At 33.5% G+C, this 115,343-nt stretch carries 107 protein-coding genes and 3 tRNA genes (2 of these 110 cut by a window edge); 63 read left to right on the top strand and 47 right to left on the bottom strand.

Annotated elements, in window-relative coordinates; translation table 11 throughout:
• The 6 genes from ASE40_RS05625 to ASE40_RS05600 form a co-directional block, all read left to right on the top strand.
• Positions 1 to 841, top strand: partial view of an alpha-amylase family glycosyl hydrolase gene (locus tag ASE40_RS05625; RefSeq protein WP_057115944.1) — the 3' portion only. It extends 827 nt beyond the left edge of the window; only the last 841 of its 1,668 coding nucleotides appear in the window; its start codon lies off the left edge, out of view; the stop codon is at positions 839 to 841.
• 181 nt (positions 842 to 1,022) lie between these two features.
• A complete protein-coding gene (locus ASE40_RS05620) occupies positions 1,023 to 1,706 on the top strand; it encodes a glycerophosphodiester phosphodiesterase (RefSeq protein ID WP_057115943.1) in 684 nt (227 codons plus the stop codon).
• A gap of 226 nt (positions 1,707 to 1,932) precedes the next feature.
• Entirely contained in the window at positions 1,933 to 3,141 is a 1,209-nt protein-coding gene (locus ASE40_RS05615; RefSeq protein WP_057116006.1) for an NAD(P)/FAD-dependent oxidoreductase, read from the top strand.
• Between the two features lie 4 nt (positions 3,142 to 3,145).
• The gene (locus ASE40_RS05610; RefSeq protein ID WP_057116005.1) at positions 3,146 to 3,793 is read left to right on the top strand and encodes an HAD family hydrolase; all 648 of its coding nucleotides are present in this window, start codon (positions 3,146 to 3,148) and stop codon (positions 3,791 to 3,793) included.
• A 2-nt stretch (positions 3,794 to 3,795) separates the two neighbouring features.
• Positions 3,796 to 4,368 carry a Crp/Fnr family transcriptional regulator gene (locus ASE40_RS05605; protein WP_057115942.1) on the top strand — a complete coding sequence of 191 codons (573 nt, stop codon included), beginning with the start codon at positions 3,796 to 3,798 and terminating at the stop codon, positions 4,366 to 4,368.
• 60 nt (positions 4,369 to 4,428) lie between these two features.
• Positions 4,429 to 4,947, top strand: a complete 519-nt coding sequence (locus ASE40_RS05600) for an MBL fold metallo-hydrolase (RefSeq protein WP_317039081.1) — start codon at positions 4,429 to 4,431, stop codon at positions 4,945 to 4,947.
• A 168-nt stretch (positions 4,948 to 5,115) separates the two neighbouring features.
• Here ASE40_RS05600 and ASE40_RS05595 read toward each other — a convergent pair whose 3' ends face one another.
• The gene (locus tag ASE40_RS05595; protein ID WP_057115941.1) at positions 5,116 to 5,592 is read right to left on the bottom strand and encodes a TspO/MBR family protein; all 477 of its coding nucleotides are present in this window, start codon (positions 5,590 to 5,592) and stop codon (positions 5,116 to 5,118) included.
• A gap of 151 nt (positions 5,593 to 5,743) precedes the next feature.
• Between ASE40_RS05595 and ASE40_RS05590 the strand changes: the two genes are divergently transcribed.
• The 6 genes from ASE40_RS05590 to ASE40_RS05565 all read left to right on the top strand — a co-directional run bounded on the left by ASE40_RS05590 (position 5,744) and on the right by ASE40_RS05565 (position 11,102).
• Complete coding sequence (locus ASE40_RS05590) at positions 5,744 to 6,832, top strand: diphosphomevalonate/mevalonate 3,5-bisphosphate decarboxylase family protein (protein ID WP_057115940.1); 1,089 nt, start codon at positions 5,744 to 5,746, stop codon at positions 6,830 to 6,832.
• A 29-nt stretch (positions 6,833 to 6,861) separates the two neighbouring features.
• Positions 6,862 to 7,212, top strand: coding sequence for a four helix bundle protein (locus ASE40_RS05585; RefSeq protein ID WP_057115939.1), 351 nt, complete (start codon positions 6,862 to 6,864; stop codon positions 7,210 to 7,212).
• Between the two features lie 30 nt (positions 7,213 to 7,242).
• The gene (locus ASE40_RS05580; protein ID WP_057115938.1) at positions 7,243 to 8,181 is read left to right on the top strand and encodes a mevalonate kinase; all 939 of its coding nucleotides are present in this window, start codon (positions 7,243 to 7,245) and stop codon (positions 8,179 to 8,181) included.
• Between the two features lie 64 nt (positions 8,182 to 8,245).
• A complete protein-coding gene (locus tag ASE40_RS05575; RefSeq protein ID WP_057115937.1) occupies positions 8,246 to 8,836 on the top strand; it encodes a DUF502 domain-containing protein in 591 nt (196 codons plus the stop codon).
• 61 nt (positions 8,837 to 8,897) lie between these two features.
• Positions 8,898 to 9,854, top strand: a complete 957-nt coding sequence (locus ASE40_RS05570; protein WP_057115936.1) for a geranylgeranylglycerol-phosphate geranylgeranyltransferase — start codon at positions 8,898 to 8,900, stop codon at positions 9,852 to 9,854.
• Between the two features lie 336 nt (positions 9,855 to 10,190).
• Positions 10,191 to 11,102 carry a pseudouridine synthase gene (locus ASE40_RS05565; RefSeq protein WP_057115935.1) on the top strand — a complete coding sequence of 304 codons (912 nt, stop codon included), beginning with the start codon at positions 10,191 to 10,193 and terminating at the stop codon, positions 11,100 to 11,102.
• A gap of 57 nt (positions 11,103 to 11,159) precedes the next feature.
• Here ASE40_RS05565 and ASE40_RS05560 read toward each other — a convergent pair whose 3' ends face one another.
• On the bottom strand, positions 11,160 to 11,762 hold the full coding sequence (locus ASE40_RS05560) for a DUF937 domain-containing protein (protein ID WP_057115934.1): 603 nt from the start codon (positions 11,760 to 11,762) through the stop codon (positions 11,160 to 11,162).
• Between the two features lie 278 nt (positions 11,763 to 12,040).
• The gene (locus tag ASE40_RS05555) at positions 12,041 to 12,541 is read right to left on the bottom strand and encodes a DUF456 domain-containing protein (RefSeq protein ID WP_057115933.1); all 501 of its coding nucleotides are present in this window, start codon (positions 12,539 to 12,541) and stop codon (positions 12,041 to 12,043) included.
• A 154-nt stretch (positions 12,542 to 12,695) separates the two neighbouring features.
• Here ASE40_RS05555 and ASE40_RS05550 point away from each other — a divergent pair, with 154 nt between their 5' ends.
• Complete coding sequence (locus ASE40_RS05550; protein ID WP_057115932.1) at positions 12,696 to 13,175, top strand: hypothetical protein; 480 nt, start codon at positions 12,696 to 12,698, stop codon at positions 13,173 to 13,175.
• Positions 13,176 to 13,195: 20 nt separating this feature from the next.
• Here the strand turns inward: ASE40_RS05550 and ASE40_RS05545 are convergent, their stop codons facing one another.
• Together ASE40_RS05545 and ASE40_RS05540 are read right to left on the bottom strand one after the other, a co-directional pair.
• Positions 13,196 to 14,299, bottom strand: a complete 1,104-nt coding sequence (locus ASE40_RS05545; protein ID WP_057115931.1) for a glycosyltransferase family 2 protein — start codon at positions 14,297 to 14,299, stop codon at positions 13,196 to 13,198.
• Positions 14,296 to 15,240, bottom strand: coding sequence for a lysylphosphatidylglycerol synthase domain-containing protein (locus ASE40_RS05540; RefSeq protein WP_057115930.1), 945 nt, complete (start codon positions 15,238 to 15,240; stop codon positions 14,296 to 14,298). Before ASE40_RS05540 ends, ASE40_RS05545 begins: the two co-directional genes overlap by 4 nt.
• A gap of 105 nt (positions 15,241 to 15,345) precedes the next feature.
• Between ASE40_RS05540 and ruvC the strand changes: the two genes are divergently transcribed.
• The 7 genes from ruvC (at position 15,346) to ASE40_RS05505 (ending at position 20,356) form a co-directional block, all read left to right on the top strand.
• Positions 15,346 to 15,900, top strand: coding sequence for a crossover junction endodeoxyribonuclease RuvC (ruvC, locus tag ASE40_RS05535; protein ID WP_082586749.1), 555 nt, complete (start codon positions 15,346 to 15,348; stop codon positions 15,898 to 15,900).
• Between the two features lie 75 nt (positions 15,901 to 15,975).
• On the top strand, positions 15,976 to 17,118 hold the full coding sequence (gene hemW, locus ASE40_RS05530) for a radical SAM family heme chaperone HemW (protein WP_057115929.1): 1,143 nt from the start codon (positions 15,976 to 15,978) through the stop codon (positions 17,116 to 17,118).
• Positions 17,119 to 17,135: 17 nt separating this feature from the next.
• Complete coding sequence (locus tag ASE40_RS05525; RefSeq protein WP_057115928.1) at positions 17,136 to 17,747, top strand: SMI1/KNR4 family protein; 612 nt, start codon at positions 17,136 to 17,138, stop codon at positions 17,745 to 17,747.
• Positions 17,748 to 17,838: 91 nt separating this feature from the next.
• Positions 17,839 to 18,591: a cyclase family protein gene (locus tag ASE40_RS05520; protein WP_057115927.1), complete on the top strand. Its 753-nt coding sequence runs from the start codon at positions 17,839 to 17,841 to the stop codon at positions 18,589 to 18,591.
• Positions 18,592 to 18,725: 134 nt separating this feature from the next.
• Entirely contained in the window at positions 18,726 to 19,124 is a 399-nt protein-coding gene (locus ASE40_RS05515; RefSeq protein ID WP_057115926.1) for a GNAT family N-acetyltransferase, read from the top strand.
• A gap of 85 nt (positions 19,125 to 19,209) precedes the next feature.
• Positions 19,210 to 19,554, top strand: a complete 345-nt coding sequence (locus ASE40_RS05510) for an MmcQ/YjbR family DNA-binding protein (RefSeq protein ID WP_057115925.1) — start codon at positions 19,210 to 19,212, stop codon at positions 19,552 to 19,554.
• A gap of 97 nt (positions 19,555 to 19,651) precedes the next feature.
• Positions 19,652 to 20,356: a PH domain-containing protein gene (locus tag ASE40_RS05505; protein ID WP_057115924.1), complete on the top strand. Its 705-nt coding sequence runs from the start codon at positions 19,652 to 19,654 to the stop codon at positions 20,354 to 20,356.
• A 111-nt stretch (positions 20,357 to 20,467) separates the two neighbouring features.
• On the opposite strand, the gene ASE40_RS05500 is transcribed toward ASE40_RS05505, so the two are convergent.
• Complete coding sequence (locus tag ASE40_RS05500) at positions 20,468 to 21,568, bottom strand: DUF4407 domain-containing protein (protein ID WP_057115923.1); 1,101 nt, start codon at positions 21,566 to 21,568, stop codon at positions 20,468 to 20,470.
• A gap of 241 nt (positions 21,569 to 21,809) precedes the next feature.
• Between ASE40_RS05500 and ASE40_RS05495 the strand changes: the two genes are divergently transcribed.
• Positions 21,810 to 24,617, top strand: coding sequence for a TonB-dependent receptor (locus ASE40_RS05495; RefSeq protein ID WP_057115922.1), 2,808 nt, complete (start codon positions 21,810 to 21,812; stop codon positions 24,615 to 24,617).
• A gap of 73 nt (positions 24,618 to 24,690) precedes the next feature.
• Positions 24,691 to 25,749, top strand: a complete 1,059-nt coding sequence (locus ASE40_RS05490; protein WP_057115921.1) for a phytase — start codon at positions 24,691 to 24,693, stop codon at positions 25,747 to 25,749.
• A 247-nt stretch (positions 25,750 to 25,996) separates the two neighbouring features.
• Here ASE40_RS05490 and pckA read toward each other — a convergent pair whose 3' ends face one another.
• Positions 25,997 to 27,601: a phosphoenolpyruvate carboxykinase (ATP) gene (gene pckA, locus ASE40_RS05485; protein ID WP_057115920.1), complete on the bottom strand. Its 1,605-nt coding sequence runs from the start codon at positions 27,599 to 27,601 to the stop codon at positions 25,997 to 25,999.
• 301 nt (positions 27,602 to 27,902) lie between these two features.
• On the bottom strand, positions 27,903 to 28,289 hold the full coding sequence (locus ASE40_RS05480) for a DUF423 domain-containing protein (RefSeq protein ID WP_057115919.1): 387 nt from the start codon (positions 28,287 to 28,289) through the stop codon (positions 27,903 to 27,905).
• Between the two features lie 188 nt (positions 28,290 to 28,477).
• Between ASE40_RS05480 and ASE40_RS05475 the strand changes: the two genes are divergently transcribed.
• Entirely contained in the window at positions 28,478 to 29,842 is a 1,365-nt protein-coding gene (locus ASE40_RS05475) for a saccharopine dehydrogenase family protein (protein WP_057115918.1), read from the top strand.
• 193 nt (positions 29,843 to 30,035) lie between these two features.
• On the opposite strand, the gene ASE40_RS05470 is transcribed toward ASE40_RS05475, so the two are convergent.
• Both ASE40_RS05470 and ASE40_RS05465 read right to left on the bottom strand, forming a co-directional pair.
• Positions 30,036 to 31,148, bottom strand: coding sequence for a glycosyltransferase 61 family protein (locus ASE40_RS05470; RefSeq protein ID WP_057115917.1), 1,113 nt, complete (start codon positions 31,146 to 31,148; stop codon positions 30,036 to 30,038).
• A gap of 349 nt (positions 31,149 to 31,497) precedes the next feature.
• Positions 31,498 to 32,886, bottom strand: a complete 1,389-nt coding sequence (locus tag ASE40_RS05465) for a dipeptidase (protein ID WP_057115916.1) — start codon at positions 32,884 to 32,886, stop codon at positions 31,498 to 31,500.
• A 109-nt stretch (positions 32,887 to 32,995) separates the two neighbouring features.
• Between ASE40_RS05465 and ASE40_RS05460 the strand changes: the two genes are divergently transcribed.
• Positions 32,996 to 33,077 (top strand) — tRNA-Leu (locus tag ASE40_RS05460).
• Between the two features lie 321 nt (positions 33,078 to 33,398).
• Here the strand turns inward: ASE40_RS05460 and ASE40_RS05455 are convergent.
• On the bottom strand, positions 33,399 to 33,632 hold the full coding sequence (locus tag ASE40_RS05455; protein ID WP_057115915.1) for a hypothetical protein: 234 nt from the start codon (positions 33,630 to 33,632) through the stop codon (positions 33,399 to 33,401).
• An 86-nt stretch (positions 33,633 to 33,718) separates the two neighbouring features.
• On the opposite strand from ASE40_RS05455, the gene ASE40_RS05450 reads away from it, so the two are divergent.
• From ASE40_RS05450 to ASE40_RS05440, 3 genes are all read left to right on the top strand, one after another.
• Positions 33,719 to 33,949, top strand: coding sequence for a helix-turn-helix domain-containing protein (locus ASE40_RS05450; RefSeq protein ID WP_057115914.1), 231 nt, complete (start codon positions 33,719 to 33,721; stop codon positions 33,947 to 33,949).
• 312 nt (positions 33,950 to 34,261) lie between these two features.
• Positions 34,262 to 35,053, top strand: coding sequence for a hypothetical protein (locus ASE40_RS05445; RefSeq protein ID WP_057115913.1), 792 nt, complete (start codon positions 34,262 to 34,264; stop codon positions 35,051 to 35,053).
• A gap of 344 nt (positions 35,054 to 35,397) precedes the next feature.
• Positions 35,398 to 36,243, top strand: coding sequence for a class I SAM-dependent methyltransferase (locus tag ASE40_RS05440; protein ID WP_057116003.1), 846 nt, complete (start codon positions 35,398 to 35,400; stop codon positions 36,241 to 36,243).
• 83 nt (positions 36,244 to 36,326) lie between these two features.
• Here the strand turns inward: ASE40_RS05440 and ASE40_RS05435 are convergent, their stop codons facing one another.
• The 12 genes from ASE40_RS05435 to ASE40_RS05390 all read right to left on the bottom strand — a co-directional run bounded on the left by ASE40_RS05435 (position 36,327) and on the right by ASE40_RS05390 (position 48,661).
• Positions 36,327 to 36,992: an HAD family hydrolase gene (locus ASE40_RS05435; protein ID WP_057115912.1), complete on the bottom strand. Its 666-nt coding sequence runs from the start codon at positions 36,990 to 36,992 to the stop codon at positions 36,327 to 36,329.
• Positions 36,993 to 37,280: 288 nt separating this feature from the next.
• On the bottom strand, positions 37,281 to 38,864 hold the full coding sequence (locus ASE40_RS05430; protein WP_057115911.1) for an MFS transporter: 1,584 nt from the start codon (positions 38,862 to 38,864) through the stop codon (positions 37,281 to 37,283).
• A gap of 1 nt (position 38,865) precedes the next feature.
• Complete coding sequence (locus ASE40_RS05425; RefSeq protein WP_057115910.1) at positions 38,866 to 39,915, bottom strand: HlyD family secretion protein; 1,050 nt, start codon at positions 39,913 to 39,915, stop codon at positions 38,866 to 38,868.
• An 89-nt stretch (positions 39,916 to 40,004) separates the two neighbouring features.
• Positions 40,005 to 41,309 (bottom strand): TolC family protein, encoded by a 1,305-nt coding sequence (locus ASE40_RS05420; RefSeq protein WP_241774324.1) that lies wholly within the window; start codon positions 41,307 to 41,309, stop codon positions 40,005 to 40,007.
• A 241-nt stretch (positions 41,310 to 41,550) separates the two neighbouring features.
• Positions 41,551 to 42,363: a helix-turn-helix transcriptional regulator gene (locus tag ASE40_RS05415; RefSeq protein WP_057115908.1), complete on the bottom strand. Its 813-nt coding sequence runs from the start codon at positions 42,361 to 42,363 to the stop codon at positions 41,551 to 41,553.
• Positions 42,364 to 42,704: 341 nt separating this feature from the next.
• A complete protein-coding gene (locus ASE40_RS05410; RefSeq protein WP_057115907.1) occupies positions 42,705 to 42,950 on the bottom strand; it encodes a GIY-YIG nuclease family protein in 246 nt (81 codons plus the stop codon).
• 59 nt (positions 42,951 to 43,009) lie between these two features.
• Positions 43,010 to 43,068, bottom strand: a tRNA-Asp gene (locus ASE40_RS21985).
• Positions 43,069 to 43,674: 606 nt separating this feature from the next.
• Positions 43,675 to 43,734 (bottom strand) — tRNA-Asp (locus ASE40_RS21980).
• Between the two features lie 94 nt (positions 43,735 to 43,828).
• Positions 43,829 to 44,755, bottom strand: a complete 927-nt coding sequence (locus ASE40_RS05405; protein WP_057115906.1) for a DUF58 domain-containing protein — start codon at positions 44,753 to 44,755, stop codon at positions 43,829 to 43,831.
• A complete protein-coding gene (locus tag ASE40_RS05400) occupies positions 44,752 to 47,325 on the bottom strand; it encodes a M1 family aminopeptidase (RefSeq protein ID WP_057115905.1) in 2,574 nt (857 codons plus the stop codon). The genes ASE40_RS05405 and ASE40_RS05400 overlap by 4 nt, the downstream gene beginning before the upstream one ends.
• A 171-nt stretch (positions 47,326 to 47,496) precedes the next feature.
• A complete protein-coding gene (locus tag ASE40_RS05395) occupies positions 47,497 to 48,087 on the bottom strand; it encodes a DUF4082 domain-containing protein (protein WP_057115904.1) in 591 nt (196 codons plus the stop codon).
• Between the two features lie 40 nt (positions 48,088 to 48,127).
• Entirely contained in the window at positions 48,128 to 48,661 is a 534-nt protein-coding gene (locus ASE40_RS05390; protein ID WP_057115903.1) for a hypothetical protein, read from the bottom strand.
• A 194-nt stretch (positions 48,662 to 48,855) separates the two neighbouring features.
• Between ASE40_RS05390 and ASE40_RS05385 the strand changes: the two genes are divergently transcribed.
• A complete protein-coding gene (locus tag ASE40_RS05385; protein WP_057115902.1) occupies positions 48,856 to 49,563 on the top strand; it encodes a LytR/AlgR family response regulator transcription factor in 708 nt (235 codons plus the stop codon).
• Positions 49,560 to 51,650 carry an ATP-binding protein gene (locus tag ASE40_RS05380; protein WP_057115901.1) on the top strand — a complete coding sequence of 697 codons (2,091 nt, stop codon included), beginning with the start codon at positions 49,560 to 49,562 and terminating at the stop codon, positions 51,648 to 51,650. The genes ASE40_RS05385 and ASE40_RS05380 overlap by 4 nt, the downstream gene beginning before the upstream one ends.
• A gap of 92 nt (positions 51,651 to 51,742) precedes the next feature.
• On the opposite strand, the gene trxA is transcribed toward ASE40_RS05380, so the two are convergent.
• Positions 51,743 to 52,060 (bottom strand): thioredoxin, encoded by a 318-nt coding sequence (gene trxA / locus ASE40_RS05375; protein ID WP_012023423.1) that lies wholly within the window; start codon positions 52,058 to 52,060, stop codon positions 51,743 to 51,745.
• Positions 52,061 to 52,303: 243 nt separating this feature from the next.
• Between trxA and ASE40_RS05370 the strand changes: the two genes are divergently transcribed.
• The 4 genes from ASE40_RS05370 (at position 52,304) to ASE40_RS05355 (ending at position 59,456) form a co-directional block, all read left to right on the top strand.
• On the top strand, positions 52,304 to 54,775 hold the full coding sequence (locus ASE40_RS05370; protein WP_057115900.1) for an AsmA-like C-terminal region-containing protein: 2,472 nt from the start codon (positions 52,304 to 52,306) through the stop codon (positions 54,773 to 54,775).
• A gap of 204 nt (positions 54,776 to 54,979) precedes the next feature.
• Positions 54,980 to 56,215 (top strand): DNA cytosine methyltransferase, encoded by a 1,236-nt coding sequence (locus tag ASE40_RS05365; RefSeq protein ID WP_241774323.1) that lies wholly within the window; start codon positions 54,980 to 54,982, stop codon positions 56,213 to 56,215.
• Positions 56,212 to 58,332, top strand: coding sequence for an ATP-binding protein (locus ASE40_RS05360; protein WP_057115899.1), 2,121 nt, complete (start codon positions 56,212 to 56,214; stop codon positions 58,330 to 58,332). The genes ASE40_RS05365 and ASE40_RS05360 overlap by 4 nt, the downstream gene beginning before the upstream one ends.
• A complete protein-coding gene (locus tag ASE40_RS05355) occupies positions 58,329 to 59,456 on the top strand; it encodes a response regulator (RefSeq protein ID WP_057115898.1) in 1,128 nt (375 codons plus the stop codon). The genes ASE40_RS05360 and ASE40_RS05355 overlap by 4 nt, the downstream gene beginning before the upstream one ends.
• Positions 59,457 to 59,520: 64 nt before the next feature.
• Here ASE40_RS05355 and ASE40_RS05350 read toward each other — a convergent pair whose 3' ends face one another.
• On the bottom strand, positions 59,521 to 59,754 hold the full coding sequence (locus tag ASE40_RS05350; RefSeq protein ID WP_057115897.1) for a hypothetical protein: 234 nt from the start codon (positions 59,752 to 59,754) through the stop codon (positions 59,521 to 59,523).
• A 330-nt stretch (positions 59,755 to 60,084) separates the two neighbouring features.
• On the opposite strand from ASE40_RS05350, the gene ASE40_RS05345 reads away from it, so the two are divergent.
• A complete protein-coding gene (locus ASE40_RS05345) occupies positions 60,085 to 60,399 on the top strand; it encodes an HPF/RaiA family ribosome-associated protein (protein ID WP_057115896.1) in 315 nt (104 codons plus the stop codon).
• A gap of 78 nt (positions 60,400 to 60,477) precedes the next feature.
• Here ASE40_RS05345 and ASE40_RS05340 read toward each other — a convergent pair whose 3' ends face one another.
• Positions 60,478 to 61,137, bottom strand: coding sequence for a hypothetical protein (locus ASE40_RS05340; protein WP_057115895.1), 660 nt, complete (start codon positions 61,135 to 61,137; stop codon positions 60,478 to 60,480).
• Between the two features lie 202 nt (positions 61,138 to 61,339).
• Here ASE40_RS05340 and ASE40_RS05335 point away from each other — a divergent pair, with 202 nt between their 5' ends.
• The 5 genes from ASE40_RS05335 (at position 61,340) to ASE40_RS05315 (ending at position 65,530) form a co-directional block, all read left to right on the top strand.
• On the top strand, positions 61,340 to 61,828 hold the full coding sequence (locus ASE40_RS05335) for a nuclear transport factor 2 family protein (RefSeq protein ID WP_057115894.1): 489 nt from the start codon (positions 61,340 to 61,342) through the stop codon (positions 61,826 to 61,828).
• Between the two features lie 262 nt (positions 61,829 to 62,090).
• Positions 62,091 to 63,473 carry an ammonium transporter gene (locus ASE40_RS05330; protein ID WP_057115893.1) on the top strand — a complete coding sequence of 461 codons (1,383 nt, stop codon included), beginning with the start codon at positions 62,091 to 62,093 and terminating at the stop codon, positions 63,471 to 63,473.
• A gap of 200 nt (positions 63,474 to 63,673) precedes the next feature.
• Entirely contained in the window at positions 63,674 to 64,351 is a 678-nt protein-coding gene (trmB, locus tag ASE40_RS05325) for a tRNA (guanosine(46)-N7)-methyltransferase TrmB (RefSeq protein ID WP_057115891.1), read from the top strand.
• A 42-nt stretch (positions 64,352 to 64,393) separates the two neighbouring features.
• Positions 64,394 to 65,032: a LysE family transporter gene (locus ASE40_RS05320; RefSeq protein ID WP_057115888.1), complete on the top strand. Its 639-nt coding sequence runs from the start codon at positions 64,394 to 64,396 to the stop codon at positions 65,030 to 65,032.
• A 171-nt stretch (positions 65,033 to 65,203) separates the two neighbouring features.
• Positions 65,204 to 65,530 (top strand): MGMT family protein, encoded by a 327-nt coding sequence (locus ASE40_RS05315; RefSeq protein ID WP_057115886.1) that lies wholly within the window; start codon positions 65,204 to 65,206, stop codon positions 65,528 to 65,530.
• 113 nt (positions 65,531 to 65,643) lie between these two features.
• Here the strand turns inward: ASE40_RS05315 and ASE40_RS05310 are convergent, their stop codons facing one another.
• Both ASE40_RS05310 and ASE40_RS05305 read right to left on the bottom strand, forming a co-directional pair.
• A complete protein-coding gene (locus tag ASE40_RS05310; RefSeq protein WP_057115883.1) occupies positions 65,644 to 66,969 on the bottom strand; it encodes a sensor histidine kinase in 1,326 nt (441 codons plus the stop codon).
• Positions 66,970 to 67,104: 135 nt separating this feature from the next.
• Entirely contained in the window at positions 67,105 to 68,469 is a 1,365-nt protein-coding gene (locus ASE40_RS05305; RefSeq protein ID WP_057115880.1) for a sigma-54-dependent transcriptional regulator, read from the bottom strand.
• 160 nt (positions 68,470 to 68,629) lie between these two features.
• Here ASE40_RS05305 and ASE40_RS05300 point away from each other — a divergent pair, with 160 nt between their 5' ends.
• The 3 genes from ASE40_RS05300 to ASE40_RS05290 all read left to right on the top strand — a co-directional run bounded on the left by ASE40_RS05300 (position 68,630) and on the right by ASE40_RS05290 (position 73,287).
• Positions 68,630 to 69,871, top strand: a complete 1,242-nt coding sequence (locus ASE40_RS05300) for an efflux RND transporter periplasmic adaptor subunit (protein WP_082586748.1) — start codon at positions 68,630 to 68,632, stop codon at positions 69,869 to 69,871.
• Between the two features lie 152 nt (positions 69,872 to 70,023).
• The gene (locus ASE40_RS05295; RefSeq protein WP_057115876.1) at positions 70,024 to 70,731 is read left to right on the top strand and encodes an ABC transporter ATP-binding protein; all 708 of its coding nucleotides are present in this window, start codon (positions 70,024 to 70,026) and stop codon (positions 70,729 to 70,731) included.
• Between the two features lie 129 nt (positions 70,732 to 70,860).
• Entirely contained in the window at positions 70,861 to 73,287 is a 2,427-nt protein-coding gene (locus ASE40_RS05290; protein ID WP_057115874.1) for an ABC transporter permease, read from the top strand.
• Between the two features lie 67 nt (positions 73,288 to 73,354).
• On the opposite strand, the gene ASE40_RS05285 is transcribed toward ASE40_RS05290, so the two are convergent.
• Complete coding sequence (locus tag ASE40_RS05285) at positions 73,355 to 74,950, bottom strand: murein L,D-transpeptidase (RefSeq protein WP_057116001.1); 1,596 nt, start codon at positions 74,948 to 74,950, stop codon at positions 73,355 to 73,357.
• A gap of 425 nt (positions 74,951 to 75,375) precedes the next feature.
• Here ASE40_RS05285 and ASE40_RS05280 point away from each other — a divergent pair, with 425 nt between their 5' ends.
• The 4 genes from ASE40_RS05280 to ASE40_RS05265 all read left to right on the top strand — a co-directional run bounded on the left by ASE40_RS05280 (position 75,376) and on the right by ASE40_RS05265 (position 77,936).
• Positions 75,376 to 76,506 (top strand): Mrp/NBP35 family ATP-binding protein, encoded by a 1,131-nt coding sequence (locus ASE40_RS05280; RefSeq protein WP_057115871.1) that lies wholly within the window; start codon positions 75,376 to 75,378, stop codon positions 76,504 to 76,506.
• A gap of 117 nt (positions 76,507 to 76,623) precedes the next feature.
• On the top strand, positions 76,624 to 76,863 hold the full coding sequence (locus ASE40_RS05275; protein ID WP_057116000.1) for a NifU family protein: 240 nt from the start codon (positions 76,624 to 76,626) through the stop codon (positions 76,861 to 76,863).
• Between the two features lie 213 nt (positions 76,864 to 77,076).
• A complete protein-coding gene (locus ASE40_RS05270; protein WP_057115869.1) occupies positions 77,077 to 77,559 on the top strand; it encodes a hypothetical protein in 483 nt (160 codons plus the stop codon).
• Positions 77,560 to 77,618: 59 nt separating this feature from the next.
• The gene (locus tag ASE40_RS05265) at positions 77,619 to 77,936 is read left to right on the top strand and encodes a 2Fe-2S iron-sulfur cluster-binding protein (protein WP_026982672.1); all 318 of its coding nucleotides are present in this window, start codon (positions 77,619 to 77,621) and stop codon (positions 77,934 to 77,936) included.
• A 39-nt stretch (positions 77,937 to 77,975) separates the two neighbouring features.
• On the opposite strand, the gene ASE40_RS05260 is transcribed toward ASE40_RS05265, so the two are convergent.
• Both ASE40_RS05260 and ASE40_RS05255 read right to left on the bottom strand, forming a co-directional pair.
• Positions 77,976 to 78,584, bottom strand: a complete 609-nt coding sequence (locus tag ASE40_RS05260; protein WP_057115866.1) for a DUF1877 family protein — start codon at positions 78,582 to 78,584, stop codon at positions 77,976 to 77,978.
• Positions 78,585 to 78,638: 54 nt separating this feature from the next.
• A complete protein-coding gene (locus tag ASE40_RS05255) occupies positions 78,639 to 79,040 on the bottom strand; it encodes a YcxB family protein (protein WP_128414935.1) in 402 nt (133 codons plus the stop codon).
• Positions 79,041 to 79,466: 426 nt separating this feature from the next.
• On the opposite strand from ASE40_RS05255, the gene ASE40_RS05250 reads away from it, so the two are divergent.
• Positions 79,467 to 80,021, top strand: a complete 555-nt coding sequence (locus ASE40_RS05250; RefSeq protein WP_128414934.1) for a hypothetical protein — start codon at positions 79,467 to 79,469, stop codon at positions 80,019 to 80,021.
• A gap of 1 nt (position 80,022) precedes the next feature.
• Positions 80,023 to 80,571: a hypothetical protein gene (locus ASE40_RS05245; RefSeq protein ID WP_057115860.1), complete on the top strand. Its 549-nt coding sequence runs from the start codon at positions 80,023 to 80,025 to the stop codon at positions 80,569 to 80,571.
• A 99-nt stretch (positions 80,572 to 80,670) separates the two neighbouring features.
• On the opposite strand, the gene ASE40_RS05240 is transcribed toward ASE40_RS05245, so the two are convergent.
• The 4 genes from ASE40_RS05240 to ASE40_RS05225 form a co-directional block, all read right to left on the bottom strand.
• Positions 80,671 to 81,069, bottom strand: a complete 399-nt coding sequence (locus tag ASE40_RS05240) for an SMI1/KNR4 family protein (protein ID WP_057115859.1) — start codon at positions 81,067 to 81,069, stop codon at positions 80,671 to 80,673.
• A gap of 143 nt (positions 81,070 to 81,212) precedes the next feature.
• Positions 81,213 to 82,202 carry an aspartate-semialdehyde dehydrogenase gene (locus ASE40_RS05235; RefSeq protein WP_057115858.1) on the bottom strand — a complete coding sequence of 330 codons (990 nt, stop codon included), beginning with the start codon at positions 82,200 to 82,202 and terminating at the stop codon, positions 81,213 to 81,215.
• Positions 82,203 to 82,377: 175 nt separating this feature from the next.
• Positions 82,378 to 82,761, bottom strand: coding sequence for a large conductance mechanosensitive channel protein MscL (mscL, locus tag ASE40_RS05230; protein WP_057115857.1), 384 nt, complete (start codon positions 82,759 to 82,761; stop codon positions 82,378 to 82,380).
• A gap of 68 nt (positions 82,762 to 82,829) precedes the next feature.
• Positions 82,830 to 85,298, bottom strand: a complete 2,469-nt coding sequence (locus ASE40_RS05225) for a bifunctional UDP-N-acetylmuramoyl-tripeptide:D-alanyl-D-alanine ligase/alanine racemase (RefSeq protein ID WP_057115856.1) — start codon at positions 85,296 to 85,298, stop codon at positions 82,830 to 82,832.
• Between the two features lie 132 nt (positions 85,299 to 85,430).
• Here ASE40_RS05225 and ASE40_RS05220 point away from each other — a divergent pair, with 132 nt between their 5' ends.
• Positions 85,431 to 86,036 (top strand): hypothetical protein, encoded by a 606-nt coding sequence (locus ASE40_RS05220; RefSeq protein ID WP_057115999.1) that lies wholly within the window; start codon positions 85,431 to 85,433, stop codon positions 86,034 to 86,036.
• Here ASE40_RS05220 and ASE40_RS05215 read toward each other — a convergent pair.
• Positions 86,031 to 86,735, bottom strand: a complete 705-nt coding sequence (locus ASE40_RS05215; RefSeq protein WP_057115855.1) for a porin family protein — start codon at positions 86,733 to 86,735, stop codon at positions 86,031 to 86,033. The two genes, ASE40_RS05220 and ASE40_RS05215, sit on opposite strands and share 6 nt — an antisense overlap.
• A gap of 223 nt (positions 86,736 to 86,958) precedes the next feature.
• Between ASE40_RS05215 and ASE40_RS05210 the strand changes: the two genes are divergently transcribed.
• From ASE40_RS05210 to ASE40_RS05195, 4 genes are all read left to right on the top strand, one after another.
• Positions 86,959 to 87,312 carry a hypothetical protein gene (locus tag ASE40_RS05210; RefSeq protein WP_057115854.1) on the top strand — a complete coding sequence of 118 codons (354 nt, stop codon included), beginning with the start codon at positions 86,959 to 86,961 and terminating at the stop codon, positions 87,310 to 87,312.
• A 165-nt stretch (positions 87,313 to 87,477) separates the two neighbouring features.
• A complete protein-coding gene (locus tag ASE40_RS05205; protein ID WP_057115853.1) occupies positions 87,478 to 89,685 on the top strand; it encodes a TonB-dependent receptor in 2,208 nt (735 codons plus the stop codon).
• Between the two features lie 140 nt (positions 89,686 to 89,825).
• The gene (locus ASE40_RS05200) at positions 89,826 to 91,928 is read left to right on the top strand and encodes a prolyl oligopeptidase family serine peptidase (protein ID WP_057115852.1); all 2,103 of its coding nucleotides are present in this window, start codon (positions 89,826 to 89,828) and stop codon (positions 91,926 to 91,928) included.
• A gap of 228 nt (positions 91,929 to 92,156) precedes the next feature.
• A complete protein-coding gene (locus tag ASE40_RS05195) occupies positions 92,157 to 93,149 on the top strand; it encodes a Gfo/Idh/MocA family protein (protein WP_057115851.1) in 993 nt (330 codons plus the stop codon).
• A 139-nt stretch (positions 93,150 to 93,288) separates the two neighbouring features.
• Here ASE40_RS05195 and ASE40_RS05190 read toward each other — a convergent pair whose 3' ends face one another.
• Positions 93,289 to 94,248 (bottom strand): outer membrane beta-barrel protein, encoded by a 960-nt coding sequence (locus ASE40_RS05190; protein WP_057115850.1) that lies wholly within the window; start codon positions 94,246 to 94,248, stop codon positions 93,289 to 93,291.
• A 178-nt stretch (positions 94,249 to 94,426) separates the two neighbouring features.
• Positions 94,427 to 98,962: a DNA polymerase III subunit alpha gene (gene dnaE / locus ASE40_RS05185; protein ID WP_057115849.1), complete on the bottom strand. Its 4,536-nt coding sequence runs from the start codon at positions 98,960 to 98,962 to the stop codon at positions 94,427 to 94,429.
• A 458-nt stretch (positions 98,963 to 99,420) separates the two neighbouring features.
• Between dnaE and ASE40_RS05180 the strand changes: the two genes are divergently transcribed.
• From ASE40_RS05180 to leuD, 4 genes are all read left to right on the top strand, one after another.
• Positions 99,421 to 100,224 (top strand): SDR family oxidoreductase, encoded by an 804-nt coding sequence (locus ASE40_RS05180; RefSeq protein ID WP_057115848.1) that lies wholly within the window; start codon positions 99,421 to 99,423, stop codon positions 100,222 to 100,224.
• Between the two features lie 188 nt (positions 100,225 to 100,412).
• Complete coding sequence (locus ASE40_RS05175) at positions 100,413 to 101,333, top strand: helix-turn-helix domain-containing protein (RefSeq protein WP_057115847.1); 921 nt, start codon at positions 100,413 to 100,415, stop codon at positions 101,331 to 101,333.
• A gap of 516 nt (positions 101,334 to 101,849) precedes the next feature.
• Complete coding sequence (gene leuC, locus ASE40_RS05170) at positions 101,850 to 103,244, top strand: 3-isopropylmalate dehydratase large subunit (protein ID WP_057115846.1); 1,395 nt, start codon at positions 101,850 to 101,852, stop codon at positions 103,242 to 103,244.
• A gap of 169 nt (positions 103,245 to 103,413) precedes the next feature.
• A complete protein-coding gene (leuD, locus tag ASE40_RS05165; RefSeq protein ID WP_057115845.1) occupies positions 103,414 to 104,010 on the top strand; it encodes a 3-isopropylmalate dehydratase small subunit in 597 nt (198 codons plus the stop codon).
• On the opposite strand, the gene ASE40_RS21975 is transcribed toward leuD, so the two are convergent.
• The gene (locus ASE40_RS21975) at positions 104,007 to 104,144 is read right to left on the bottom strand and encodes a hypothetical protein (protein WP_157848501.1); all 138 of its coding nucleotides are present in this window, start codon (positions 104,142 to 104,144) and stop codon (positions 104,007 to 104,009) included. The genes leuD and ASE40_RS21975 overlap by 4 nt on opposite strands.
• 105 nt (positions 104,145 to 104,249) lie before the next feature.
• Between ASE40_RS21975 and ASE40_RS05160 the strand changes: the two genes are divergently transcribed.
• Together ASE40_RS05160 and leuB are read left to right on the top strand one after the other, a co-directional pair.
• On the top strand, positions 104,250 to 105,770 hold the full coding sequence (locus ASE40_RS05160) for an alpha-isopropylmalate synthase regulatory domain-containing protein (RefSeq protein ID WP_057115844.1): 1,521 nt from the start codon (positions 104,250 to 104,252) through the stop codon (positions 105,768 to 105,770).
• Positions 105,771 to 105,932: 162 nt separating this feature from the next.
• Positions 105,933 to 106,988 carry a 3-isopropylmalate dehydrogenase gene (leuB, locus tag ASE40_RS05155; protein WP_057115842.1) on the top strand — a complete coding sequence of 352 codons (1,056 nt, stop codon included), beginning with the start codon at positions 105,933 to 105,935 and terminating at the stop codon, positions 106,986 to 106,988.
• Positions 106,989 to 107,106: 118 nt separating this feature from the next.
• Here the strand turns inward: leuB and ASE40_RS05150 are convergent, their stop codons facing one another.
• Both ASE40_RS05150 and ASE40_RS05145 read right to left on the bottom strand, forming a co-directional pair.
• Positions 107,107 to 107,454: an RNA recognition motif domain-containing protein gene (locus ASE40_RS05150; protein WP_057115840.1), complete on the bottom strand. Its 348-nt coding sequence runs from the start codon at positions 107,452 to 107,454 to the stop codon at positions 107,107 to 107,109.
• Between the two features lie 113 nt (positions 107,455 to 107,567).
• The gene (locus ASE40_RS05145; protein ID WP_057115838.1) at positions 107,568 to 108,056 is read right to left on the bottom strand and encodes a DUF6252 family protein; all 489 of its coding nucleotides are present in this window, start codon (positions 108,054 to 108,056) and stop codon (positions 107,568 to 107,570) included.
• A 202-nt stretch (positions 108,057 to 108,258) separates the two neighbouring features.
• Here ASE40_RS05145 and ASE40_RS05140 point away from each other — a divergent pair, with 202 nt between their 5' ends.
• The 4 genes from ASE40_RS05140 (at position 108,259) to ASE40_RS05125 (ending at position 110,744) form a co-directional block, all read left to right on the top strand.
• A complete protein-coding gene (locus ASE40_RS05140; RefSeq protein WP_057115836.1) occupies positions 108,259 to 108,828 on the top strand; it encodes a 30S ribosomal protein S16 in 570 nt (189 codons plus the stop codon).
• A gap of 15 nt (positions 108,829 to 108,843) precedes the next feature.
• Positions 108,844 to 109,368, top strand: coding sequence for a ribosome maturation factor RimM (gene rimM, locus ASE40_RS05135; RefSeq protein WP_057115833.1), 525 nt, complete (start codon positions 108,844 to 108,846; stop codon positions 109,366 to 109,368).
• 176 nt (positions 109,369 to 109,544) lie between these two features.
• Positions 109,545 to 109,895 (top strand): four helix bundle protein, encoded by a 351-nt coding sequence (locus ASE40_RS05130; protein ID WP_057115831.1) that lies wholly within the window; start codon positions 109,545 to 109,547, stop codon positions 109,893 to 109,895.
• A gap of 141 nt (positions 109,896 to 110,036) precedes the next feature.
• Positions 110,037 to 110,744 (top strand): tRNA1(Val) (adenine(37)-N6)-methyltransferase, encoded by a 708-nt coding sequence (locus ASE40_RS05125; RefSeq protein ID WP_057115998.1) that lies wholly within the window; start codon positions 110,037 to 110,039, stop codon positions 110,742 to 110,744.
• Here ASE40_RS05125 and ASE40_RS05120 read toward each other — a convergent pair.
• From ASE40_RS05120 to ASE40_RS05100, 6 genes are all read right to left on the bottom strand, one after another.
• Positions 110,741 to 112,027, bottom strand: a complete 1,287-nt coding sequence (locus tag ASE40_RS05120; RefSeq protein ID WP_057115829.1) for an HlyD family secretion protein — start codon at positions 112,025 to 112,027, stop codon at positions 110,741 to 110,743. The two genes, ASE40_RS05125 and ASE40_RS05120, sit on opposite strands and share 4 nt — an antisense overlap.
• Positions 112,028 to 112,029: 2 nt before the next feature.
• Positions 112,030 to 114,222 carry a peptidase domain-containing ABC transporter gene (locus ASE40_RS05115; protein ID WP_057115997.1) on the bottom strand — a complete coding sequence of 731 codons (2,193 nt, stop codon included), beginning with the start codon at positions 114,220 to 114,222 and terminating at the stop codon, positions 112,030 to 112,032.
• A 319-nt stretch (positions 114,223 to 114,541) separates the two neighbouring features.
• The gene (locus ASE40_RS05110; RefSeq protein ID WP_128414932.1) at positions 114,542 to 114,745 is read right to left on the bottom strand and encodes a hypothetical protein; all 204 of its coding nucleotides are present in this window, start codon (positions 114,743 to 114,745) and stop codon (positions 114,542 to 114,544) included.
• A gap of 50 nt (positions 114,746 to 114,795) precedes the next feature.
• Complete coding sequence (locus ASE40_RS22480; protein ID WP_262487361.1) at positions 114,796 to 114,930, bottom strand: hypothetical protein; 135 nt, start codon at positions 114,928 to 114,930, stop codon at positions 114,796 to 114,798.
• Between the two features lie 68 nt (positions 114,931 to 114,998).
• Positions 114,999 to 115,181 carry a hypothetical protein gene (locus ASE40_RS05105; RefSeq protein ID WP_057115824.1) on the bottom strand — a complete coding sequence of 61 codons (183 nt, stop codon included), beginning with the start codon at positions 115,179 to 115,181 and terminating at the stop codon, positions 114,999 to 115,001.
• A gap of 58 nt (positions 115,182 to 115,239) precedes the next feature.
• Positions 115,240 to 115,343: the final stretch of a vitamin K epoxide reductase family protein gene (locus tag ASE40_RS05100; RefSeq protein WP_241774322.1), read on the bottom strand. 1,378 nt of this gene lie beyond the right edge of the window; the window shows 104 of its 1,482 coding nt (coding positions 1,379–1,482); its start codon lies off the right edge, out of view — the gene reads right to left on this strand; the stop codon is at positions 115,240 to 115,242.

The following is a 115,343-nucleotide window of genomic DNA, read 5'->3' as shown; positions in this document are numbered from 1 at the left end:
AAAACATACCGAAGAAGGTGTTTGGGCCGATTTTAAAAAAGAATGTGAATATGCATTTGAAACTTGGAAAAAACATCATCCTCTACAAGTTTTAGATCAGAACCAGTTTTACACGATCGCTGAAGTGTATGGTTATGGAATAAGCGGTGGTCAGGATTATGATTTTGGAGATCGAAAAGTCAATTATTTTGAAAATGGTTTTAACAGCTTAATCAATTTTGAATTTAAATGGAATGCCGCTCAAAGCGATTATGAGACTTTATTTTCGAAATATTCCAATCATCTACAGAGTGATTTAAAAGGTTATTCTGTCCTTAATTATATGTCTTCTCACGACGACGGCCAGCCTTTTGATGCCAATCGCACAAGAGGTTTTGAATCCGGAACCAAACTTTTACTTGCCCCAGGAATGTCGCAGGTATATTACGGAGATGAATCGAATCGTTCCTTAGTAATTGAGGGAACTCAGGGAGATGCAACTTTGCGTTCGAATATGAATTGGGATGATATTAAGAACAATCCCGACACACAAAGAATGCTGTGGCATTGGCAGAAGTTAGGGCAGTTTAGACGAAATCATCCTGCCGTTGGCGCTGGAATTCATTCCAAAATTGAGAGCGAATATTATGTGTTTTCAAGAATTTATTCTAATAAATCATTTACAGATAAAGTCATAATCGGTTTAGATTTACCAGAAGGCAGAAAAGAACTTCCTGTAAATTCAATTTTCGAAAACGGAACAAAAGTAAGAGACTTTTTCTCTGATCAGGAAACAGAAGTTATCGATGGAAAAGCAAGTATTGACAGTAAATACGGAATTGTTTTATTAGAACAGATTTAATTTTTTTCTCTAGCAGATTCGGCAGATTCAGCAGATATTAAAAAAGAAAATCTGCTGAATCTGCAAAATCTGCGAGAGATATAATTTATCTCATCTTTAAAATCATTTCAATGCTTTATCAAGTGATGCTATTATTTTTCCTTTGCTCCTTTGTACCTTTGCAACTCTGAACCTTTATAAAATGAATATTTTAAAGATTGCACATCGAGGCGCCAAAGCCTACGAACCTGAAAACACTTTAAAAGCCTTTCAAAAAGCCTTAGACTTAAATTCAGACGGAATTGAACTTGATGTTCACTTAAGCGCTGACGAACAAATCATCGTAATCCACGACGAAACCATAGACAGAACTACTAACAGAAAAGGTTTAGTAAACACTTTTTCTTTATCTGAGTTAAAATCGTTTTTGATTGATGGAAAATATCAAATTCCAACTTTAAATGAAGTCTTTGATTTAGTTGATAAAAAATGCCTGATCAATATCGAATTAAAAGGTTTAGGAACTCCAAGTAAAGTGGTTCAGTTAATTGAACAATATATTTCAGAAAAAAACTGGAATTACAATAATTTCATCGTTTCGAGTTTCGATTGGAATATGCTGGAAGAAGCTTTAAACCTGAATCCAAATATTGCAATTGGTGTTTTAACAGAAGAAGATCTTGATACCGCTCTGGCTTTCGCCGAAAAAATAAAAGCAAAAGCCATTCATCCTGATTATCAATTATTGAATATAAAAAATGTAAAGAAAATTCAAGAAAAAGGATTTTTAGTTTTGCCTTGGACAGTAAACTCTGCGGAAGACATTCAAAAAGTAAAAAGTTATAAAGTAAATGGTATTATCTCTGATAATCCAGACAAGATATAAAGTTTAAAATTTTAGCCACAGATTAAAAAGATTAACCCAGATTTTTTCCCCCACGAGTTACACAAATTTTAATGCAATAAATTTAATTCGTGAAAATTTGCATAATTCGTGGCAAAGGAAAAAATCCTTTAAATCTGTGTAATCTGTGGCAGAAAAAAAATTAGTACCAATTTGTGACCCGAGCGATAGTAAACAGGCGAAGCAAATTCGTGGCAACTCAAAAAATATGATTAAAAATTTCGACATAATAATTGTTGGCGGAGGCGCTGCAGGTTTTTTTTCGGCTATTAATATTGCAGAGAAAAATCCGAAACTTAAAATTGCCATTTTAGAAAGAGGAAAAGAAGTCCTGTCTAAAGTACGTGTTTCCGGGGGCGGAAGATGCAACGTAACGCACGCTTGTTTTGAACCTAACGAACTGGTTAAATTTTATCCTCGCGGCGAAAAAGAACTTCGAGGCCCCTTTCATCAATTTTGTTCGGGAGATACAATCGAATGGTTTGAAAAACATGGCGTAGAATTAAAAATCGAAGAAGACGGGAGAATGTTTCCCGTTTCTAATTCATCACAAACCATAATTGATTGTTTTTTAAAAGCAACAGAAAAATTAGGCATAAAAGTGCTGACAGGGCAAAGCGTTCAGTCTATTTTCAAAAAAGAAAATCACTGGAAAATTGATACACAAAGTGATAATTTCGCAACAGAAAAATTAGTAATGGCAACAGGAAGCAACCCGAAAATCTGGGAAATGCTTCAGGAACACGGACATGCAATTGTAAGTCCCGTTCCTTCCCTATTTACTTTCAATACCAAAGATACCCGAATCAAAGAATTACCTGGCGTTGCAGCACAAGTTACCGTACATGTAAAAGATACCAAGCTAGAATCTACAGGACCTTTGTTAATTACACATTGGGGAATGAGCGGTCCAGCAATCCTGAAGCTATCGGCTTGGGGCGCTCGCATCTTACACGATAAAAATTATCAGTTTACGATTTTCGTCAATTGGTTAAATGATGTTGATTTTGAAGATGCCGAAAAAACCTTAAAAGATCTAAAACAAGAACATGCTAAAAAAGCAGTTTCAAAAAAATCTCCTTTTGATTTTCCCAATCGATTATGGGAAAGTTTGGTTCTGGCTTCTGGAATTGAAACAGAAACTAAATGGGCAGATTTATCTAAAGTTCAATTGCAAAATTTAACTTCTCAACTCACAAAAGCCGAATTTAAAGTAAACGGAAAAAGTACATTTAAAGAAGAATTTGTAACAGCTGGCGGCATTGATTTAAAAGAAATTAACTTTAAAACCATGGAAAGCAAAATTCACCAAAATCTTTATTTTGCTGGCGAAATCGTCAATATCGACGCTATTACGGGAGGTTTTAATTTTCAGAATGCCTGGACAAGCGGGTTTATTTTGGCCAATAATATATAATAGAATGAAATTTAAAGGAATTATTTTTGATTTAGACGGAACATTGGTAAACTCATTGGAAGACATCTCAGATGCGATGAATAAAGTGCTTACCGCTTTAAATTATCCTACACATACTTACGACACTTATCAATATTTTATTGGGAGCGGTTTACGAAATCTGGTAAGTAAAGCTTTACCTGCCACAAACAATTCTGATGATGAAATCGAAAGTTGTTTTGAATGTATGGTCGATGAATACACTAAAATCTGTACCCTAAAAACAAAACCGTACGAAGGAATTATTGAATTGTTAGAAAACCTGACTTCACAAAACATTAAAATGGCTGTTTTTTCTAACAAAGCCGATGAATTGACGAAGAAAATCGCATCTGAATTATTCCCAAAGCAATTTGATACAGCGATAGGCTTGAGTACAGAAGCGCTTAAGAAACCAAATCCGTTTGAAGCAGTTGAAATCAGTAAAAAATGGAATTTAAAACCCGAAGAAATATTATTTGTTGGAGATTCTGACATTGATATGAAAACCGCAGTAAATGCTAATATGTTTCCTGTGGGCGTTACTTGGGGTTACAGAACCGAAAATGAATTGAAATCTAGCGGAGCAAAAGCGGTTATTAATAATGCTTCGGAATTAATTGAAATATTGTAATCGTGAATGCTGAATTACAAAAACAAATACTATCGATCGCTTCGTTTTCTGAAAAAGAAATCGAAAAGATCGATTCTTGTTTTGAATATGAAAAATTTCCTGCTAAAGAATTTCTTTCTTCAATGGGGAAAATCAGCAACAAGATCTTTTTCATTCTCAACGGATTGGCTCGTGTCTACTACTTAAAAAATGGAAAAGAAATTACTACCTATTTAAGTTCTGACGAAGGTTTTATTGCTTCGTATTCTAGTTTTATCAATCAGACACCATCTTTTGAAAACATTCAATGTATTGAGGATTGTCAAGTTCTTTCGATTACTTTCGAAAAAATGCAATTTCTGTATAACGAAATTCCGAATTGGGAACGTGTTGGGAGAATTTTAGCCGAGCAGAATTACCTTTGTATGGCCGATCGTGTTTTAAAACTACAAATGATTCCCGCAAAAGAAAAATACCAGACTTTTTTGGCATCGGCTCCAGCCAAAATAATTCAGCGAACACCTTTAATTTATATCGCCTCCTTTCTCGGAATTACGCCAGAATCTTTAAGCAGAATCCGTCAGGACATTTCTTAACATTTATCAAGTGGATTGAAAAACGGAATTCGAATCTTTGTCAAAATAAAATTTGAAAAGATGAAGAATATTGCCAAAGACGTTTACCAAATTCCTTTGTTTCCAAGAAATGCTATCAATTGTTATTTGATTGAAGATGTTTTAATTGATGCGGGAATTAGAACTTCTGCCAATAAAATAATAAAAGCACTGAAAGACAAATCTGTTACCAAACACGTCTTAACTCACGCTCACGCCGATCATCAGGGAAGCAGCAAAGTAATCTGTGAAACTTTGAATATTCCTCTTTTATGCAGTGAACCTGAAAAAGCATTTGCTGAAAATGGAAATGTAATTACAGAATACCCAAATCCGAATCATATCATTTCTAAATTTCAGAAAAACTTTTGGGCAGGAAAAGGACATCCCGTTTCTGGAACTTTAAAAGAAGGAGATCAAATTGGCGGATTTACTGTTATTGAAACACCAGGACATTCAAGAGGCCATTTATCTTTTTTCAGAGAAAAAGACGGAATTTTGATTGTTGGAGATGTTATGACTAATATGAATCTACTCACAACAAAAACTGGCTTACACTAACCCCCTAATTTATTCACTGCTGACAAAGAAATTAATAGAAAATCGATTCTAAAATTAGCCTCATTAAAACCAAAAATACTTTGTTTTGGCCACGGACCTGTTTTATTTGATAAGGGAGAGTTTAAGAAATTTGCCAATAGGTTTTAATTAAAACCTATTGGCAAATTTCTATTTATTCAACCACCAAATACTAGCATTCAAAACGGTTGCAAAACCTACCCAAGCCAAATACGGAATCAATAAGTAACCTGCTGTTTTGTTGATTTTGATAAACTTTAAATAAGTTTCGTAAATCATAAGCCATAAAAGTACAATTTCAACTAAAGCAAGCATCGGATTTTTTAATCCGAAGAATAAATACGACCAAATTGCATTAAGAATAAGTTGAATTATAAAGAAAAGAAGTGCTTTTTTAACTTCTTCTGTCTGCTCTTTTATTTTATCCCAGACTAATCCCGCAGCAACTGCCATAAAAATGTAAAGAATTGTCCAGACCGGCAGGAAAATCCAGTTCGGCGGATTAAAAACTGGTTTTTCAATAGTCGGATACCAGCTTTCTACACTTGGTCTCGTTACCAAACTTGCAGAATATCCTACTGACAAACAAATGATTAAAGCGATTACGATCTTAACTATTTTATTCATTGCATTAAATTTTGTATTCAAAAATAGTCAAAAGAAATTTTTAAACCATATAAGAAATATAAGTTCATTTTAGAAAACCCAACTTATATTTCTTAAATAACTTATATGGTGAAAAAATTTAAAAACTATCTTTGCCAAAATTTTACAATTCATGTTAACAGCAGCCGATTTTATACCAAATTCATATACTTCAACAATCGAAAACGGAAACTTTGAATGGAGCGCTCCAAGCAATATTGCATTAGTTAAATATTGGGGGAAAAAAGACAATCAAATTCCAGCAAACCCTTCGGTAAGTTTTACGCTTAACAATTGTAAAACAATTACGAAATTGGGCTTTTCAAAAAAAGACAACCACGGAAATTTTTCTTTTGATTTACTTTTTGAAGGAAAACCAAAAGAAGATTTTAAACCAAAGATTCAGAAGTTTTTAAAAAGAGTTGAAGTTTATCTGCCGTTTTTAAAAGACTATCATTTTACGATTGATACCCAGAATACATTTCCACATAGTTCCGGAATTGCTTCTTCAGCGTCTGGGATGGCAGCTCTTGCAATGAATTTTATGAGTTTAGAGAAATTACTGAACCCAGAAATGACAGAAGATTATTTCTATCAAAAAGCATCTTTTCTCGCTCGTTTAGGTTCTGGAAGTGCTTGCAGAAGCGTAAAAGGAAATGTTGTAGTTTGGGGGAATCAGGCCAATATTGAAGGAAGTACTGATTTATTTGGAGTTGAGTTTCCATATGCTATTCATGAAAATTTCAAGAATTATCAAGACACGATTTTATTGGTTGATAAGGGCGAAAAACAAGTTTCGAGTACTGTAGGACATGATTTAATGCACAATCATCCGTACGCTGAAAGACGTTTTGCCCAGGCGCATGAAAATTTAGATCATTTAATCAAGATTTTTGAAAATGGTGATTTAGAAGAATTTATCAAAGTTGTAGAAAGTGAAGCTTTGACTTTACACGCGATGATGATGACATCGATGCCGTATTTTATTTTGATGAAACCAAATACGCTTCAAATCATAAATGCAATCTGGAAATTTAGAAATGAAACACAGATTCCCGTATGTTTTACACTTGACGCGGGCGCGAATGTCCATGTGCTTTATCCCGAAAACGTTACCGAAAAAGTATTACAATTTATTCAGGACGAATTAGTTGTATTTTGTCAGAATCGTCAGTACATTTGCGACAAAATTGGAGAAGGTGCTTTATTAATTGATAATTAACAATTGTTAATTAATAATTGATTAATTTTATGGAAAGAAAGAACATTATTAAAGAAAAATCTTTTGCTTTTGCAATTGATGTTGTTAACCTTTATAAAGTTTTAGCTGAGAAAAGGGAGTTCGTATTATCACGGCAAATGTTACGTTCAGGCACATCAATTGGAGCAAATATTAGAGAGGCCGAACATGCCCAAAGTAAAGCAGATTTCATTCATAAATTATCTATTTCTTTAAAAGAGGCAAATGAGACTGAATATTGGTTAGATTTGCTATATGAAACGAAATATCTATCTGATATAGATTTTTTAAATATTAAACCAAAAATAACAGAGATTTTACGATTACTGACAAGTATTGTAAAAACTACTAAAAACACATAATTATCAATTGTTAATTATTCATTTTCAATTATGAAAGGACCATTATTTTACTCAAAAATATTACTCTTTGGAGAATACGGAATCATCCGCGACTCTAAGGGACTTTCTATTCCTTATAATTTTTACAATGGCGCCTTAAAGAAGTCTGAGGAGCCTTCTGCAGAAGCTATTGCATCAAACAAAAGTTTACAAAGCTTCACTGCTTATCTGGAAGTTTTACAGACACAACAGCCAGAATTGGTTACTTTTGATTTGGAAACTTTAAAAAATGATGTTGAAACTGGTATGTATTTCGATTCTAGCATTCCGCAGGGATACGGGGTTGGAAGCAGCGGTGCACTTGTTGCTGCTATTTATGATAAATATGCTACCAACAAAATCACAGTTTTAGAAAACTTAACACGAGAAAAACTATTACATCTAAAAAATGTCTTCTCTCAAATGGAAAGTTTTTTCCACGGAAAAAGTTCTGGTTTAGATCCGTTAAACAGCTATTTGAGCATTCCGATTTTAATTAATTCTAAAGATAATATTGAAGCAACCGGCATTCCGACTCAAAGTTTTGACGGGAAAGGTGCTGTCTTTTTATTAGACTCTGGAATAGTAGGCGAAACAGCTCCTATGGTTAACATTTTCATGGAAAACCTAAAAGACAAAGGTTTCCGTGCAATGCTAAAAAATCAATTTGTTAAATATACTGATGCCTGTGTAGAAAACTTCCTGCATGGCGATATGAAGTCTTTGTTTACGAATACTAAAAAACTTTCTAAAGTTGTTTTAAATCACTTTAAACCAATGATTCCAGAACAGTTTCATGGAATCTGGCAGCACGGAATTGACACAAACGATTATTACCTAAAACTTTGTGGTTCTGGCGGCGGCGGTTACATTCTTGGTTTTACAGAAGATTTGGAACGTGCAAAAGCATCCCTAAAAGACTATAAATTAGAAGTCGTTTATCAGTTTTAATTCTCTAAAGCAAAAGTTATTTGAGTAGATTTTCATAAGTTTTCATCCTAAAAAGTTATTTATTATGAAAAGTATTTTAAAAATATTCAAAGCAACTTTTTTAGGAGGAATTCTGTTTTTAGCACCTTTAGTCGTACTGCTTATTATTCTTGAAAAAGGATATGGCATTATTCAAAAAGTCACTCTTCCGCTTGTAAAAAATCTACCGAGAGTACATGTTTTAGGAATTGCACTGCAAGAACTTGTTGGAATAATAATTATAATCGTTATTTGTTTCGCTGCAGGTTTATTGTCAAGAACTGCCAAAGCTAAAAAACTGATTCAGAAATTAGAAAACGGAATTTTAAGTTTTGTTCCCGGATATTCATTTATGAAAAATATGAATGAAAACATTATGGGAATTGAGTCTAACCAAGATTTAAAAGTAATTCTTGTTCCTACAGATGCCGGCTGGCAATTTGCATTTTTGATAGAACAAATAGACGAAAATAGTTTTACTGTTTTTATACCCGATGCTCCAAATCCGTGGAGTGGCTCTGTTGTTTTTGTTGAGAAAAAAGACATCAAAAACGTTGAGATTTCGCAAAAAGAAGCACTGGCATGCATCAGAAAATTAGGCTATGGCTCTAAAGAATTGTTAAAAAACAAACTGTAAATTTTTATAATCAAAAATATCCTTTAACTTCCCTTATCTAAACCTTTACAAACTATTTTATATGTTAAGCAGACAGCACAAACTTTTAGTAATGAAAATTGTTAGTCTGTTTTCTGTAGTAAGGGGTTACAATATTCCAATTATAGTTTTAGCGCAATATTTATCGGCTATTTTTATTTTGGCACCAGAAATTAGGGCGCTGGATATTCTTCTTGATTTCCATTTATTCCTAATTGTTTTTGCCTCGGCGATTACGATTGCTTCGGGTTATATTATCAATAATTTTTACGACAGCCAGAAAGATTTAATTAATCGTCCCAACAAATCAATGCTGGACAGATTAGTGAGTCAAAAAACTAAATTATCGGTTTATTTTTCTTTGAATTTTCTTGCTGTTTTAATGGCTTTTATTGTTTCTTGGAGAGCATTTTTGTTCTTCTCGGGTTATATTTTCCTAATTTGGTTTTATTCTCATAAAATAAAAAAATATCCAATTATCGGGAATTTAATGTCTGCACTGCTGGCTGTTACTCCGTTTTTTGCCATATTACTGTATTTCTACAATAAAATTTCGTTTGAAGAAATTGAAAATCATATGAGTCATTTTGTGGTAATTTCGGCACATGCAGTTTTCTTGTTTTTACTTTTGCTGATTCGAGAAATGATTAAAGATTTGGAAAACTTGAAAGGTGATTTGGTAACGGATTATAGAACAATTCCTGTTTTGTATGGCGAAAAAATCTCTAAACAAGTTATTACTGCTTTGACAATTTTAACCATTTTACCTGTTTATGTTTTAATAAATATTTATGATGTGGGTTATATGGATATTTACTTTTATGCCTGTTTTGGTGTGTTGCTTTTTTTCTTGATTTATTTATGGAAATCGAATTCTAAGGAGCAGTTTTTAATGCTTCATAATGTTTTGAAATTCTTAATCGTTTCGGGTGTTTTCTGCATTGTTTTGATCAATCCCAGCGTTTTGTGGCACGGTAGAGAATTGATTTCTAATTACTAATTTTTTATTCCACTGAGATACACCAAGAGTTTCACAGAGATTCACGAATATTTTTTGGGTTGATCTGTGTAAACTTTGCGAACCTTTGTGCAACAACTTATTCCAAAATATTTAAAAGAAGCCAATTGTTTGAAATCTAGCCCCGATTGAAGTGGAAATCTTTTTATTTTTTTCTTTAAAAAATAAAAAATTGGAACGGAAAGCGGGAAATAATGCCTGAAAAAAAGCAAATTGTGATGCTCCTTACTTCTTAAAATTTATTGCTATTAATCTAAGAACATTGAACTTAAGATTTATTAGCAGGAAAAAACTATCTTTGCACAAATTAATGATTTTATGAACAACAAGGAAGGCAATAATAAAAGAGGCGGATCTAGACCAAACAGCTCAAGATCAAACTCTAGTAAGCCAAAACCTCCTATGGCGAAACGTGCGCAAGGGCCGAAAAAAGTGAAACCGGAGGTTAAAGCCGCTAATGCTGCTGCGGAAGAAAAAGTAAAAAAACAAAATCAGGCTCCGAAAAGACAAAAGGCTTCAGATGAAATTCGTTTAAACAAATACATCTCGAATTCTGGTATTTGTTCGCGTCGTGATGCTGACATTTATATTCAGTCTGGAAACGTTAAAGTAAACGGTGTTCCAGTAACTGAAATGGGATATTTGGTAAAATTGAATGATGTAGTAAACTTTGACGGTGTTACTTTGACTCCTGAAAAGAAAGAATATATTCTATTAAACAAACCTAAAAACTTTACGACAGCTCTGGATGAAGGTCAAGAATATCGTAACGTTCTAGAACTTGTTCGCGGTTCTACAAATGCAAAAATTGCTCCAATCGGAAGAATGGATAAAAATACGACTGGTTTATTGGTATTTACAAACGATACAGATATGATCCGTAAGTTTACTTTACCAAATCAAAAATCGTCTAAAATTTATCAGGTTTCTTTAGACAAAAACTTAAAGTTTGAGGATCTTGAAAAAATCAGCAAAGGTTTGGTTCTTGACGGACACCGCGTTTTTGTTGAGGAAATTAGCTATATTGATAATGAGCCCAAAAGCGAAATCGGACTTAAACTTCGTACTTCGAATGTAAAAGTGGTGCGTTCTATTTTTGAGTCTTTTGAATATAATGTTTTACGAATTGATCGTGTTGCATTTGCTGGTTTGACCAAAAAGAATCTTCCTAGAGGAAACTGGCGCTTTTTGACTGACCAAGAGATCATCAATTTGAAAAACGCTAAATAGTTTTTCAAATTTTGTTATAATGAATCCTGTTTTCTTTGAAAATGGGATTTTTTTATTTTAGAAACTAAAGAAATTATGTCCGAAAAGGGTAAAAATTGATCTTCCGATAGATTGGTTTTTATCTTCTACTGTTTCGTAAGATGAAAAACCGAGGATGATTTTGATTCCAGGGGGAATACTGTTTAAAATGTCTCTTTTTTGGTCTTCGAGAAGTAATTTTAAACTTTCTAGTAATTGAAGATTATTTCTTAAGTAGGAAACTACAAGCAGTGCTGAAAAGTTAAGTATTTCTCTGGCTGTTTCGCTTTTAATACCGACTTCGTTTGAAACCATTTCTGAAATTCTTCCCTTTTTATTCGAGAACAATTCTTTAAGTAATGAATTTCCTTCTAAACGGTAACAATCATCAACTGATAAAATTCTACCTGCGTTAAAGTCAATTTCTTGGTAAAAAGTTGAATCTTCTTTTATCATTGAGGCTATTTCAGAATAAAAATCAGATTCTTCGGCTTTGTTGTAGAGTCCCATTAAAATTGTACCGATCGAGACATCAATTCCTTTTATTAAAAGGGCATCATTTTCAAAATAAAACTTGTTCAACTTGGAGACAACATTAGATGAAATAAAACGTCTAAGTTCAATTTGTAGGTTTGGGGTCATACGCGTTAACTTATTAAAGAAACATTATTTAAATTTGTTCAAAATAACCGATAAAGTGAGGCTTTTTATCGTTTATTGTGATAAAAATATAAAATAAATTAACATTTCCAAAAAATAAGTTAAAAATTTACATAGATAATAACCTCATGTTAACATAAAAAATGCGTAAACACCTGTAAACACAACCCTTTAGAACTCAAACACAAAAGATAAAAAAGTTAAGAAAATTTTGATGTTTTTATAAAAGGCAACGCACAAGCTAGAAAAATGTTATATAATTAAAACAAAATGTTTCGATATTTCCACATTACGCTCAAAAAAATGCCCAAATAGACTACACAAAACATAAAATTAATAAAGCTCGAAGCAAGGAACCCAAGCAAGGAACCTGTTGCCGCTTTTAGTGCCCGTTTATGATTTTGTGAGTCGTATAACAATTCTCCGACAAGTGCTCCCAAAAAAGGTCCGATGATAAATCCAAAAGGAATTGGCGCCAAAATTCCGATAATTAAACCAATATTTGTCCCCCATATTCCATACGAACTTCCGCCGAACTTTTTTGTCCCCTGCGATGGGATTACGTAATCTAATATTGTTATGATTACCATTAAAACAAAAGTTATTCCTAAAACCCAATAATTATTTTCTACTGCTTTGGTTAGATATAGCAAAAGCAAACCCACCCAGCAGCTTGACAACCCAGGCAAAACAGGAAGAAAACTGCCAAAAATGCCAACAATCATGCATATAAAACCTAGTGTAACTAAAAGTAAATCCATATAGTTTTGATAAATTTGTTCTTACAAATTACTACTTTATTTTTTGCTATACAAACTTTAAAATTGTACCTTTAAAATATGAAGATTCCGCGTAATTGAAAGAATCTCTAAAAAAAATAATTGTATTTTTGTTTATTCATTCAACATTAAAATCTTGAGGCCGTTTTCACTTTTTTTCATCTGTATTATCTTTAATTCTTGTCAATATTTTGAGAAGCAGGTTCCGTCTGAAAAAGAATTACTTCAAAAAGAATTGAAATCGATCAACTGGAAAGAAGTAGACGAATACCCATCTGTCTCAAACTGTGAAAAAATAGCCGATAAAAAACTTCGCCAGCAGTGCTTTTTTGATGTAATGTCTGATCTTATTGAAGAAAAACTTAATGTTGATACTTTATCGATTATGTACCCAGAATTGGACACTATTGAAGTAAAAGTAACAATTTTTCCAAATGCAACTATGAAGTTTGAGCCTCAGTTTCCTAAAGATTCTGTTGCCTATGATACTATAAAAATTGACAGTATTCTGCATGCGCGTCTTGTTGATTTTCCAAAAGTAAATCCAGCTATAAAACGAGGCATTCCCGTAAAAACACAATTTATTCTGCCTGTAATTTTGAAAGCAAAGGAATAGTTTTACCCTTTTATATAAAATTATTTCATAAAACGCCTGTCTTTCCATTCGTACGAACCAAATAAGCTATACAAAGCTACACTTGTACTAAAAAAAGGATAAAACAAACTACTCAATAAAAAGCTTTTAAGCCTTGTATTCTTTAAAAACTGATTTGTTTTTGAAAGCAAAACAAAATCAACCATAAACTTTAAAAAAGCAAATAAAACAAAAAACGGATAATTTAAAATTTGGAAGAGAAGTAACAAAAAAGCAATTACAAAACTCAAATTTCCAAAGAAAACAACTAATCCCATAAATTTTCCATAATTACTTTTATACGAACTCGTTTTGGCAGCCCAGCGCACTCTTTGATGAAATAATGCTTTCCAGCTTTCTGTTGGTTTTGTAGTTACAATGGCTTCTTGAGCTTTTAAGTAATGAACTTCATTTGGAAATTTTTCAATTGCTTTTTGCAGTAAAAAGACATCATCTCCACTTGCAATAGTCTCATTTCCAGTAAAACCATTTAAACTTTCAAACAATGATTTGGTGTACGCAAAATTAGCTCCGTTACACATAAAACCTTTGTTTAAACCAAAACTTCCAATTGTTGCGCCTTGTAAACTTGTCAAATCTAATTGCTGAAAATGATGCAGAAATGAATCTCCACATTCATACGTTACTGCTCCCGCCAGCATCGAAACTTTATTTTCCTGAATATAATTATCAAAAGTTAAAAGCCAGTTTTCTGGAACAAGACAATCAGCATCTGTGGTAATTACCCAATTCGTCTTTACGCGCAACATTGCGGTTGTAATCGCATCTTTTTTGGGAGAATTTGAAACCCGAATATTGTTTATTTGTGAAATGTGAAATGCGAAATTTGAGACTTGAAATTTCTCTTTCGAATTATCATCGACTAAAATTACTTCGAATAAATCTGTTGGATAATTTAGTGTCGAAAAGCTATTTAAAAGCTTTGGCAGGTTTTCTTCTTCATTTCGAAACGGAACAATTATGGTAAAACTTGTCTGTGGCTTTAAATCTTTTTTTTGATATTTTTTGACTTTGAAAAAACCATAAATAAGCAAACTAATGTTTACAATGTAAATAGCTAATATGGCAAACAAAGCAAAAATCATGCTGCTGTTTTCGTTTTAAAATTCAGCACAAAATAACTTCCTAAAACTACTGGCAGTACAACATTTAAAAACCACATTAAAGTGCTGATAAAAATGACAATCCATTCGTTAACGCCAAGAATTCCGAAAAAATAAATAGCGACGCTTCCTTTAACTGCAAAATCCAGAAACTGAAATGTGGGCAATGATGAAGCTAAAAAGTATACAGATGTAATTGCTGCCATTAAAGTTAAATAAGGCAGATCGACATCAAAACCTAAAAACAGAAAGTAATATTGGTGCGAAAAAACCAAATATCTTAAAACGCCTAAAAAGATGTTTCTTCTATGAATTGACTTTGGAATTTCGTTGATTTTATGAATTAGTTTTTCAATTGAATATCCTTTGACTTTTATTTTTTTGATTGAAAATAAAATAATCAGAATTAGCAGAAATCCTCCGAACAAGATTAAGACTGTTTTGGTTGTAATAACATTAAACTGTGCATTGAAATAAAGTAAGCCAAAAATTCCAAAAATGATCGTTAAAATCATTTGGATTCCGTTGCAGATTAAGTTTAGAAAAACAACTTTTTTAGCTTCCGATTTTGGATAATACAAAGCTTTTCCAGCGTACTCTCCCACTCCGTTTGGTGTAAAGATTCCTGCCGTTAAAGCGGCTAAAACCTGCTTAGTGGCTTCGTAAACCGAGATTTGATAAATTGCTTTGGCGAGATTCTGCCATTTTAGAATCTCAAAATAGCGATTCAAAACACTCAAAAGTAATATAAACGAAATGCCTAAAACCGACTGATTTTTTCGAAATAAAACAATGAACTTATTCCAGTCCAATTTGTCGTTGTTGGCCAGCTGATTGTAAATAAAATAAAATGCACCGCCAACAATCAAAAGTTTGATTAGAAGAACTAGGAATTGCTTAGCTTTGTGAGGAATTGAAATCATGCCGCAAAAGTAATCAATTTGGAAATTAGGCAATGTGACAATTAGAAAATGTGACAATTTTCTAAACCTGAAACTTGAAACATCAAACTTGAAACAAAAACTCTCTTGACAAAAGAACGCATCATATTAGGAATTGACCCTGGAACCACAATTATGGGTTTTGGATTAATTAGAGTCATCAATAAAAAAATGGAATTTTTGCAGTTAAACGAACTGCAATTGTCCAAATATGACAATCATTACCAAAAACTAAAAATCATTTTTGAAAGAACCATCGAATTAATCGAAACGCATCATCCTGACGAAATTGCGATTGAAGCGCCTTTTTTTGGTAAAAATGTACAATCGATGTTAAAGCTCGGTCGCGCACAAGGTGTTGCAATGGCGGCTGGACTTTCAAGAGATATTCCAATCACGGAATATGAACCTAAAAAGATAAAGATGGCGATTACCGGAAACGGAAATGCCAGCAAAGAACAGGTTGCGAAAATGCTCCAACAGCTTTTAGGATTAAAAGAATTACCCAAAAATCTCGATTCAACCGACGGTTTGGCAGCGGCAGTTTGTCATCACTTTAATTCAGGAAAAGTCGTAGCAGGAAAAAGTTATTCGGGCTGGGATGCTTTTGTGAAACAAAATGAGGACAAAATTAGAAAATGAGATAATTAGATAATTTCTTCGAACCTAATTTTCATTATCTAATTATCAAATTGGCACATTATCTAATTAAAAAAAATGAGCGGTATCTACATCCATATTCCTTTTTGCAAACAGGCTTGTCATTATTGTGACTTTCATTTTTCGACTTCAATGAAAAAGAAAGATGAAATGGTTTTGGCTTTGTCCAAAGAAATTGGCATGCGTAAAAATGAGTTTGAGAACGATCCCGAATTCTCGGGAGTAGAGACAATATATTTCGGAGGTGGAACTCCTTCTGTTTTGACCAATGACGAAATTAATTTTTTAATTTTAGAAGTTTATAAAAACTATAAAGTCTCAGATAATCCAGAAATTACACTTGAAGCTAATCCCGATGATTTGTCCGCGGAGCGAATTTTTGAATTATCTAAAAGTCCGATAAACCGATTAAGCATTGGTATTCAGTCTTTTTATGAAGAAGATTTAAAGATGATGAACCGTGCTCATAATTCGGTGGAAGCCATAAAATGTTTACAAGAAGCGACAAAATATTTTGATAATATTTCACTCGATTTAATTTACGGAATTCCTGGATTGACAGATGAAATGTGGAAACAGAATATCGAAACGGCTTTGAGTTTTGGCATTCCACATATTTCGAGTTATGCATTGACGGTTGAACCCAAAACAGCCTTGAGCAAATTAATTCAGACTGGAAAAATCGCTGAACCGCAAGATGAAGCCGCTTCAAATCATTTTATGATTTTGGTTGAAACGCTCCAAAAAAATGGATTTATTCATTACGAATTATCGAATTTTGGGAAAGAGAATTATTTTTCCAAAAACAATTCGGCTTATTGGTTAGGAAAAAAATATATCGGAATCGGACCTTCCGCGCATAGTTATGACGGTGAAAAAAGAGGCTGGAATATTGCGAATAATTCTTTGTATTTGAAAGCGATTCAAAATAACGAACTTCCAATTGAAACAGAAATTCTGACCATTTCAGATCGTTATAATGAATATATTATGACAGGTTTAAGAACGATTTGGGGCGTTTCTTTAGAAAGAATTGAAAATGAATTTGGTTTGGAATATTTGAATTATCTGAAAAAACAATCTGAAAAATTCTTAAACGATGATTTGCTTTCCATTGAAAACAACATTCTAAAACCAACTCCAAAAGGAAAATTTTTAACGGATGGAATTGCAAGTGATCTGTTTTATTTAGATTTGTAATATAAATCTTAAATGAAATGAACTTAGAAACTGCAATATTAGAAATAAAAAAATTCTGGAATAATGATGATAATTTTCCTTTTGGAGAATCACAGAATAAAAGTCATATTCATCGTTTAGAAAATGAATTTAAAATTACATTACCTCACAATTTAAAAGATTACATAAGCAATTTTGCACCTCTAAAAGATTTTTATTTTTCTACGGTTGGTAATCCAATGTGTATTTATGGAGTTGAAAATCTAAAATATAAGCAAGATGGTTACAACTATAATTCAATAAAAAATACTGAAATTGGCGATTGGAACAAGAACTTTTTTATTTTTGCTGATGAAGGTGCTGATCCTGTTATTGTAGATTTTGAGGATCTGGAAAATGGCATTCAAAAACTTATGCATGGCGCAGGAAATTGGGAAACTGGTACAACAGTTGCAGATACCTTAGGACAGTTTTTACTTTGCAGCGCCGCGCTTCATCACGCCTTAAGCAATTTTGAAGATGAGTCTATAATTGATGATGAAAATGGTTTCAACCTTGCTGACAATGCTGCAAAATGGTACTTCAAAAATATGAGAAATTGGGCGGGCAAATATTATGACGAATGGTGTTCTGTTTTTGATAATCATTAATAAAAAATGGAATTAAAAGAGTCGCAAACAATCTTTAATAATCCTTGGCGCCCTTTGCGTAAACCTTAGCGACCCTTGCGGTTAAATCAACATGATAGCAAAAATCAACAACTTCGAAATCGACTTATCAAAACCCATTGATATCTCTATTCCATTAACCAATACAGACGAAAACCCAATTGCCTGGTATATCGAAAAACCAGTTATTGAACCTGTAGTTTTCGGCGATTGGATCGGAAAAGTTTCGGAAGGAAAATCATCAACGAATTTTAACAATATTTTCTTCAATCCGCATGGACATGGAACGCACACGGAATGTCTGGGACATATTACAAATGATTTTTACAGCATTAATCAATCACTTAAACAGTTTTTCTTTTTTGCTAAATTGATTACCATTGAGCCTGAGAAAATTGGGGATGATCTCGTTATTACGAAAGAAAGCATCTCGACTTCGCTCAATGTGACATCGTTGGACGCTTTGATTATCAGAACACTTCCCAATCAAAAAGAAAAAAAATCAAGAAAATATTCAAATACAAATCCGCCTTATTTGTCTGAAGAAGCTGCCACTTTCATCCGCGAAAGCGAAATTCAACATTTATTGATTGATTTACCAAGCGTTGACAAAGAACATGACGAAGGTAAATTACTGGCTCACAAAGCATTTTGGAATGTAAAAGACACTCATAATCTTAATTCTGATGCACGGTTAAATGCTACAATTACCGAAATGATTTACGTTCCAGACGAAATTGAAGATGGAAATTATATACTAAATCTTCAAATAGCTTCGTTTGAAAATGACGCAAGTCCATCAAAACCAATTTTATATAAGATTTAAAAAGTTTGCCACGACCCGAGCGAAAGCGAATTGGCGAAGCAATTACACTAATTCCCACTAATTTTTACATGCTTGAAGTGAAAAAATTAATTCGTGAAAATTCGTGAAATTCGTGGCAAGAAAAACAATAAACTATGATTAGCGTATCTACTGATAAAACCAAACTCGACGTTCCGTTTATACAAAACTTTTTAAAAGACATTTATTGGGCTGCAGGACGAACTATTGAAGAAGTGCAGACTACAATTGATGCTTCGGTTTGTTTTGGAATCTATTTAGATGACAAACAAATTGGTTTCGCAAGAGTAATTACCGATTACGCGGTATTTGCTTATTTAATGGACGTTTTTATAACCGAAGAACATCGTGGAAAAGGATATTCGTCGATCTTAATTGAAACGATGATGAAGGAACCTCAACTTCAAAATGTCAAAATTTGGAGATTAGCCACAACTGACGCTCACTTTTTATACGAGAAATTCGGATTTACAAAACTCAATCATCCTGAAAAAATGATGGAAAAAATAGTTTAATAAACACTAATTTCACTAATTGCCATGAAACAGTTCAATTAGTGAAATTGGTGTAATTCGTGTTGAATCATAACTTTTTTATAATATGAATTTAGAAACGTTTTACGAATATTGTCTTTCAAAAAAAGGTGTGAGCGAGCATTTTCCTTTTGACGAAGATACTTTGGTTTTTAAAGTTGGCGGTAAAATGTTTGCCCTATCTTCTTTATCGCAATGGGAAAAAAATGAGCAGTCTGTCAATTTAAAATGTAATCCAGACCGCGCACAGGAACTCAGAGCTGAATATGATGAAATACAACCTGGATTTCATATGAGTAAAGTACACTGGAATACGATTGCTTTAAACGGAAATCTTCCAGACAAATTTGTCAAAGAATTAATTGATCATTCCTATGAATTGGTTTTCAAAAGTTTGACAAAGAAAATTTAGAGTGAAATTATCGAATTAGAAAATTAGGCATTACATTTGTAACGTCAGTAAAAAAACTCAGCAACTTAAAAGCTCAGTAACTTAGCAACTTAAAAAAATGAAAGAACAATTTAAAAAATTTCTGAACGAAGAACAAGATCCAAAAGCGATTGAAAAAATCACTTCGAAACTTACAGATTTATTAATGAAAGGCGAAGAAGTTGGATATATTGCAGTGCAAAAAAAGCCTGCTATTACTGTTTTTCCAGACAGCATTGTATTAACAAACAAGCGTATCATTATCTGTAAGCCTAAAAATTTAGGTCTTTCTATGGATTTTACAGATTACACTTGGGATGATATTGCGAGTACTTTTGTAAAAGAAAACATTTTAGGTTCTGAATTTTCATTTGGTACCAAAACAGATTTGGCTGTTTCTATTGATTATATTCCAAAAATTCAGGCTAGAAAAATTTATACTTACGCTAAAGAGCAATTGGATTTATTGAAAAATCCAGTTTCGACTGCTGCACCAATTCAAGAAACTGTTGAACCAGAATACGAAGACGAAGCTGAAGAAGTTGAAGAAGTAGAAACTGAAGAAGTAACTAGTTTTGCTGAAATTTTGCCTTCTGCACCAGCTTTTACAGAAACAACTTATGAGCCGCTTCCAACACAGCCAGCTGGAGAACGTAAATTAAGTGACTTATCTAAAGAGGAACTTTTTGATAAATTACAGAATTACAAAAAACTCCTTGATAACGGATTGATCATGCAGGGAGAGTACGATGCTTATAAAAAAGAGATTTTAAGTTATATGTAAAATGTACTTTGTGAGAAGTGAAATGACTTCTTACTGAAAATAAAAAAGTCTTAAGTTCATTAGAGCTTAAGACTTTTTACATTTTACAGATTACATTTTACAGATTACATTTTACAAAGTCGCTTTCTGCTTTTCTACAAATTTATGGGACTGCAGTTCTAGTAACTCTTTTGCATTTTTACGTTGCAAATCGTAAAGATTTTTATCTTCGGCAATATCTGCATAAACTTTATCGTGCATTTCGGCGCTTGTTTTCACTAGCAGTTCACGTTGGTATTTATTTTGTGCCAAAGTGGCTTTCATTGCTGTTTCGGCTTCTTCTTGTTTGAAATCGAATTCACCTTTTGGAGCTAATAATTTGGCTATAATTGGAGAAGTTTCAATTGCTAAAAACAACAGCATTATAAAAAATGAGGGAAGCCAAGGCAGTTTATTCAACGCATTAATACGCGCCATTAAGCCGTCGAAACCTTCAATTATAGGCTGAGTCTGAGAGACTTTTTTATCTAAATCGGCTTGAAGTTTTACACCTGCTTTTTCTTTTTCAGCGATTTTTGCTTCGTTTGCTGTTTTTAAAGTTTCAAATTCTTTTAAAGATGCATCGTGTTTCTCACGTTTTTCTTTATAAACTGGACCTTTTCCTAACGTTTTAGTTCCAGCAGTTCCTTCTGCTTCTGTAATATAAGTAGAATATAAAGCATTTACTTCTTTCTCTTTCTTTACAATATCTGCTTTTAAAGCTGCAATCTCAGCCTTATTTTTATCTAAATCCGTTTTGAAATACGTTCCAATTTGTTTTTTGTTGGCCAACTCCATTTCGTTTTTCTCTTTCAACAAAACAGTATTGATTTCTTTTTCGAATATTTTAATTTCCAAAGGTTTAGAAATTACGATTGCAATAATAACAGCCAATATAATTCGTGGAGTCGCTTGTAGAAATTCGTCTAAAAACCGATCTCTTTTCTTAATTGTAGAAACGATAAATCGGTCTAAATTAAAAATCAATAAACTCCATACAAATCCGAAAATTAAAGCGGGATAAATAGAATCGAAAACGGTAAAAAGCGCATAAGCACTGGCTAAGAAAGCCATAACTGCCGTAAAAAATACAGTGGCGCCAATACCAACATATTTAGTTTGTTCGCCTTCTGAGCAGTCTTTCAAGAGGTCTCGGTCGACTCCTGAACATAGGATAAAAAATTGTTTTAACATGATTGATGATTTTTGATTGTGATTGATATGGCAAATTTAGCGCCAAAAATTTAATTCTCAGACAAATAGTTGATTTGTTTTCACTTAACGCCACTAAATTCCTTTTTTTATTGAATGTTATTTTAACATTAATATATTTCTAATGTTGGGTAGGAATCATAACACTATGTTAATTTTTTTTCAAGGGTTTAGTAATACAAGGGCTTTAGCTTCGCAACCAAAATCAAACTAAACACACACAATGAAAAAATTTTTAGTATTAACACTCTTTTTATTATCTCTAACGGGTTTTGCCCAAAAGGCGATTATATCTGGAAAGATATTAGACGCTGATGACAAACTGCCTCTTCCTGGAGCTATGATTCAAATAGTTGGCGAAAAAAAATATACCGTTTCTGATTATAACGGTCGTTTTGAGTTATTGAATATTAATGAGGGGAGCTATAAAGTTGAAGTAAAATATATCGGATATACTTCTTTAACTCAAGAAATAAAAGTTGAACAAGGAAAAAACAATGTAATCGATTTTGCTCTTAAAACCTCTGGAACTGAACTGAATGAAGTTATTGTTGGAGACATCTTAAAAGGTCAGGCGAAAGCATTAAATCAGCAAAAAAACAATAAAAATATTGGAAACGTAATTTCCTCTGATCAAATGGGACGTTTTCCTGATGCTAACGTTGGAGACGCTTTAAAACGTGTTCCTGGTATTACCATGCAGAATGATCAAGGTGAAGCTCGTAACATTATTATTAGAGGTTTAGCTCCATCTTTGAATTCTGTAACTTTAAATGGCGACCGTATTCCGTCTGCAGAAGGAGATAACAGAAATGTGCAAATGGACTTAATTCCGTCTGATATGATTTCTACAATTGAAGTAAACAAAACGCTAACATCTGACATGGATGCAGACGCGATTGGAGGTTCTGTAAACTTAATTACTAGAGCAACTCCAAATGGCGAAAGAATTTCTGCAACACTTGCCGGAGGATATTTGCCAATTCGTGACCACGCTTCTTACACTGCTGGTTTTGTATATGGTAATCGCTTTTTTGATAATAAATTAGGAGCCGTTTTCAGTGGTTCTTATAACAATGTTGATTACGGATCTGATAATATCGAAAACGAATGGGTAAAAGATGATTTTGGAAATGAATACCTACAAGCTTCAGAAATTAGAAAATATGATGTACAGCGTATTCGCCGCAGCGGATCTATTGCTTTAGATTACAAATTTGACGAAAACAACACCATTTTTGCTAATGCAATTTACAACTGGAGAGACGATAGAGAAAACCGTTTCAGAACAACTTATGATGATATTGAACCTATTTACGATGGCGAAACTATTACAGGATTTGAAGGTCGTGTAAAACGTCAGACAAAAGGTGGTCTTGATAACAACCGAAACAAAAACCGAAGATTAGAAGATCAAAGAGTTCAAAATTATTCGATTCGTGGAGAACACTTAATCAATTCTACATTAGATTTAGACTGGTCTGCAAACTACGCAAAAGCTAGAGAATACCGTCCAGGTGAGCGTTATATCGAATACCGTCAAAAAGGTTTAGAAATGTTTGAAGATTTATCTAATCCAAGATTTCCATTAATGACAACTGTTGGCGAATCAACAGACGAATTTAAATTTGATTCTGTTACTGAAAATACAGATGAAACAAGTGAAAGCGAATTTGGTGCAAAAGTTAATATCCGTTTTCCTTTTTCTGTAATTGCAGGTGAAAAAGGAAGATTGAGAACGGGTCTTAGACTTCGTTTAAAAGAGAAAGAAAGAAATAATATGTTCTATTCTTATACTCCAATTAACGACGATATGGAGTTATTATCACAAGTTCCAACATCTTATTATGATGGAAACGGATTTAATCCAGGAAGTAAATATGTGCCAGGAACTTTCGCTTCAGCTTCTTTCTTAGGAAGTTTAGATTTAAACAATGCTGCTTTATTCGAAAAAGAAGCAGATCCAGCAGAATATTTAGCAGTAAACTATAATGCTAAAGAAAGAATTACTGCTGCGTATGTAAGATGGGATCAGGATTTTAATGATAAACTTTCTATGGTTTTAGGTTTCCGTGTGGAGAATACTCACATTGATTATACAGGAAACCGTGTATTGGACGAAGAAGAATTAGAGAGCAAAATCAACAATACAAACTCTTATACCAATCTTTTACCAAGTATTTCATTCCAATACAATGCGACAAAAGATTTGATTTTAAGAGCTGCTGCAACCACTGCTTTAGCACGACCAAATTATTATGCATTAGCTCCTTATGTAAATAACATTGCTGCAGACAAAGAAATTACAGCTGGAAATCCTGATCTTGATGCTACTTATTCATACAATTATGATTTCATGGCAGAGAACTATTTCAAATCTGTTGGTTTGATTTCTGGAGGTGTTTTCTACAAAAGATTAAATGATTTTATATACAACTACAGCGACAATCAATATACTGATGCTAAATTTGCGACGGATTTTCCAAATCAAGTAAATCCAATTCCAGCGGGCGAAAACTGGTCATTTTTACAATCAAGAAACGGAGACACTGTTGATGTTTACGGATTCGAAGTTGCTTTCCAGCGTCAGTTAGATTTCCTTCCTGGTAAATTCTTAAAAGGTTTTGGTATCTATTTAAACTATACTTACACAAAATCTAAAGCTAAAGGAATTGCAGATGAGGATGGAAATGAAAGAAACGACATTAGTCTTCCAGGAACAACTCCTCATATGTTTAACGGATCTTTATCTTGGGAAAACAAACGTTTCTCTGCTAGAATCTCAACAAACTTTACATCTGATTATTTAGATGAATTAGGTTCTGAGTCTTATAAAGACAGTTACTATGACAAGCAGTTTTTCTTAGATGCAAACGCTTCTTATAAAATTACTCCAAAACTTCGCTTTTTTGCAGAAGCTAATAACTTAACCAATCAGCCGTTACGTTACTACCAAGGAGTTGCTGCTCATACGAAACAAGCAGAATACTATCAAGCTCGTTACAATTTCGGATTGAAATTAGACTTGTAAAATCAATACTAAAACTACTAAATTAGACAGGACTTAGCGGTTCTGTCTAATTCATTTAAAATAAAATACCAAAATGAAAAATAAATCGATACTTGCTTTTTTACTTTTAAGCCTTGCTTTTACAGCTTGTAAAGACGATAAATTAGCTCCTATTCAACCAAATGCCGTAAAACCAACAAATGTTACCGAAGCATTGCCTCATGATACAGACGATCCTTCGATCTGGATTAACCCAAACGATGCGTCAAAAAGTATTATTGTTGGAACTGATAAAGATACCGATGGTGGTTTGTATGCTTTTGATTTGAATGGAAAAATCCTTAAAAAATCAATTCCGTTAAAACGTCCCAACAATGTTGATATCGCTTATGGATTGATCATTGACGGAAAAAAAGTAGATATTGCCGTTACCACAGAACGCGAAAGCAACAAGATTAGAATCTTCAGCCTGCCAAATTTAGAACCGATTGACAATGGCGGAATTCCTGTTTTTGAAGGAGATGCAGAAAGAGATCCAATGGGAGTTGCATTATACACACGTCCAAGTGATCAGAAAATTTTTGCTATTGTAGGAAGAAAAACGGGAGCTTCTGGAAGTTATTTATGGCAGTACGAACTTTCTGGAAACGGAAAATTTGCTGCTGCAAAAGTGGTTCGTAAATTCGGGACTTACAGCGGTAAAAAAGAAATCGAAGCTATAGCAGTTGATAACGAATTAGGATTTGTTTACTATTGCGACGAACAAGCTGGAATTAGAAAATACAAAGCAGATCCAGCTTTAAATGATAATAAAGAACTGGCTTTCTTTGGTCAAAAAGATTTCAAGGCAGATCACGAAGGAATTGCGATTTACAAAAAAACAGATTCTACAGGATATATTTTAGTATCCAACCAGCAGGCCAATTCTTTTATGGTTTACCCAAGAGAAGGTGCCAACGGAAACCCAAACAAACATCCATTGTTAGCTGAAGTTCCAACTTCTACAATTGAATGCGATGGTGCCGATGTTACGAGCGTAAACTTAGGCCCAAAATACAAAAACGGACTTTTCGTAGCGATGAGCAACGGCATGACTTTCCATTATTATGCTTGGGATTTGATCCAAAAACGCATAGACGAGGCTAAAAAATAAAGATTCAGTGTTGATTTGAAATTGCAGTTTTTCAGTACTTTCCTTTAAACTGTGCTGAAAACTGCGTTTCAATGTCTTTAAAAATTACTCATTGTCAGGCTGAGCGAAGTCGAAGCCCAGTTTCCAATTGAAGCGCCCTTCGACTTCGCTCAGGGAGACAAACAAGCAATATCAGACATACACAAAAAACAAAAAAAGCTGTTCATCACTGAACAGCTTTTTTTTAATTTGAATTAACTAATTCCTTTTATTCTGTAATCGGTGCGCCCGCTAAGATTTCAGCGTTTGCAAACTCTTCAAATTTGGCAAAATTAGCTTTGAATTTTTGTGCTAATTCTAATGCTTTTTGATCGTATAAATCTTTGTCTTCCCAAGTATTTCTCGGATTTAAAATCTCTTCTGGAACATTTGGACAAGATTGTGGTTTTGCAATTCCAAATACTTTATGATTCACATACTCTACATTATCCAATTCTCCTTTTAAAGCAGCGGTAATCATGGCACGAGTATATTTCAATTTCATACGGCTTCCAATTCCGTAAGGTCCGCCAGTCCATCCTGTATTGATTAACCAAACTTTTACGCCGGCATCTTTCATTTTTTTGCTCAACATTTCAGCATAACGAGTTGGATGTAAAGGCATAAACGGTGCACCAAAACAAGCTGAAAAATTAGGCTGAGGCTCAGTTACACCAGCTTCTGTTCCAGCAACTTTTGCAGTATAACCAGAAATAAAGTGGTATGCCGCCTGACCTGGGTTTAATCTTGAGATTGGAGGCAGAATTCCGAAAGAATCTGCTGTAAGGAAAAATATATTTTTTGGATTATGTCCAACCAAACCTGGCTGTACATTATCAATATGAGTTATTGGATAACTTACACGAGTATTTTGTGTGATCGAAACATCGTCAAAATCTACTTCGTTTGTTCCTGCTTTAAAAACCACATTTTCTAAAAGCGCTCCTTTTTTGATTGCTCTAAAAATGTCTGGTTCGTTCTCTTCTGTTAAGTTGATTACTTTAGCATAACAACCACCTTCAAAGTTAAAAACAGTATTTTCATTTGTCCAGCCGTGCTCGTCGTCTCCGATTAATTTACGTTCTGGATCTGCAGATAAAGTTGTTTTTCCTGTTCCAGACAATCCGAAGAAAATTGCTGTATCTCCGTCTTCTCCAACATTCGCACTACAGTGCATAGGAAGTGTATTTTTGAAAACTGGAAGTATAAAGTTTAATGCAGAGAAAATTCCTTTTTTCATTTCTCCAGTATAACCTGTTCCTCCAATTAAAGCAATTTTTTTTGTAAAATCTAAGATAGCAAAATTAGATTGGCGTGTTCCGTCTACAGCAGGATCTGCCATAAAACTTGGTGCACAAACTACTGTCCATTCTGGAGTAAAATTAGCCAGTTCCGATTCTTCTAGTCTTAAAAACATATTGTAACAGAACAAATTTGACCAAGCTGTTTCGGTTACAACACGAACATTTAATCTATAATTTGGATCAGAGCAAACATAAGAATCGCGAACAAAAACTTCTTTGTCTGATAAAAATGCTGTTACTTTATTATATAGCTTTTCAAAAGCTTGAGGTTCAAACGGGATATTTACATTTCCCCACCAAACTTGATCCTTTGTAATATCATCTTTTACAATGAAACGATCTTGTGGAGAACGACCTGTAAATTCACCTGTATTAATTGCCAACGCTCCGGTAGAATTCTCAACACCTTGTCCTGACTGCAAAGTAATCGCATGTAATTCATCTGCAGATAGTTGATAACGAACTTTTGCATTTTCAATTCCTAATTCTTTTAACGAAATCGATTGCGCGAAAACTGTGTTAGTGTCCATAAATTTTAAGTTGTGTGTGATATTTATTTCAGAAGCAAAATTACAGATTAATTCTTATTCCTTTTAAAATAATTAAATTTCACTTTGATTTATACGAAAAAAGAGAAATTTCACTTTAAAAATTACAAAAAGAAAAAAATAACTGCTCCTAATTTGTTTATTTACAACCTTATGAGTGAATTTGTTATATTATTTTAGTTTTACAACAGAAAATAGAAAAAATTCACATAACTAAAGTTATATGTTATTTATGAGACAAAATTAAAGATTAATTCTTAGACAGAATTTTTTTTTCGGGATTTTATGATTTTCGCTTCAAAATCGTAAAGAATAATAGCGTCCAAGCAATAATTAATAGAAAACCACCCAAAGGAGTTGCGAATACTATAATTTTAAAATCAAATAAAGTATAGTCTTTTGTAGCCAATAAATAAATCGAACCGCTAAAAAGAACTACTCCAGCAACTACTAAATTATAGATGGCTTTTAATGTTTTTTCTGCAATATCTTTTTGAGTAGATAAAAACAACAGAAAAAGAGCGTGGTACATTTGGTAGCGAACACCAACTTCAAAAGTATTTAATTGATCAACCGAAAGATATTTTTTTAATAAATGAGCTCCAAAAGCACCCAAAATAATAGCTAACATACCTATAAAAGCTCCAGTAAGAACAATTCTTCGTTTCATGATTTATATCTTTTGAAATTTGAAACAAAAATACTTCAAACAAACCAAAAAACCGCTTTAGTTTCTCGATTATTTAGAATAGAATAACATTATTTTTTCACTCAAAACAAAAAATAAAAATTAACTTTATTTAATTAAAATTGTTATAATTGTAACATTTTAATATATTTGTGTTAAATATTTAAAGCATGAGAAACGTTTTAATAATTGGAGCAGGAAGATCTGCATCTTCTTTGATTCGATATTTGTTGTCAAAATCTAACGAAGAAAAACTGCATTTAACTGTAGCAGACCTTTCATTGAATTTAGCGAAAGCAAAGACACAAAATCATCCGAATGCTACTCCGCTTGCCTTAGATATTTTTAATGCCGAAGAAAGAAAAAAAGCTATTGCCAATGCTTCGATTGTGATTTCGATGCTGCCTGCACATCTTCATATCGAAATTGCAAAAGACTGCCTGGAATTCAAAAAACATTTGGTTACTGCGTCTTATATAAGTGATGCCATGCAGGCTTTGAACGAAGAAGCTCAAAAAAACAATTTAATTTTCATGAACGAAATTGGTCTTGATCCAGGAATCGATCATATGAGCGCCATGAAGGTTATTGATGAAATTCGATCAAAAGGCGGAAAAATGCTATTATTTGAATCTTTCTGCGGCGGACTTGTAGCTCCTGAATCTGATAATAATTTATGGAATTATAAATTTACCTGGGCGCCTCGAAATGTGGTTTTGGCGGGGCAAGGCGGCGCAGCCAAATTTATTCAAGAAGGAACTTATAAGTATATTCCGTACAGTGCTTTATTTAGGAGAACTGAATTTCTAGAAGTTGAGGGCTACGGGAAATTTGAAGCTTATTCGAATCGGGATTCTCTTAAATATAGATCTATTTACGGTCTGGACGATATTCTCACTTTATACAGAGGAACAATTCGACGAGTGGGATATTCTAGAGCTTGGAATATGTTTGTACAACTCGGAATGACAGATGACAGTTATATTATTGAGGATTCTGAAAATATGAGTTATCGTCAGTTTGTGAATTCTTTTCTTCCGTATCACCCGACAGATTCTGTTGAAATCAAAACACGTTTGATTTTAAAAATTGATCAAGACGATATTATGTGGGATAAACTTTTGGAACTGGATTTATTTAACCCACACAAAAAAGTGAATCTGCCTAACGCTACACCTGCACAAATTTTAGAAAAAATCTTAACCGACAGCTGGGCTCTTGAACCAGATGACAAAGATATGATTGTAATGTATCATAAGTTCGGATATGAAATAAACGGAGAAAAGAAACAAATCGATTCTAAAATGGTTTGTACTGGAGAAGACCAGACTTATACTGCTATGGCAAAAACAGTCGGACTTCCGGTTGCCATTGCAACATTATTGATTCTCAATGGAAAAATAACAACTCCCGGAGTACAGCTTCCGATTAAAAAAGAAGTTTACGAGCCTATTTTAAAAGAGTTAGAAGAATATGGTGTAATTTTTAATGAACAAAAAGTACCTTATTTTGGATATAATCCAGATTTATTTTAATCTGGATCTGCATGTTAATTTTTAGATTTTTTAGTTTGTAATTTTATCCGCTTCCAGAAATTGAAGCGGATTTTTTTTGTTTTTTAAGGGACAAAGAAGCAGAGGTTCAGAGGGACAGAGTTTTCTGGTAGACTAATCTTTGGCAAAGTTTAAAACTTTGACAAAGAACTTAGTATCTTAGAATCTTAGCAACTTAGAACCTTAATAAAGAAAGCGTTCTCTCCACTTCTTCCAAATCAATATAAAAATTCTCCTCTTTTTGACTTCCAACAACAAAGCTGTAATTGATATTCTCCATATCTGTAGTATTTTTAATGACAGCACTAAAACGATTTGGAGGTTGAAGGACCAAAACCGAAGCTCCTGACTCAAGAGTCATGAGTCCGTGAAATAAATGACTGCCTTCAATACCTATAAGAATTTTGGCACCAGAACACGCCGAAAGTATTTCTGAAACACTATTCTTGGTAACATCGACAATTTTAAATCCGTATTTTTCTTGGAGTTGTTCGGCGATTTCGATTTCATTCAACATAACCCGGGAAATTCCGGAATTTCGACGCAGGATGAAAACTCCAGGATGTGAAGCTGCGGGATGTGAAGCTGCGGGAAACAAAGACAATAATTTGTTTCTATTAGCAGCGAATCGGGTATGTTTATTTTGATTATTTCCCCAATTATCATCAAAGAAAATAGCATTTTTTAAGTAAGCCGCATTTGTTCGAATTGGATTCATTTCTAAAAATGATTCATATTCAAGCATGTGCGAATAAGGAATAATATTCGAAGTTACTGGAACTCCTTCAGTTGCAGCCAAGGCATAATTAGCACAATCATCGGTCAGCCAAAGTCCAAAATATTGATTGCCTTCTGATGTGCTATAAATTGCAGCATCATTAATTTCTGCTTCTATAATAGCGGGCGGAAAATAATTCATCTTTTTAGAAAGTTGAAAAGAAGGATGAAGTCGGAAATTATGAAGTCCTTTATAAATAAACCCATTCATCATCCAAGCATCTTTTAGCCTATATGCGCGTGTTGGGGCGTGTTCGACAGTAAAACCGCCATGCATTGCAGTATAAGGATCATCGGTATAAGCTGTGCCTGTAATGCGTTCTAACTGACCGTTGAGAAAATAAGCTTTTGGCGAAACGGTGGTATTTCCAGGAGCAATTTCCCATGATTTTGATGCGAGACTTTCCAAAATTTTTCCTTCCCGAAACATCGAATGAGGTTTTTTTAATCCTCTAAGATATCTCGTGTACCCAATGGGCGAAAATCTAACCTTTTTTTCTATTAAGCCCATTCTTCAATATTAAAGCAACATTAAAATAAAATTAGAAATTTTTAAAACATGGAATTATTTTCATAATACAAACAAAATGAATGATAAAAATAAACAAAATAAGTTAATTTATTTAATAAAAAACAAATGGTAAATTTAAAATTTTAATATTGAAAGTTTAAATTCCAAAAACTAGAACAAAAAAANTTTTTTTTTTAACGCAAAGAGCACAAAGCTTTTTTAAGGTTACGTTTATAAACACAAAGTCCGCAAAGCTACATAATGAAGCTTTGCGAACTTTTTTAATTCTTATCTAAAAAATCTTAGCAAACTTTGCGATAAACCTTAGCGCTCTTTGCGGTTAAAAAAACTATTTAGAAAGTTCCACAAAATACTTGTAAAACAACGGAATAGTTTCAATTCCTTTCAAGTAATTAAAGATTCCGAAATGTTCGTTTGGTGAGTGAATCGCATCAGAATCCAAACCAAATCCCATTAAGATTGTTTTACTTTTTAATTCTTTTTCAAACAAAGCCACAATCGGAATACTTCCTCCAGAACGAACAGGAATTGCAGGAACTCCAAACGTTTCTGTATACGCTTTATTAGCTGCCTGATAACCAATGCTGTCAATTGGCGTTACATAACCTTGACCACCGTGGTGAGGCGTTACTTTTACCGTAACTCCAGCTGGAGCAATGCTTGTAAAATGTTTTGTAAACAATTCTGTAATTTCTTCCCACTCTTGATTTGGAACCAAACGCATTGAGATTTTGGCAAAAGCTTTACTCGCAATAACCGTTTTAGCACCTTCGCCAGTGTAACCGCCCCAGATTCCGTTTACATCTAATGTCGGACGAATTGAGTTTCTTTCGTTGGTTACATATCCTTTTTCGCCGTAAACATCAGCAATGTTCAAAGCATTTTTATATTTTTCTAGACTAAAAGGCGCTTTTGCCATTTCAGCTCTTTCTTCTGCAGATAATTCCTGAACTTTATCGTAGAATCCTGGAATCGTAATATGATTGTTTTCGTCGTGAAGAGAAGCAATCATTTTGGCCAAAATATTAATTGGGTTCGCTACTGCCCCACCGTATAAACCAGAATGCAAATCGCGGTTCGGACCTGTAACTTCTACCTCAACATAACTCAAACCTCTTAAACCAGTCGTAATCGATGGCTGTTGGTTAGAAATCATTCCTGTATCTGAAATCAAGATAACGTCATTTTTCAGTTTTTCCTGATTGCGTTCTACGAACCAAGCCAAACTTGCAGAACCCACTTCTTCCTCACCTTCGATCATGAATTTTACGTTACAAGGCAAAGTATTACTTTGTACCATTAACTCAAGCGCTTTTACGTGCATGTACATCTGACCTTTGTCGTCACAAGCGCCACGCGCGAAGATTGCGCCTTCTGGGTGAATATCTGTAGTTTTAATAACAGGTTCAAAAGGTGGCGAAGTCCATAATTCTAACGGATCTGGCGGCTGCACATCATAGTGTCCGTAAACTAAAACCGTTGGAAGATTTGGATCTATAATTTTCTCTCCGTAGATAATTGGGTAACCTGGAGTATCGCAAGTTTCGACAAAATCGCAGCCTGCTTTTGTTAAACTTTCTTTTACAGCCTCTGCTGTGTCAATAACATCTTGAGAATATGCAGTGTCGGCACTAACCGACGGAATCTTTAATAATTCGATCAATTCATTGATAAACCGATCTTTATGTTGTTGAACGTAGGACTTAATATTTTCCATTTAAATTATTTTTATAGAAACTCAAAAATACAAAAAAGAGAATTAATAATTTTTTTAAAAAAATGCTTTGAAATTTAGAAGTTATGTTTATCTTTGCACCCACAATTGAGCGGATATGGTGAAATTGGTAGACATGCCAGACTTAGGATCTGGTGCCGCAAGGCGTGTAGGTTCGAGTCCTATTATCCGCACTGAAAAAAGCTTCTGAGAAATCAGAAGCTTTTTTGTTTTTGATAAATACCAATTTCACACAATCTTGTCATTTCGAGGAACGAGAAATCCCCACGAGAAGCTCCACAAAGATTGGATATTCGCAACGGATCTACTTGCGAAGATTTCTCCTTACGTCGAAATGACAAACTATATCGCAACCTGCATTATAATTCACCTTGACGAAAGGAGACTCCAGCAAACCGACGGGTGTACAACATGAAAAAAATTAAGAAACAATATCATTTTGTCGATTTGCTGTTTTCGTTTCTCCTTTCGTCGAAATGAAATGATTCTTCTACTTAATCAACATCCAAATAAGGATCCAGAACTTCTGCTAATCTATTCAGCCAATAAAAATTATCTTCGAGATTGTTGAATTCAGTTTCTACTGTTTCGCATCCTCGCATGGAGCATAACGAAAGAATATAATTTACCTCTCGTATAGTTTTCGCCATATCTTTTGGATCGATAACATCAGTAAAAAACGCTTTTAGTCTATTTTCAAGTTCATTCGAAAGTATTTCTGTAGTCATTATCTTATTTTTTATTCGAGGCAAATATAATAATTTGTAGGCATAAATGCCCACATGAACAAATTAAATCTTTCCACTTTTGAAATATGAATATTTCAGAAGAAACTTTTATTATAAATCTAGGCATTCACATTAGACAATTACGTGAAAAGAAAGACTTATCACAGCAAGGTTTAGCTGATGATTCTGGTATTACTAAATCTCAAATAGCAAGAATAGAAACTGCTAAAATTAATACCTCTGTAAAAACCCTTGTAAAAATTGCGAATGCTTTAGATATTGAACCTAAAGAATTGTTTAATTTTCCTTTGAAATAATAATTCGGCTAAAGCCTTTCACCTTCAATCATAAAAAACCTCCAGCTAAAGCGGGAGGCAATTCATCTGATTTATTTATTTTTTTAAGTCTAGTTTGTCATTTCGAGGAACGAGAAATGAAATCATAAAAATTATAAATAAAGACCAAAAATCCTTTTAATCTTAATAATCTGTGGCAAAAACAGAAACTGCTTCAGAAATTTCTTTAAATCTTTTTGTGTTTAGTCTCTAAATATTCTTATTTTTAAAACACCAAAAACCTAATTCTCAAAATTCGCTTGTTTTTAAATCTCAAAAAAACATTTAGAACACATGAGAAAATACAGATTATTAATTATTCTTTTAGGAATTATTGCGGTTTTTTACTTTGCAAGAACAGTTCGAAGCTTTACCGTTAAACAAGAAATCCGAACTCTTAAATCGGAACATTTTATTATTTCTTACAGCGGAATTTATAAAAGTGAGGCTGAAAAAGTCAGCACTCATTTGGAGAACAATTATGCGAAAATAAGAGAAAATCTAAAAGATGTACAACACGACTTGATAAAGGTTTTTGTTTATGGTTCGCAATACAAATTTAATAGCGCTACTGGTTTAAAAGAAAATACAAAAGGCACGAGCCGTGGTCCAAATGAATTTCATTTTGTGTGGACGAATTGGTTTAATTCTATTTTTCCAGACGATCCTCTCAAAACTGCGCTTCATGAATTTACGCACTGCGTTCAACTCAATATATTAATCGACAGGGCAAAAGAAACAATCATCACCCAAGACCGACTTACTTTTGAAAAGGAATTTGGTAAAAAATTTAAAGCCGAATATCCGCGCTGGCTTTGGGAATCGATCAGTATTTTTGAGGCTGGAGAAGTAAATTCGCTAAGCGTAAAATACGCCAAAAGCAAAAACCTGACTTTAGAAGAGCTTAATAAAAGCAATCAGATTTATAATATCGGCTACACAATCATCGAATATATGACCCAAAAATGGGGAAAAGACAGCCTGCCCAAACTAATAGCTTCATTTGGCAGCATCGAAAAAGCACTTAACATAAAACCCGAAGAATTTGAAAAAGGCTGGATTGCTTTTTTGGAGGAAAACTATTGATTCGGCTAAAGCCTTTTTCTTTTCAAACAGAAACCTCCAGCTAAAGCAGGGAGACAATCTATGTAATTTATTTTTTTTTAAAGTCTAGTTCGTCATTTTGATCCCGAGACTTCAGGATCGAATGACAATACTTGGTGGTAATTTGTGATGAGAAACAAAAACACAAAACACTATTAATCAATAAATTAACACTAAAACCAGTTCACCAAAAAGATTTATTCCGTAACTTTGCTAATCCAAAAAAAATCTGCCAAAAACTCTTCTCTTTGCCTATTTGCAGAACAAATTCCCCAAATTTTGTTTCGGTTATAAAATTCGTTTTCAACAACCTAACAATAAACAAAATGGAACCACAACTACAAGAAATTCGGGAACAGCAAAAAGCATCTTGGAACAAATTTTCTCCAGGCTGGAAAAAATGGGATCATGAAATTCTGGATTTTATGAGACCTTTTGCCGATGAAATCATCCGTTCGATAAACCCAAAAGGATCAGACGTAATTCTAGATGTCGCAGCTGGAACTGGCGAACCAGGCTTGAGCATTGCTGCGATGCTTTCTGACGGAAAAGTCGTTATTACTGATCTCGCTGACGATATGCTTACCATTGCCCGCGAAAATGCTTTTAGAAAAGGAATTACAAATGTCGAATTTAAAGCTTGCGATGTAAGCGAACTTCCTTTTTATGACAATACCTTTGATGCGATAAGCTGTCGAATGGGTTTTATGTTTTTTCCTGATATGCTTTTAGCAGCAAAAGAAATGTATCGGGTTCTGAAACCTGGCGGCAAAATCGCAACTGCGGTCTGGAGCGGACCTGAGAAAAATTTCTGGGTCACCGCTGTTGGCGGAACGATTAACAGAAACATGCAGCTCACGCCTCCGCCTCCCGAAGCTCCGGGAATGTTTCGCTGTTCGAAAAGTGGTTTAATAAGCGATATTTTCCAACAGGCTGGGTTTAAAAATACTACCGAAACAGAACTGACTGGCAAATTAAATTGCGGTACTGCAGATGTCTATTGGAATCTGATCACAGAAATTGCCGCGCCTTTTGTCGCCGCACTCAGCAATGCCGATGATGCAATGAGAGAAAAAATCAGACAAGAAGTTTTTACTTTAGTAAATGAAAAATTCCCTGACGGAAATGTTATTATTGATGGAAATGCACTTGTAATTGCTGGAGAGAAATAGTCTTAAAAGTTTTGTCAAGAAAAAACCTTTGTCAAAGTTTAAAACTTTGACAAAGGTCTCTCGTATAGTTTGGAATTTGGAATTTATTTATTGGAATTTAATATTTCAATAATCTTATCCACATTAATTTCACTATAATCATTAATATAAAAATCACATACAGGAAGCTGTTCTTTCGTATGTGTACTCAAAACGCCAACAACTTTCATTCCTGCATTTAATCCCGCTGTAACGCCCGAAAAAGAATCTTCGAAAACCACACAATCAGACGGAGAAACTCCCACACGCTCTGCCGATTTTAGATATACTTCTGGGTTTGGTTTATGAAGTGTTACATCTTCGCTGGACATCATCGAATCCATTTTGTCTGAGATTTTTAAAGCGTTTGCAATCAAATCCAGATTCGCACGCGGCGCCGACGTTGCAACAGCCGTTTTAAATCCGCGAGCTTTTAATTCGTTTAAAAAATCCAAATAATGCGGAATCGTATCTACTTTGTCTTTATAAATTTCGCGAAACATTCCTTCTTTTTCGTCTTCGAGTTTCAGCAGTTCTTCTCCCGCAATTGGGCGCTTGAAGAAATGCGTCATGATATAACTGTTATGTTTTCCGTACATATGTTCTTCGAATTCTTCATTTGTATAAGGAACATTATATTTATCGAAAAACTTTTCAAAAGCGATTACATGATGCGGATTGGTATGCGAAATCACGCCATCCATATCAAAAATTACACATTGCTGTTTCATTTTATATTTTTTGTTTTTTAACGTTTGCAAGATAGGGTAATAAAGGGTTATTTCACAGAGATTCTCGGAGGTTTTTCGCAGAGATTCGCTAAGATTTTTTTTGAATCTCGCAAAGGCGCAGAGTCGCAAAGTTTTTATTTTAAGTAATGATTACAAAGTACTGTTTGTCATTTCGATCCTGAGACTTCTGGAGAGAAATGACATAAAATGAGAAAAAAATCCTTTAAATCTTATTAATCTGTGGCTTTAAAAACCTTTGCGACTCTGCGCCTTTGCGAGATTAATTCATCAGCCAATCCAAATCTTACTTTTAACCAAAGTCATTGTCTGTCTCAAATGCTGATTACATGCTATTAGAATAATCAAAACCACCAAACCATAACCAACAATCGTATAAATTTCCATATCGGCTAATAAAGTCGCTTGTTTCGCAACTGTTCCGAAGACTTTTTTAAGTGCCAAAGTATTTGCGTTATCTGCAGAATATCCTTTTGCCATAAAACTCTGTGTTGCTGAAGCAATAGTTTGCTGTACTTCGGGATTATCGCCTGTTACGAATTGACTTAATTTTAAAAAGTGCTTTTTGTTTAAAAATACAACGGCATTCTGCATCACGCAAAAACCAATTGTACTTCCCCAAAAACGACCCGAAACTCCAACAATTCCCGAAGAAACCGCCATTTTTGCCGGAACCGATGATGTGGTAAATAAGATGAGCGGAACAAATAAAAACCCAACACCGATTCCTTGCAAAATATACGGAACGATAATATCTGATAAAGCCACATCGGGCACAAAAAGAAACGTAAACCAAAAATGAAACAATGCAATTAGCGAAAATCCAATAATGAAAATAACTTTTGTCGAAACAGATTTCATCAGAAAATAAGCCGCTAAAATAAGTCCGATTACATTTCCGAGTCCGTTAATGTATTGCACGCCCGCAACTCGTGACGGATCCCAATTCCAAATAGAAAACATCGCTGAATGACAAAGACTCAGCGTTGCCCTGCTGATATAGAAAAGGAAAAACAATAAAAACCCAATTCGCAGGTTGGCATATTTAAAGACTTCAAAATCAAAAGTCGGTCTTTTTACCAAGCGTTCTTTAAAGATAAATAAACCTCCTGTAATGAGTGCAATCATCAGCATTACAACCATGTGCGAAGACTCAAACCAATATTTTTTTTCGGCATAAACAAAAAAGTAAGCACCGCAAAGAATGGCAGTTAAAACCAAAAAATAACTCATCCAGTCGATTTGATACAACGGAATTTTCTTTGTGATTCGGTGCCCACGAAAAGTAACTAAGATTAAAAAGACATTCAAAACCTGCAAGCCGCCCGAAACGTACAGCATGTATTTCCAATCGTAATGATCCAGAAACCAAACCGCAATATTCATAATAAATGGCGTTGACAATAACAGCGAACCGTAGTAAAACGAAAAACCTATTATAATGGCATTTTTAGAATTAAACTGCTCAATTAATAATTGTCTGATCGTAATTACCGGAAGAGCCATTAAGATTCCTTCGGCAATTCTCAACATTAAAAAAAGATAAAAATTGGTAATATAAGCCGATGAGACAATAGTAATCCCGATTAAGGAATACACCGCCATCAAGTAATTTTTTGCAGGAAAAAAACTCGAAAATCTGCTTTCGATTAAAATTGTGGCGAGTAAAGTTCCGTACGTAACGCACATCGCAAACTGCAAATCTTCTGGCTCGATGTCCAGAAAACTCGCTGCGTAGGTTACGTTTGAAGTATAAACTCCCAATAAAATCATGGAATGCAAAAGACAGACAAACAAAATAATAATGATTGCCCATTTTGGAACCCAAGATTTAAAAATACTTTTATCTTCCATTTTAGTGTGCCGCGATCACGGTGATATTCATTCCCGCTCTTAAAAAATCGGTTTGTTTGTCGGTATCTTTTAACTGAATTCGAACTGGAATTCTTTGTTCAATTTTAACGAAGTTTCCTGTTGCATTATCTGGCGGAAGCAATGAAAATCTTGCCCCGCTCGCAGGCGATAAAGAAGCAATTGTACCAACGAAAGTTTTATCGCTCAATGCATCGGCTTTTATTTCGACTTCCTGTCCAACAGTTAAATACTGCAATTGCGTTTCTTTAAAATTGGCTGTAATCCATTTTTCTTTGCTTACGATTGAAAGCAATGATTGTCCTTCTTTTACCATTTGCCCTGGCTGTAAAGTTCGTTTTCCAACCCAGCCGTCGTAAGGCGCTGTAATGATCGTGTACGAAAGAAATAATGCCGCATTGTCTGCCAGAGCTTGTTTGGATGCGATATTCGTTTGTGTTGTCGGAACATTAGCCTCGGCCACAGATGTACTTAAATCTGCCGAATGAATTCTATTTTTCATTTCCTGAAAATGTGCCTGCGCCGATTCGTAATCTGCCCTAACTTTCTCTAATTGCTGAGACGTTGCCGCTTCATCTTTCACCAAAGCCTGATATCTTTCGTATTCTAATTTTGTTTTCCAAAGATTCGATTTTGCAGCATCTAATTGCGATTCGCTTATCGCTGCTGCGCTTGCTGTGTTTACAGCATTTTTCTGCGCTACAACGCTGTTTTGTTTCGCGTTTTGAACATCGGCCAAAGCCACATTCAGTTTTGACTGATATTCTCTGTTGTCAATTACAACCAAAGTATCGCCTTTATGCACAAATTGGTTTTCGTTAAAACGAACTTCCTGTACATAACCTGTAATTCGCGACATAATTGGCGTTACATATTGCTCCACCTGAGCATCGTTGGTTTCTTCGTGATTTCTGTTGAAAACGTAAAACCAAATTCCCAAAATAACCCCGCTCGCCACAAGCGCACACGCAATAACCGTTATTAGTATATGAAACGTTTTGTTTCTTCTAGTTTCATTTTTTATCTTAACCATAAACTCTATATCTTTTCTTGTCTATTTTCTATTATCTACTTCTAAATCTTGCCTCTTGCCTCTTTCTTCTAACTTTTCACATCTAACATCTAACTCTGAGGAAGAATCCCCGCCGTATGAAGCAATTCGTAATGTTTCAGAACTGCATCCAATCGCGTAGAAATTTTGTTGTATTTCGCCTGAAGCAAAGCATTATCGGCATCGACCATTTCCGTTATTAAAACCAATTGATTTAAGTATTTCAGCTTTACAATTCGGTAATTTTCATTGGCTAAATCCAAAGCTTTGTCGACCACCACAAATTTTTCAAGGATTTCCTGATATTGCGTATGCTCTTTATACAGTTGATCCTGAATTTCATCTTTTATAATTTCCGACTGCATTTGCTGCCATTCGATTTTTTTGTTAGCCTGTTCTACTTTGGTTTTATTTTTATATAAAGCCGAAATATCAAAACGCGCTTCGATTCCCACTTGCCCTAAAGTGTACAAATACGGATTCGGAGGAAAGAATTTATAATTAGGATAATAAAAACCATAATTCCCGAAGAAGTTTACCGTTGGCAGATAATTTCCTTTCACCAATTGCAGCTCTGTTTTTTTGATGTTTAATTCCTGGCTTGCAATACGCATTTCTTCGTTTTGCAAAGCCTTATTCATATAAAAATCATACGGATCTAAACCATTCATTTCATCTATATTTGAAGCAGTATCAATTGCAATTTCCTCGTTTTCCGGAATCTGAATTAAAGTTTTCAGATCGTGAAGCGCAATTTTAATGTTTTTGGAATTTGTAAGCGCATTTAATTCACGATCCGAAAGCTGTAATTCGGCACGAATAACCTCGTTTTTCGTAACCGTTCCATGTTTTTGAAGCGATTGCACTTCTTTCAATCGGCTTTTTTCTTCTTTGATGTTTTCTTCAAAAATCTTTTGAAGTTCCATCATTTTATAAATCGAAAGATAATTGGCTACCACTTCGAGCTCAATATCATTTTCGGTTTTTTCAGTTTTTATTTTTGCAATTTCGCTTTCCTGATTCGCAATCTTTATAGCGTTATTGATTTTATTACCAGCATAAATTGGCATTTTAAAAGTTGAATTCACCTGATAGATTTCAGGAATCGCTTTTGTTACTTCTTTTCCATTCAAGAAACCATTTCCTTTAAATTCGGTAATATTCGTAATTCTGGAATACTCGCCGTTTAATTCGATATCCGGCAGGCGAAGTTCTTTGCTTTCTTTAATATTTTGCTCAGAGAGCGTGATCTCTATTTGAGATCGAAGGATTTTTTTGTTGTTTTCTTTTGCCAGTTTCATCGCTTCTTTTAACGAAACCGTATGAATTTCCTGCGCTTGTAAACTATTGAATGCCAATAAAATTAGCAATAGCATTAGTTTTTTGAGAAAACAATCGTCTGTAGAATTTGTTGTTTTAAGGAACATGAATACATAAATATTTTATGCTGCAAAGTTCCTTCATTTTTACGATGACTGATAATTCTAAAAAGTCAATAACGTATTCATTTCGGACAAATGTTAAAATCTTATTTTCCGAAAACGTTATATTAAAACATTGAATAACAATTTATTACAAAATGGATTTGGTTTATGATATTCACGCAGATTTAAAAAACTACAAAATATCCTCCCCATTTAAATAATCGGAAGGTCTTTGTCCTAAAATCTTGAAAAATGTGTTGCTGAAAGTCGGAACGCTATTGTAACCTACTTCTAGAGCTACCTCTTTTACAGAAAGTTTTCTTTCTAATAAAAGTTCGATTGCTTTTAAGATTCTTCGAATGGTATAATATTGAATAAAAGACATTTTGAGATCTTTTTGAAACAAGCGATACAAAGAGCGTTCGCTATAACCAAATTCATGGGCGACATCTGCAAACAGAATCGTTTCGCCTAGATTGTTTTCAATGAAACGCAGAATTTTACTAAGTCGTTTATCTTTTGGCTGCGGTAATTCTAACGGAAGATTATTAGTGCAGATTTGAGGAAGAATTGCTTTTATTGCTTTGGCGATGGTAAAGTTTGGCGTTCCTTTTTTAAGATCGCCATTCCAACGATTGGTAAAAAGCATCATTTGCAGCAATAAGTTATTGACGGGATAAATACCTTCAACCTTATAAAACTCATCTTCGTTTTTTTCTACTGGAAAATACAAATTTCGCATTGTCACACTTTCCGATTTCGGTTCTATGCTATGCTCCACCCCACTCGGAATCCAGATAAAATGTCTTGCTGGCAAAAAGTACGTTTTGGTTTCCGTCGTTACAAAAACAACATCGCCTTCGGCATAGAGCATTTGAGCTTTGTCGTGTTTGTGTGTTGGCACAAACAATTCCCCCATCAAATCGTGGTGGCAGTAAATGCTTTTTTTATCAGCATCTACTTTTTTGATGTAATATTTATCTAGTTTCTGACCGGAATGTTCCATTGAAGTATAATGACATATAAATATAAGAAGAAATAAATAGTTTGGAGTGTAAAACAGTAGTGATTTAACCGCAAAGTACGCTAAGATTTAATTTTACTGTACGCATAGAAAACACAAAGTTCGCAAAGCTGGATCAATACAAAGCTTTGCGAACTTTGGCTTTCTAAAAAAGCATACTTTAAAATCTTAGCGTACTTTGCGGTTGAATCCAAATTGTTATAAAAAAAAATGCCTATCGTAATGATAGGCATTTTTAACAACTTTTCTCGTTCTTAACGAGAGGACTCGAACCCGTCTCGTCCCTAGACGAGATGACAGGCATGTATTCTAACACCTTTGTTTTATTCCTTATCCTGAATCAAAGCTTCGAGTGATTTTCTATTTAACTTTTTCAATCTCAATTCTTCGATTAAAGCCTCTTTTTTAGTTTCAAATGCTTTTGAGTAAACCAACTCCCATGACCCTTTATTCGAAGTATACCTACTTCTATTCTCATTATGGTACAATAATCTTTGAGCGACATCTTCACTAAATCCTTTGTAATAAACATCAAAGGTTTTAGAATAAATTATGTAAACGTAAAACATAAATCAAAACTTAATGATAAAAAAAATGCCTATCGTAATGATAGGCATTTTTAACAACTTAGNGGACTCGAACCCGCGACCCCATGCGTGACAGGCATGTATTCTAACCAACTGAACTACCAAACCCTGCGTTATTGCGAGTGCAAAAATACAACAGAAGTTGGATTCTGCAAGGGTTTTTAGGAATAAAAATTGAGAAATTTTTAATTGCTTAAATTCCAATATTTTAAAAATTGCCCGCAAATTAAAAAAGAAGAACTTTCTTTCTTTTTCTTAACCGAGAAGGTTTTCACATAGAAATATTTATCATTTTTCTAAACGCAGCCCACGGTTTCAGCCATAGGCAACGATTTATATCCATTGTGCTTGCCTTGGTTGAAACCAAGCGCTATTTTCAATATATGAGTAGAAAATCTTTATAGAATTGCTTGCGGACATTTGCTACGCCAGTTCGCTGTCGCTCGAGTCTCCTTCGTCGAAATGACAAACGTTGTGGAATTGGAATTTGGAATTTGGAATTTAATTTTGAGGCTTCAAAATTTGGAATTTGCCTTTTATCATAAAGGCTATAAATCAAAAAAGCCATCCACAAAAGTGGAAAGCTTTTCATTGGTCTAACTACTAAACCAGCTACGAGTTACAAAGTCGTAGCAAAACAACACAACTAATCTTAGATACCGTTTTTGGGCAAAAAAGCCTTTCTTAAAAGAAAGGCTTTTCCCAATATTNGGACTCGAACCCGCGACCCCATGCGTGACAGGCATGTATTCTAACCAACTGAACTACCAAACCTCTGCGTTATTGCGGTTGCAAAGATAGTACAGAATTTCATTTCTGCAAGCGTTTTTGTAAAAAAAATGAAATAAATTTTCAAATATTTATCCAAAGTTTTGTTTTTCAACCAAATATGTAGTCAATATTTTTTCAAAATTGTCACCAACATTTACCGGAACGTACTTAATTTGGTTCTTGGCACAGGTTAAAGCTAGATTTTTAAAATAGGCTTCTACCCTTTTTTCATATTCTTCTTTTACATTGTCAGCAAAAATAGAAACCTCTTCTCCCGATTCTAAGTCGATAAACTTTCTTGGTGTGTTGTCAAAATCAAATTTCAATTCGGTTTCTTTATCTACAACATGAAACAAAACTACTTTGTGTTTGTTGTGCTTAAGATGTTGCAAGGCATTAAAAAGCTTTTCATCATCTTCAGCCTGAAACATATCCGTAAACAAAATAATCATCGAACGGCGATGCATTTTTTCTGCTATTTGATGTAAATAGGTAATGGTATCCGTTGTTTTTTTGACTTTTGGCTGCTGTAATAATTCTTCCAGTTTATTTAACAACATTCTATGATGACGATCGCTTCCTTTTTCGGGAGCGTAATATTCGTATTTATCGGAGAAAACGCTCAAACCAACTGCATCTCGCTGTTTCTTTAAAATATTCATTAAAACAGCCGAAGCCAAAACTGCAAAACCAATCTTCTTTTCATAAAAAGGCTGATTTGATTTGAGTTCAGGATAATGCATGGAAGAGGAATTGTCAACAATTAAATGACAGCGTAAATTGGTTTCTTCCTCAAAACGTTTAGTGTACAAACGATCGGTTTTAGCAAATAATTTCCAGTCGATATGTTTAGTGCTTTCGCCTGCATTATACACTTTATGTTCAGCAAATTCAGCCGAAAACCCATGAAACGGACTCTTATGCATTCCCGATATAAAACCTTCCACAACCTGATTGGCCAGCATTTCTAGATGCTGAAAACTGGAGACTTTCTCTATTTCCGATTCGATTTTCATTCGGTTTCTTTTTTAATATTTTGTGCTTTATAAAGCAAATCTGTCGATTGAAATAATTTCCTTTTTAAAATAGGACTAAAATTAGGGTTTTCTTTTAAGAATCGCTGTACTTCATCAAAGGCAAATTTCGAAGAATATTTTCCAACTGTATTATCCAGCCAGTCTTTCGGGAAGAAAATATCTCCCGTTGTCTGAATTTCATCAACCAAATCTAATGAAAATCTGATATATTTTTGTGCATTTTCCTGACGAAGCGGATGATGAATATTCGCTAATCCAACAGAAACCCACGATTCTTTTTCACGGTTTTTATCCTCTTTTAAAGATTCCATAAAAGCATTACGAACCAATTCGTCTTTTGATAAAGAGGGAAGCAAAAACTCAAAACGTTTTTGTTTATCCGGATTAGTGAAAGATTTTCTGGTTTTCTTCAAGATTTCATCTGCTTTTGGATGTTCAAAAATAGCCAGATTCATTGCCATATTGGTATAATCGTCTTCGTTTAATTTCAAATTCGGAATCGAGACTTCTCTGTTCCAAACTTTATATAAACTGGCTTTCGCCGAATTAGAATAGGCAATCGAACTGAATAATCCGAACAATGTCTTTTTGATATTGGCTGATAAATTAGCTTGTAAACGTTCGTACAAAATACCTTCAAGCTGTTTCTGAACTTTACTTTGTTGTTTTTCGGTAAAAAATCTCCAATAAATTGTATTTAAATTATTAGAAGCAATTCTCAAAACCAATTCGTTTTCTTCTGTTTGAATTGCTTTCAGAAAACAATTAAAAGCTTTATCTGGTGAAACATTTCCAAGCAATGTATTTTCATAAAGATTGCTGTAGCTAGACGCTCTTGCAACCTCATCTTTCAATGTAGAAATATAATCTAAATTATTCCCGTCAAGCGGAAAAACTCCGTACCCAAAACCATTGTAATTATAAACAACGGCAATTGGTTTTTCAAGTCCGATGGCTTCTTTTAAAACGGTGTTTTTATCATTAATATTAATCGTCAGAACTTTTACATCATTGGCATAAACCAAACCAATCTGAAAAACCTGAGGCCAGATATTATTGGAGTTGTCTTCTGCTTTTTGCTGAATTTCAAAAGTTTTAATTCGGTTTTTAGAATCGTATTCACTCTTATCCGTAAAAATCGCTCTTCCAGATTTGTTTACCCAAACGTCACTCCATTTTTTCATATCGAGCGGCGTTTCTGCATCCAGAATTTCTACCAAATTATTCCAATCGGCATTGTCATTGGCGTAGTTTTGAATGTAGTTTTGAATTCCTTTCTGAAAAGCTTCCTTTCCCATCGAAGCTTCTAACTGACGCATCATAATTGGCGCTTTATTGTAAATAATGGCTCCGTACAGCGAACCAGCGTCTTTTAAATTCGCCAGATGCTGTTTGATTGGATGTGTTCCTAAAGAACGATCTTCCGCGAAAGCGCTAGGATAATGCGCGGTAAAAAACTGCAGATTATGATTGACTTTCGGAAAAATCGGGTTCATGATTTTATCGGCCATGAAATTGGCAAAAACCTCTTTCATCCAAACATCATCAAACCATTTCATTGTGACCAAATCGCCAAACCACATATGTGAGGTTTCGTGTGCAATGAGTTTGGCGCGGTTTAATTTTTCGCTGTCGGTTGCGCTGTTGTCCAAAAACAACGTTGATTCTCGATACTGAATCGCACCAACATGTTCCATTCCGCCATACTGAAAAACAGGAATCGAAGCAAAATCCAGCTTTTGAAATGGAAATTTATAATTGGTATATTTTTGTAAAAAATCTAAGGATTGTTGATGCAGATTGAAAATAGTATCTGCGCTTACGCGGAATTTTTCCGGACTGTTTTCACGATACAGCATCGTCATTTCTAAACCTGGTTTTTGCGTCGTGCTTTTGAATTTCCCTGCTACAAAAGAGAATAAATAGGTACTCATTTTATCTGATTCTCCAAAAATATATGTGATAAAATTACCTTTATCGATTTTCTCTTTTACATCGGCTCCAGCCAAAACCGACCAATCTTTTGGTACAGAAAGACTCAATTTGTAAGCAGCTTTAATATCTGGCTCATCAAAACATGGAAATAAGGTACTTGCGCGATCTGGAACTAAAAGTGTATATAGAAAATCGTCATTTCTATTTAACGATAAATTACCCGCGATAAAAGAAATTGAAATCGCATTTTTTCTTAAAATTAAACCCGAAGAAGGAATTACAATATGCCCGTTTTGGTGAACAATGGGAAGACTTTTTCCGTTTATGGCAACTGTTTTTATATTTGAAGTTTTCTCTTTAAAATCAAAAAGTAAAGGCTGACTTAAATCAGATATATTCAAATTTACCGTCAAATGGGCATTTATATTTTCTTCTTTCTGATTGGGAATCTCGAATGACAAATTATACTGAACTTCTGAAATCTGCTTTTTACGAAACTGCGCCAATTGCTCTGAAACCCCATTTTCTAAAAGCACACTTTCTTTTTCTTTTGATTGGGAAAAACCATTAGAAATCAACATAAAAAAACAAAGAAAGGTGTATAGAATTTTCATTTTTAAAGGAATATAAGATTTGCTAAAAATAGAAAATAAGTTCCAAAAAAAGACCTAACAGGTTTTAAAAACCCGTCAAGTCTAAAAAAAACAAACTGTATTTTTAACGAAAAAGGCTTGACTACCGCCAAACCTTTTCCTTTACTAATTCAAAGCTATCCAAAAAAAGAATTATTCTGTTTGTTGAAATTTAAATGTAACGTCACCTGCATAATAGGTATTACGTGCATTTGTTGGGAAAATAGTTTCTGCTGCTGTACTGGAGATATAAGCATATCCTGTAATAGTAATATTTCCAGCCACAATTGGATAAGTCGCTGCAGATCCATCTGTTTTTGTTCTGTTGATCCAGTCGTCACTATTTACTGTAAAAAAGTACTCTTTATCTTTAGTTAGTGCGATTGGCGAAATTGCTTTTTCGACTGTAACATTAGCTGTAGCTACATTTATAGTTTCAGATTTTATAACTGTTTTGGTTGCAGCATCCCATAGAGTAACTCTTAAAGTTGGATTTACATCTGGAATTTTTACAATCAAGGAGTTTATTTTTCCCGTTACGGTTGGTTTAAAACTAAAACCATATTCATAAATTCCTGAGTTTTTTACATCTACAGCTTTTTGGCTAAATCCAGATCCTGCCATATAAGCATCTAGAGGATTTTCTTCATTATATTTAACAGCATCTTTATCGTCATCGCTGCTGCATGAAACCGTAGAAACGGCAATTAATAAAAGGGTCAAAATAGTTTTTAGAGCTTTCATAATATATATTTTAATTAATTGATTTTATTTGATTTCAGAATTAAGGTTTGATGTTAAAATGTGCGCAAACTTCTTCGTAACTCATTTTAGAATAGTCTAGTTTTGCAGTTTTTGCGGTGGCCGCTACTCCTCCAGGAATTAAAATATATCGCCAGTTAAGCGTTGTTGGCAGGTTTACTGTTCCTCCTCCATCATGTCTAAATCTAAATAATTTGATTTTTTGCAGATTAGAAATAGCCGTAATTGTATTTACGAATCCTCCTGCGGTAGATGTGTATGGCACTGTGTAAGTACCTGATCCAAAAGAAACATACACTAATATGGTTCCTTTAGAAAGAATGTCTGCTGATAGTTCTGGCGCATTAATAGTTGTAGACATTCCCGAAGTACCGTCTATTGTTTCTGCAGCTGCTGCTGGTGCTGTTAACCATGCACTGTAAATAACATTTGCTGTCCCAGCTGCTCCTGGCGCTCCGTCTGCCCCATTAACACCATCAGTTCCGTCATCGCCGCTGCATGAAATTGTAGAAATGGCTAGTAAGAAAATTGTAAAAATGGTTTTTGAAAATTTCATAACAATTTGGTTTTAAAAAATTAATTAAATACTTCTTTTTTAATTCAATAGCTTTATTTTTGCAACAATCGACAGGAACTTTTTTTTTCCTTGTGATTTAATTACAGGACAAATTTGCACCAAAGAGTTCAAGCTAAAAACAGCCAATAGACGAACAACATTTTAAATAGACAGACAACATAAATTAAGTTTGAATGATGAAAAAATACACTTGTATTATTGTTGATGATGACGAAATTGATAGACTTACAGCAGTTTCTTATGCTAAGAAGTTTCCTGTTCTGGATATTTTAGGGGTTTTTGAATCGGCTGAAGATGCTGTTCCTTTTTTAGAGAAAGAGAAAATCGACATCTTGTTTTTGGATATTGATATGCCGGGTTTAAACGGAATTGAGTTTAGAAAACAAACTCTCGAAATTCCAGTTTGTGTTTTTATTACGGCGCATCCTGAACATGCCGTAGAAAGTTTCCAGATTGAAACTCTTGATTTTATTGTAAAACCCTTAAAGCTTGATCGTTTTACACAAACTGTAAATCGTATTGAAGAGTTTATGGAAATTAAACTCAAAGCTTCTTTGTTTGAAGCCAGCATTGGCGGTGATACCATTTATATAAAAGAAGGACACGAACAGACCAAAGTTAAGCTGCATGAGATTTTGTATCTCGAAGCTTTAAAAGATTACACTTTGGTAGTTACAGAACGAAAAAGACATTGTGTACTTTCGAGTATTGGAAATCTTTTGAAAGAAGATCATTTTCAATCTTTTGTGCGTATTCACAGAAGTTATGCCGTACAGAAACAATATGTTCAAAAGATAAATTCAACCGAAATTATCTTGAATAATAATGCCGTAATACCAATTGGAAGAAGTTACAAAGAAAACTTAAATTTAATTGCATGAGAAATCTCAAGTTCTTGCTGCTCTTATTTATAAGTTGGAATGCTTTTGCACAGCAGGAACCTAATTTGGCACGTTACAGCACGACAAATGAGAAACTTAAAATCTGGCTTGCATACACTCGAAAAATCTTTGATGCAGAAGATTATCCTAAACTCATAACTGCGGCAGAAAAAGGAATTTCTCTCGCTAAAAATCATAATGCTTATTTAAGCCGGTTTTATATTCAAAGAGGACTCGGATATGAATTTACCAACAATCAATATCAGAAAGCTTTAGAAAATTATGAAATTGCCTGGAAGTACGCCCGCAAAGCCAGACATCTAAAAACCGAAACCACTGCTTTGATGCGTCTTAATTATGTTTATTATTCCGTTCAGGATACTGCAAAAGGTAAATCTTTAATAAAATATATTAAACAAGTTGTTGATACTACAAAAAGCGATTATACCAAATCTGTTTTAAACGGGAGTATCGCCGAATACTACCAGAATAACTCAGAATATGAAACTTTTATTGATTATCAATTAAAGGCGATTTCATACAAAAAACTGCTTAAAAGAGACATAGCGAGTACTGAAAACATAGGTATATCGTATCTTCAAATTGGGAGCGCTTATACCAAAATGAAGCAGTTTAAAAAAGCAATAGAATATTTTAACGAGGCAAAACCGTATGTAAAAAACTCTCCGTATGTAAGTGCTTTTTTATGCAACTATTACCTGCACAGCTATGTTGCTTTAAAGCAAAAAGACAGCATCCGAAAATATTACAATTTAGTATATACTTATCCAACAGCAAAAGATTCTCTTTTTATCAATTTGAGTTTTGCTAATCGAAGCATGTCGGAGCATTTTGCAGACGAAGGCAAAATAAACCAAGCTTATGATTTTGCAAAAAAATCTGTTTTCTACGCTCAAAAATCGAATGATCCAGATATTATAATGGAAGCAAATACCAATTTCGGAAAGGTTTTAAACGAAAAGGGAGAGCATAAAAAGGCCATTGAAGTATTGAAAAAAGCATCTGAAAAGGCTTTGAAATATGACAAAGAGTCTTTTGTTATGATTAATAAAAAATTATCTCAAAGTTATGCTGCGCTGGGGCAATGGAAAGAAGCTTATTTTTATAACGAAATCTACAGCAAAAACAATGACGAAATGATGGCACAGTCTGCTAAACAGAATATTGCAAATGCCGAAGCTCGTTACCAGAACAAAACCAAACAGCAGAAAATCAAATATCTTTCTACAGAGAATACAATCAAAAATATTCAAATTGAAGATGCCAAAATACAGCGCATTTTCTTAATTTCTGGAATTACTTTGGTTTGTATTATCGGATTATTATTATTCAAACAAAATCAAAACAGAAAGAAAACCAATTTAAAACTTCAGGCTTTAAACCAAGAATTGGATGAAGCGAACAAAATCAAAGCGAGATTTTTTAGTATTTTAAATCATGATTTGAGAAGTCCGGTTTCAAACTTGATTCATTTTCTGCATCTTCAAAAAGAAAATCCCGAGTTAATCGACGAAGAAACCGCAATTCGAATGCAGCATAAAATTACAACCGGCGCCGAAAATTTATTATCATCGATGGAAGATATTCTGCTTTGGAGCAAAGGACAGATGGAAAACTTTAAGCCTCAGTTTAGAAAAACCGAAATCAATGTTTTATTTGAAGAAACTAAAAAACATTTTTCGAGTATTGAAAATATTGAACTGGTATTTGAAAATCCAGAAAATATCATTTTAGAAACAGACGAAAATTATCTAAAAACCATTATTCGAAATCTTACTGGAAATGCCATTAAGGCTTTAGACAAAACTCCAAATGCAAAAATTATTTGGAAAGCCTGTCAGGAAAATCAAAAAACTTATCTTTCAATTACTGATAATGGACCGGGTGGAACGCAGGAAAAATTTAAAGCGCTATACGACGAATCTGAAGTTATCGGAATCAAATCTGGTTTGGGTCTGCATTTAATTCGCGATTTAGCAACGGCTATTCATTGTAAAATAGAAGTGAATTCTAAACCAGATGCTGGAACTACTTTTACTATTGTTTTTAAACACATAGATACATAGTTTTATTTTTGAAAAATTCTGCCAAAAAAATCCAATAAAAAAGGTCTGACTTTCGTCAAACCTTTTTTATATCAATCGTAACCTTTTAAAGATTACAATAAAGCGTCTAAACTATCTGCGTAGGTTTGTTTAGGAGCAACTCCTACTTGTTTTCCTACTACTTCACCGTTATGAAAAACCAAAACGGTTGGTATGTTACGCACACCATATTTTGCAGCAAATTCTTGGTTAGCATCTACATCTACTTTACCAACAACTACTTTACCAGCGTACTCATCGCTTAATTGGTCAATGATTGGACCAACCATTCTACAAGGACCACACCATGCTGCCCAAAAATCTACCATTACTGGTTTATCTGATTTCAAAACTACTTCATCAAAAGTAGCATCTGTTATTGCTAATGCCATAATATATTAAGATTAAAATTATGTTTGAATGATTAACTTTCAAACTACAGTACAAATTTAAAAATTTAAAACAAATCAAACACGATTACTAAATTAGTTTTCATTATAAATGTATTGTCATTTATTATCAACTCTAGAATGTTTTTTGATATCTCAATTTACGACATATTAAACTGAAAACCAAACTAATAAAATGTTAATATTTTTTGTAGTATCTTTAATACTCCAAAAGATTTAGTCTAAATGCAGCAAATTTTACTTCAAATAAAAACATTTCTTCAGTCTGATCCTTTTAAAAAATATGCCAAACGGTTTGGATTTTTTATTCTGGGGTTAGTCGCAATACTTTTAATTGCCTGTGGCTGTTTGTCTATTTATTTCAACCAAAATAAAGCCGAAATTATTGCTAAAGTCAATCATAAAATCAATGAAAACATTAATGGAAAATTTCACGTTACCGATTTTCATTATAAGTTCTTAACTGGTTTTCCGAATTTTACTTTGGCTTTAAAAGAAGTAGAAATAAAAGACAATCAATGGCACAGTCATAAACATACTTTACTAAAAGCCAACGAAATAGAAGCTCGTTTAAATATTTGGAGTTTACTGCACAACGAAATCAACATTCGTAAAATTCTAATTAACGATGCTCAAATTTATATTTACAAAGCCGAAAATGGTTATTCCAACGTAAACATCTTTAAGCCGAAAAAGAAAAAAGCAGAAACCAATAAAGAAAAACCCGAAACAACGATTGATGAAGTAAACCTCAACAATGTTCATGTCATTATTGATAATCATTTAGGACATAAATTATTTGATTTTGATGTCGCGAGCTTGGAATCAAAAGTGGATTACGATGACGAAAACTGGCACACTAATTTATTTTTAAAAACAAAAATTAATAGTCTTGCTTTTAATACGGTTCATGGAAGTTTTGCCAAAGAAAAAATGCTCGAAGGAAATTTTGATATTTCCTATTCAGAAGAACATCAAAAAATAGATATTAAAACCCAGAAACTTAAAATTGGTTCTGATGCTTTTGACATCGTGGCTTTTTTTAATATCGGAAAACAAAATTCGCTTTTCGGAATCAATATTGAAACTAATATTTTATGGAAAAATGCTTCTAATTTATTGTCGGGAAATATCAGTTCCAAACTCAATCAGTTTGATTTAAAAAAACCGATCGAAGTAAACTGCGATATTAAAGGAGATCTGAATGTTGAAGGAGATCCGAAAATTGTAGTTCAGGCAGATATTAGAAATAATGAACTTACAATTCCCGATGGCTTGTTTACCAATTGCAGTTTCAAAGGAATATTTACGAATAATTTCAAACCCGAAAAAGGTTTTAGCGATCCGAACTCGGCGATTATTTTAACGCATTTTAAAGCCGATTATGAAAATATTCCACTGCAGATTCCTCAGGCGGTTATTAATAATCTGGAAAAACCCATTGCAACTGGATTCGTAAATTCTGATTTTGACATTTCAAAACTCAACGGAATGACGAATGAAAAAATACTGCATTTTGAAAGCGGACATGCAAAAGCTAATTTAAATTTTCAATTTGATATTGTCGATTTGTACATTAACAAACCGCGTTTTACGGGCGAAGTAGATATCGATAATGCCACATTTGATTATATTCCTAAAAATATTCATGCCGAAAAAACGGCTGTGCAGTTATCGTTTACAGAACAAGCGCTTTATATCAAGAAAATAGCTTACAAACATAAAAACAACATCATCCGCATTGACGGAAGAATCGATAATTTTCTGAATCTGTATTACGATGCTCCAGAAAAAATGGTCGTAAACTGGAATATTTACTGTCCGAATATTGATGTTAAACAATTTTTAGGCATTTTGAAAAATTCTCCGTCTCAAAAAATGGCCCAGAAAAAACAAGTAAAAAAGAAAAATGTCAATTTTACGAATCAGCTAAAATCGGTAATCGAGAAATGTACTGCGGTGATTAATCTAAAAGCCGATAAAATTACTTATGGTTCGCTTACCGCAACCAACACAAAAGCAACATTGCAAATGCTGAATTCTAAATTGCTTCTTAAAAATGGAACTTTACAGACTTCTGGCGGCAGTATTACCTTTAATGGAGCCATTCAACCAAGTGGAAACCAATATATTTTTAGTTCGACAGCTCAAGTAAGTCGTGTAGATATTGCGAGTTTTTTAAGGTCTTTCAACAACTTCGGAATCAAATCTTTTAGTCCAAAAAATATTCGCGGCCGACTAACGAGCAATGCTAATGTTGTGGGTTTAATGAACAGCAAAGGCGATTTGATCGTTAATTCCATGAAAGGGAAATTAGATTTTAATGTCAATCAAGGTGCGCTGCTCAACTTTGATCCTATTGTAAAAATTGGCAAGTTTGCTTTTCCGCGACGTGATGTTGAGAATATTACTTTCAGCGACTTATCGGGTTCGCTTAATCTTCGCGGAGAGCAAATCGACATTAATAAATTAACCATAAGCTCGAGCGTCTTAAACTTTGACATAGACGGAATTTACTCTTTTGGCCGAGGCACAAATCTAGCGCTTACGATTCCGCTTCGAAATTCCAAAAACGACGCCAGTCTTTCTACTAAAGAAGAACGAAAAGCCGTTCGCGAACGCGGAATTGTACTTCATTTGATTGCTTATGATAATGAGGGAAAGATGAAGATTAAGTGGGGGAAGAAGGATAAGTAAAATCCCGTATTTATACTCTATTTTCTCTTTTTATTTATTATTAACCTTGTTCAAAACAAAATTCATATATTACGGGTTCCCATAATAATGTAATTAGTTAATTAAAGTATATTTGTTTTATATTATTGCAACTCTTACTTTTGTAAGAAATTCTTTCAATAATAATATCGAAATACTAATAAAGCGTTTCGAATAAATAATATTATGAATAATTTAATTATGGAGAATAATCTCAATTTTATTGATTTATTTGCCGGAGCATCTGGTATGTCTGAAGGATTTATCAAAGCAGGTTTTAATCCTGTTTCTCATATCGAAATGAATCCAGAAGCATGTTTAACTATCAAAACTAGAGCAGCATATCATTATTTAAAGTCAAAAAACAATCTTGATTTATACTATAAGTATATTAAAAATGAAATCACTGCGGAAAATTTTTATAAAGAAATTCCAGATGAAATTCTTAATTCAGTAGTAAATATTGAAATCAATGATGAGACTATTTCTGGGCTATTTGATAAAATAAAAGAGTCTGGAAAAAAAATTGACTTGATAATTGGCGGTCCTCCTTGTCAAGCTTATTCTCTACTAAGGAGACATCAAGAAGACATTGAAAAAGATCCAAGAAATAAATTATATATTCAATACGGAAGATTCCTGAAAGAATTTAAACCAAAAGCATTTGTTTTTGAAAATGTTCCTGGATTATTAACCGCAAACAAAGGAGAACATTTCAAGAATCTAAAAGCATATTTTAGAAGACTTGGTTATGAAGTACATCATGATACTTTAATCGCATCAGATTTTGGTGTTTTACAAGCTCGTAAAAGAATTATAATTGTTGGATGGCGAAAAGAAAATGACTTTGGATTTCCAGAATTCGAAAAAATAATTCATGAATATAAAGTAAACGATGCTTTTCAGGATTTGCCTAAACTAAAACCCGGAGAAGGCTTTAAAACTGTAAATTATACTCAAATCAAAAATGAGTATCTTGAAAAGTTTGAATTGAGAAATGGAGTCGATTTTGTGACACAACATATTTCAAGACCACATAATTCTAGAGATTTAGCTATTTACAAAACAGCTATTCAAAAATGGAATAAAGGACAAGAAAGATTACGTTATCCAGATTTACCAGAAGAATTAAAAACACATAAAAACGAAACAGCATTTACAGATAGATATAAAGTAATTGATGGATTGGGAATTTCTCACACGGTTGTAGCGCATATTGCGAAAGACGGGCATTATTATATTCATCCTGATGTAAAGCAATGCCGTTCTATTTCTGTTCGTGAAGCAGCAAGATTACAATCATTTCCTGATGATTTCTATTTTGAAGGTTCACGTTCTGCAGCATTTAAACAAATTGGTAATGCAGTTCCTCCTTTAATGGCGAATGCAATCGCTAAAAAAATTAAAGATTTACTATTATGAGTTCTGAGACTATTGAATCAGGTGAGTTTGTTTTTAAACCAAAAGCTCGCATAATTAAAACTATTGGCGAAGAATTAATAAGTAACGATATTGTCGCAATCATAGAATTGGTTAAAAACAGTTATGATGCTAATTCTGAAATAGTTGAAATTTCATTTATTGGTGAAGTAAAAACAATAGAAGAAGGTAAAAAACAAAAAAAAGTTATATGTAAGGAAAACGCAGCTATAATTATTCTAGATCAAGGAACAGGCATGGATTTTTCTACTATTCGAGATGCTTGGATGGAACCAGCTACTAACTTTAAAAAAACTAATCAAAATTCTAAACGAAAATTCACTGGTGAAAAGGGCATAGGGCGTTTTGCTTCAGCTAAATTAGCAACCAATCTTCAATTAATTTCAAAAAAACAAGGCCAAAATGAAATTGTTGTAAATTTTAATTGGGATGATTTTTCTAATGAAGAAGACTATCTTGACAAAATTAAAACTAAATGGGAAATTAGACTTCCAAGAGAGATTGAAAATAGTGGGACGATTCTAAAATTAACCAATCTTAATATTGACTGGAATGAAGAAAAAATAAGAGAATTAAGGGTCGCTCTATCAAGATTATTGAATCCAATTGTCCCTTCAGAAGATTTTTTAATTAATCTTAATACTCCTAGTGAATTAAACTCTTTAAGTGGATTAATTGAAAGACCTGAGACTTTAAACAGACCTGATTACTATATCAAAGGTTCTATTTCCGAAATTGGAAGACCTTCTGATCTAAAATATTATAGTAAAGTACTAGGAAAAGAAGAAACACTGTCTTTTTCTAATCAAGATTTTACTCTTAAAAATCCTTTACGAAATTCAACTGCAGGAAAATTCAATTTCGAGTTTAGAGTTTGGAACAGAGACGATCTAAATAAACTTTCAAAAGAAATTAATTCCAACATTAAGAATGTCAAAAAAGACTTAGATGATTTATCTGGAATTAGTATATATCGAGACAACATTCGAGTTCTTCCATATGGCAATAAAAATGATGATTGGTTGCGTCTGGACATAAGAAGAGTCAATAATCCTACTATGAGATTAAGTAACAATCAAATTGTTGGCTATATATCAATAAGTTTAGATGATAACCCAGAACTTAAAGACCAGAGTAATAGAGAAGGAATTGTAGAAGGCCAAGCATTTGAGGATATAAAGGAACTTATTAAATTAATTTTGAATGAAGTTGAAGACAGGAGATATCGTGAAAGACCAAGAGAAAGTGAAAACATTTCCATCCACAAAGAAAACTTATTTAATAGATTTTCATTAAAATCTTTAAGTACATTAATTCAAGAAAAAATACCTACTAATAATGAAGTCATTACTGCAGTAGAAAAGAAAGAAGCAGAAATACAAGAAGGGGTAAAAAAAGTTCAAGAGGTTATTTCTAGATATAGAAGATTAACTACTTTAGGCCAATTGATTGATGTTATTTTACATGATGGAAGTAATTATTTAGCAAAAATTGATGCCCAAACTCATTTAATTAATAAAGCCCTAAAAAAACCAGAAAACACTACAGAAGAGATATTCAAATTAACATCCAACATTCAAGATATAAGAAAGGAATTTGCCCAACTTTTCAGAAGAATTGAACCTTTTGGGGGAAGGAAAAGAGGAAGACCAAAAAATGTTATTGTTGAAGATATTATTCGAAGTCAATTCCTTTTGAATCATTCTGATCTAGAAAGATTAAACATTACATATAAAATATCCGATACTAATAATATAGTTTCCATAGATGAGGGTGAATTAGGGATTATAATAATGAATTTAATACAAAATTCAATTTACTGGCTTGAAAGTAAAAATACTGAAAGAAAAATTGACGTAGAAATTATAAAAGATAGCAATGAGCTCTCAATAATATTTAGCGACAATGGACCTGGAATCAAAAATGGAGCAGAAAAATTAATTTTCGATCCATATTATAGCACAAAACCAGATGGTATAGGATTAGGTCTTTCGATAGTGGGAGAATTAATTTCTGAATATGATGGGGATTTCATGCTTGTTGACAACGGACCTTTAGAAGGAGCTACTTTTAAAATAATTTTTAGATATAGAATATGAAAAAAATAAATATACTCTGCGTTGATGATGAATTGCAAAATAGAGAAGATTTATCAGCAATACTAAATGATGAAATAATCGAAAATCATATTTTAAAAGTAGAAACATTAGATAGTTTTGAAAATGCTTTTGAACAAATATCTCAAAGAAAGTATCATATCATTATTTTAGACATCTTTCAAGGAAAACCGGAAGATAACGGAAACAAATTAGGAATAGATGTTCTTGCAAAAATTCAAGATAATCTTTTTATCCCAGTGATCTTTTTTTCAGGAAATGCCGGTTCTGTTGAAGATTTACGATCTGAAATTATAGGAGTAGTTAGAAAAAGTGATGGGTATGATCAGCTGAAAAAAGAGATTACAAGATTAATTTTGTCAAATCTTCCTTTTATTAAAGAAAATATTACACTCCATTTGGAAGAAGAATTCAAAAATTATTTTTGGGGCATAATTCACGAAAAAAGAGAAATTTTCATTCAGGGACAAAATGATTTCTCACTAGGCTACTTAATGTTAAGAAAACTAGGCAATTCTCTTTCAAAAGATAAAATATCGCAAATAATTGGAAGTAATAATATTGCTATAGATAAAGTCCATCCAATGGAATTTTATATTTATCCTACAGATACTGCCAAAGAATATGAAGTTGGTGAATTGCTTGAGAAAGAAGGCGAAGTTTATGTAATTCTCACTCCAACTTGTGATTTAGTTGTTCGTACCAATGGAAAAAGAAAGTCTGATACTTTATTACTTGCCAAATCGACACTATTGACTGATTTAGAAGATTACAAGCAGTATAGTAAATTAAAAGACCTACAAGAAAAAAGTGCCAAAGATTTAGAAAGAGAAAAAAATTATCAAGGCAAATTAAAAAACTGGACAAAAAATAATCAGGGAGAAAAAGATAAATATTTTTTCCTACCAGGTACTCCTTTTCTGGAAAATAGAATTATTGATTTTCAAAAAAAAATAATGGTTGATTATAATAATTTAAATGAATATACAAGATTGGTTAAATTAGATGCACCTTTTGCAGAATCAATGGTCTCAACTTTCATACGATATTATAATCGTATTGGTTTTCCAGATATTGATAGTGATTATCTCATTAACAGACTGTAACTAAAATATAAATCTATTCTTCAAACTATCTCAAAAAGCCACTTTCCAGTGGCTTTTTTAATTTCTATTCAACATCCAAATAAGGATCTAAAATCTCCGCCAATTTATTCAGCCAGTAAAAGCTTTCATCCAGACTGATATTTTCTTGTTGTAAAAATTCAGTTTCGTGCATTACATTTAAGGCAAGAATATAATTTACTTGTCGAATGCTTTTTGCCATACTTTTGGCATCAATAGAATTGTTGAAGAATTCAGTTAACCTTAATTCTGTTTCTTTTGAAAAGGTTTTTGCACTCATAATTTTGCATTTAGGAAATATAAAACCCGCATAGATTAGGTGTCCTACGCTGCAAAGAGCGTTGCGATTGTTTCCAATACCGCCACCATACCACACGGGCAATAATTTTTTTTGTATTCATATATTTTGCATTTAGGAAGTACAAACATACGAAAACAAAAAATAAATTGTAAGTTTTTTCTTTATTAAAATTTATTGATTCTAAGTTGCAATCTAAATTACAAAATTGAAAAATAAATCTCCCGAAAATTCATAATATTTCCTTAACTCACTTGGCTTTTCCTTCTAAAATGGATAGATTTGAGAAACAATCATTAAATACAATCCGTTATGAAAGTACAAATCAACACCGACAAGAATATTGATGGACATGCAAGATTAGAAAGTTACTTTTCTGCAGAATTAGAAAAAGGTTTAGCTCGTTTTGAGGATAAAATTACCCGAATAGAAGTTCATTTTGGAGATGAAAATGGAGAAAAATTCAGTCTGCAAGACAAAAAATGCGTAATCGAAGTTCGTCCTGTAAAATTACAGCCAATCACTGTTACAGAACACGCTGATACACTGGAAAAAGCATTCAGCGGCGCTTTGGCAAAAATCAAAAAATCGTTGACTACAACTTTCGAAAAAATAAAAGCACATTAATAGTTGCGCTTATTTCTATAAAAAAAGGACGTTTCATTTGAAACGTCCTTTCTGTTTTATATCAATTCGATTACTGATTTATGACTTTGGCAGCGGAGCTCCAACTGCAATATCGCAGCGATGTCCAGGTTTTCCGTGTGCTGGATTTAGTCCGTCTGCTACTGCGTTATCGGTACTTTCTGTACTTAACAATGCTGGAACTGCATTTGATGGCGGAGGCGTTACAGTAAAACTTTGAGAAACCGATCCGCTTTGTGCTGTATTTGGAGTTGCTGCAGTAGTTTTTGCTGCAGGTGAATTTAACGGCGCTCCAACTGGAATATCACATCTATGTCCTGGCTGTCCGTGCGGCGGATTCATTCCTTTGGCAACTTTAACTGGCGTTGCTGTAGTTGTAACTACCTTTTGTTGATTGGGATTTACTTGAACAGTTTGTCCTTGAGTCGCTTGTACTTGTTGTGTTGGCGCAGAATTTAAAGGTGCTCCAACAGCAATATCACAGCGGTGTCCTGGCTGTCCGTGTGCTGGGTTCAGTCCTTTTGTATCGCTCAAAACTGTATTAGGGTTTGCAGCTGGAGTTTGTACAACCGGTGCTGCAGCTTTTGTAGTATCTTTTGCAAGTCCTAACCTTACCAATTCAGAGGTTGCTGTACTTTCTTGAGGCTCTAATTCTTTTTTACAAGAAACAAATAATAGAGAAGTTATAGCGAGTGAACTTATAAGTATTTTTGGATTCATTGGGGCGGTATTTAAAAATCTCTCAAATATAATCGTTTTTTCGTGATTACGCCATATCAGATTTTTTTAGAAATTAATCTGTGTTTATTTCCTTGGATCTTTTAAAATCTGCGTGAAACCAGAATTATAAAAACTTCCACTTTCTTATATCAATTATATGGTTCGAAAAAATTAATACCTTTAAACTCAAATAATACATCTCATGAAAAAAACATTTTTACTTCTTTTATTCGTTGCTTCTTTTGCAAATGCTCAAACTGAGAAAGACAAAATAAATCAAACTTTAGATGATTGGCACAAAGCCGCTGCCGACGTAAAATTTGATGCTTATTTCAATACTTTGGCAGACGATGCTATTTATATAGGAACCGATGCAACCGAAAATTGGCAGAAAAAGGATTTTAAAACTTGGGCAAAACCGTATTTCGATAAAGGAACAACGTGGAACTTTAAAGCATTAGAACGCCACATCTTTTTTGACAAAACTGGAAAATTAGCTTGGTTTGACGAATTGCTGGACACTCAAATGAAAATCTGCCGTGGTTCTGGCGTTTTGGTAAAAGTGGGTAAAGAATGGAAAATCCAGCATTATGTTTTATCCATGACTATTCCGAATGACGAAGTTGATGCTGTAACCAAAATCAAATCTCCAATTGAAGATGCTTTAATAGCAAAGCTTCAAAAGAAATAAAACATTTTAGGCTTTTCTTATTATAAACATAACTTTTATAGCACTTTACGAAACGTATTGAGAAATTAATTTTAATAAATTCGGCAAAAACGACACTTTTTTGTAACTTTAAAATAGGATACTGTCAAAAAAACACCTCTTATTTTAAAAAATCAACCAAAATAAGATCAGCACCTCTATTTTAACAGCCTTCAAAACAAGAATCTTTATTTTTTTTTAACTTTGACCCCAAAAAAAATAGGGTTAACTAAGTATTTTAAAAATGAAAATAGAAAAACGCTGGATTATTTCCTTTATCATGATCAGTGTCGTATGTACGATAGGTGCATTTTGGCCAACAGTAACAGAAAATAGTTATGTCCTATCAGAATTTGGAACTACAGATCATATTGTTCCTGCCGATGTTGCCTGGATGCTTACTTCAAGCTGTCTGGTACTAATCATGACTCCTGGATTGTCTTTCTTTTACGGCGGAATGGTTGGTAAAAAGAATGTAATTTCAACTATGCTTCAAAGTTTTATCTGCCTAGGAGTGGTAACGCTTTTATGGGTTGTGGTAGCTTTTAGTCTTGCTTTTGGAGAACCGGTTGGTTTTGGTTCTGGAGATCATTTTTACAGCTTTTTCGGGAATCCAACAACTTTTGCTTTTATGGATTATGTTGGGGTTCTGCCTCATAAACAATTGGCAAATACGATTCCGTTTATGCTTTTTGCTTTGTTTCAAATGAAATTTGCCATCATTTGTCCTGCGATTATCACGGGTTCGTTTGCAGAACGTGTTCGTTTTATTTCTTATTTAGTTTTCATTAGTTTATTTACCATTTTTATATACGCTCCTTTATGCCACGCCGTTTGGTATCCGACAGGGGTTTTAGGAAGTTATTTTGGTGTTAAAGATTTCGCTGGAGGAACTGTAGTTCATATGAGTTCTGGTTTTGCAGCTTTGGCTGGTGTTATTGTTTTAGGAAAAAGAAAAAACAGTCAGCATATTCCAACCAATATTCCCTTTGTATTATTAGGAACTGGAATGCTTTGGTTTGGATGGTTCGGTTTCAACGCTGGTTCTGCTCTTGCTGCCAACGGAACAGCCGCTATGGCTTTTGCAACTACTACAACCTCATCTGCAGCCGCAATGTTAACGTGGATCTTCTTTGACCGAATGAACGGAAGAAAAGTTTCTGCATTAGGTGCCTGTATCGGAGCGGTTGTTGGTCTTGTGGCGATTACCCCTGCTGCGGGATATATCTCTGTACCAGAAAGTATGTTCTTCGGATTTGTAACGGCTTTGGTTTCTAACACAGCTGTAAATTGTAAATATTCAAAAAGATTTGACGATACACTTGACGTTTTTGCCTGTCACGGTGTTGGCGGAATTATGGGAATGATTTTAACGGCTATTTTTGCTCACGGAGAAAACGCTAGTTTACTTCACGGAGGCTGGAATGTTTTTGGACATCACATGATGGCATTGGTATTGGTTTCTATCTTTACTTTCTTCGGAGCTTATTTCTTGTTTAAAGTAACCAATTTCATTATTCCGTTAAGGGTTTCTGAGGAGTCAGAACACATCGGACTGGATTTATCACAACACGACGAAACTTTAGATCCAAAATCTAAACCAATTACAGAACCTCATTACGGTTAATATTTTGTTTTGCCACGAATTTCACTAATTTTCACTAATTTCTTTTCGCACTCAGTTAAAATTGATTCGTGAAAATTTGTGAAATTCGTGGCAAAACAAAATATACTTCATAGAAATTCGTTGCTGATAAAATTTAAACCGCAATTACATCTTATCCATTCGTTTATATTCCTTAATTTTGCGGAAAATTTTTGTAAAAAGTGGGAAGTAAAAATAAACTTAAGAGATTCAGAGAAAACGAAACATTTCAAAACGTTTTTCAACCAACCAGAGAAGAAGTTGTTGGCGATTTAATGCCTTTAAGAGGAAAATGGAATTCTGATTTCTTTAAAAACGATAATCCTTTAGTTTTAGAATTAGGATGCGGTAAAGGAGAATATTCTGTTGGATTAGCTGAAAAATACCCAGACAAAAATTTTATCGGAATTGACATTAAAGGCGCGCGTTTCTGGCGTGGTGCTAAAACAGCTGTTGAAAACGGTTTGCATAATGTTGCTTTTGTACGTACTCAAATCGAATTGATCGATCATATTTTTGCTGAAAATGAAGTAGACGAAATCTGGATTACTTTCCCAGATCCGCAGATCAAATACAAAAGAACCAAACACAGAATGACAAATTCTGAGTTCTTGAAATTATACAAAAAGATCCTGAAAAAAGACGGTGTCGTAAACCTTAAAACCGACAGCGAATTTATGCACGGATATACGCTTGGATTGCTTCATGGTGAAGGCCACGAAGTTTTATATGCTAATCATAATGTTTACAAAAATGAAGGAAGCCCAGAAGTTGTAACTTCAATCCAGACATTTTATGAGAAACAATATTTAGAAATTAACAAGGCAATTACGTATATTCGTTTCAAAATTAAAGACTAATTTTAGTTCTGAAAACTATCTTTTAACCACTTAAACAACTGAATGGTATATCTTACTCCATTACTTTCAGGTTTTATTGCCGCCGCTATTGGGATTATTCCACCAGGATTAATCAACATGACAGCAGCCAAAATAAACTTGAAAGAAGGAAAAAAGAATGCTTTTTGGTTTGTTATTGGTGCGGTTTTGGTGATTTTTTTCCAAGTTTATGTAGCTGTTTTATTTGCTCGTGTAATTGACAACCGCCCAGATGTGGTAACGCTTTTGCGCGAAGTAGGTTTTGTAATTTTTTCTATCCTTACAATTTACTTTTTGTTTATTGCAAAAGATCCGATAACTAAGAAAAAATCAAAAATAAAGAAGAGTAGTAAAAAAAGTCGATTCTTCCTCGGGATGCTGCTTTCGAGCTTAAACTTTTTTCCAATTCCTTATTATGTTGTGGTAAGTGTCACTTTGGCTTCGTACCATCTTTTTGTATTCGAAAACAATATCATTTTTACCTTTGTGCTCGGTTCGGTAATAGGTTCATTTGCCGTTTTATACAGCTATATTGCCTTCTTCGGCAGAATTGAAAAGAAAACCGATTACCTGATGCGAAATATGAATACTATCATTGGAAGCATTACAGGCTTGGTTGCAATTGTAACACTTTTTAATATTTTAAATTATTATTTCGGTTAATTTTATAGCCACAGATTGAAAGGATTAAAATAATTTTCTATTTTGTGGTGAATAATTTTTTCAAGCAGATATATTTATCCGGCAGATTAATTAAATTTATTCAATTTCAATCTGCTTAAATCTGCAAAATCTGCGTGAAACTTGAATCTAATACGCGATAAAAAATAAATCATGGCTGAGGAAAATTTTTTCGAAAGAGTTTATACAATCGCAAGACAGATTCCGTACGGAAAAGTAACCTCTTATGGTGCAATTGCAAAAGCCTTGGGAGCCGCCCGTTCTGCCAGGATGGTTGGCTGGGCAATGAATGCCTGCCATAATATGGACGATGTTCCAGCTCACAGAGTTGTAAACCAAAAAGGACTTTTAACAGGAAAGCATCACTTTGACGGAACGAATTTAATGCAGCAGCTTTTAGAGAACGAAGGAATTAAAGTTGTCAATAACCAAATTGTAGATTTAGAAAAACACTTTTGGAAACCAGAAGTCGAACTTTAAGTTTTTTGAACCATATAAGTTCGTTTCTTTGCGCGATTAAATACCAATAACTTTGCGTAAAATTTATACGCAATGTTTAAATGAACTTATATCACTTATATGGTTCAAAAAAATCAAATCAAGCAAATAACAAAATCTGTTTTCTCTTCATCGGTTTGGTAGCTTAAATAACCACCGTGCGCTTCGATGATATTTTTAGAAAGCGTCAAGCCAATACCAGCGCCGTCTTTTCTAGTTGTGAAGAAAGGCAAGAAAACTTTATCTCTAATTTCAGGATCTACTCCTCTTCCATTATCAGAAATTATAATAAAGAAACGATTGTTTTCGGTATAGCTGGAAAGAATTAATTTCTTTTCTGTTTTTTCTTTTAAAGCATGAATACTATTGGTAATCAAATTAATAATCACTTGTTCCATTTGGTTTTTATCTATCAAAATAGAACGGGAGCTATTGATTTCATTAACCAATTCGATGCCTTCTGCTTTCAAAATCGGACTCATAATTCGCAGACAATCTTCAAACAAGGCATTAATGGGCGTGATTTGTTTATTTGGTGTCGGAAGCATGGCTAGTTTTCTATAATTTTCAACAAACACCTGTAAATGATCGCTGCGGTTTATAATGGTCGAAATACTGCTTTTAATATCTTCAAAATCATCTTCTTCTAGCTTTTCCTGATCTACAATGTGAAGTAAATTCTGTGAAAGCGCCCGAATCGGCGTTAAGGAATTCATTAATTCATGCGAAATGATTTTCATTAAATTAATCCACGCTTCTTTTTCTTTTTTCTCAATCACACGCTGAATGCTGTCTAATAGAATAATAAAATATTCCTTATCATACGTTGATGTATGCGAAGTCTGCAGCATAAAAGTCTGCAGATCCTGATCTTCAATTTTGATCGAAATAGCAGTTTTTAGTTCTGTAAAACCAACATTTTCGATTTCGCTGCAAAGCGCAGGAATATAATTTTTTAGGTATTTCCAATGACTCACTTTCGGCACTTTGAATAAGTTCGAAAAGCAGTCATTCATTATAAAAATCGACCAAGTATCATTTTCTTTTTCTAAAATTAAAGCTGCAGTATCAATGCTGTTCAATATCGAACGATAAATCAATTCTTTTGAAATCTGCTCCTGTTTTTGAACTTTTAAAGTATCATACAAAAGATATAAACTCTTGAAATTGTCTTTTTTATGTTCTTCTTGAAAATGCGTAGAAAAGTCATTGTGCAAAATGGAGTTTATCGTTTTGTCATAAAACAATAATTGGCTCTTGACAAAAAAGTACATTTCGAACAGAAAAATCAATACAAAAAAACCAGCTAAAATGGCGTTGAATCGAAATCCTTTGTAAAGCAGCAAAACACTGCATAAAAAAAGAATCATGACAAACAAAACCCTTACAAACAAAGCGTTATAAAATTTCCAATTCTTCATGTTTTATTTTTTATTGCCATAGATTTTAAGAATTAAAAAGATTGATCTTAATCACCAACCTAAATTAAATCTAATCGCGCAGCATATAATAATCATTTTTAATCTTCTAAATTTGCGGCAAAACTTAATTTAAGTCTAATTCTTTAAATCATATTTTTCGATTCTTCGATACAGGGCGGCGCGTGACAAACCTAATTCTTCGGCTGTTTTAGAAATATTTCCGTTATGTTTAAATAATGCTTTTTCGATTGCGCTTTTCTCCATTTCAGACAACGGATTTTCATCGTTTTCCTGAATTTCTTCAAAATCTAGAATATCCAAATCGATTACAGAAATTGTATTGTTTTCAGACAAAATTAAAGCTCGTTCAATTTTATTTTCCATTTCACGAACGTTTCCTTTCCAAGGATATCGCTCTAAATATGGAGCTGCATTGTCATCAAAACGCCATCCCGAAGCATCGGGACTCTGATTGTATTTTTCTGCAATCTGCTGCAGGATAAAATTTGCCATTGGCACAATATCGTCTTTTCTTTCGCGCAGAGATGGCAGATTTATTTCCATCGTATTTATTCTATACAATAAATCTTCGCGAAAAGTTTTGTTCTTTACTTCGGCTTTAATATCGCTGTTGGTCGCGGCAATAACACGTACATTTAAAGGTCTGGGTTTGCTTTCGCCTAAACGCGTAACGGTTTTAGTTTGTAAAACGTGAAGCAATTTAGCCTGAAGATGAAGCGGAATATTTCCTATTTCATCTAAAAAAATCGTTCCGTTTGAAGCGTTTTCAAAACGTCCGGGAGTGTCAATTTTTGCATCTGTAAAAGCTCCTTTTGCATAACCAAAAAGCTCGCTTTCGAATAAATTATCACTTAACGAACCTAAATCGACATGTACAAAAGGCTGGTTTTTTCTTTCAGAATGCTGATGAATAAATTCGGCAAAAACATATTTACCAGTTCCATTTTCGCCTAAAATCAAAACATTAGCATCCGTCTTAGCTACTTTTTCAGCTATGGAATAGGCTTGTTTTATTTTGACTGAAGTTCCGACAAAATATTTCTTTTCGGTTTTTTCATTTTTATCCAAAGATGTTTTCTTGCTGTTCTTTCTGCTTTCAACTACAGCTTTATCAATCGTCTCTAAGAGTTTTTCATTGTTCCAAGGTTTTAGAACATAATCAAAAGCTCCAATTTTTATTCCTTCTACAGCCGTTTCAATTTTACCAAAAGCTGTCATTAAAATCACAATAGTTTGCGGCGAAAGTGTTTTAATTTCTTTCAGCCAATGAATTCCTTCCCTCCCATCTTCAAAACCAATTCGGTAATTCATGTCAAGCAAAACCACATTTATTTCATTTTCACTTAAAATTGAAATGATTTTTTTGGGACTATTTGTTGTAAAAATCGTCTCAAAATGCTTTTTAAGAATCATTTTTGCCGAAAAAAGAATTTCTTCCTGATCGTATACAACTAATATTTGGGCTTGTTTCTTTCTCATGTGGTATTTTTTCTGTCCGCTTCCGAACGGTCAACTGTTCATTATCGAACACTAGTTTTTCAAAGCGGTTTTAAAAGCTTCTTTAAAATCAAGACTTTACAAATAATAAATTTTATGGCACAGTATTTACCTATTGATTATCAGTAAAATATTGAAAAAAATGGACAAGATAATTCCTCGTAAAAGTAAAAAATTTAGATATCTCGCAATAGCAATTGCTGTTTTTTTAGCTTTGGCGGTAATCATCATTTTTGCTTTTAACACCAAAAGAACTTTAAATGTAAAAACTGAAGAATTGGTAATTCAAAAAGCTGAAAAAGCTTTTTTTGAAGACTTTGTTGTTTTTCAGGCAAAAGTTGAACCTTTAAATGTAATGCTTGTAAACGTTACTGAAGGCGGTTCTGTAAAAGAAATTTTTGTAGAAAATGGTGCAATGGTGACCAAAGGGCAATCGCTGGCTCGTTTATACAATCCGAATACAGAATTGAATTATTTGACTCAGGAAACGGCTATTATCGAACAAATCAACAACTTAAATACAGGGAAATTAAATATCCGAAATCAAGAACTAAATTTAACCAAAGATTTTGTTTTAATCGAACATGATTACAACGATGCCAAAAGATTATATGATGTAAACGCTAAATTGTTTGCCAAAGATGTAATCTCGAAAAACGATTGGAATACTTTTAAGGAAAGTCTTCGTTTTCAGGAAGAACGCAAAAGAACGATTCAGCAGAGTATTCAAAAAGAGAAACAAACCAATCAAATTCAGATTTCTCAAATTAATCGTTCGATTCAAACTATGGAGAAAAGTTTGGAAATTCTTAGAAACAACAAAAAGAATTTTTTAATCACAGCGCCAGAATCTGGAAGATTAACTTCTTTTGAACCTGTTTTAGGAAAAACTTTTCAAGCTGGGGAAAGCATTGGAAAAATCGATTCAAAACGCGGTTACAAACTTTCTGCTGATGTTGATGAGTTTTACCTAGAAAAAATTAGAGAAGGTTTAAAAGGCCAGGTTGAATACAAAGGAAAAAATCTTGAGGTTTTGGTTACCAAAGTTATCCCAGAAGTAAAAAGCGGCCACTTTACAGTTGAATTGGTTTTTACTTCAAAAGAAGATATTGCACTGCAAGACGGACTTAGCTTTGGCGTGAAACTAATTTTATCTGAAAAGAACAAAACTCTTGTAATTCCAAAAGGAAGTTTTAATCAGGAAACAGCAGGAAAATGGATTTTTGTAGTAAAAGGAAATAAAGCCGAAAGAAGAAATATAAAACTAGGACGCGAAAATCCTGCTTACTATGAAGTTTTAGAAGGTATAAAAGAAGGCGAATCTGTAATTACTTCTTCTTATTCTGACTATAAAGATATCGAGGAACTTTCGCTTGACAAGTAATTTTTGTTTCAAGTTTCAGGCTTCAGGTTTCACGCCGCCAACCAACCTGAAACCTGAAACTTGAAACTTGAAACAACAAAAAAACAAAAAAATCATCGTTTCAATCATCAATCAAAAAACGTATTTAATAACATTTCAAAACCTAAAAAATTATGATCACAATTCAGAATTTAACCAAAGTTTTTAGAACAGAAGAAATCGAAACTGCTGCTTTAAGCGGTATCAACTTAGAAATAAAAAAAGGAGATTTTCTAACAATTATGGGCCCTTCTGGCTGCGGAAAATCAACTCTATTGAATATCATCGGACTTTTGGACAGCGCGAGCGACGGAAGCTATAAATTATTAGATCAGGAAATGATTGGTCTAAAGGAAAAAGGAAGAGCTAAGGTGAGAAAAGAAAATATCGGTTTTATTTTTCAAAACTTCAACTTAATCGATGAACTTTCTGTTTATGATAATATCGAATTACCGTTGCTTTACAACAACGTAAAAGCTTCTGAAAGAAAACAAAAAATTGAAGCTATTGCCGAGAAACTAAATATTTCTCATCGTTTGAAACATTTCCCGCAGCAACTTTCGGGCGGACAGCAACAAAGAGTTGCCGTTGCAAGAGCTTTGGTGAATGATCCGAAAATTATTTTGGCCGATGAGCCAACTGGAAATTTAGATAGTAAAAATGGTAATGAAGTGATGGAACTTTTAACCGATTTACATGCTAAAGGTGCTACAATTTTGATGGTTACCCACTCTGATTATGATGCTTCTTTTTCGCAAAGAACCATTCACATGAAAGACGGAGTTATATTTTCTGAGAAATTAAACCAACGTAATGTTGATGTTTTTATGGACGCTAAATAAAAAATGATGATCAAAATTATTGTTACTGCACTCGTAGCTCTGGTAGAGCTGGCCTGCAAAATATTTACTCTTCTTTAGAACCAAACGGTTTTATAAACTGCCATATCAACTATAAAAATATACATCAAAATGATTTTCAACTGGTTTAAAATATTTGTTTATCATTTAAGACAAAGCAAATTGTTTTCGTTCTTAAATGTTTTAGGATTAAGTATCGGAATTTCTGGTGTCATTTTCGCCATTTTATATTGGAACAATGAACACGCATACGATCAATGGAATCCTGAAAAAGAAAATGTCTATCAGGTACTTAATAAAATAGGCGCAACTGGAGACACTTGGACCACAAGTTCAATTCCTTTTGGACAAACTTGCAAAACTACAATTCCTGAGATTGAGCAAATTTGTTTCTTAAACGATTGGTACAGCGAAGCTGTAATCAAATATCAGAATAAGAAAGTAATTGATAAAAAGATAACCGTGACCGATAATAACTTTTTTGATTTTTATCCTTTCCCAATAATCAAAGGGGCCAAAAAAGACATTCTGAAAGAAAAAAACAGTGCAGCTATTTCGGAAGAACAGGCGAAACTGCTTTTTGGAGATGAAGATCCGATAGGAAAATCTATTACTTATGACGATAAGTCTTATACTGTAAAATCTGTTTATCGCATTGTAAAACCTTCATCTGTTGAACCTAATTATGTTTTTGGAGGGATTTTGCGTGAAAACGATCTTAATCAATGGGGGAATTTTAGTTATGGTTTGATGATTAAAACCAAAAAAGGTGTTGACGTTGCAACGGTTTTAAAGAAAATGCAAAACGTAAATTTTGTAAACAGAACTTTAAAAGATGCTAAAGCAAGCGGCCAAACTGTTGAGCAGTACATAAAAGAGAATGGCGAAGTCAAAGTTATACTTGACCAGCTGAAAACACGCTACTTGCATGGCACAAAATCTTCAGGTTCAGCATCTCCAGAAGGGAAAGGAAATTTGCAGCTTTTGTATATTATGGCAGGTTTATCTCTTTTAATTTTAGTTTTATCATTGGTAAATTACATTAATCTAGCGACTGCATCTGCTATAAAACGTGCTAAAGAAGTTGGTGTCCGCAAAATTGTGGGAGCTTCAAAAAACCAGATTGTTGCACAGTTTATATTCGAAACAGCAATAATTGTAACACTGGCGATTTTGTTTGCGCTGGCAATCGTAGAACTTTCTCTACCGTATTACAATACTTTTTTAAGAAAAACTTTGACTATGAATGGCAGTGAATTTTACCTGCAGCTCATTTTAATATTTGGATTAGTAATCATTCTTGCGGGTATTTTCCCTGCCATTTATATCTCAAATTTCGAAACCCTAAAAGTTTTAAAAGGTAATTTTTCTAGAAGTAAAAGCGGCATCTGGATTCGAAATTCGATGCTTATTTTTCAATTCGGAATTGCAGCATTTTTCATTATCGGTGCTTTAATTGTAAATTCTCAGGTTGATTACATGATGAATAAAGATCTTGGTTTTAGCGGTAATCAAGTAATTCGTATTCCGTTTAATTATCAGGATTACAGCAAAAAAGGTCAAAAATACGAAACCACAAAACAAGAAATTCTTAAAATGCCTGGCGTTAAAGAAGTCTCTACTTTTGCAGGAACTTTTGGAAACAGTACGAATTCTAGTTCTGGTTTTACTCATAATGGCATTTTTGTACAGCCAAGAAATGTCGAAATGGATTTTGGCTTTTTGGAAATGATGAAAATTAAAATTGTAGAAGGCCGTAATTTATCGCCAAAATTTGCTTCAGATACTATAGACAACTGGCTGATAAATGAAACCTTAGCGAAAGAATTAATGCTTAAAAACCCTATAAATACCGTTATCACTTCGGGATGGGGCACCGAAAAAGGAACTTTAAAATTTAAGATTGTAGGTGTTGTAAAAGATTTCCATATTACAGGTTTACAAAATAAGGTGCCGCCAATGGTTTTTATCAACATGAAAACTCTAAAATGGAATAATTTTCAAAATGTTTATGTAAAAGTTTCTCCAAATAATTTGAGTGAAACATTATCAAAATTAAAAACATATTGGGAAGCTAATATTAACCCTGACTATCCGTTTGATTATGAATTCGTTAATAAAGGATTTGCAAAGACTTATGAGGAACAAGTAAAACAAAAAAACCTCTTTTTTATCTTAAATTTAGTAGTAATCATCATTGCGATCTTCGGATTGTTTGCTTTGGCATCATTTTCGATGGAGAGAAGATTGAAAGAAATCGCTATTAGAAAAACTTTAGGAGCAGAAACAGATGCTCTTTTAAAAGAATTGTCAAAACAATATATTGTTTTTTGTCTAATAGGATTTGGAATCGGAATTGTTCCTGCCTACATTTTATTGCAAAAATGGCTTGAAGATTTTGCTTTTAGAATCGGAATTTCAACTGTTCCTTTTGGCATTGCACTGATTTCTCTTTTGTTTTTAACTTTATTAATTGTTCTAACAAAAGCTTTCCAAGTAACTAAAATAGATGTTTTAAAATATTTAAAATACGAATAAGCTTGTAGACCCATTTTTTTTAGAACCCGGCAGATTCCCAAGAAATCTGCCGGGTTTTTATTTCAATTTACTTCATACTTACCGAATCAGAGTAAAGCAGTTTATCTAAATTTTCATCTCTGCTGTACACATCTGGGAAAAAATTTATTTCGCCATCATCCTGAACCCAAGCTGTAAAATATCCAATATAAACTGGAATTTTATTTTTAAGCATGCAGGTTGTTTCTTTTTCGCCGCTCATTGCTTTATCAATTTTATCTACCGGCCAGTCTGGATCATCTTTTAAAATTGCCAATGCTAATGCTCTTGCTTCTTTTACATTAATACAGCCGTGACTAAACGTACGATTTTCAAACTCGAACAAACTTTTTGCAGGTGTATCATGCATGTAAATATCATTCGGATTCGGAAACATAAATTTTACCAGTCCTAAAGAGTTTTTAGGTCCAGGTTTTTGTCTCACTTTCCCTCCATTCCATTCCATATTATGATCTGCCAAATAATTTTTATCATTCGCCATCTGGAGTTTTAATTCGTTTTGAATAATGCTGTTTGGAACATACCAGTAGGGACTAAATACGATTCGGTCCATAGTACCGCTAAAAATTACAGTTTCGCTCAATCTATTACCAACGAAAATATCAGAGACGAGTTCGTATTTTCCATCTTTTACATAAAACATTCTAAATGACGGAATATTAACCATTACATATTCATTCGCTCTGGCCAATTTAGTCGGAATCCATCTGCATCTTTCCATATTCAGCATTATAGTTTTAATTCTTTTGCTGATCGGTTCATTCATTTGGTTGATATGATCTCTCGTTATAACGTAGTTTAATTTTAAATTGTAGCGCTTTTTATAGTTCAGTATGCCGGCCATCAGCTCTTCATCATAAACATCACTTTTAGAATCCTGCTTTAAATCTCCCACAACAAATAAGCGATTTCTAATTTGCTGAATAGCAATACCCTTATCATCTGGTCTCAATTCTTTAAAGTTTACACTATCAATTGTTATCTTCTGCCAAAGATTATCAGTTTCTATTTTTCTGTATTTTTTTAAGGCATCTTTCAGCTTATAATATTGGCTAAACAATAAATAATCGTCTTCATTTAATCGATTTGTATCGACAATCAGCGAATCTAGAATTCTGGAATACGAAATAGTTTTAGCCGGTAAGTACCAGCCAATTTTCTTTAAAGTCGCAGGATCTACACCAGAGTAAACATTACTGGCATAAAAAATATACATATTTGTAAGGAGCAATTCTGTATCTATTTGCGGAGGGGTGATATTATCACTCTCATTAAATGCTTGATCGATTACTTCTTTATAAGGCATTTCATTATTTATTCCCTGGTCTTTCAGTACATTTACCTTTTGATACAGTAATGCACCAAATTCGGTTATGCTTTTATCATCATACCAAATAGATTTGTATTGTTTGTTTTTGTAGATATCCTCTACATCTTTTTGATATTTTTTCAGTTTGGGATATTTTTTAAAAAAAGCATTTATAGATGCCGCATCTATAGTTATGACTGAAGCATATTTATAATTTGCTGAAGCTTCTTTGCTTTTTTGGCTTGAAAATAACTTAAATGAAAATGCAAAAAAGCAAATCGCAAGAACGATTGTTGAAAAAGTAAAATTTCGCATATTTTTAAAGTTTAAATGATAGAAATAACTTTTGTAAAAAATATCGAAAACCCAATAGACATTACTTAAAAAACTAGTTTTCACATACTTTTTTATTAACTGGAAATTATCGATTTGGGCAATCAAATATAGCGAAGATTTATGAGATTCTAATTTAAAAAAGCAGAAAATTTATACAAAAACTACAATTTCAGCTTAATTTGAAAGCTGCAATAATTTTGATATTAAATCTTTTACTCTAATTTCTTCAATATAAAAAACGCTTTAAAGGACTACAGAATAATTTTGAATAATCTCTCTATCAATAATTACAATTCAAAATCGCTTAATTCCGAACTTAATCTGTTATCTTTGCACCCTGAAATCAGTTTAAATAAACATAATATTTAAACCGACTTCAAACAATAGAAAAATAGCCCATTACAATGAAATTAGATAGAAAAGAAATTCTTAAGGCTTTAGAAACAATTACTATTGCTGGAGAAGGAAAAAATATGGTTGAAAGCGGCGCTGTAACCAATGTTATAACTTTTGGTGATGAAGCTGTGGTAGACTTAGTGCTGCACACGCCTGCGATGCACATTAAAAAAAGAGCTGAAGATGATATTAAAAAGACAATTCACGAGTTAATATCGCCTGATGCTAAAGTAAAAGTAAATATTAAAGTAGAATCTCCAGAGAAGCCTGAAATCAAAGGCCGTGCTATTCCTGGAATCAAAAATATCATTGCAGTTGCTTCTGGTAAAGGAGGAGTAGGAAAATCTACTGTAACTGCAAATCTTGCTGTTACACTTGCAAAAATGGGATTTAAGGTTGGTGTTCTCGATGCCGACATTTACGGTCCTTCGATGCCGATTATGTTCGACGTTGAAAACGAAAAACCAGTTTCTATTACTGTTGACGGAAAATCAAAAATGAAACCTATTGAAAGTTATGAAATCAAAATGCTTTCAATCGGATTTTTTACGGCTCCAAGTCAGGCTGTAATTTGGAGAGGTCCAATGGCAGCAAAAGCATTAAATCAAATGATTTTTGATGCAGACTGGGGAGAATTAGATTTTATGCTTCTTGATTTACCTCCAGGAACTGGAGACATTCACTTATCTATCATGCAGTCTTTACCAATTACTGGAGCTGTTGTAGTAAGTACTCCACAAGCTGTAGCTTTAGCAGATGCTAAAAAAGGAGTTGCAATGTTTATGCAGGATAATATTAATGTTCCTGTTTTGGGAATTATTGAAAATATGGCGTACTTTACACCAGAAGAATTACCTGACAATAAATATTACATCTTTGGACAAGAAGGTGCTAAAAACCTTGCTGCAGACTTAGATGTACCATTTTTAGGAGAAGTTCCTATTGTACAATCTATTCGTGAAGCGGGAGATTACGGTCGCCCAGCAGCATTGCAAACAGCTTCTCCTATAGAAAAAGTATTTGAAGAAATTACACGTAACGTTGTACAGCAAACAGTAAACAGAAACGAAAGTTTACCAGCAACAGAAGCTATCAAGATTACAACTATGGCTGGCTGCTCAGCAGTAAAAAAGAATTAGATAATTTAGACAATGAGGCAATGAGATAATGATTTAAAGTAATTTAGGATAATTTTAAAATTATCTAATTAACACATTATCTCATTGGCACATTATTTAATTGACACATTAAATATTATGACAACAGAAGAATTAACAAATAATGTTTTATTGGCTTTAGATGAGATTAGGCCATTCTTGAAATCAGATGGAGGAGACATTTCATTAATTTCTATTGAAGACGATAAACATGTAAAAGTTCGCCTGGAAGGAGCTTGTATTAGCTGCAGCGTAAATCAAATGACGTTGAAAGCAGGTGTTGAAACAACGATAAAAAAATATGCACCACAAATAGAAACGGTGGTAAATATTATGTAACAAAAAATTCATTTTTTTTTGAAAGTAAAGTTTTATAATTAACAAGAATAATAAGCCTTATTATGATTTGTTTAAAAAAATACTAAAAATACCTTCAAAAAGCAATGGTTTTTGCGACATTCACAAAAAACAACTCAAAGTTTTAAGAGTTTTAGTTAGAGATTTGTTACATTTTAATTTAAATTTGTAAACATAACCCTAAAATCTAAACTTATGAGAAAATACTACGCTCTTTTTATATTATTGTTTACAAGCGCTGTAAATTATGCTCAACAGAGTCAAACGCTTTTTGCCGACAAAGCATGGGTAAATGAATCTGAAGAATGGTCTGACTTTCAATATTCGGGACAGATTATTTTTTCTACCAAAGGAACAAATGAAGAAGGTACCTTGAGAATTGGCAATTATGATTTTTTATATGACCTTTGCGAAGGAAAAGCTAAATTCTCAAATAAAGCAACTTACAGCTCTGCCGAATTCGCGCACCCAAGAAAACTTAGTGCTCAGACAGACAAACAAGGAATATTAAATTCTACTTACGAGGGAACATTAATATTTCAATCAGATAAGGATTATTATTCTGTTATTTCAGTTGTCACGATATTAGAAAAAGGAGGCAATATTATTGGTGTAAAAATGCGCCTTAAAGACAGTAATCGAAAAGAATATGCTTTTAGCTTAAAAGAAAAAAGTTAAAATTAATAAGGAATTTGAACACGTTTTCAAATTCTACAATAAAATTCCAATAATTAAAAATGGATGTATTAATAAAGATTAAGGATCGAGAGGGAGTTATACACGAATTACAGGCTCCAACTGATATGGCAATGAATATAATGGAGTTATGCAAAGCATACGAACTTCCTGTTGAAGGAACCTGTGGCGGAATGGCCATGTGTGCATCCTGCCAATGTTATGTTCTAAATGATGTTGCATTACCAGAAATGGGAGATGAAGAAGAAGCCATGCTTTCGGAAGCATTTTATGTTAAATCTAATAGTCGTTTAGGCTGTCAGATTCCAATTACTACAGAATTAGAAGGACTGGAATTAGAACTGGCTCCGGAATATTAAAAATAAAAAAAAGCGAGAATTTAAAAGTTCTCGCTTTTTTTATGAAATTTTTACAACAACAAAAGCATTAAGCTTTTCTGCTTCTTCGTAAAATCTTTTAAGTTCGTTGAATTCTTCTTTCAAATAAACAAATTTATCAGGATGTATTAGTTTATAAACTATATTCTGCATTTCTTCTAGATTATAATATTTAATAAGCTCATCAAATTCAACACATTTTAGAAGATTATAAATTTCGTTCACTTTTTCCTGATTTATATACTCAAATCTTACAAATTGCGAATCATTTTCAATCATAATTCCTGAATAGAAAATCTCTGAGACCTTAATTTTGTTTTTATCCTTTAAATAATGTTTTAAGAGATAATTAATGGTATCGTAGCCTCGTGTCCGACTATAAAAGTTATAATTTTCAATATTTTGATTTGGATAAAAATACACGACCTTAATCGAGTCCTCTATTAATTCTTCTAATCTATTTTCAGTATTTACATCTGAATTTTTCTGGATCATTTTTAAATGAAGCCTTAAAGTTTTAACATCTAAAATTTTATCAAAATCTATAGCATACGACAAGTTTGATTTTGCTTTCTCAATAACAAAATCAGCTTTTCCTGGAATTGAAAAAAGATGTAAATCTAATCCCATCATTATGAGTTAAAAAAATGAATTTAAGTTTTCTGTTTGATAAAAATCAAGGTTTTATTTCCACTTCCAATCTAGTTCTGAGAGGAAATCAATTTGTTGTTTTTCAGCAATTGTTTTTAATTTATTTCTTAGATTTTCAACATTCTCAATTTTATCTTTAGGAATCATCAAGTTTCCAGATGCTTTAAAAGTAATAAAAAAATAATCTGCAATTTCAATTATATTCTCAAATGAAGAAAAATTCAATTCTGCTTTTCCAATATTCTCACTAGTAGTTTCAAATAAATCTTCTTTAAATATTATACTTGATACAATACCAACTCTCTCTTTAAGATTTTCATTTACATATTTTTTAAAAAGTCTTTGATAATAATGTTTTAAATATATTGGAAAAATAAAAAAACAAACAATTCCAGCACTCGTAAAGTAACAAGCCTCAACTAACCATTTATTCAAATAAAACAAAAATCTATTAGCAACAGTATTAGTGTCACAAATACTCTAGCTAATTTTTTTTGTTTTTTAATTAGTTTACTTTTTGATGCTAGATAGAGTTGTTGTTGTAAAAAGTCGTTTTCTGTTAGGGTAAAATTTATTTCCATATTTTTATAATAATGCTATATCCGTAATTTGATAGTTTTAGTTTCAAAACTTATACTTTCTGCAAAACAAATACTATTAACACCTTTGCAGTGATCCATAAAGACATAATTATAATATTATAAGGTTTTATTTCGAAATATATTTGTCTTTTTATAACACTATTATGTCTTTTAAAGACCAAACAGTCCTTTCTTAAAAATTACTTTTGCGAAAAATTAGAGCAACAAAAATCTTCTTAAGCTCTTTTTAAATCATTTATAATTAACAACAATGACCAAAATGAAAGGAATTTTAAGCTTTATCGGCATTACATTATTGACAGTTACTTTATTTTCATGCAACAAAAACGAATGGACACCAGAGAAAGAAGCCATCTTCAAAAAGGATATAAAACAGAATATACAAACCAAAGAAAAAAGTATCCTTTCAGATAAGCAGATCAATTATATCGCTGATTGCATTTTTGAGCAAATTAAGAGCAAAAATTTAAACCAAGATGATACTAGGAAACCTGAAAATGTAGAAATGATAAAAAAGATGGAAGCTGAGTGTGCTAAAAACTCGTTTATAAATACATTGACTAACGCTGATGTAGCCAAAGTTTGGAATCCAGAAATCAACAAATTATATAAGGCTACTTTAAAAAATATTTTTCTTGAAAACGGTTTAAAAAGCGAACAAGCATCAGTCATTGCTGATTGTACCGCTTATTATTTAATGATGCAAAATGTAAGTCTGGCAGATCTAAATGATCCTAATTATAAGGATGTCATTCTAAAAACCGGAACGTACTGCTCGGAACAATTACAAAAAACAACTAAAATGAACAACTAAAATGAACAAATTTCTAAATTACATTGGTATTGCCCTGATTGCTTTGACATTATTCTCTTGCAATAAAAATGAATGGACACCAGAAAAAGAAACCGAATTCAAAAAGGCATTCAAAGACAGTTTACAGAGCGCAGGAAAAGGTATATTCTCTGAAGATCAGATAATTTACGTTTCTGATTGTGTTCTTGAGAAAATGAAGAGTAAAAATTTAAAACCGAATGACGCGCAAACACCAGAAACTTCTCTAATTGTTATGAATATGGGAAAAGAATGTGCACAAGAATCATTCGTAAAACGCAAAACGCTATCCAAATCTGAAGTAAAAAATAGCTGGGATTCAAATACTGAAGAAAAATACAAAACAATTTTAAAAGATGGTTTTGTTCGTACTGGTCTAAGCAGCGAAAAAGCTTCTTTTATTGCAGATTGTGCCATTTCTAAATTGAAAGAACAAAATATAGGCCCTGCAGATTTACAAGATTCAAAAAATGGTGATTTGGTTCAAAAAATTGGTAAAGCTTGTGGTGAAGAATTAATGAGAAAGAAATAATTTTCAACTTTAATTAAAATCAGAAAAGCCGTAATTACAAGAATGTAATTACGGCTTTTTCTTTATAATATTTTTTATTAAACAAATTTAAATAGCTGACTACGATTCAATTAATCCTTTTATATCTTCTGCAACTTGTTCATAATCTCCAGTTTCATGATGCCACAGATAAATATGTTCACTTAATTTTTTATTGTTATCTAAAGAAATAAGAATTAAGTAATCACCACAGCCGTTTCCTGCAATAGCAATTGCATTTAACGGAAAATTATCCCATTCTCTAGCTTGTTTGGTTTCTAAAACAATATGATTGCAAGTTCTGCTTATTCTCTTCTTATCGCTCTTATCAAAAAACGGGTAAAGATTCCAATTATCGTTTTCGGTTATAGCTTCACCTCCATTTTCTGCTGTCATTTTTTCTTTGAATAAAGTAGGAAAGCTTACGCCTAATTCTTCTTCCGTTTCAATTATATATTTTAGATCGACTGGAAATGCCATAAAACTTAATTTAACTCTATTTACAAAAGTAATTTTTAAACACTAGATAACAAAAAAACAATCCTATAGAATTCAAAAAAGCCGTAATTACAATCTTGCAATTACGGCTTTCTCTTTATAACAATTTTCTTTAATCTCTCAGATTATACCAAACCTGCTTGAATTAAATATTCAGCGATTTGAATCGTGTTTGTTGCAGCGCCTTTTCTTAAGTTGTCAGCAACGATCCACATGTTTAATGTATTTGGCTGGCTTTCGTCACGACGGATTCTTCCAACAAAAACATCATTTTTACCTTCTGCATATAATGGCATTGGGTAAGTAAAGGTATCTAAATTATCCTGAACCACTACTCCATCTGTATGGTGTAGGATTTCGCGAACTTCATTTACATCAAAGTCATTTGTAAACTCAACGTTTACCGCTTCGCTATGTCCGCCTACAACTGGCACACGAACTGCAGTAGCTGTAACTCTAATCGTATTATCACCTAGAATTTTTTGAGTTTCGCGAACTAATTTCATTTCTTCTTTAGTGTATCCGTTTTCTTCAAAACTATCACAGTGTGGAATCGCGTTTCTGTGAATTGGATATTTGTAAGCCATATCACCTTGAATTCCTGCGTACTCATTTTCTAGTTGTTTTACCGCTTTTACACCAGTTCCAGTGATCGATTGGTAAGTAGAAACAATGATTCTTTTAATGTTGTATTTTTTGTGCAGTGGAGCCAAAGCCAATACCATTTGAATAGTAGAGCAGTTTGGGTTTGCAATAATTTTATCTTCTTTTGTCAATACAGAAGCATTGATTTCTGGAACTACCAATTTTTTAGTAGGATCCATTCTCCAAGCAGATGAGTTGTCGATAACAGTTGTTCCTGCTGCAGCAAATTTAGGAGCCCATTCTAATGAAGTATCTCCACCTGCAGAAAAAACAGCGATATCCGCTTTCATATCAACAGCTGTTTGTAAGCCTACTACTTTATATTTGGTTCCTTTATATTCAATTTCTTTTCCTACTGATCTTTCAGAAGCAACAGGAATTAATTCTGTAACCGGAAAATTTCTTTCCGCTAAAACTTTAAGCATTACTTCGCCAACCATTCCGGTAGCACCTACAACTGCAATTCTCATTTTTATATTTTTAAATAATTCAATAATCAAATTTTATAGGACAAAAATAAGTATAATAAAAGTCTAAACAAGGTGATTCACAAAAAATAACAAAATGTTACAAAATAAACATTTTGTAAAAAAACCGCCTCTTTAGAAGGCGGTTAAGTTAGACTTAGTGTAGCGGTATTATATCTTATTGTTTGTTTTTCAACAAATCTCTAATTTGAGTAAGTAATTCTTCCTGAGTTGGTGCTGCAGGTTGATTTGGAGCTGGTTCTTCTTTCTTTTTAAGACTGTTTAATCCTTTAATTATCAGAAATAAAACAAAAGCCACAATAATAAAGTTAATTACTGCCGAAAGAAACAAACCGTACTTAACGCCACCAAAAGCTGTTAAATCTTCTATTTTTGACAAATGAGCTGCATCTAAAGCAGGTTTTAATACCAAAGGAGTAATTACATCTTCGATAAATGAACTTACAATTTTACCAAAAGCCGCTCCAATAATTACTGCAACAGCAAGATCAACTACGTTGCCTTTCATTGCAAATGCCTTAAATTCTGAAAAAAATCCCATATCTAACGTGTTTGTGTTTATAATAAGTGAATATCGAAAATACGGAATTTTATTGAAAGTTTTTAAGATTATCGGAAAAATACCCGTTTTACGCGCTGTGAAATACTCGTCATAATCTCGTACGGAATTGTTTTTAAAGCTGCTGCCATTTCAATAACGGTTGGGCTTTCGCCGAAAATAATTACAGAATCGCCTTCTTTACAATCTATTTCGGTTACGTTTACCATCAGCATATCCATACAGATACTTCCAACAATTGGTGCTTTTTGATTTTTTATGACAACAAAACCAACTTCATTTCCCCACAATCTGGCAATTCCGTCCGCATAACCAATTGGAATTGTAGCAATTTTAGTTTCTTTTTCGGCCATAAAACGGCGTCCGTAACCCACGCTGTCTCCAGCGGGAATAGTTCGAACCTGCGAAATAATCGATTTTAAGGTTCCAACATTTTCCAAATATTTTTGTTCTAATGGATCGTTGGAAACTCCATACAAACCAATTCCTAAACGTACCATATTGTATTGCGCATTCGGGAAATTACTAATTCCAGAAGTGTTTAAAATATGACGAATCGGATTGATATTTAATTCGCTTATTAATTTTGACGACAGTCTATCAAATAAGTTGATTTGTTGGTTTACAAATGCATAATGTTTTGGTTCATCGCTTGTTGCCAAATGCGATAGAACACTTTGAACACGAACTGTTGAATTTCCTTTTAAAGTAGCGATCAATTCGTCGATCGTATTGTCTTCAAAACCTAAACGATGCATTCCAGTATCAATTTTAATATGAATCGGAAAATCTTTTAGATTCTTTTCGCGGGCAATTTTCAAAAAGGCATTCAACCCTTTTATGCTGTAAATTTCAGGTTCTAACTGATATTGTATAATAGAGGGAAAACTTGTCGATTCTGGATTTAAAACCATAATAGGTAGTTTGATGCCGCCGTTTTTCAACAAAATCCCTTCATCGGCGAAAGCCACACCTAAATAATCTACTTTATGATGTTCTAATAATTTAGCGATTTCCAAACCTCCGTTTCCATAACCAAAAGCCTTAACCATTACCATCATTTTCACATTTGGTGCCAGTTTCGATTTGTAGTAATTAAAGTTATGGCTGATTGCATCGAGATTAATTTCAAGAACTGTTTCGTGTGTTTTCTCTTCAAGCATTGAAACAATTTCTTCAAAATGAAACGACCTTGCTCCTTTTATTAAAATGGTTTCATTGGCAAAATTTAAACTTTCAATGGCCTGGATAAAATCATTTTTAGTTGGAAAAATAGTAATATTTGAAAATTTTGAGGCGAAAGCACTAATCGTTTCTCCAATTCCAATTATACGGTTTATTTTATTAGAAGCGATTAAGTCTGCAACTTTTGAGTATAACTCTTCATTTGAAAATCCGCTTTGAAAAATATCCGACAAAATAACTGTTTTAGCAGCATTCTTTTTTTGGCTTTCCAAGAAATCTAAAGCGATTTTAAGCGATTGAAAATCGGAGCTGTAACTATCATCTATTATACTGCAATTGTTAATTCCATTCTTAACTTCAAGGCGCATTCGAACGGGATAAAGCATCTGGATTCGATTTTGAATCGCTGCCTGATCATAGTTAAAATGCAATAAAACCAATAAACAAGAAATACTGTTTTCTACAGAAGCCGAATCACTGAACGGAATTTCTAAATCAAAAATTTCATTTTGATATTGATATTGAATCTGGGTGTGATCGTTTTTACTTTCTTTTTTCAGAATAAAAACATCAGCAGTTTTATCGGTAAAACTCCATGAAAAAAGTTTTCGAGGATGAAGCATATATTCGGCTGCAAATTGTGTCAAACAAGAATCTACAACTTCATTTTTTTGATAAATAATAACTGGGCAGTCTTTAAATAAAAGCAATTTTTCATCAATCTTTTGCACTAAATTTAAAAAGCCTTCATCGTGTGCGCTTCCAATATTTGTGAGCACGCCAATTGTAGGTTTAATGATTTTTTCGAGATTAACCATTTCGTTAACCGTAGAAATTCCAGCTTCAAAAATTCCGAGATTGTGTTTTTCGTTAATGGCAATTACCGAAAGCGGCACACCAACCTGCGAATTGTAACTTTTTGGACTTCTGATAATATTGTATTCTGGGCTTAGTAAAAAGTTAAGCCATTCTTTTACTATCGTTTTTCCGTTACTTCCCGTTAATCCAATAACTGGAAAATGAAAAAGATTTCTATAATATGCTGCAAATTTCTGTAATGCTTCCAGCGTATTTTCAACAACCAAAAAATTAGCTTTTCCAGAATAATTATTGGGAATATATTGCACAACAAAGTTCTGCACTCCTTTTTCTATTAAATCGGGAATAAATAAATGAGCATCATTGTTTATGCCGGCCAAGGCAAAAAATAATGTCTGAGGTCCGTTTTGGAGTGAACGGCTGTCAATCGAAATATGATCTATAGAAATAGATTCATCAGAGCCAATCCATTTGGCATTAAGAACTGAAACTAGGCTTTTTAAATTTAGGCTCATTTAGGAAAATCTTTTTTTCAAAATTAAGATATTAAAGATAGAAAAGAGTTGTGATTTTCTTAAAAAATAAAGCGTTTTAGCTTCGCTATTTATATTTCTGTATATTTGTTTATTACCACAAATTTGAGCGTTTTGAAAAAGTTACTTCCTATTTTCTCCTATATATTACACCCCATTTTTATATCGTTGTATGCAACATTGTTTTATTTATTCTATAAAGGAGACATTTTTAGCACACAGGAAAAATATTTTGTTTTAATCCAGATTTTGGTGATTAATGTGGTTGTTCCTGTTTTATTTTATTTACTGCTGCGATCAACTGGACATGTAAAATCGATCATGCTGAGCCAGACTTCAGAACGCACCATTCCGCTAATTTTACAGTGCTTTTTGTATATTTTACTGGTAAAACGAAGTATAGTTATTATTCGTTATCCTGAACTTCATTTCTTTTTTCTGGGAGCCTTGTTTAGTACAATTTTGGCTTTAGTAAGTACACTATTTAAAGTAAAGGCAAGTTTACATATGGTTGCTATTTGTGGCTTTGCCATTTTTGTAATTGGCTTAAACATTCACCTGCAAATGCATAATCCATATTGGCCGGCTTTGCTTATTTTATTATCTGGAGTTGTGGCTTCATCCCGTTTAGAGATGAATGCACATACATCAAGAGAAATATTAATTGGATTATTTATTGGAATTATGCCCCAGCTTTTATTTTTATACCTGTGGTTATAAAATATAAAAGATCAATCCAGCATTTAAAGTTTTCAAATTGATTTTTTCGCCAGCCCCAGTAGTTGCAGAATTAAACAACGGATTTAAACCGTAGTAAATATATATGTTCCAGGTATTATATCCCGCGGCAAGATAAGGTCCGTATTGAAATTTGTTGATATCGGGATTATTATTGATTTTATAGGTTTTCTCTCCATCATCCAAAATTGATGCACTCGAAAAAACATAACTCAATTTTACACCGCCATAAATACGCCAGAATTTAGTGCTTTCATAAGTTGAATTTCTCCATCTAAATTCTATCGGAAGATCTACAGAATATTGTTTATAACGATTTGAAACAAATTCTCCGTAATCATTTACCCCATAAGCAATTGCACCTGATCCATCTTGAAAAATGGTTAGATTTTGATAATAATTTTGATAGCTTAATCCTAAACCGGCAGCAATTGATACTGTTCTTGATTTGTTAACCGGCATATCGCGCAGAAAACCTCCAGAAAGTCCCAAAGAAAATTTATTCTGTTTAAACTTATCAGGAATATCTGTAAACATGTTATAGGTAACCGAAAAGAAAAACTGATCTTCTCGATATAAAGAATCAATTTTGATTACTGGTTTTACTTCAGGTTTAACTTCTTCCTGTGCAAAAGAGCTAAAAAAAGTGAGTAAAAACAAGCAGCTAAAAATAATTCGCATATCGTGGTTTGGTTTTAAAGAGGTTTTAAAAATAAACGCTCTTCTGCGTCTATTTATTTCATATACAAATATAACATATTGCTTTTTCTAGTAACGATAAGAAATATAAATATTCTCTTTTTGTTGGAGATTAAAATTAATTGCTGCGTTTTTTGCAATAAATCAATAGGGATAAGCAAAAAATAAATGAATTTTCTTTTTATCTTTTATACCTTTGCAGGAAATGAAGAAAAAACAGCTCATATTAAGTTTATCTTTTGCTGTAACAATATTGTTCTCGATATTGTTTCAGTCGATACACAGTTATGAGCATATTGCAAAACAGCTTTTAGAAAAGCAGTGTCATCATAAGTACAATGATCCCAGCGGAGAAATAACGCACCAGCATCATAATTATGAAGTTTGTTTTGTTTGTAATTTTGCGTTTGAATCGTTTGTAGTTCCGCAAGATTTCTCTTTTCAGTTTTATTATTTCAACAGCGATATTCCTTATTTCTTTCCGCTGTCAGAAAAGATTTTTTCTGTTTCCACAAGTGCCTACTTATTGCGCGGACCTCCTTTTGCTGTAGTTTCTTAAATTTTTCGGTTTCTAAAAAAATCACATTTTCTTTTTATTTTAAATTGAAACTGCGTTGAGTTTCCTAATCCTAACTTATTTTTAATTAGGATCAGAATGCTTTGCTGCTTGTTTTGGTTTTCATTCAAAAAGGAAAAATCAATTTAACTATAGCATCATTTTCAAATGAAAAAAATTATAATTGCCCTTATTTTAGGGTTCTCGAGCATTCTTACTGCTCAAAATTCGGTTTCAGGTATTGTAACCGATGCTCAAAATCAGCCATTACCAGGAGTTTCAGTTTACGCACCTGAATTACATAAAGGAACAACAACAGATGTGAACGGAAAATACGAATTAAAAAATCTTCCAAACGGAAGTCTTCGCATTGCTTTTTCTTATGTTGGATATGCTAATCAGAATCAAACTATTGCGAAATTAGTAAAGGAAAACACCCTTGATATTATCCTTTTAGAATCTGTTTTAGAAATGGATGAAGTGGTTGTTTCTACGCCTTTTAATAAATTGCAATCGCAAAACGTAATGAAAATTGAGCACGAAAGCATCAAAACATTACAGCAAAAAGGCACCTCAACTTTAATTGAAGGTTTAGCAACAATTCCTGGAGTTTCTCAGATTTCGACTGGAACTTCTATCGGAAAACCCGTAATTCGCGGACTTAGCGGTAATCGTGTTTTAGTATATTCTCAAGGCGTTCGTATCGAAAATCAGCAGTTTGGAGACGAACATGGTTTAGGTTTAAATGATGCCGGAATCGAAAGTGTCGAGGTTATAAAAGGACCAGCTTCCTTATTATATGGTTCTGATGCTTTGGGAGGTGTTTTATATTTTAACCCCGAAAAATTTGCTGATGCTGGAGATTTTAAAGCTAATTTCAGTCAAAAATATTTCACTAATACGCAGGGAAGTAATTCTTCTATCGGATTAAAAACTTCGACAGATAATTGGAAATTCTTAGCTCGTGGAAGTTACAACACACATTCTGATTATAAAATTGCCGATGGCGACCGCGTAACCAATTCACGCTACAATGAAACTGATTTTAAAACTGGAATTGGATACAGCAATTCAAGCTTTTCAAGTGTTTTAAGATACAATTACAACAAACTAGATATCGGAATTCCAGAAGATGGAATTGCAGAACAGTCTTCAAGCAAAGACACTCAATTTCCGAGACAAGGAATTTTTAATCATTTATTGAGTTTGAATAATGTTATCTTTTTTGAAAACTCAAAATTAGACGTTGACTTAGGTTATATCGCGAATGATAGAAGCGAATTTGAAGACAGCAACGAAGCTTCTCTTCATATGAAATTGAATACTTTCAACTATAATGCAAAATATCATTTACCTAAATTCGGAAAAATCGAAACTATTTTTGGAGTTCAGGGAATGCATCAAACCAATAAAAATTCTGGTGAAGAATATTTAATTCCAGATGCTACAACAAATGATTTTGGCGTTTTTGGAACTGCGAATTACGAATGGGACAATAGTGTTATTCAAGCCGGATTGCGTTTTGATAACAGAAATATTACTTCAATTGCTCACGGAACTGAAGGCGAAGAAGGCTATTTTCAAGCTTTAGATAAATCGTTTGACAGTTTTAATGCTTCTTTAGGATATAAAACAAAACTGGCAGAACCGTTGACGCTTCGTTTAAATGTGGCAACTGGTTTTAGAGCACCAAACTTAGCCGAATTAACTTCAAACGGTGTTCACGAAGGAACAAATCGTTATGAAATTGGAAATGCTAATTTGAAAACAGAACAAAACGTTCAGACTGATTTGAACTTAGAATACAAAAACACACATTTCGAATTCTTTGTTAACGGATTTTACAATCACGTAAACAATTATATTTATACCTCTCCAACTGGAGACGTTTTAGATGATAATGATGTTTTTGCTTATGTTCAAGATAATGCAAAATTGTTTGGAGGCGAAGTTGGTTTACACTTTCACCCGCATCCTTTAGATTGGTTACATTTTGAAACTAGTTTTGAAACTGTAACAGGTAAAAAAGACAATGATGATTATCTGCCTTTAATTCCTGCTAACAATTGGAACAACACGCTTAGAACTGAATTTAATATCAAAGATTGGTTAAGCGAAGGTTTTGCTTCATTAAATGTTTCGTCTACTTTCAGCCAAGATAATGTAAGCGGATTTGAAACTGCTTCTAAAGGTTATACTTTAGTAAATTTAGGTTTTGGAGGAACTGTAAAACTAGGAAAAACAGCATTTGACATTAACTTAAACGGAAACAATTTATTTGATAAAAAATATATTGCACACCTTTCTAGATTAAAAACAGACGGAATTCCGAACATTGGAAGAAACATCGTTTTGGGAGTTAATTTTAATCTGTAACATTTTTAAACCATATAAGTCATATAAGTAAAATTAAGTAAAGCGTTTAAGTGAACTTATATGTCTTATATGGTTTAATTTTTTCATTCAATTTTCACAACAAAAAGTGCTATTTTTGTTACAACAGATAAAAACTAACTATGAAAAAAACATTTTTATTAATGACACTTACAACCGCAGGAATTTCATTCGGGCAGCTAAAATACCCTGAAACAAAAAAAGGAGAAACTGTTGATGTATATTTTGATACCAAAGTAAGCGATCCGTACCGATGGCTTGAAGACGACAAATCTGCAGAAACTGGAGCTTGGGTAAAAGCTGAAAATGAAGTTACTTATGGATATTTAGATAAAATTCCGTTTCGTGAAGAACTTAAAAAACGAATGGAAAAACTATGGAACTATGAAAAAATAGGTGCTCCTTTTAAAGAAGGAAAGTTTACTTATTATTCTAAAAATAATGGTCTTCAAAACCAATCTGTTGTTTATAGAAAAGATGCAAATGGAAAAGAAGAAGTTTTCTTAGATCCGAATACATTTTCAAAAGACGGAACAACTTCTCTTGGAGGTTTAGATTTCTCTAAAGACGGAAACAAAGCCGCTTATTCTATCTCTGAAGGAGGAAGCGACTGGAGAAAAGTAATTATAATTGATGCTCTTTCTAAAAAAGTTTTAGAAGATACTTTAGTTGATGTAAAATTCAGCGGGGTTTCTTGGCACGGAAATGAAGGTTTCTACTATTCTAGTTATGACAAACCGAAAGGAAGTGAATTATCTGCCAAAACAGATCAGCATAAATTGTATTTTCATAAACTGGGAACTTCTCAAAAAGAGGATAAAGTAATTTTTGGTGCAGATCAAAAAAGAAGATACGTAAGCGGTTATGTTACCGAAGATGATCATTTTTTAATTATTTCTGCTGCCAATTCTACTTATGGAAATGAATTGTACATCAAAGATTTGACGAAACCTAATAGTCCAATTGTTACGATTGTAGATAATTTCAATAGTTCAAACTCAATTATTGAAAATGAGGGAACTAAGTTATTTATAGAAACTGACTTAAATGCTCCAAACGTACGCGTAGTTACTGTAGATGCTGCAAATCCGAAGGTGGAAAACTGGAAAGATTTTATCAAAGAAACTGAAAATGTTTTATCTCCTTCAACTGGAGCAGGATACTTCTTTGCTAATTATACAAAAGATGCTGTTTCGTTTGTACAGCAATATGATTACAACGGAAAATTGGTTCGCGAAATCAAACTTCCTGCTGTTGGAACTGCAGGCGGATTTGGCGGCAAAAAAGAAGAAAAGATTTTGTATTACAGCTTTACAAATTACACAACTCCAGGAAGTATTTATTCTTTTGAACCAAAATCTGGTAAATCAGAAGTATATCAAAAACCAAAAGTTGATTTCAAAAGTGAAGATTACGAGTCTAAACAAGTATTCTACACTTCAAAAGACGGCACAAAAGTTCCAATGATTATTACTTATAAAAAAGGAATCAAATTAGACGGTAAAAACCCAACTATCCTTTACGGTTACGGTGGATTCAATATTAGTTTAACTCCAAGTTTCAGTATTGCAAATGCTGTTTGGATGGAAAACGGAGGTATTTATGCAGTTGCCAATTTAAGAGGCGGCGGCGAGTACGGTAAAAAATGGCATGATGCAGGAACAAAATTGCAAAAACAAAATGTATTTGATGATTTTATTGCTGCGGCAGAATACTTAATTGCTCAAAAATATACTTCATCAGATTATCTAGCTATTCGCGGAGGATCGAACGGAGGTTTATTAGTTGGAGCAACTATGACGCAGCGTCCTGATTTAATGAAAGTGGCTTTACCAGCGGTTGGGGTTATGGATATGCTTCGTTACAATGCTTTTACAGCTGGTGCAGGATGGGCTTTTGATTATGGAACTGCTCAAGACAACAAAGAAATGTTTGAATACTTAAAAGGATATTCTCCTGTTCATAATGTTAAAAAAGGAACTCATTATCCTGCAACAATGGTAACTACAGGTGATCATGATGATCGTGTGGTTCCAGCGCATAGTTTCAAATTTGCTTCTGAATTACAAGAAAAACAGACAGGAGAAAATCCGGTATTAATTAGAATTGATGTTAAAGCTGGTCACGGTGCAGGAAAATCTGTTGCTGCTTCGATACAAGAAAATGTAGACATTCAAGCTTTCACACTTTACAATATGGGTTTTAAAGCTTTACCGAAAAAGTAAAACTTTAAACTGGACTTTTTTAAGCCACGAATTCACGAATATATTTTGTGAATTTGTGGCTTTCTTTTTTGCCACATATAAAAGGATTAAAATGATTTATTCGCGTGCTTTTAATTTAATCTGTGAAAATCCTTTAATCTGTGGCAAAAATTCAAAAAATAAATTCGTGACAATTCGTGTAATTCGTGGCAAACCTTTTTTAAATTTGAGAAACTAAAAAACCAAACGATGAAAATTATAAAATGGGGAATTATAGGCTGTGGGAATGTAACCGAAGTAAAAAGCGGACCAGCTTTTCAGAAAGCCCCAAACTCTGCTTTAGTTGCTGTAATGCGAAGAGATGCTGCACTTGCTGAAGATTATGCAAAACGCCATAATGTTCCGAAATGGTATTCAAACGCCGCAGATTTAATTAATGATCCAGAAGTTGATGCTGTTTATATCGCAACTCCTCCGTCATCTCATAAAGAATATACTATTTTATGTGCCAAAGCCGGAAAACCAGTTTATGTTGAAAAACCAATGGCACTAACTTTTGAAGAATGCAATGAAATGATCAGCGTTTGCAAAGAACATAATGTTCCGTTGTTTGTTGCTTATTATAGAAGAGCTTTACCGCGTTTCTTAAAAATAAAAGAAATTATCGACCAAGGAAAATTAGGAACAATAAGACATGTAAACTGTGTTTTATATCATCCTTTTGAACAGCGCTATGATGATGAAATCAATCTTCCGTGGACTGTTCTGCCTCACATTTCCGGGGGTGGAATTTTTGTTGATTTAGCGTGTCATACTCTAGATTTTCTAGATTTCGTCTTAGGTCCGATAAAATCAGTTCGCGGTCATGCAACTTCTCAGCTTAAAGCTTATCCTGCTGAAGATGCTGTTTCGATGTCGTTTTTATTCGAAAACGGAATTCACGGATCTGGTCTATGGAATTTTGCCAGTTTTGAACGTTATGATAATACTGAAATTGTGGGTGATAAAGGAAAAATTTCTTTCTCAACTTTTGGCAATGATCCTTTGCATATTCAATATGCAGATGGAGAAAAAGAAAGTATTACGATAGAAAATCCATTACATATTCAACAGCCATTTATAGAAACTGTTATTGCTGAACTATTAGGAGATGGCGCTTCTCCATCAAAAGGAATTTCTGGTTCAAGAACGACTTGGGTTATTGATGAAGTTTTGAAAGAGTTTAGGAATTCTTCAAAATAATAGCATTTAGAATTGAATTGCCTCCAGCTTTAGCTGGAGGCAATTCATCGTAAAAACTTTGACTAAGGCTGGCATCTGTAAAAAAAAGAGGATATTCGTTATGAATATCCTCTTTTTGTAAACTATAAAAAGTCTAAAATTACAAGCTGTATTTAAGACCGAAAGTCAAACCTAATCCAGAGATTCCAACATATGAACTAATATCATTCATAGCATCATTAGGTCTAGTTGTATCAGTAGGAATATTTGTTGTTGCAGTATTTGGATTAAACAAATAGTGATTAGACCCTGTGTTTAATTGCTTAACGTAATCAACATGACTAGCAGAATAAGAAGCGTCTGGACGGAAAGATGTAGGCGTGTTTAATTTGTCTACACCATTTTCAGTATATACCTCTGTTTCTTTACTTTTACCATGAACAGTAAAGTTACGGTACTCTAATTCTGCAAAAACAGCTATGTGCTTACCTAATTTATATGATGTTCCTAAAGCTGCCAAAAACCCTACTGTTGGATTTGGTTTTACTACATCTTTAGCATAACTATTGACAACTCCCGCAGGATTAGTGTAAGTTCTAGTAGTTTCGATTGTTAAATCTCCGTGTATAGGTACAATAACTCCTACTTTCGTATAAGGTTCAAAGCCATGAGATTCTCCTAAAAACAATACAAGAGCTGGAGCAACATCAAAAGCTTCAATTTTCCCAACTGCTTTTCCACTAGCAAAGGTAGGTCCAGCAGCAACTAATCTATTAGTGGTTTGAACCATAGTTTTACTAGCACTGCTAAAATAATTAATTCCCATTTCAACTCCCAAACGAGCTGTAAAACGATATCCTGCAGTTATACCTGTACGAAATCCTTCCCCAAATGAGCCGTGATTTGTTTCTCTTGAAAGTAATGTTGTACCATCTGCGGCATAAACATCTGTATTAGGCAATGCACCATTTACAATTGGAAACTCTGTAGCTGCTGTTTGAATAAAATAAGATCCACCTAGTTTAAAATACCAGCTTTCTGGTTTATCTGCTTTTTCTGTTTGCGCCATTGTGGCCATAGAGCAAACTAATAATCCTAATAAAAATAGGTTCTTTTTCATAATTCTGATTTAATTGATTAATACAAACTTAGAGTATTTTAACATATTCTTATAGTTTGTAAAGTTAGACTTGGCACGAAAACGTTGTAATTTTGGGCAATATTACTAAAAAAGTATTATGCATGCATATTTTTAACTAAAAAATTTAACATTTGGTTAAATTTTAACTGTTAATTTTTTAGTTCAATTTAAAATTGATCTGCATTTTCTCCAATTCCTGCAATAATTCAGTTGAAATTCTCACTTTTAAACGACGACTTGGCATAGTTAATTTCGTCACGACTTTTATTTCTTCAACCTCATTTACCTCTTGCACTTTTGTACTTTCAAGTACTTCATCTTCGTTTTCATTTTCATCTTCAAAAACGGCATCATCGGGTTCAAAATCTGTTGGTGTTTCTACCTCAACTAATCGTTTTATCTTTTCTAATTCCATGATTTCAAAAGTCACAGAATTATCTCCCTTGTTCTCGTTAAACAAATGACTCAGCTTATGAATAAATTCTGCCTGAATATCTTTAATATTTAATAGGACAATTAATTTCTTAGCAAAAGCTTCTAAAATATCCTGCAGTTGTCGTATCTCTACAAACTGCATCCTCGGTTCAGATTTTTTACCTGTGTCATGATTTACCCAACCGTCTTTTATCAATATCTTTATGTAGGCAAAATTATTCTGAATCAGGAAATGACGGAATTTTAAATATTCTTCACCAAAAATTTTAAACTCATAACTTTCGTCATATCCTTCTAAGTTGAATACTGCCCATCCTTTTCCATTTTTAGCTACACGGTGCTGTACGTTATTAATGATTCCGGCGAAGTTCAAATTTTTACCCACATATTCATTCATACTTTTTAATGCTTCTAATCGGGCATTACAGAAGTATTTCATTTCAAATCTAAAATCGTCCAGAGGATGTCCAGAAATATAAATTCCGACAACTTCTTTTTCTTTGGCCAGTTTTTCCATTGTACTCCAGTCCTCGCATGGAGGCACAACTGGTTCTGCAATTTGTACTTCGCTGGTTTCCCCAAATAAACTTACCTGAGAGGAATTTTCATTTTCCTGAAACTTCGATCCATAACGCATTGCTTTTTCGTAGAATGTAATTCCGTCGCCATCGTCATGAAAATACTGCGCTCTGGTTGTTCCTTCAAATGAATCAAAACCACCGGCAAGAGCTAAATTCTCAATCGCTTTTTTATTGGCAGCACGCAAATCAATTCGCTTCGCCAAATCAAAAATCGATTTGTATCTTCCGTCTTTTCTGTTGGCTACAATAGTTTCAACGGCTCCAGAACCAACACCTTTAATCGCTCCCATTCCGAAACGAACAGCATATTCATCATTTACCGTAAATTTATAATACGATTCATTTACACAGGGACCCAAAACCTGTAATCCCATACGCTTACATTCTTCCATGAAAAATGACACTTGTTTAATATCATTCATATTATTCGAAAGTACCGCTGCCATATATTCTGCAGGATAATGCGCTTTCAAATAAGCCGTTTGATACGCAATCCAAGCATAACAAGTCGAGTGCGATTTGTTGAAGGCGTAACTCGCAAAAGCTTCCCAGTCTTTCCAGATTTTCTCTAGAATTTTAGCATCGTGACCTTTAGCAGCAGCTTGTTCGACAAACTTCGGCTTCATTTTATCTAGTACGTCTTTTTGTTTCTTACCCATCGCTTTACGCAAAACGTCGGCCTCACCCTTTGTAAATCCTGCCAAAGACTGAGACAAAAGCATTACCTGCTCTTGATAAACTGTAATTCCGTAGGTTTCAGACAAATATTCGGCACAGGCATCTAAGTCGTATTTAATTTCTTCGTCACCATTTTTTCTTCGAACGAAAGACGGAATATACTCCAAAGGTCCTGGACGATAAAGTGCATTCATCGCAATTAAATCTCCAAAAACTGTTGGTTTCAGATCTTTCATGTATTTCTGCATTCCAGGTGACTCGTATTGGAAAATACCTACCGTTTCACCTCTTTGGAAAAGCGCATACGTTTCTTCATCATCAATCGGGAAATTATCTGGATCTAAATCAATTCCTGTTCTATATTTTACCAGTTTAACGGTATCTTTTATCAGCGTAAGGGTCTTCAGACCCAAGAAGTCCATTTTAAGCAGCCCGGCACTTTCTGCAACCGAGTTATCAAACTGGGTTACATATAAATCAGAATCTTTTGCGGTAGTAACGGGAACATAATTCGTAATATCCGACGGCGTAATGATTACCCCGCAGGCGTGAATTCCAGTATTACGCATTGATCCTTCCAGGATTTTTGCCTGCTGAATGGTTTCTCCTGCCAAATCATCTTCATTGGCAATCGCGATTAATTCTTTTACATTATCAAATTCGTCAGAACGAAGTGCTTTTTTTACCTCTTCTTCACTTTCAGAAATAAAACGCGCCAAATTCCATTTTGACGGCATCATTCCCGGAATCAGTTTGGCAATTCTGTCGGCTTCGAACAAAGGTAAATCCAGTACACGGGCGGTATCACGAATTGCCGATTTGGTTGCCATTTTACCATAAGTGATAATCTGCGCCACCTGTTTTTGTCCGTATTTATTGATTACGTAATCCATTACACGTCCACGACCCTCGTCATCAAAATCGATATCAATATCGGGCATCGATACACGGTCAGGATTAAGGAAACGCTCAAAAAGTAAGTCGTATTTAATAGGGTCAATATTGGTGATTCCGAGGCAGTACGCAACGGCAGAACCCGCGGCAGATCCACGACCTGGCCCTACCGATACGTCCATTTTTCTGGCTTCGGCAATGAAATCCTGAACGATCAAAAAGTAACCTGGATATCCAGAATTCGAAATCGTTAATAATTCAAAATCCAAACGTTCCTGAATCGATTCTGTAATTTCGCCATATCTTCTTTTGGCACCTTCCATAGTAAGGTGTCGCAGGTATTTATTTTCCCCTCTAACACCGCCGTCTGCTTCATCTTCGGGAACCATAAATTCTTCTGGAATATCAAATTTCGGAAGCAATACATCTCGATAAAGAGAATATCCTTCAACCTTATCTATAATTTCCTGAATATTGATAATCGCTTCTGGCAAATCGGCAAAGAGTTTTTTCATCTCTTCTTCCGACTTGAAATAATATTCCTGATTTGGAAGTCCGTAGCGATATCCTCGACCGCGTCCAATAGGTGTTGCCTGCTTTTCACCGTCTTTTACACAAAGTAAAATATCGTGGGCATTGGCATCTTCTTTGTTTAAATAATAAGTATTGTTGGTCGCAATTAATTTGACATTATGCTTTTGTGAAAACTCAATCAGGGTTTTGTTTACGCGATTTTCATCTTCCTGATTGTGGCGCATTACCTCTAAATAGAAATCTTCGCCAAATTGTTCTTTCCACCAAATTAAAGCTTCTTCTGCTTGATTTTCACCAATATTCAAGATTTTACTCGGAATTTCTCCGTATAAATTCCCAGACAAGACCATGATATCTGCTTTATATTGCTCCACAATTTTTCGGTCAATTCTCGGAACATAATAAAATCCCTCCGTGTAAGCAATCGAAGCCATTTTCGCCAGATTATGGTAACCAGCTTTATTTTTCGCCAGTAAAACAACCTGATAACCGTTGTCTTTTTTGCTTTTATCTAAATGATTTTCACAGATATTAAATTCACAGCCAACAATTGGTTTTACCTCAGTTTCTGTTGGCTCTTCTCCCGCTTCAACCAGAGCTTTGTTTTTTCCAGATGCTGCTTTGTTATGGTTCATAACGGCGCTCACAAAGTGAAAAGCTCCCATCATGTTTCCGGTATCCGTCATGGCAACTGCAGGCATTCCGTTTTTGGCTGCAGCCGCAACAATATTTCCGATTCCGATAGTGGACTGCAGAACCGAAAACTGTGTATGATTGTGTAAATGAGCAAATTTTGCTGCTTTAAAATCTGCTTTATCAGATTCTGAAACTACAGTTGGAGTATCATCAACTTGTAAAGCTTTGATTTGTTCCCTAACTTTTTCAGAAGCCGCTTTTAAATTGATATGCTTTAAACCAATCAGTTTAAATTCCTGCGGATTTCTATCTTGAAATTCTTTAAAATATTCCTTCGGAACGTCTAATTCTTCTTTGGTAAAAACTTCTCTTCTTACCAATTCCAAGAAACAACGCGTAGTTGCCTCAACGTCGGCAGTTGCGTTGTGCGCTTCCGCGAATGGCTGATTGAAAAGATAACTGTGTAATTCTGTTAAGGTTGGAAGTTTGAATTTTCCTCCACGACCTCCAGGAAGCTGCAATAACGAAGCCGTAACTTCTGTACATGTATCCAAAACCGGCATTGTACCCATAGGAGAATCCACACCCATTCTGTGAAATTCAGCTCCCATAATATTAACGTCGAAACCTAAATTCTGACCAACGATAAATTTGGTTTTGCTTAAAGCGATGTTGAATTTTTCTAAAACTTCGGCCAAAGAGATTCCATCGGCTTCAGCCAATTCAGTCGAGATTCCGTGAATACGTTCGGCATCATACGGAATATTAAATCCTTCTGGTTTTACCAAATAATCCTGATGCTCAATAAGCTGTCCCATTTCGTCATGAAGCTGCCAAGCGATCTGTATACAGCGGGGCCAGTTATCAGAATCGGTTATCGGGGCATCCCATCGTTTTGGTAATCCGGTTGTTTCGGTATCGAATATTAAATACATAGAGTTGTAAAAATCAAATTTTAAAGCTCCAAAATTTCAAATCCTACACATTGCAAAACATTGACAACATGAAACATAACAAAATGCGAAATGAAAAATGGAAGAAGTTCAAATTTACGCTTTTTTTACAGAAATAAAGAAGCTAAAGTTGTTAACAAAAGCATTTTTAACACCTTGTAAAATGTAATTCTTAAAAAACTCAAAATATAGATTTCAACGCGGATGATACGGATTCGTTATCACGAAGACGCTGATTAAAACGGATTTTTCAGATAAAATACAAAATCCGTTTTAATCAGCGTTTTTGCAAAGCAAATCCGTGTCATCCGCGTTATAATTTTACGTTAAATCATCGATTATTCATTTTGAACACTCATTACACCAAAATGAACACTTTTAAACTGTGATGTATCCTGAACTTTGCTTCATCAAATTATAACAATTAAAAAATAATAATCATGAAAACAATTTTTATCACAGGTGCATCATCAGGTTTAGGAAAAGCAACAGCAAAATTATTCCACGAAAAAGGATGGAATGTAATTGCAACTATGAGAACTCCAGAAAAAGAAACAGAACTTTCTAATTTAAAGAACGTAACGCTATTACCGTTAGACGTTACAGATTACGATCAAATACAAAATACAGTTCAAAAAGCACTTGAAATTAGTGACATCGATATTGTCTTTAACAATGCTGGTTATGGGTTAATTGGCCCTCTAGAAAGCTTTTCAGATGATCAGATCACAAAACAATTGAATACTAATTTATTGGGAGTAATTCGTGTTACAAATGCTTTTATCCCGTATTTCAGAGAAAGAAAAAGCGGATTATTTATTTCAACAACTTCAATTGGCGGATTGATTTCTTTTCCTTTAGGATCAATTTATCACGCAACAAAATGGGGGTTAGAAGGCTGGAGCGAAAGCATGGCTTATGAATTAAATCCATTTGGAATAAATATTAAAACAGTTTCTCCAGGAGGAATCAAAACAGAATTTCTTCATGGTTCTCTTGACACCGGAGTTAAACCTGAATATCAGGCAATGGCAGACAAAATGTTTAAAAATGTAGATGCAATGTTTGAAATGGCATCAACTGCAGAACAAATTGCAGATGTAGTTTACGAAGCCGCTACAGACGGAAAAACTAAATTAAGATATGTAGCCGGAGAAGATGCTAAAGCACTGTACCAGCAAAGATTGGAACAAGGCGACGAAGTTTTTCGTACTGCATTTGGAAAACAGTTTTTTGAAGCATAATAATTCCTGATGAGGCAATCCAAAAAGTATTTTACGTTCTTTTTATTAAGCTCCAGCGGAGCGAAATACAACAGTATTAAAAATATTTCGCTTCTCCGAAGCTGATGTTTCATAAATCAAAGAGCTTGTTTAATACTTTTCGGAAAGCCTCATTAGTCTTTTAATGTCATATTTTATATTTTTATATTATGGAAAAGAAAAAAAATAACCCTGCAAAGATTTCCTCTATATCGCAGTTTCATGACCTGCTTAAACTGCAAAAACCTCTTCATCCGATGGTGAGTTTAATAGACAATACACAATTGGTTATAAGTGAAGATTTGGCAAACTATGCCTTTTTACTTGATCTTTATAAGATCTCTTATAAATTTTCTACCAATGGAAAAATGGGTTACGGACAAGGTTTTTATGATTTTAATGAAGGCGGATTACTATTTTCTTCTCCCAATCAGCTAATCTTTACCGAAAATGAAGAAGGTGCTGAATATGGCGGTTATACGCTGCTTTTTCATCCAGATTTTATTCGAAATTATCCTTTAGGGAAAAACATCAAGAAATATGGTTTCTTTTCTTATGACACCAACGAAGCACTGCATCTTTCTGACAGCGAAAAAACAATTATTATAGGTTTATTAAACAGTATTGACACTGAACTTCGGAACGCTATAGACGAAATGAGCCAGGATGTAATTGTTTCCTATATTGATGTTTTGCTGAATTACAGTAATCGTTTTTATAAACGTCAATTTATTACCAGAAAAACAATCAGTCATGACTTATTAATCAAAGTTGAAGAAACGCTGGATAATTATATAAATAATGCCGAAACCCTAAAAGACGGTTTACCAACAGTAGATTTTCTTGCCTCCAAAATTAACGTGTCTACTCACTATCTAAGTGACATGCTCCGCAATTTAACCGGACAGAATACACAGCAGCACATTCATTCAAAACTAATTGAAAAATCAAAGGATTTCCTAATTACTACCGATCTTTCAGTCGCAGAAATTGCGTATCAACTGGGTTTTGAATATCCACAGTCGTTTAGTAAATTATTTAAAAAGAAAACAAACCTTACTCCTCTCGAATTTAAAAATTCATTGAACTAGTTTTCAAAATTATTAGCAGCAAAAATTCCCTTTTTGACTAAAAAAACATAAAATTTTATAAAAATATACTTCTTGGATGTCGTAGTATTTTGATACTTTATTGAATCTAAATAATGTCCATAAAACTCCTTTAAAAGCTTTAAAAAACCGCAAAAGCATAGTTTGCATACAGAAATCAAAACTAACAATTATTACTATTTTTATTCATTTTGTTAGATTTTTTTAATTAAATCCTTATATTTTATAGCGATTTTGAGATAAATTTGCAAACTATTAAAACAAAAAACAAACAAGGAAAATTAAAGCCGAAAAAGAAAATCAAAATCAATTTCTTTATCATTTTTCTTTCAAATTTTAATGCATAAAAGCAGTTTCGCAATTTGTAATTTAATTTGGGTATCGTATATAATGAAATATTGAAATTGACGCTTTTCTATCTTTTTTTACTTTTGTTTTGCTATTATAATGAACAGGAGATTGCTGTGGTTATAGAAATTACAATTAAAAAAAATAAAAATGAGTAAGACATTATTTGACAAAGTATGGGATTCACATGTAGTGCGTAAAATTGAAGATGGACCAGATGTGTTTTTTATTGACCGCCATTTCATTCACGAAGTTACGAGTCCTGTTGCTTTTTTAGGATTAAAATCAAGAGGCGTTAACGTATTATATCCAGAACGTACTTTTGCAACTGCAGACCACAATACACCAACCATAAACCAACATTTACCAGTTCAGGATCCGCTTTCTGCTAATCAGCTTAAAGCTCTTGAAGACAATGCAATCGAATACGGAATTTCTCACTGGGGATTAGGTCATCAAAAAAATGGAATTGTACACGTAGTTGGTCCTGAAAACGGAATTACTTTGCCAGGTGCTACTATTGTATGCGGGGATTCGCATACATCTACTCACGGTGCTTTTGGAGCTATTGCTTTTGGTATCGGAACTTCTGAGGTTGAAATGGTGCTTTCTACTCAATGTATTATGCAGCCTAAACCAAAGAAAATGCGTATTAACGTAAACGGTCAATTAAGCAAAGGTGTTGGTCCAAAAGACGTTGCACTTTATATTATCGCTCAATTAACTACTTCCGGAGGAACAGGATATTTTGTTGAATATGCTGGTGATGTTTTTGAAAACATGACTATGGAAGGTCGTATGACAGTTTGTAATTTAAGTATCGAAATGGGTGCTCGCGGCGGAATGATCGCTCCTGACCAAACTACTTTCGATTTCCTTGAAGGAAGATTATATGCTCCAAAAGGTGAAGCTTGGACAAAAGCTGTTGAATATTGGAAAACTCTTAAAACGGATGCTGATGCTGTTTTTGATGCCGAATTAAACATTAAAGCGGAAGATATCGAACCAATGATTACTTATGGTACTAACCCTGGAATGGGAATTGGTATTACAAAACATATTCCGAATGCCAACCAAGTTGAAGGCGGTGAGGAAACTTACAAAAAATCTTTAGCTTATATGGGCTTCCACGAAGATGATGTGATGATTGGAAAACCAATTGATTATGTTTTCTTAGGAAGTTGTACAAACGGACGTATTGAAGATTTTAGAGCTTTCGCTGAAATTGTAAAAGGAAGAAAAAAAGCAGATAATGTTACCGCTTGGTTAGTTCCAGGTTCTCACGTTGTTGAAGCGCAGATTAAAGAAGAAGGAATTTTAGATATTTTGACAGAAGCTGGTTTCGTATTACGCCAGCCGGGTTGTTCTGCTTGTCTAGCAATGAACGATGATAAAGTTCCTGCTGGGAAATATGCAGTGAGTACTTCAAACAGAAACTTTGAAGGCCGTCAAGGTCCTGGATCAAGAACACTTCTTGCAAGTCCAATTATGGCTGCTGCAGCTGCGGTTACAGGAAAACTAACAGATCCGAGAGAGCTTTTTTAAAGATTTATGAATGAAGATTAACGATTTCTGATTTAAGATTTCGGCACACTTCATTAAAAAATCTTCTAAAATTTCAATTTACATTTTACAAAAAAATTTAACGATTACAATTTTACGTTCTAGCAATAAATCTAAAATCAGAAATCGTTAATCTAAAATCAAAAATCAAATGGCATACGATAAATTTAATATACTTACCAGCAGTGCAGTGCCGCTGCCAATTGAAAACGTAGATACAGATCAAATTATTCCAGCTCGTTTCTTAAAAGCTACAAAACGTGAAGGTTTTGGAGACAATCTTTTTAGAGACTGGAGATACAACGGAGACGATACTCCAAAAGCAGATTTCGTTTTAAATGATTCAACTTACTCTGGAAAAATCCTTGTGGGAGGAAAAAACTTCGGTTCAGGATCTTCTAGAGAGCATGCTGCTTGGGCAGTTTACGATTACGGATTTAGAGCTGTAGTTTCTAGTTTCTTTGCTGATATCTTTAAAGGAAACTGTTTGAATATTGGAGTTTTACCAGTACAAATCAGCCCAGAGTTTTTGGAAAATATCTTCAAAGCTATTGAAGCTGATCCTAAAACGGAATTAGAAATCAATCTACCAGAACAGACTATTACTTTATTGTCAACTGGTCAGCAAGAATCTTTTGCTATCAACGGATACAAAAAGAACAACATGATTAATGGCTTTGATGACATTGATTATTTACAAGATATGAAAGAAGATATTAAAGCTTTCGCTGATAAACTTCCTTACTAAATAGAAATCTCATTCAGGATATTAGACCCGACAGGTTTCAAAGACCAGTCGGGTCTTTCTAGAATAATAGGACGCGGATGAAACTGATTTCCTTTCACAAAAGCGCGAATTGCCACGGATTTTATTCTATTCAATATAAAAAAATCCGTTTTATCAGCGTCTTCGCAAAGCGAATCCGTAAAATCAGCATCAAAATTAAATAGGATATTAATAATATTCGACCCGTTAGAAACATCAATATGGAAAAAAGAAAAATTGAAATAATGGATACGACGCTTCGTGATGGTGAACAAACCTCAGGAGTATCTTTTTCTGCTGCAGAAAAACTAACCATTGCGCAATTATTGCTGGAAGAACTAAATATTGATAGAATCGAAATTGCTTCAGCACGCGTAAGCGAAGGAGAATTTCAAGCTGTAAAAGGCATTACTTCGTGGGCTGAAGAACGCGGTTATATTGACAGAATCGAAGTGCTTTCATTTGTTGACGGAGGTGTTTCAATTGATTGGATGAAAAAAGCCGGCGCTAAAGTGCAGAATTTGTTAACAAAAGGTTCAATGAACCACTTAACACATCAATTAAAAAAGACACCAGAACAGCATTTTTCTGAAATCGCTCAAATCATAGCTTTAGCTAAAGAAAACAATATTGAAACGAATGTTTATCTGGAAGACTGGAGCAACGGAATGCGAAATTCTCCTGAATATGTTTTTCAGTTTCTGGATTTTCTAGCAACGCAGCCCGTAAAAAGAATTTTACTTCCCGATACTTTAGGAGTTTTAATTCCGTCTTTGACTTTTGAATTTATTTCGAAAATTAGAGCAAAATATCCTCAAATTCATTTTGATTTTCATGCTCATAACGACTACGATTTAAGTATCGCTAATGTTATGGAAGCCATAAAAGCTGGAGTAAACGGACTTCACGTTACGGTAAACGGAATGGGAGAACGTGCTGGAAACGCACCCCTTGAAAGTACTGTTGCTGTTATAAACGATTATCTGCCAGAAGTAAGCATTAATATTAAAGAGACATCTTTATACACTGTCAGTAAATTAGTGGAAACTTTTACTGGTTATAGAATTCCTGCCAATAAGCCAATTGTCGGCGATAATGTTTTTACACAAACAGCTGGAATACACGCCGATGGAGACAATAAAAACAATTTATATTTTAATGATTTACTTCCAGAACGTTTTGGAAGAAAAAGAAAATATGCTCTCGGAAAAACTTCTGGAAAAGCCAATATCGAAAAAAATCTTCAGGAATTAGGTTTAAAACTAAACAATGAAGATCTAAAATTGGTTACCCAAAGAATTATCGAATTGGGCGACAAAAAAGAAACTGTAACTAAGGAAGACCTTCCATACATTATTTCAGATGTTTTGGACAGTCATACTTACGAAGAAAAAATAAAAATTGAGTCCTATATATTAGTACACTCAAAGGGAATGCGTCCGTCAACCACTTTGTGTTTAAAATTTGGCGAAGAAATCATCGAAGAAAATGCGCAGGGCGACGGTCAGTTTGATGCTTTTATGAATGCTTTATCCAAAATCTATAAAAGCAAAAAATTAACGCTCCCAAAATTAATTGATTATGCAGTAAGAATCCCGCCAGGAAGTAGTTCTGATGCGTTGTGCGAAACCATCATTACATGGGTAAATAACGGAAAAGAATTCAAAACCCGCGGATTAGACTCTGATCAAACCGTTGCCGCGATTATTGCAACGCAGAAAATGCTTAACGTAATAGCCTAAGGTGCTAAGAGACTAAGATTCTAAGTTACTAAGATTTTTTCTTTGACCTTAGAATCTTAACAACTCAGAACCTTAGAACCTTTTAAAAAAAACTAAGTCACTAAAAATAAAACCTTAGAATCTTAGCAACTCAGAACCTTAGAATCTTAAATAACACATAGAATGAAATTAAACATAGCCCTTTTAGCTGGAGACGGAATCGGACCAGAAGTAATAAATGAAGCTGTAAAAGTATCTGATGCTATTGCAAAAAAATTCGGACATGAAATCACTTGGAAACCAGCTTTAACTGGAGCTGCTGCAATTGATGCAGTAGGCGAACCTTATCCAGATGCAACACACGAGATTTGCAAAAATGCTGATGCAGTTCTTTTTGGAGCAATCGGCCACCCTAAATACGATAATGATCCTTCTGCACCTGTAAGACCAGAACAAGGTTTGTTAAAAATGCGTAAAGCGTTAGGTTTGTTCGCAAACGTGAGACCAACTTTTACATTCCCTTCGTTATTAGATAAATCTCCATTAAAAAGAGAAAGAATCGAAGGAACTGACTTAGTTTTCTTAAGAGAATTAACTGGCGGTATTTACTTTGGTGAAAAAGGAAGAAGAGACAATGGCGATACTGCATTTGACAACTGTGTTTACACAAGAGCTGAAGTGCAGCGTTTGGCTAAAAAAGGTTTCGAATTAGCAATGACACGTTCTAAAAAATTATGCTGCGTTGACAAAGCTAACGTTCTAGAAACTTCACGTTTATGGAGAGAAACAGTTCAGGCAATGGAAAAAGATTATCCAGAAGTTGAAGTGAGCTACGAATTTGTTGATGCGGTTGCTATGCGTTTAGTACAATGGCCAAACTCTTATGATGTATTGATTACTGAAAACTTATTTGGAGATATTTTAACAGATGAAGCTTCTGTAATTTCTGGCTCAATGGGATTAATGCCTTCTGCTTCTATGGGAGCTGAAGTATCTTTGTTTGAACCTATTCACGGTTCTTACCCGCAAGCTACAGGATTAAACATAGCAAACCCAATGGCTACTATTTTATCTGCTGCTATGATGTTCGAAAATTTCGGATTGATGGAAGAAGGGAAAGCAATGAGAGATGCAGTAAACAAGGCTCTAGAAGCTGGAGTAGTTACCGAAGATTTAGCCAATGGAGGCAAAGCATACGGCACTAAAGAAGTTGGTGACTGGTTAGCTGCGAATGTATAATTAGTTAATTTTTGTTTCAGGTTTAAAGTTCCAAGTTGCTCGAACTTGAAACCTGAAACTTTAAACAAAAAAAGGGATCAACTTGCGTTGATCCCTTTTATATTGTAGAAAAAAAATATTAATATCCTCCTCTGTTTCCGCGGTCATTTCCTCCACGGTTGTTTCCATAACTTCCACGAGAGTCTCCTCCACGGTTGTTATTAAAACTTCTTCTTTCGCCTTCTGGTTTTGGCTCAGACTTATTAACAACGATTGTACGTCCTGAAACAACAGCACCGTTCAATTCGTCGATAGCTTTCTGAGCTTCGCTATCATTTGGCATTTCAACAAAACCAAAGCCTTTACTTCTTCCAGTAAATTTATCAGTAATAATTTTAACAGAGTCAACTGTTCCATAAGCCTCAAAAGACTCTCTTAAATCTGCTTCCTCAATACTGAATGGAAGGCTTCCAACAAAAATATTCATAGATATTTATTTATAATAATAAGCAAATGTACTCTTATTATTCTGTAATCTACTATATATTAGTTTATTTATGTTTTTATTTTGATTTTAAAACCTAAAAAGCCTCAAAAACCTTAATCTATGGTAAATTTAGTATCTAGTTCAACGGGGATTTTATAGAAAACACCTTCTGTAAAATGTATTTCTTTTTTTTCAGCACCATTATTTACATTAATGGCTGTAAATTTAAATGTACCCGAAATTGTCTTATCAATAGTATTGTATTCTGTAACTATAATTTGCCCACTGCCTTTGCCTTCTCCAGTAGTAAATTCTTCTTCTTGTCCTGGATAAGTATTTTTAAATGTCGCTTTTGTAACATCATCTACACCCAAAATATATGTTTTTTGAGATGGTGCAGGGAGCTGAAAACTTATTTTTTCATAACCCAAAGAACCTTCAACAACAAAAATTCCAGTTGTTTCTGTTCCCGACTTATAGCTCTGAGCCCTCCAAAAAACATTATCTTTTAAAGTTTGAAAAGCAGGATTATTAAACCTAATATCCTCTGTGCATGATGTTAGTAAAAATATAAGTGGTAAAAAGTAAAAGTATTTTTTCATATTCTTAGGATGAATTTGGCACAAAAATACCGCATTACAATTAATAAACGTTTGAAAGGAAAAGCAAAAACAGCCAAAAAAATGGTAAAAATTTATCTTAAAGATATTTAATACTTTTTGAAACGCATTATTGATAAAAAAATTATATCTTTGCGCCCTTAATTAACAGAGGTCGAGTACCTCAAAATTTAATCATAAGATTATGTCAGTAAAAATTAGATTACAAAGACACGGTAAAAAAGGAAAACCTTTTTACTGGGTTGTAGCTGCAGATGCACGCTCAAAAAGAGATGGTAAATACTTAGAGAAAATCGGTACTTACAATCCAAACACAAACCCAGCAACTGTTGAGTTAGACCTTGACAGCGCAGTTAAATGGTTACACAATGGTGCTCAACCAACTGATACTGCTAGAGCAATCCTTTCTTACAAAGGTGCTTTATTGAAACACCACCTTGATGGAGGTATCCGTAAAGGAGCTTTAACTCAAGAGCAAGCTGACGCTAAATTAGCTGCTTGGTTAGAGGCTAAAGCTGGAAAAGTTGATGCTAAAAAAGATGGTTTATCAAAAGCACAAGCTGATGTTAAAGCTAAAGCTTTAAAAGCTGAACAAGAAGTTAATGCTAAACGTTTAGCTGCTGCAGCTCAGGCTGAAGCTGATGCTATCGCTGCTGCAACTCCTGCAGTTGAAGAAGAAGAAGTTGCTGAAGTTGAAGCTGCAACTGAAGAAGCTCCTGCTGCTGAAGAGAATAACGAAACAACTGAAGCATAATTTTACTTAGCGAGAATGCGTAAAGAAGAATGTTTTTATTTAGGTAAAATCGCTAAAAAATTTAGTTTCAAAGGTGAAGTCCTAATCTATTTAGATACGGATGAACCTGAGTTATACGAAAATCTGGAATCAGTGTTTGTTGAACACAACAAACACTTGGTTCCTTTTTTTATTGAAACAAGTTCTTTACATAAAAACGACTTTCTAAGAGTTCGTTTTGAAGATGTAAATACAGAGGAAGAAGCAGATGCCCTAGTTGGCAACGCGATTTATCTTCCTTTAACCATGTTACCAAAACTTACAGGTAACAAATTTTATTTCCACGAAGTTATTGGTTTTGAAATCGAAGACAAACGTTTAGGTGTTTTCGGAAAAATAACTTCTATTAATGACTCAACTGCTCAACCACTTTTTGAAGTTTTAAATGGTGAAGTGGAAATCTTAGTTCCAATGATCGACCATTTCTTGGTAAAGATTGACCGCGACAACAAAAAAGTAATCATGGATCTTCCAGAAGGTCTTGTGGAGATGTACCTTTAGTTTTAAATTTCAATTTTTTTTTAAATTCCAAATTCCAAACGGAAGGAAATTCCAAATTCTAAATTGCTATAAAAATTATTCTTTAATGTTTTTTTGAAAGAAAAAACTCATAAAAAATAAATGCTTATTTTTGAAATCCAGCTATTGAGATTAAAAATTGGAATTTATTTTATTTTATGAACAAACCTTATGATTTAGAAGAGAGGACTTTCTTGTTTGCAAAAGAATGTCGAACATATATTAGAACTTTATCGAAAACAACATCCAATATTGAAGACGGCAAACAATTAATAAGATCGTCTGGTTCTGTGGGAGCAAACTACATTGAAGCGAATGAAAAATTAGGTGATAAAGATTTAATATTTAGACTTAAAATATCCCGAAAAGAAGCCAAAGAATCTAAATTCTGGCTGCGCTTATTACACGAACTCAACCCTGATCAAAGAATGATTTCTGATTCTTTATTATTTGAGGTAGAAGAATTGCGTAAAATTTTATCAGCAATAATCACGAAAACTTCAAAATAATTATTAAGATTTTAATCTTACTTTTACCAACAATAAATCATACTGATTTACTGCTTTCAATTGGTTTGAGAATTTCGTTTTTGGAATTTACACTATTTGGTTGGAATTTGGAATTTAAAAAAAAATTGGAATTTTTCACTTATGTTTTCATTTAAGCAATTTACCATTAATCAAGATCGTTGTGCAATGAAAGTTGGTACAGACGGCGTTATATTGGGTTCTTGGGCTCCAATAAATCACAATCCGTTTAGTATTTTGGATATTGGTGCAGGAACAGGAATTATAGCTTTGATGCTGGCTCAGCGCACTCATGCAGAACAAATCGATGCTCTTGAAATTGATGAAGATGCTTACGAACAAGCCGTTGAAAATTTTGAAAGTTCTCCTTGGGGAGATCGTTTATTTTGCTTTCATGCTGGTTTAGACGAATTTATCGAAGAACCTGAAGACGAATATGATTTGATTGTTTCGAATCCTCCTTTTTATGCTGAAGATTACAAAACAGAGAATGAACAGAGAGATTTAGCACGTTTTCAAGATGCAATGCCTTTTGAAGAAATCGTCGAAGCTGCAGATTTATTGCTTTCAGAAAACGGAATACTTGCTATAATTATTCCTTTTAAAGAAGAAGAAAAATTCATCGCTTTAGCAAAAAAAGCTGAATTGTACCCAATAAAAATCACAAGAGTAAAAGGCACTCCAAAATCAGAAATCAAGCGAAGTTTACTGGCTTTTAGCCGCAATGAAGTTTCCACAATTGAAATCGATGAATTAGTTATCGAAATCGACAGACATGTTTATACTCCAGAATATATCGAACTAACTAAGGATTTTTATTTGAAATTCTAAACTTGTTCAAATATACTTTTAAATTGATACAAGATTCTTTCAATTAATCGTAAATCTTCTGTCACAATTTCGGCAGTTCCTTTCATTTCCTGCTGGAAAATAATTTGTTTATTATAGGATGTTTTTAAGCCGTTTGGAAGTGCGACGTCCAGCAATAAGTTTCCATCTTTATCGGGCACTAACGAAATATTTTTGATTTCACCTTTCAATACACCAAACTCTCTATCAGGATAATTGGCCAGCCGGATATTGACTCTCTGCCCTACTTTTATTTTTCCTGAATTCAGAGCAGGAGCTTTTACTTTTCCAACAAAACTGTTTTTAGCATCTGGAATTATAGAGAAAACATTATCCCCCACATTTATAGTCTGATTTTCGTTCCAAACCTGCAGAAAAGTAACAACCCCGCTTACAGAAGATTTTAATGTATAAGCCAGTTCCCAGTCTTTTATCACTTTTTTCAGCTGATAAAATGACTGCGCCATACTTCTTCCAAGATTAACCTCCTCTTTTGTGCTGTTTATGTGCGAATTTTGGCTCGATTTTGTATTGTCGATCAAAGAGGACCTTAATTGGGAAATCGAGGTTAAAAGGCTTTTATAACTCTTCATTGCCTGAAGATAACCCAGTTTCTTCAATTCCATTTCCTGAGCAGAAATAATTCCTTTATTGAATAAAACTTCAAAACGCGCTATTTCATTTTTCTGCAGTTCCAGTTCACTTTCATTAATTACCTTTTGCTGCTGGAGAATATCCAGCCTTTCTTTGATCTGGATTTTCTCTGAGCTCTGCGCCCTGCTTTCAATTTCAAAAGGATGCAGGTTTTCGTTTAATTCCTGAGCCTGATAATCTTTCTGAAAAACAGCAAAGGCACTTTCTATTTCACCTAGCTGTTTATTTTTCAGCATCGCAAACGGAAATGCTTTTTTAGCATTAATATCATAGCTATCTATAATGCTTTTTAATAAAAAAACATCCTTGTAGTCAGCGGTATTTTCAATGATGGCTAGTGTGCTGTTTTTAGGAACCAAAGTTTTGTTTTTTACCAAAATTGCCTCAATACGACCAGAAGATTTCGAAACAATTCTCTCAGGAGGAATATTAGTGGTAATTACGATTTCGGTATGCACAACATCTGGATATTTGACAAACCAGGAAACAAAAAACAGCATTACAATTATGGCAAATATCAGCACTGTTCCCCATCGGATCATCCAATGCGGTACTTTGGTCAGGATATCCTGAACTTCTTCGCTTCTTAATTCAAATGTATCTTCAGCCATGATTAATTTCCTAATTGCAGTTGATTTCTAACCAGTTCAAAATAATTTCCCTTCTGTTCTACTAATGCTGAATGACTTCCGATTTCGATAATTTTTCCTTTATCTAAAACCACAATCTGATCTGCATTCATAACAGTACTCAATCGATGCGCAATTACGATTACCGTTTTATCTTTGAAAAAAATATCTAATTTTTTCATTATTTCTTTCTCATTATTGGCATCTAATGCAGAAGTAGCCTCATCAAAGAAAAGTATTTCTGGGTTTTTATAAACAGCTCTGGCAATAAGAAGTCGCTGCTTCTGGCCTGTGCTCATTCCAATACCTTCCGCTCCTATTTTAGTATTAAAACCCAACGGCAGACTGCTGATGTATTCTTTAATATTTGCCACATCTGAAGCGTAGATTAATCTTTCTTTATCTATCCTGTCTACTCCAAAAGCAATATTATTAGCAATTGTATCACTAAAAATAAAGCCTTCCTGCATCACAGCACCAATATTTGACCTCCAGGCTTTTTGAGATATATTTTTAAGCTGTGCATTTCCAATTAAAACCTCTCCTTTTTCGGGTTCGTAAAATTTCAAAAGCAGTTTCATCAGGGTTGTTTTACCGCTTCCGCTGACACCCACAATTGCAGTTACTTTATTGGCCGGGATGATTAAACTTAAATTATCCAATACTGGAATATCCGACCCTAAATAACGATACGAAAGATTTTTAATCTCAATATCAACATCATTCGGCACTTCAGTTGTCTGGTGCACTTCCTGCTGCAGTTCATCTTCTTTTTGATGAATCTCGGATAATCTGGCAAGTGAAATTTTAGCATCCTGCAATTCTCTAACAAATTCTATTAACTGAGTAATTGGGCCATTTAAATTTCCAACAATGGCGCTTATCGCGAGCATCATCCCTAATGTAATGGATCCATCAATTACAAGTTTTGCAGAAAGAAGAATTATAAAAATGTTTTTAAGCTCATTGATAACCGACGAACCGATCGTTTGTGCCTGTTCTAAAACCAAGCCTTTTATTGAAACCCTAAAAAGTCTTGCCTGCACATACTCCCAGCCCCAGCGTTTTTGTTTTTCGGCATTATGAAGCTTTATTTCCTGCATGCCGTTTATCAGCTCCATTACTTTACTCTGTTCGTTTGAAACTTCTGCAAAACGTTTATAATCTAAAACTTCTCTTCTTTTTAGGAACATTGTTATCCATGCAAAATAAAGTACGCTTCCTAAAAAGAAAACTAAGAATATCTGCAGATTGAAATAGGCTAAAACCGCTCCCATTATAAACATATTTATTACAGAAAACAGCACATTAAGAGAGGATGTGGTAAGTATTCTCTCGATACGGCGGTGATCGTTTATTCGCTGCATAATATCTCCTGTCATGCGGACATCAAAATAGGAAATAGGCAGATTCATTAATTTAATAAAGAAATCTGAAATTAACGAAATATTGATTCTCGTTGATAAATGGAGTAAAATCCAGCTTCTAATTAACTCCAAACCAGTCCTTCCTGCAAAAATAAAAAGCATTGCAAAAAGAATTAAATAGATAAAATGAATGTTCTGATTCTGAATCCCGACGTCGACTATACTCTGGGTTAAAAATGGAAAAATAAGCTGCAGCAGACTGCTGGCTACAAGTCCAATTGCAAGCTGTATAAGAAATGATTTGTATTGAAATAAATATTTAAAAAGAAATTTAAATCCTAAACCGGAATTTTCTTCTTTGTCAAAATCAGATTGAAAAAAGTTTGGTGTCGCTTCGATCAGTAATGCAATTCCTTCCTTCGTCTCGTCGCCTGCGTTATTACCAATCCAGAACTTAACAAAATCTTCTTTGTTATATTCTAAAAGTCCAAAAGCGGGATCGGATATATAGTATTTGCCTTTTTTTATTTTGTAAAGTACAACGTAATGATCTTTATTCCAATGCAGAATACATGGCAGCGGAGCTTCCTCTATTCTCTTTACAGACAATTTAACCCCTAAAGTCCTAAAACCGATTTTCTCGGCAGCATCACTCAAAAAAAGCAAATTACTTCCTTCACGAGTTGTTTCGCTAAAATCTCTCAACTCCTGAATATTGATTGTCTTACCGTAATATTTAGCTATTATCTTTAAACATGTCGGTCCGCAATCTTTATGATCGGCTTGTCTGTAATGAGTGAATTTTTTCAATTTCAATTTGATTTATTCAAGGCCAATTTAAGAAAAAAAATTCTTGTTAATCCATAAAAAAACAGAGAAGATATAAATCTTCTCTGTTTGGGTATTTAAAAACAAAATTACCAGTAACACAATTTCTTTAGGACATGGCCGCGGTTTACCCTAACCAATTAAAATTAACACAGCGGCCAACTCCTAAGAATCCCAGTACCAATCATCAATACTGAGAATTTGCTCAATGTTCCACGATCGAGCGCCTATACATTCAAAAAAAACATGACTAAATTCTAAATAAGGCTATATCGTATTACTTCTAAAAAAGTTAAAAAAATCAACAACAAAGACGACTTGTATCGCAAATACCTGATGTGGTATTTAAAGGACAAGTTTCGTCTGATGAAATTAAAATGCATCCAGCTTCTAAGGCATAAATCCAGCACTCAGGAATTCCTCCTCTCATGGTTTTCTGCTCATTTTTATTAATACTTTGAGCACCGTTCAGATTTAAAATTTTCTTTAACATCTTTAATCTCATTTTTAATAGTAACAGAGTTTTTGGTCTCTGTTACTATTTAAATATTCAAATTAGCAAGCATAATATTTTTCGTCAGCAGGATTATTACAATTTGGTTCTAGTGCATATTCACCTGCCAAAATGTTTTTCTGCTCTTTTTTTGTCAGCTTTTTAGTTTCTTTACTTTTTAAAATCTTTTCTAACATAATTGGTTATTTACGTTTTCTGGGTATAAGCCTCAAATCTGTAAAAAACTTGATGCTTAAAAATTTCCTTAACAGCTTCCGACATAATTATTTGGCACACAATCCCAATATGATGATACTGTTCCAAATTCTGTACATCTTTTAGCTTTAAATCCGTCATCACAAATAGGAGCGTTACTTCCGTTTATTGTTTTTTGCTCATTAGCAGATAATTCTACTGCACCTTTCAACTTCAAAATATTCTTTAACATAACTGCAGGTTTTAGGGGTTATTATTTCTATTTAAACAGTTTAAATTCTGTTTTCATTTTATGCTGTTTTTTCTAAAATTTGAACTTCATCGACAAAATCGTTCAAGAAGTATTTTAACTCATTCAGCTCATATTCATTTGGAAATAACCTTTCGTTTACAA

This window comes from Flavobacterium sp. Root935, assembly GCF_001429295.1.
In the GTDB taxonomy this organism is placed as follows: domain Bacteria; phylum Bacteroidota; class Bacteroidia; order Flavobacteriales; family Flavobacteriaceae; genus Flavobacterium.
Note: the sequence above shows the minus strand (reverse complement) of the source record. Positions and strands in the feature narration are given on the sequence as shown.

Coding starts and splice junctions, on each gene's coding strand:
- ASE40_RS05580 (WP_057115938.1), top strand. CDS start 7,243: ATGAAAGGACCATTATTTTACTCAAAAATATTACTCTTTGGAGAATAC.
- ASE40_RS05285 (WP_057116001.1), bottom strand. CDS start 74,950: ATGCGAAATTTTACTTTTTCAACAATCGTTCTTGCGATTTGCTTTTTT.
- ASE40_RS05275 (WP_057116000.1), top strand. CDS start 76,624: ATGACAACAGAAGAATTAACAAATAATGTTTTATTGGCTTTAGATGAG.
- leuC (WP_057115846.1), top strand. CDS start 101,850: ATGAGTAAGACATTATTTGACAAAGTATGGGATTCACATGTAGTGCGT.
- mscL (WP_057115857.1), bottom strand. CDS start 82,761: ATGGGATTTTTTTCAGAATTTAAGGCATTTGCAATGAAAGGCAACGTA.
- ASE40_RS05370 (WP_057115900.1), top strand. CDS start 52,304: ATGCAGCAAATTTTACTTCAAATAAAAACATTTCTTCAGTCTGATCCT.
- ASE40_RS05235 (WP_057115858.1), bottom strand. CDS start 82,202: ATGAGAATTGCAGTTGTAGGTGCTACCGGAATGGTTGGCGAAGTAATG.
- ASE40_RS05140 (WP_057115836.1), top strand. CDS start 108,259: ATGTCAGTAAAAATTAGATTACAAAGACACGGTAAAAAAGGAAAACCT.
- ASE40_RS05335 (WP_057115894.1), top strand. CDS start 61,340: ATGAAAAAAACATTTTTACTTCTTTTATTCGTTGCTTCTTTTGCAAAT.
- ASE40_RS05125 (WP_057115998.1), top strand. CDS start 110,037: ATGTTTTCATTTAAGCAATTTACCATTAATCAAGATCGTTGTGCAATG.
- ASE40_RS05110 (WP_128414932.1), bottom strand. CDS start 114,745: ATGAGATTAAAGATGTTAAAGAAAATTTTAAATCTGAACGGTGCTCAA.
- ASE40_RS05610 (WP_057116005.1), top strand. CDS start 3,146: ATGAAATTTAAAGGAATTATTTTTGATTTAGACGGAACATTGGTAAAC.
- ASE40_RS05525 (WP_057115928.1), top strand. CDS start 17,136: ATGAACTTAGAAACTGCAATATTAGAAATAAAAAAATTCTGGAATAAT.
- ASE40_RS05500 (WP_057115923.1), bottom strand. CDS start 21,568: ATGTTAAAACAATTTTTTATCCTATGTTCAGGAGTCGACCGAGACCTC.
- ASE40_RS05130 (WP_057115831.1), top strand. CDS start 109,545: ATGAACAAACCTTATGATTTAGAAGAGAGGACTTTCTTGTTTGCAAAA.
- ASE40_RS05475 (WP_057115918.1), top strand. CDS start 28,478: ATGAGAAACGTTTTAATAATTGGAGCAGGAAGATCTGCATCTTCTTTG.
- ASE40_RS05150 (WP_057115840.1), bottom strand. CDS start 107,454: ATGAATATTTTTGTTGGAAGCCTTCCATTCAGTATTGAGGAAGCAGAT.
- ASE40_RS05565 (WP_057115935.1), top strand. CDS start 10,191: ATGAACAACAAGGAAGGCAATAATAAAAGAGGCGGATCTAGACCAAAC.
- ASE40_RS05505 (WP_057115924.1), top strand. CDS start 19,652: ATGAAAGAACAATTTAAAAAATTTCTGAACGAAGAACAAGATCCAAAA.
- ASE40_RS05435 (WP_057115912.1), bottom strand. CDS start 36,992: ATGAAACAGCAATGTGTAATTTTTGATATGGATGGCGTGATTTCGCAT.
- ASE40_RS05455 (WP_057115915.1), bottom strand. CDS start 33,632: ATGACTACAGAAATACTTTCGAATGAACTTGAAAATAGACTAAAAGCG.
- ASE40_RS05180 (WP_057115848.1), top strand. CDS start 99,421: ATGAAAACAATTTTTATCACAGGTGCATCATCAGGTTTAGGAAAAGCA.
- ASE40_RS05280 (WP_057115871.1), top strand. CDS start 75,376: ATGAAATTAGATAGAAAAGAAATTCTTAAGGCTTTAGAAACAATTACT.
- ASE40_RS05575 (WP_057115937.1), top strand. CDS start 8,246: ATGAAAAGTATTTTAAAAATATTCAAAGCAACTTTTTTAGGAGGAATT.
- ASE40_RS05380 (WP_057115901.1), top strand. CDS start 49,560: ATGAGAAATCTCAAGTTCTTGCTGCTCTTATTTATAAGTTGGAATGCT.
- ASE40_RS05405 (WP_057115906.1), bottom strand. CDS start 44,755: ATGAAAATCGAATCGGAAATAGAGAAAGTCTCCAGTTTTCAGCATCTA.
- ASE40_RS05595 (WP_057115941.1), bottom strand. CDS start 5,592: ATGAATAAAATAGTTAAGATCGTAATCGCTTTAATCATTTGTTTGTCA.
- ASE40_RS05320 (WP_057115888.1), top strand. CDS start 64,394: ATGGTATATCTTACTCCATTACTTTCAGGTTTTATTGCCGCCGCTATT.
- ASE40_RS05570 (WP_057115936.1), top strand. CDS start 8,898: ATGTTAAGCAGACAGCACAAACTTTTAGTAATGAAAATTGTTAGTCTG.
- ASE40_RS05215 (WP_057115855.1), bottom strand. CDS start 86,735: ATGCGAATTATTTTTAGCTGCTTGTTTTTACTCACTTTTTTTAGCTCT.
- ASE40_RS05425 (WP_057115910.1), bottom strand. CDS start 39,915: ATGGTTAAGATAAAAAATGAAACTAGAAGAAACAAAACGTTTCATATA.
- leuB (WP_057115842.1), top strand. CDS start 105,933: ATGAAATTAAACATAGCCCTTTTAGCTGGAGACGGAATCGGACCAGAA.
- ASE40_RS22480 (WP_262487361.1), bottom strand. CDS start 114,930: ATGTTAGAAAAGATTTTAAAAAGTAAAGAAACTAAAAAGCTGACAAAA.
- ASE40_RS05195 (WP_057115851.1), top strand. CDS start 92,157: ATGAAAATTATAAAATGGGGAATTATAGGCTGTGGGAATGTAACCGAA.
- ASE40_RS05600 (WP_317039081.1), top strand. CDS start 4,429: ATGAAGAATATTGCCAAAGACGTTTACCAAATTCCTTTGTTTCCAAGA.
- ASE40_RS05200 (WP_057115852.1), top strand. CDS start 89,826: ATGAAAAAAACATTTTTATTAATGACACTTACAACCGCAGGAATTTCA.
- ASE40_RS05490 (WP_057115921.1), top strand. CDS start 24,691: ATGAAAAATAAATCGATACTTGCTTTTTTACTTTTAAGCCTTGCTTTT.
- ASE40_RS05350 (WP_057115897.1), bottom strand. CDS start 59,754: ATGAGTGCAAAAACCTTTTCAAAAGAAACAGAATTAAGGTTAACTGAA.
- ASE40_RS05265 (WP_026982672.1), top strand. CDS start 77,619: ATGGATGTATTAATAAAGATTAAGGATCGAGAGGGAGTTATACACGAA.
- ASE40_RS05270 (WP_057115869.1), top strand. CDS start 77,077: ATGAGAAAATACTACGCTCTTTTTATATTATTGTTTACAAGCGCTGTA.
- ASE40_RS05410 (WP_057115907.1), bottom strand. CDS start 42,950: ATGTTTTACGTTTACATAATTTATTCTAAAACCTTTGATGTTTATTAC.
- ASE40_RS05400 (WP_057115905.1), bottom strand. CDS start 47,325: ATGAAAATTCTATACACCTTTCTTTGTTTTTTTATGTTGATTTCTAAT.
- hemW (WP_057115929.1), top strand. CDS start 15,976: ATGAGCGGTATCTACATCCATATTCCTTTTTGCAAACAGGCTTGTCAT.
- ASE40_RS05360 (WP_057115899.1), top strand. CDS start 56,212: ATGAGTTCTGAGACTATTGAATCAGGTGAGTTTGTTTTTAAACCAAAA.
- ASE40_RS05340 (WP_057115895.1), bottom strand. CDS start 61,137: ATGAATCCAAAAATACTTATAAGTTCACTCGCTATAACTTCTCTATTA.
- ASE40_RS05385 (WP_057115902.1), top strand. CDS start 48,856: ATGATGAAAAAATACACTTGTATTATTGTTGATGATGACGAAATTGAT.
- ASE40_RS05430 (WP_057115911.1), bottom strand. CDS start 38,864: ATGGAAGATAAAAGTATTTTTAAATCTTGGGTTCCAAAATGGGCAATC.
- ASE40_RS05300 (WP_082586748.1), top strand. CDS start 68,630: ATGGACAAGATAATTCCTCGTAAAAGTAAAAAATTTAGATATCTCGCA.
- trxA (WP_012023423.1), bottom strand. CDS start 52,060: ATGGCATTAGCAATAACAGATGCTACTTTTGATGAAGTAGTTTTGAAA.
- ASE40_RS05355 (WP_057115898.1), top strand. CDS start 58,329: ATGAAAAAAATAAATATACTCTGCGTTGATGATGAATTGCAAAATAGA.
- ASE40_RS05175 (WP_057115847.1), top strand. CDS start 100,413: ATGGAAAAGAAAAAAAATAACCCTGCAAAGATTTCCTCTATATCGCAG.
- ASE40_RS05305 (WP_057115880.1), bottom strand. CDS start 68,469: ATGAGAAAGAAACAAGCCCAAATATTAGTTGTATACGATCAGGAAGAA.
- ASE40_RS05330 (WP_057115893.1), top strand. CDS start 62,091: ATGAAAATAGAAAAACGCTGGATTATTTCCTTTATCATGATCAGTGTC.
- ASE40_RS05540 (WP_057115930.1), bottom strand. CDS start 15,240: ATGATTTCAATTCCTCACAAAGCTAAGCAATTCCTAGTTCTTCTAATC.
- ASE40_RS05295 (WP_057115876.1), top strand. CDS start 70,024: ATGATCACAATTCAGAATTTAACCAAAGTTTTTAGAACAGAAGAAATC.
- ASE40_RS05245 (WP_057115860.1), top strand. CDS start 80,023: ATGAACAAATTTCTAAATTACATTGGTATTGCCCTGATTGCTTTGACA.
- ASE40_RS05465 (WP_057115916.1), bottom strand. CDS start 32,886: ATGGAAAATATTAAGTCCTACGTTCAACAACATAAAGATCGGTTTATC.
- ASE40_RS05420 (WP_241774324.1), bottom strand. CDS start 41,309: ATGCTATTGCTAATTTTATTGGCATTCAATAGTTTACAAGCGCAGGAA.
- ASE40_RS05395 (WP_057115904.1), bottom strand. CDS start 48,087: ATGAAAGCTCTAAAAACTATTTTGACCCTTTTATTAATTGCCGTTTCT.
- ASE40_RS05590 (WP_057115940.1), top strand. CDS start 5,744: ATGTTAACAGCAGCCGATTTTATACCAAATTCATATACTTCAACAATC.
- ASE40_RS05190 (WP_057115850.1), bottom strand. CDS start 94,248: ATGAAAAAGAACCTATTTTTATTAGGATTATTAGTTTGCTCTATGGCC.
- ASE40_RS05290 (WP_057115874.1), top strand. CDS start 70,861: ATGATTTTCAACTGGTTTAAAATATTTGTTTATCATTTAAGACAAAGC.
- ASE40_RS05515 (WP_057115926.1), top strand. CDS start 18,726: ATGATTAGCGTATCTACTGATAAAACCAAACTCGACGTTCCGTTTATA.
- ASE40_RS05315 (WP_057115886.1), top strand. CDS start 65,204: ATGGCTGAGGAAAATTTTTTCGAAAGAGTTTATACAATCGCAAGACAG.
- ASE40_RS05620 (WP_057115943.1), top strand. CDS start 1,023: ATGAATATTTTAAAGATTGCACATCGAGGCGCCAAAGCCTACGAACCT.
- ASE40_RS05585 (WP_057115939.1), top strand. CDS start 6,862: ATGGAAAGAAAGAACATTATTAAAGAAAAATCTTTTGCTTTTGCAATT.
- leuD (WP_057115845.1), top strand. CDS start 103,414: ATGGCATACGATAAATTTAATATACTTACCAGCAGTGCAGTGCCGCTG.
- ASE40_RS05310 (WP_057115883.1), bottom strand. CDS start 66,969: ATGAAGAATTGGAAATTTTATAACGCTTTGTTTGTAAGGGTTTTGTTT.
- ASE40_RS05105 (WP_057115824.1), bottom strand. CDS start 115,181: ATGTTAAAGAATATTTTGAAGTTGAAAGGTGCAGTAGAATTATCTGCT.
- ASE40_RS05390 (WP_057115903.1), bottom strand. CDS start 48,661: ATGAAATTTTCAAAAACCATTTTTACAATTTTCTTACTAGCCATTTCT.
- ASE40_RS05545 (WP_057115931.1), bottom strand. CDS start 14,299: ATGATTTTTGCTTTGTTTGCCATATTAGCTATTTACATTGTAAACATT.
- ASE40_RS05345 (WP_057115896.1), top strand. CDS start 60,085: ATGAAAGTACAAATCAACACCGACAAGAATATTGATGGACATGCAAGA.
- ASE40_RS05120 (WP_057115829.1), bottom strand. CDS start 112,027: ATGGCTGAAGATACATTTGAATTAAGAAGCGAAGAAGTTCAGGATATC.
- ASE40_RS05260 (WP_057115866.1), bottom strand. CDS start 78,584: ATGGGATTAGATTTACATCTTTTTTCAATTCCAGGAAAAGCTGATTTT.
- ASE40_RS05470 (WP_057115917.1), bottom strand. CDS start 31,148: ATGGGCTTAATAGAAAAAAAGGTTAGATTTTCGCCCATTGGGTACACG.
- ASE40_RS05560 (WP_057115934.1), bottom strand. CDS start 11,762: ATGACCCCAAACCTACAAATTGAACTTAGACGTTTTATTTCATCTAAT.
- ASE40_RS05160 (WP_057115844.1), top strand. CDS start 104,250: ATGGAAAAAAGAAAAATTGAAATAATGGATACGACGCTTCGTGATGGT.
- pckA (WP_057115920.1), bottom strand. CDS start 27,601: ATGGACACTAACACAGTTTTCGCGCAATCGATTTCGTTAAAAGAATTA.
- ASE40_RS05250 (WP_128414934.1), top strand. CDS start 79,467: ATGAAAGGAATTTTAAGCTTTATCGGCATTACATTATTGACAGTTACT.
- ASE40_RS05450 (WP_057115914.1), top strand. CDS start 33,719: ATGAATATTTCAGAAGAAACTTTTATTATAAATCTAGGCATTCACATT.
- ASE40_RS05480 (WP_057115919.1), bottom strand. CDS start 28,289: ATGAAACGAAGAATTGTTCTTACTGGAGCTTTTATAGGTATGTTAGCT.
- ASE40_RS05495 (WP_057115922.1), top strand. CDS start 21,810: ATGAAAAAATTTTTAGTATTAACACTCTTTTTATTATCTCTAACGGGT.
- ASE40_RS05615 (WP_057116006.1), top strand. CDS start 1,933: ATGATTAAAAATTTCGACATAATAATTGTTGGCGGAGGCGCTGCAGGT.
- ASE40_RS05210 (WP_057115854.1), top strand. CDS start 86,959: ATGAAGAAAAAACAGCTCATATTAAGTTTATCTTTTGCTGTAACAATA.
- ASE40_RS05415 (WP_057115908.1), bottom strand. CDS start 42,363: ATGGAACATTCCGGTCAGAAACTAGATAAATATTACATCAAAAAAGTA.
- ASE40_RS05225 (WP_057115856.1), bottom strand. CDS start 85,298: ATGAGCCTAAATTTAAAAAGCCTAGTTTCAGTTCTTAATGCCAAATGG.
- ASE40_RS05445 (WP_057115913.1), top strand. CDS start 34,262: ATGAGAAAATACAGATTATTAATTATTCTTTTAGGAATTATTGCGGTT.
- ASE40_RS05145 (WP_057115838.1), bottom strand. CDS start 108,056: ATGAAAAAATACTTTTACTTTTTACCACTTATATTTTTACTAACATCA.
- ASE40_RS05240 (WP_057115859.1), bottom strand. CDS start 81,069: ATGGCATTTCCAGTCGATCTAAAATATATAATTGAAACGGAAGAAGAA.
- rimM (WP_057115833.1), top strand. CDS start 108,844: ATGCGTAAAGAAGAATGTTTTTATTTAGGTAAAATCGCTAAAAAATTT.
- ASE40_RS05520 (WP_057115927.1), top strand. CDS start 17,839: ATGATAGCAAAAATCAACAACTTCGAAATCGACTTATCAAAACCCATT.
- ASE40_RS05205 (WP_057115853.1), top strand. CDS start 87,478: ATGAAAAAAATTATAATTGCCCTTATTTTAGGGTTCTCGAGCATTCTT.
- ASE40_RS05510 (WP_057115925.1), top strand. CDS start 19,210: ATGAATTTAGAAACGTTTTACGAATATTGTCTTTCAAAAAAAGGTGTG.
- dnaE (WP_057115849.1), bottom strand. CDS start 98,962: ATGTATTTAATATTCGATACCGAAACAACCGGATTACCAAAACGATGG.
- ASE40_RS05365 (WP_241774323.1), top strand. CDS start 54,980: ATGAATAATTTAATTATGGAGAATAATCTCAATTTTATTGATTTATTT.
- ASE40_RS05440 (WP_057116003.1), top strand. CDS start 35,398: ATGGAACCACAACTACAAGAAATTCGGGAACAGCAAAAAGCATCTTGG.
- ASE40_RS05555 (WP_057115933.1), bottom strand. CDS start 12,541: ATGGATTTACTTTTAGTTACACTAGGTTTTATATGCATGATTGTTGGC.